This is a genomic window from Streptomyces profundus (genome assembly GCF_020740535.1).
Classification (GTDB): Bacteria; Actinomycetota; Actinomycetes; order Streptomycetales; family Streptomycetaceae; genus Streptomyces; species Streptomyces profundus.
The window spans coordinates 3,425,864-3,537,848 of the sequence record NZ_CP082362.1 but is presented as its reverse complement, the minus strand read 5'-3'; the positions used below and the strand labels follow the sequence as shown (position 1 = coordinate 3,537,848).

General features: G+C 71.4%; 103 protein-coding genes and 3 pseudogenes (2 of these 106 cut by a window edge). 50 read left to right on the top strand and 56 right to left on the bottom strand.

The window, feature by feature from the left end; translation table 11 throughout:
• Nucleotides 1-335, top strand: partial view of a Stk1 family PASTA domain-containing Ser/Thr kinase gene (locus tag K4G22_RS15595; RefSeq protein WP_228080840.1) — the 3' end only. Its footprint begins 1,357 nt before the window's first position; only the last 335 of its 1,692 coding nucleotides appear in the window; the start codon falls outside the window, past its left edge; it ends in the stop codon at nt 333-335.
• A 113-nt stretch (nt 336-448) separates the two neighbouring features.
• Here K4G22_RS15595 and K4G22_RS15590 read toward each other — a convergent pair whose 3' ends face one another.
• The 3 genes from K4G22_RS15590 to K4G22_RS15580 form a co-directional block, all read right to left on the bottom strand.
• A complete protein-coding gene (locus K4G22_RS15590; RefSeq protein ID WP_228080839.1) occupies nt 449-1,273 on the bottom strand; it encodes a maleylpyruvate isomerase family mycothiol-dependent enzyme in 825 nt (274 codons plus the stop codon).
• Nucleotides 1,274-1,535: 262 nt separating this feature from the next.
• Entirely contained in the window at nt 1,536-2,840 is a 1,305-nt protein-coding gene (locus K4G22_RS15585; RefSeq protein ID WP_228080838.1) for a M18 family aminopeptidase, read from the bottom strand.
• A 103-nt stretch (nt 2,841-2,943) separates the two neighbouring features.
• Nucleotides 2,944-4,770, bottom strand: coding sequence for an acyl-CoA dehydrogenase (locus tag K4G22_RS15580; protein WP_228080837.1), 1,827 nt, complete (start codon nt 4,768-4,770; stop codon nt 2,944-2,946).
• Between the two features lie 113 nt (nt 4,771-4,883).
• On the opposite strand from K4G22_RS15580, the gene K4G22_RS15575 reads away from it, so the two are divergent.
• Nucleotides 4,884-5,390: an SseB family protein gene (locus K4G22_RS15575; RefSeq protein ID WP_228080836.1), complete on the top strand. Its 507-nt coding sequence runs from the start codon at nt 4,884-4,886 to the stop codon at nt 5,388-5,390.
• A 104-nt stretch (nt 5,391-5,494) separates the two neighbouring features.
• Nucleotides 5,495-6,472, top strand: a complete 978-nt coding sequence (locus K4G22_RS15570) for a pirin family protein (protein WP_228080835.1) — start codon at nt 5,495-5,497, stop codon at nt 6,470-6,472.
• A gap of 240 nt (nt 6,473-6,712) precedes the next feature.
• Here K4G22_RS15570 and K4G22_RS15565 read toward each other — a convergent pair whose 3' ends face one another.
• From K4G22_RS15565 to K4G22_RS15535, 7 genes are all read right to left on the bottom strand, one after another.
• Entirely contained in the window at nt 6,713-7,321 is a 609-nt protein-coding gene (locus K4G22_RS15565; protein ID WP_228080834.1) for a 3'-5' exonuclease, read from the bottom strand.
• Nucleotides 7,318-8,514 carry a radical SAM protein gene (locus tag K4G22_RS15560; RefSeq protein ID WP_228080833.1) on the bottom strand — a complete coding sequence of 399 codons (1,197 nt, stop codon included), beginning with the start codon at nt 8,512-8,514 and terminating at the stop codon, nt 7,318-7,320. Before K4G22_RS15560 ends, K4G22_RS15565 begins: the two co-directional genes overlap by 4 nt.
• On the bottom strand, nt 8,511-9,092 hold the full coding sequence (locus tag K4G22_RS15555) for a nucleoside-diphosphate kinase (protein WP_228080832.1): 582 nt from the start codon (nt 9,090-9,092) through the stop codon (nt 8,511-8,513). Before K4G22_RS15555 ends, K4G22_RS15560 begins: the two co-directional genes overlap by 4 nt.
• Complete coding sequence (locus tag K4G22_RS15550; protein WP_228080831.1) at nt 9,089-10,114, bottom strand: thymidylate synthase; 1,026 nt, start codon at nt 10,112-10,114, stop codon at nt 9,089-9,091. The genes K4G22_RS15555 and K4G22_RS15550 overlap by 4 nt, the downstream gene beginning before the upstream one ends.
• A gap of 87 nt (nt 10,115-10,201) precedes the next feature.
• Nucleotides 10,202-10,852: a hypothetical protein gene (locus K4G22_RS15545; protein WP_228080830.1), complete on the bottom strand. Its 651-nt coding sequence runs from the start codon at nt 10,850-10,852 to the stop codon at nt 10,202-10,204.
• A gap of 155 nt (nt 10,853-11,007) precedes the next feature.
• On the bottom strand, nt 11,008-11,466 hold the full coding sequence (locus K4G22_RS15540; protein ID WP_228080829.1) for a hypothetical protein: 459 nt from the start codon (nt 11,464-11,466) through the stop codon (nt 11,008-11,010).
• Nucleotides 11,467-11,633: 167 nt separating this feature from the next.
• Nucleotides 11,634-12,047, bottom strand: a complete 414-nt coding sequence (locus K4G22_RS15535) for an ATP-binding protein (protein ID WP_228080828.1) — start codon at nt 12,045-12,047, stop codon at nt 11,634-11,636.
• 205 nt (nt 12,048-12,252) lie between these two features.
• Between K4G22_RS15535 and K4G22_RS15530 the strand changes: the two genes are divergently transcribed.
• Both K4G22_RS15530 and K4G22_RS15525 read left to right on the top strand, forming a co-directional pair.
• Nucleotides 12,253-13,653 carry an NsdA family TPR-like regulatory protein gene (locus tag K4G22_RS15530; protein WP_483414799.1) on the top strand — a complete coding sequence of 467 codons (1,401 nt, stop codon included), beginning with the start codon at nt 12,253-12,255 and terminating at the stop codon, nt 13,651-13,653.
• A gap of 34 nt (nt 13,654-13,687) precedes the next feature.
• Complete coding sequence (locus K4G22_RS15525; RefSeq protein WP_228080826.1) at nt 13,688-14,170, top strand: SAM-dependent methyltransferase; 483 nt, start codon at nt 13,688-13,690, stop codon at nt 14,168-14,170.
• 202 nt (nt 14,171-14,372) lie between these two features.
• Here K4G22_RS15525 and K4G22_RS15520 read toward each other — a convergent pair whose 3' ends face one another.
• Together K4G22_RS15520 and K4G22_RS15515 are read right to left on the bottom strand one after the other, a co-directional pair.
• Entirely contained in the window at nt 14,373-14,609 is a 237-nt protein-coding gene (locus tag K4G22_RS15520; RefSeq protein ID WP_228080825.1) for a hypothetical protein, read from the bottom strand.
• A gap of 213 nt (nt 14,610-14,822) precedes the next feature.
• Nucleotides 14,823-15,182, bottom strand: a complete 360-nt coding sequence (locus K4G22_RS15515) for a hypothetical protein (RefSeq protein WP_228084297.1) — start codon at nt 15,180-15,182, stop codon at nt 14,823-14,825.
• Between the two features lie 252 nt (nt 15,183-15,434).
• Here K4G22_RS15515 and K4G22_RS15505 point away from each other — a divergent pair, with 252 nt between their 5' ends.
• From K4G22_RS15505 to K4G22_RS15485, 5 genes and pseudogenes are all read left to right on the top strand, one after another.
• Nucleotides 15,435-15,572, top strand: a complete 138-nt coding sequence (locus tag K4G22_RS15505) for a lasso RiPP family leader peptide-containing protein (RefSeq protein ID WP_228080824.1) — start codon at nt 15,435-15,437, stop codon at nt 15,570-15,572.
• A gap of 4 nt (nt 15,573-15,576) precedes the next feature.
• On the top strand, nt 15,577-17,436 hold the full coding sequence (locus K4G22_RS15500) for an asparagine synthase-related protein (protein WP_228080823.1): 1,860 nt from the start codon (nt 15,577-15,579) through the stop codon (nt 17,434-17,436).
• Entirely contained in the window at nt 17,408-17,683 is a 276-nt protein-coding gene (locus K4G22_RS15495; protein ID WP_228080822.1) for a lasso peptide biosynthesis PqqD family chaperone, read from the top strand. Before K4G22_RS15500 ends, K4G22_RS15495 begins: the two co-directional genes overlap by 29 nt.
• Complete coding sequence (locus K4G22_RS15490) at nt 17,680-18,111, top strand: lasso peptide biosynthesis B2 protein (protein ID WP_228080821.1); 432 nt, start codon at nt 17,680-17,682, stop codon at nt 18,109-18,111. The genes K4G22_RS15495 and K4G22_RS15490 overlap by 4 nt, the downstream gene beginning before the upstream one ends.
• Nucleotides 18,112-18,159: 48 nt before the next feature.
• Nucleotides 18,160-18,297, top strand: a pseudogene (locus tag K4G22_RS15485) (pirin-like C-terminal cupin domain-containing protein); the annotation flags it as partial.
• Nucleotides 18,298-18,384: 87 nt separating this feature from the next.
• On the opposite strand, the gene K4G22_RS15480 reads toward K4G22_RS15485, so the two are convergent.
• Nucleotides 18,385-20,565 carry a SpoIIE family protein phosphatase gene (locus K4G22_RS15480; protein WP_228080820.1) on the bottom strand — a complete coding sequence of 727 codons (2,181 nt, stop codon included), beginning with the start codon at nt 20,563-20,565 and terminating at the stop codon, nt 18,385-18,387.
• 230 nt (nt 20,566-20,795) lie between these two features.
• Between K4G22_RS15480 and aspS the strand changes: the two genes are divergently transcribed.
• A complete protein-coding gene (gene aspS, locus K4G22_RS15475; RefSeq protein WP_228080819.1) occupies nt 20,796-22,568 on the top strand; it encodes an aspartate--tRNA ligase in 1,773 nt (590 codons plus the stop codon).
• Nucleotides 22,569-22,640: 72 nt separating this feature from the next.
• Here the strand turns inward: aspS and K4G22_RS15470 are convergent, their stop codons facing one another.
• The gene (locus K4G22_RS15470; protein ID WP_228080818.1) at nt 22,641-23,069 is read right to left on the bottom strand and encodes a tellurite resistance TerB family protein; all 429 of its coding nucleotides are present in this window, start codon (nt 23,067-23,069) and stop codon (nt 22,641-22,643) included.
• 395 nt (nt 23,070-23,464) lie between these two features.
• On the opposite strand from K4G22_RS15470, the gene K4G22_RS15465 reads away from it, so the two are divergent.
• Nucleotides 23,465-24,247 (top strand): class I SAM-dependent methyltransferase, encoded by a 783-nt coding sequence (locus K4G22_RS15465; RefSeq protein ID WP_228080817.1) that lies wholly within the window; start codon nt 23,465-23,467, stop codon nt 24,245-24,247.
• Between the two features lie 15 nt (nt 24,248-24,262).
• Here the strand turns inward: K4G22_RS15465 and K4G22_RS15460 are convergent, their stop codons facing one another.
• Nucleotides 24,263-25,195, bottom strand: coding sequence for a 1-aminocyclopropane-1-carboxylate deaminase/D-cysteine desulfhydrase (locus K4G22_RS15460; RefSeq protein ID WP_228080816.1), 933 nt, complete (start codon nt 25,193-25,195; stop codon nt 24,263-24,265).
• A 272-nt stretch (nt 25,196-25,467) separates the two neighbouring features.
• On the opposite strand from K4G22_RS15460, the gene K4G22_RS15455 reads away from it, so the two are divergent.
• From K4G22_RS15455 to K4G22_RS15435, 5 genes are all read left to right on the top strand, one after another.
• Complete coding sequence (locus K4G22_RS15455) at nt 25,468-25,605, top strand: hypothetical protein (RefSeq protein WP_158920392.1); 138 nt, start codon at nt 25,468-25,470, stop codon at nt 25,603-25,605.
• Between the two features lie 141 nt (nt 25,606-25,746).
• Nucleotides 25,747-28,311, top strand: coding sequence for an ATP-dependent Clp protease ATP-binding subunit (locus K4G22_RS15450; RefSeq protein ID WP_228080815.1), 2,565 nt, complete (start codon nt 25,747-25,749; stop codon nt 28,309-28,311).
• A 211-nt stretch (nt 28,312-28,522) separates the two neighbouring features.
• Nucleotides 28,523-29,077: an NADPH-dependent FMN reductase gene (locus tag K4G22_RS15445; RefSeq protein WP_228080814.1), complete on the top strand. Its 555-nt coding sequence runs from the start codon at nt 28,523-28,525 to the stop codon at nt 29,075-29,077.
• A gap of 145 nt (nt 29,078-29,222) precedes the next feature.
• Nucleotides 29,223-30,287 (top strand): ATP-binding cassette domain-containing protein, encoded by a 1,065-nt coding sequence (locus tag K4G22_RS15440; protein WP_228080813.1) that lies wholly within the window; start codon nt 29,223-29,225, stop codon nt 30,285-30,287.
• A complete protein-coding gene (locus tag K4G22_RS15435; RefSeq protein WP_228080812.1) occupies nt 30,284-31,162 on the top strand; it encodes an ABC transporter permease in 879 nt (292 codons plus the stop codon). The genes K4G22_RS15440 and K4G22_RS15435 overlap by 4 nt, the downstream gene beginning before the upstream one ends.
• Before the next feature lie 60 nt (nt 31,163-31,222).
• Here K4G22_RS15435 and K4G22_RS15430 read toward each other — a convergent pair whose 3' ends face one another.
• Nucleotides 31,223-34,435, bottom strand: a complete 3,213-nt coding sequence (locus K4G22_RS15430) for an ATP-binding protein (RefSeq protein ID WP_228080811.1) — start codon at nt 34,433-34,435, stop codon at nt 31,223-31,225.
• A 42-nt stretch (nt 34,436-34,477) separates the two neighbouring features.
• Here K4G22_RS15430 and K4G22_RS15425 point away from each other — a divergent pair, with 42 nt between their 5' ends.
• Complete coding sequence (locus K4G22_RS15425; protein ID WP_228080810.1) at nt 34,478-36,151, top strand: DUF885 domain-containing protein; 1,674 nt, start codon at nt 34,478-34,480, stop codon at nt 36,149-36,151.
• A gap of 42 nt (nt 36,152-36,193) precedes the next feature.
• On the opposite strand, the gene K4G22_RS15420 is transcribed toward K4G22_RS15425, so the two are convergent.
• On the bottom strand, nt 36,194-37,015 hold the full coding sequence (locus tag K4G22_RS15420) for an alpha/beta fold hydrolase (protein WP_228080809.1): 822 nt from the start codon (nt 37,013-37,015) through the stop codon (nt 36,194-36,196).
• Complete coding sequence (locus K4G22_RS15415; protein ID WP_228080808.1) at nt 37,012-37,242, bottom strand: DUF2277 domain-containing protein; 231 nt, start codon at nt 37,240-37,242, stop codon at nt 37,012-37,014. Before K4G22_RS15415 ends, K4G22_RS15420 begins: the two co-directional genes overlap by 4 nt.
• A gap of 215 nt (nt 37,243-37,457) precedes the next feature.
• Here K4G22_RS15415 and K4G22_RS15410 point away from each other — a divergent pair, with 215 nt between their 5' ends.
• From K4G22_RS15410 to K4G22_RS15400, 3 genes are all read left to right on the top strand, one after another.
• Nucleotides 37,458-38,429 (top strand): pectate lyase family protein, encoded by a 972-nt coding sequence (locus tag K4G22_RS15410; RefSeq protein WP_228080807.1) that lies wholly within the window; start codon nt 37,458-37,460, stop codon nt 38,427-38,429.
• Between the two features lie 179 nt (nt 38,430-38,608).
• On the top strand, nt 38,609-41,905 hold the full coding sequence (locus K4G22_RS15405; protein ID WP_228080806.1) for a substrate-binding domain-containing protein: 3,297 nt from the start codon (nt 38,609-38,611) through the stop codon (nt 41,903-41,905).
• 67 nt (nt 41,906-41,972) lie between these two features.
• Nucleotides 41,973-42,410 (top strand): DNA-binding protein, encoded by a 438-nt coding sequence (locus K4G22_RS15400; protein ID WP_228080805.1) that lies wholly within the window; start codon nt 41,973-41,975, stop codon nt 42,408-42,410.
• Between the two features lie 302 nt (nt 42,411-42,712).
• Here the strand turns inward: K4G22_RS15400 and K4G22_RS15395 are convergent, their stop codons facing one another.
• A complete protein-coding gene (locus K4G22_RS15395) occupies nt 42,713-43,780 on the bottom strand; it encodes a ketopantoate reductase family protein (protein WP_228080804.1) in 1,068 nt (355 codons plus the stop codon).
• Nucleotides 43,781-43,906: 126 nt separating this feature from the next.
• Here K4G22_RS15395 and K4G22_RS15390 point away from each other — a divergent pair, with 126 nt between their 5' ends.
• Nucleotides 43,907-46,039, top strand: coding sequence for a hypothetical protein (locus tag K4G22_RS15390; RefSeq protein WP_228080803.1), 2,133 nt, complete (start codon nt 43,907-43,909; stop codon nt 46,037-46,039).
• Entirely contained in the window at nt 46,036-47,583 is a 1,548-nt protein-coding gene (locus K4G22_RS15385; RefSeq protein ID WP_228080802.1) for a type 1 periplasmic-binding domain-containing protein, read from the top strand. Before K4G22_RS15390 ends, K4G22_RS15385 begins: the two co-directional genes overlap by 4 nt.
• Nucleotides 47,584-47,651: 68 nt before the next feature.
• On the opposite strand, the gene K4G22_RS15380 is transcribed toward K4G22_RS15385, so the two are convergent.
• A complete protein-coding gene (locus K4G22_RS15380; protein WP_228080801.1) occupies nt 47,652-48,707 on the bottom strand; it encodes a L,D-transpeptidase family protein in 1,056 nt (351 codons plus the stop codon).
• Nucleotides 48,708-48,899: 192 nt separating this feature from the next.
• Nucleotides 48,900-50,435: an ATP-dependent DNA ligase gene (locus K4G22_RS15375; RefSeq protein ID WP_228084098.1), complete on the bottom strand. Its 1,536-nt coding sequence runs from the start codon at nt 50,433-50,435 to the stop codon at nt 48,900-48,902.
• A gap of 91 nt (nt 50,436-50,526) precedes the next feature.
• Between K4G22_RS15375 and K4G22_RS15370 the strand changes: the two genes are divergently transcribed.
• Nucleotides 50,527-51,192 (top strand): ABC transporter ATP-binding protein, encoded by a 666-nt coding sequence (locus K4G22_RS15370; protein ID WP_228080800.1) that lies wholly within the window; start codon nt 50,527-50,529, stop codon nt 51,190-51,192.
• Nucleotides 51,182-52,789: a DUF6297 family protein gene (locus K4G22_RS15365; protein WP_228080799.1), complete on the top strand. Its 1,608-nt coding sequence runs from the start codon at nt 51,182-51,184 to the stop codon at nt 52,787-52,789. Before K4G22_RS15370 ends, K4G22_RS15365 begins: the two co-directional genes overlap by 11 nt.
• Before the next feature lie 79 nt (nt 52,790-52,868).
• On the opposite strand, the gene K4G22_RS15360 is transcribed toward K4G22_RS15365, so the two are convergent.
• The gene (locus tag K4G22_RS15360; RefSeq protein ID WP_228080798.1) at nt 52,869-53,618 is read right to left on the bottom strand and encodes a sulfite exporter TauE/SafE family protein; all 750 of its coding nucleotides are present in this window, start codon (nt 53,616-53,618) and stop codon (nt 52,869-52,871) included.
• Nucleotides 53,619-53,942: 324 nt separating this feature from the next.
• Between K4G22_RS15360 and K4G22_RS15355 the strand changes: the two genes are divergently transcribed.
• A complete protein-coding gene (locus tag K4G22_RS15355; RefSeq protein WP_228080797.1) occupies nt 53,943-55,052 on the top strand; it encodes an acyltransferase in 1,110 nt (369 codons plus the stop codon).
• Between the two features lie 557 nt (nt 55,053-55,609).
• Here the strand turns inward: K4G22_RS15355 and K4G22_RS15350 are convergent.
• The 3 genes from K4G22_RS15350 to K4G22_RS15340 all read right to left on the bottom strand — a co-directional run bounded on the left by K4G22_RS15350 (nt 55,610) and on the right by K4G22_RS15340 (nt 58,916).
• Entirely contained in the window at nt 55,610-56,968 is a 1,359-nt protein-coding gene (locus K4G22_RS15350; protein ID WP_228080796.1) for an alpha-2,8-polysialyltransferase family protein, read from the bottom strand.
• Entirely contained in the window at nt 56,965-57,939 is a 975-nt protein-coding gene (locus tag K4G22_RS15345) for a glycosyltransferase family 2 protein (RefSeq protein WP_228080795.1), read from the bottom strand. Before K4G22_RS15345 ends, K4G22_RS15350 begins: the two co-directional genes overlap by 4 nt.
• Nucleotides 57,940-58,109: 170 nt before the next feature.
• Nucleotides 58,110-58,916, bottom strand: a complete 807-nt coding sequence (locus K4G22_RS15340; RefSeq protein WP_228080794.1) for an Fpg/Nei family DNA glycosylase — start codon at nt 58,914-58,916, stop codon at nt 58,110-58,112.
• 124 nt (nt 58,917-59,040) lie between these two features.
• Here K4G22_RS15340 and K4G22_RS15335 point away from each other — a divergent pair, with 124 nt between their 5' ends.
• Nucleotides 59,041-59,202: a hypothetical protein gene (locus K4G22_RS15335; RefSeq protein WP_228080793.1), complete on the top strand. Its 162-nt coding sequence runs from the start codon at nt 59,041-59,043 to the stop codon at nt 59,200-59,202.
• A complete protein-coding gene (locus K4G22_RS15330; RefSeq protein ID WP_228080792.1) occupies nt 59,192-60,640 on the top strand; it encodes a glycosyltransferase in 1,449 nt (482 codons plus the stop codon). The genes K4G22_RS15335 and K4G22_RS15330 overlap by 11 nt, the downstream gene beginning before the upstream one ends.
• Before the next feature lie 37 nt (nt 60,641-60,677).
• On the opposite strand, the gene K4G22_RS15325 is transcribed toward K4G22_RS15330, so the two are convergent.
• The 5 genes from K4G22_RS15325 to K4G22_RS15305 all read right to left on the bottom strand — a co-directional run bounded on the left by K4G22_RS15325 (nt 60,678) and on the right by K4G22_RS15305 (nt 64,944).
• Nucleotides 60,678-61,283, bottom strand: a complete 606-nt coding sequence (locus tag K4G22_RS15325; protein ID WP_322785099.1) for a DUF1707 and DUF4190 domain-containing protein — start codon at nt 61,281-61,283, stop codon at nt 60,678-60,680.
• A 215-nt stretch (nt 61,284-61,498) separates the two neighbouring features.
• Nucleotides 61,499-63,811, bottom strand: a complete 2,313-nt coding sequence (locus tag K4G22_RS15320) for an ATP-binding cassette domain-containing protein (protein ID WP_425336691.1) — start codon at nt 63,809-63,811, stop codon at nt 61,499-61,501.
• Complete coding sequence (locus K4G22_RS15315; RefSeq protein ID WP_228080789.1) at nt 63,808-64,149, bottom strand: hypothetical protein; 342 nt, start codon at nt 64,147-64,149, stop codon at nt 63,808-63,810. Before K4G22_RS15315 ends, K4G22_RS15320 begins: the two co-directional genes overlap by 4 nt.
• A 109-nt stretch (nt 64,150-64,258) precedes the next feature.
• A complete protein-coding gene (locus tag K4G22_RS15310; protein WP_228080788.1) occupies nt 64,259-64,567 on the bottom strand; it encodes a heavy-metal-associated domain-containing protein in 309 nt (102 codons plus the stop codon).
• On the bottom strand, nt 64,564-64,944 hold the full coding sequence (locus K4G22_RS15305) for a nuclear transport factor 2 family protein (RefSeq protein WP_228080787.1): 381 nt from the start codon (nt 64,942-64,944) through the stop codon (nt 64,564-64,566). Before K4G22_RS15305 ends, K4G22_RS15310 begins: the two co-directional genes overlap by 4 nt.
• Before the next feature lie 174 nt (nt 64,945-65,118).
• Between K4G22_RS15305 and K4G22_RS15300 the strand changes: the two genes are divergently transcribed.
• Nucleotides 65,119-65,661: a TetR/AcrR family transcriptional regulator gene (locus K4G22_RS15300; protein WP_228080786.1), complete on the top strand. Its 543-nt coding sequence runs from the start codon at nt 65,119-65,121 to the stop codon at nt 65,659-65,661.
• 6 nt (nt 65,662-65,667) lie between these two features.
• Here K4G22_RS15300 and K4G22_RS15295 read toward each other — a convergent pair whose 3' ends face one another.
• The 4 genes from K4G22_RS15295 to thiC form a co-directional block, all read right to left on the bottom strand.
• Nucleotides 65,668-66,423, bottom strand: coding sequence for a hypothetical protein (locus K4G22_RS15295; protein ID WP_228080785.1), 756 nt, complete (start codon nt 66,421-66,423; stop codon nt 65,668-65,670).
• The gene (locus tag K4G22_RS15290) at nt 66,420-67,244 is read right to left on the bottom strand and encodes a MerR family transcriptional regulator (RefSeq protein WP_228080784.1); all 825 of its coding nucleotides are present in this window, start codon (nt 67,242-67,244) and stop codon (nt 66,420-66,422) included. Before K4G22_RS15290 ends, K4G22_RS15295 begins: the two co-directional genes overlap by 4 nt.
• Nucleotides 67,245-67,312: 68 nt before the next feature.
• On the bottom strand, nt 67,313-69,235 hold the full coding sequence (locus tag K4G22_RS15285; protein ID WP_228084097.1) for an NAD-binding protein: 1,923 nt from the start codon (nt 69,233-69,235) through the stop codon (nt 67,313-67,315).
• Nucleotides 69,236-69,449: 214 nt separating this feature from the next.
• Nucleotides 69,450-71,105, bottom strand: a complete 1,656-nt coding sequence (thiC, locus tag K4G22_RS15280) for a phosphomethylpyrimidine synthase ThiC (protein WP_228080783.1) — start codon at nt 71,103-71,105, stop codon at nt 69,450-69,452.
• A gap of 198 nt (nt 71,106-71,303) precedes the next feature.
• Here thiC and K4G22_RS15275 point away from each other — a divergent pair, with 198 nt between their 5' ends.
• Nucleotides 71,304-72,674, top strand: a complete 1,371-nt coding sequence (locus K4G22_RS15275; RefSeq protein ID WP_228084096.1) for a YibE/F family protein — start codon at nt 71,304-71,306, stop codon at nt 72,672-72,674.
• Here the strand turns inward: K4G22_RS15275 and K4G22_RS15270 are convergent.
• Both K4G22_RS15270 and K4G22_RS15265 read right to left on the bottom strand, forming a co-directional pair.
• Nucleotides 72,643-72,852 (bottom strand): DUF5326 family protein, encoded by a 210-nt coding sequence (locus tag K4G22_RS15270; protein WP_228080782.1) that lies wholly within the window; start codon nt 72,850-72,852, stop codon nt 72,643-72,645. The two genes, K4G22_RS15275 and K4G22_RS15270, sit on opposite strands and share 32 nt — an antisense overlap.
• 185 nt (nt 72,853-73,037) lie before the next feature.
• The gene (locus tag K4G22_RS15265; RefSeq protein ID WP_228080781.1) at nt 73,038-73,355 is read right to left on the bottom strand and encodes a cupin domain-containing protein; all 318 of its coding nucleotides are present in this window, start codon (nt 73,353-73,355) and stop codon (nt 73,038-73,040) included.
• Between the two features lie 48 nt (nt 73,356-73,403).
• On the opposite strand from K4G22_RS15265, the gene K4G22_RS15260 reads away from it, so the two are divergent.
• From K4G22_RS15260 to K4G22_RS15245, 4 genes are all read left to right on the top strand, one after another.
• Complete coding sequence (locus K4G22_RS15260; protein WP_228080780.1) at nt 73,404-73,775, top strand: phage holin family protein; 372 nt, start codon at nt 73,404-73,406, stop codon at nt 73,773-73,775.
• 28 nt (nt 73,776-73,803) lie between these two features.
• Nucleotides 73,804-74,313, top strand: coding sequence for a low molecular weight protein-tyrosine-phosphatase (locus K4G22_RS15255; protein WP_228080779.1), 510 nt, complete (start codon nt 73,804-73,806; stop codon nt 74,311-74,313).
• 329 nt (nt 74,314-74,642) lie between these two features.
• Nucleotides 74,643-75,788 carry a cystathionine gamma-lyase gene (locus tag K4G22_RS15250; RefSeq protein ID WP_228080778.1) on the top strand — a complete coding sequence of 382 codons (1,146 nt, stop codon included), beginning with the start codon at nt 74,643-74,645 and terminating at the stop codon, nt 75,786-75,788.
• A gap of 70 nt (nt 75,789-75,858) precedes the next feature.
• Nucleotides 75,859-76,362, top strand: a complete 504-nt coding sequence (locus tag K4G22_RS15245) for an NUDIX domain-containing protein (RefSeq protein WP_228080777.1) — start codon at nt 75,859-75,861, stop codon at nt 76,360-76,362.
• Nucleotides 76,363-76,383: 21 nt separating this feature from the next.
• On the opposite strand, the gene K4G22_RS15240 is transcribed toward K4G22_RS15245, so the two are convergent.
• Together K4G22_RS15240 and K4G22_RS15235 are read right to left on the bottom strand one after the other, a co-directional pair.
• Nucleotides 76,384-77,232, bottom strand: coding sequence for a pyridoxamine 5'-phosphate oxidase family protein (locus K4G22_RS15240; protein ID WP_228080776.1), 849 nt, complete (start codon nt 77,230-77,232; stop codon nt 76,384-76,386).
• A 14-nt stretch (nt 77,233-77,246) separates the two neighbouring features.
• The gene (locus K4G22_RS15235) at nt 77,247-78,446 is read right to left on the bottom strand and encodes a globin domain-containing protein (protein ID WP_228080775.1); all 1,200 of its coding nucleotides are present in this window, start codon (nt 78,444-78,446) and stop codon (nt 77,247-77,249) included.
• Between the two features lie 227 nt (nt 78,447-78,673).
• Here K4G22_RS15235 and K4G22_RS15230 point away from each other — a divergent pair, with 227 nt between their 5' ends.
• Complete coding sequence (locus K4G22_RS15230) at nt 78,674-79,123, top strand: GNAT family N-acetyltransferase (RefSeq protein WP_228080774.1); 450 nt, start codon at nt 78,674-78,676, stop codon at nt 79,121-79,123.
• Nucleotides 79,124-79,263: 140 nt separating this feature from the next.
• Here K4G22_RS15230 and K4G22_RS15225 read toward each other — a convergent pair whose 3' ends face one another.
• Nucleotides 79,264-80,712: a serine hydrolase domain-containing protein gene (locus K4G22_RS15225; protein WP_228080773.1), complete on the bottom strand. Its 1,449-nt coding sequence runs from the start codon at nt 80,710-80,712 to the stop codon at nt 79,264-79,266.
• Between the two features lie 150 nt (nt 80,713-80,862).
• On the opposite strand from K4G22_RS15225, the gene K4G22_RS15220 reads away from it, so the two are divergent.
• Nucleotides 80,863-81,723, top strand: coding sequence for a GNAT family N-acetyltransferase (locus tag K4G22_RS15220; protein ID WP_228080772.1), 861 nt, complete (start codon nt 80,863-80,865; stop codon nt 81,721-81,723).
• Nucleotides 81,724-81,733: 10 nt separating this feature from the next.
• On the opposite strand, the gene K4G22_RS15215 is transcribed toward K4G22_RS15220, so the two are convergent.
• Entirely contained in the window at nt 81,734-82,960 is a 1,227-nt protein-coding gene (locus K4G22_RS15215; RefSeq protein ID WP_228080771.1) for an MFS transporter, read from the bottom strand.
• A 150-nt stretch (nt 82,961-83,110) separates the two neighbouring features.
• On the opposite strand from K4G22_RS15215, the gene K4G22_RS15210 reads away from it, so the two are divergent.
• A complete protein-coding gene (locus tag K4G22_RS15210) occupies nt 83,111-83,566 on the top strand; it encodes a MarR family winged helix-turn-helix transcriptional regulator (protein ID WP_228080770.1) in 456 nt (151 codons plus the stop codon).
• Between the two features lie 199 nt (nt 83,567-83,765).
• Entirely contained in the window at nt 83,766-84,161 is a 396-nt protein-coding gene (locus K4G22_RS15205) for a VOC family protein (RefSeq protein ID WP_228080769.1), read from the top strand.
• Nucleotides 84,162-84,183: 22 nt separating this feature from the next.
• Here K4G22_RS15205 and K4G22_RS15200 read toward each other — a convergent pair whose 3' ends face one another.
• Entirely contained in the window at nt 84,184-84,870 is a 687-nt protein-coding gene (locus K4G22_RS15200) for a helix-turn-helix domain-containing protein (RefSeq protein WP_228084095.1), read from the bottom strand.
• Nucleotides 84,871-84,896: 26 nt separating this feature from the next.
• Between K4G22_RS15200 and K4G22_RS15195 the strand changes: the two genes are divergently transcribed.
• On the top strand, nt 84,897-85,310 hold the full coding sequence (locus tag K4G22_RS15195) for a VOC family protein (protein WP_228080768.1): 414 nt from the start codon (nt 84,897-84,899) through the stop codon (nt 85,308-85,310).
• On the opposite strand, the gene K4G22_RS15190 is transcribed toward K4G22_RS15195, so the two are convergent.
• The 4 genes from K4G22_RS15190 to K4G22_RS15175 form a co-directional block, all read right to left on the bottom strand.
• Nucleotides 85,250-86,236 carry a phosphotransferase family protein gene (locus tag K4G22_RS15190; RefSeq protein WP_228080767.1) on the bottom strand — a complete coding sequence of 329 codons (987 nt, stop codon included), beginning with the start codon at nt 86,234-86,236 and terminating at the stop codon, nt 85,250-85,252. The two genes, K4G22_RS15195 and K4G22_RS15190, sit on opposite strands and share 61 nt — an antisense overlap.
• A gap of 114 nt (nt 86,237-86,350) precedes the next feature.
• Complete coding sequence (locus tag K4G22_RS15185; protein WP_228080766.1) at nt 86,351-86,815, bottom strand: MarR family winged helix-turn-helix transcriptional regulator; 465 nt, start codon at nt 86,813-86,815, stop codon at nt 86,351-86,353.
• A gap of 70 nt (nt 86,816-86,885) precedes the next feature.
• The gene (gene argJ, locus K4G22_RS15180) at nt 86,886-88,064 is read right to left on the bottom strand and encodes a bifunctional glutamate N-acetyltransferase/amino-acid acetyltransferase ArgJ (RefSeq protein ID WP_228080765.1); all 1,179 of its coding nucleotides are present in this window, start codon (nt 88,062-88,064) and stop codon (nt 86,886-86,888) included.
• A 73-nt stretch (nt 88,065-88,137) separates the two neighbouring features.
• Nucleotides 88,138-89,064 carry a methyltransferase domain-containing protein gene (locus tag K4G22_RS15175; RefSeq protein ID WP_228080764.1) on the bottom strand — a complete coding sequence of 309 codons (927 nt, stop codon included), beginning with the start codon at nt 89,062-89,064 and terminating at the stop codon, nt 88,138-88,140.
• A 29-nt stretch (nt 89,065-89,093) separates the two neighbouring features.
• On the opposite strand from K4G22_RS15175, the gene pdxR reads away from it, so the two are divergent.
• The gene (pdxR, locus tag K4G22_RS15170; protein ID WP_228080763.1) at nt 89,094-90,596 is read left to right on the top strand and encodes a MocR-like pyridoxine biosynthesis transcription factor PdxR; all 1,503 of its coding nucleotides are present in this window, start codon (nt 89,094-89,096) and stop codon (nt 90,594-90,596) included.
• Nucleotides 90,597-90,627: 31 nt separating this feature from the next.
• On the opposite strand, the pseudogene K4G22_RS15165 reads toward pdxR, so the two are convergent.
• Both K4G22_RS15165 and map read right to left on the bottom strand, forming a co-directional pair.
• A pseudogene (locus K4G22_RS15165) lies at nt 90,628-91,095 on the bottom strand (M15 family metallopeptidase).
• 43 nt (nt 91,096-91,138) lie between these two features.
• Nucleotides 91,139-91,906, bottom strand: coding sequence for a type I methionyl aminopeptidase (gene map / locus K4G22_RS15160; protein ID WP_228080762.1), 768 nt, complete (start codon nt 91,904-91,906; stop codon nt 91,139-91,141).
• Between the two features lie 84 nt (nt 91,907-91,990).
• On the opposite strand from map, the gene K4G22_RS15155 reads away from it, so the two are divergent.
• Together K4G22_RS15155 and K4G22_RS15150 are read left to right on the top strand one after the other, a co-directional pair.
• Nucleotides 91,991-92,269, top strand: a complete 279-nt coding sequence (locus K4G22_RS15155) for a helix-turn-helix domain-containing protein (RefSeq protein ID WP_228080761.1) — start codon at nt 91,991-91,993, stop codon at nt 92,267-92,269.
• A 304-nt stretch (nt 92,270-92,573) separates the two neighbouring features.
• The gene (locus tag K4G22_RS15150) at nt 92,574-93,521 is read left to right on the top strand and encodes an oxidoreductase (RefSeq protein WP_228080760.1); all 948 of its coding nucleotides are present in this window, start codon (nt 92,574-92,576) and stop codon (nt 93,519-93,521) included.
• Between the two features lie 42 nt (nt 93,522-93,563).
• Here K4G22_RS15150 and K4G22_RS15145 read toward each other — a convergent pair whose 3' ends face one another.
• Complete coding sequence (locus tag K4G22_RS15145; protein WP_228080759.1) at nt 93,564-93,962, bottom strand: VOC family protein; 399 nt, start codon at nt 93,960-93,962, stop codon at nt 93,564-93,566.
• Between the two features lie 353 nt (nt 93,963-94,315).
• Between K4G22_RS15145 and K4G22_RS15135 the strand changes: the two genes are divergently transcribed.
• A complete protein-coding gene (locus K4G22_RS15135) occupies nt 94,316-95,038 on the top strand; it encodes a dienelactone hydrolase family protein (RefSeq protein WP_228080758.1) in 723 nt (240 codons plus the stop codon).
• Nucleotides 95,039-95,099: 61 nt separating this feature from the next.
• On the opposite strand, the pseudogene dnaB reads toward K4G22_RS15135, so the two are convergent.
• Nucleotides 95,100-96,428 (bottom strand): annotated as a pseudogene (gene dnaB, locus K4G22_RS15130) (replicative DNA helicase); the annotation flags it as partial.
• Nucleotides 96,429-97,027: 599 nt separating this feature from the next.
• Here dnaB and K4G22_RS15125 point away from each other — a divergent pair.
• Complete coding sequence (locus tag K4G22_RS15125; RefSeq protein ID WP_228080756.1) at nt 97,028-98,455, top strand: MATE family efflux transporter; 1,428 nt, start codon at nt 97,028-97,030, stop codon at nt 98,453-98,455.
• An 80-nt stretch (nt 98,456-98,535) separates the two neighbouring features.
• Here K4G22_RS15125 and rplI read toward each other — a convergent pair whose 3' ends face one another.
• The 4 genes from rplI to rpsF form a co-directional block, all read right to left on the bottom strand.
• Entirely contained in the window at nt 98,536-98,985 is a 450-nt protein-coding gene (rplI, locus tag K4G22_RS15120; protein ID WP_228080755.1) for a 50S ribosomal protein L9, read from the bottom strand.
• 24 nt (nt 98,986-99,009) lie between these two features.
• Entirely contained in the window at nt 99,010-99,246 is a 237-nt protein-coding gene (gene rpsR / locus K4G22_RS15115) for a 30S ribosomal protein S18 (protein ID WP_003978893.1), read from the bottom strand.
• A gap of 57 nt (nt 99,247-99,303) precedes the next feature.
• On the bottom strand, nt 99,304-99,879 hold the full coding sequence (locus K4G22_RS15110) for a single-stranded DNA-binding protein (protein WP_228080754.1): 576 nt from the start codon (nt 99,877-99,879) through the stop codon (nt 99,304-99,306).
• Nucleotides 99,880-100,049: 170 nt separating this feature from the next.
• Complete coding sequence (rpsF, locus tag K4G22_RS15105) at nt 100,050-100,340, bottom strand: 30S ribosomal protein S6 (protein ID WP_228080753.1); 291 nt, start codon at nt 100,338-100,340, stop codon at nt 100,050-100,052.
• A gap of 194 nt (nt 100,341-100,534) precedes the next feature.
• Here rpsF and K4G22_RS15100 point away from each other — a divergent pair, with 194 nt between their 5' ends.
• The 3 genes from K4G22_RS15100 to K4G22_RS15090 all read left to right on the top strand — a co-directional run bounded on the left by K4G22_RS15100 (nt 100,535) and on the right by K4G22_RS15090 (nt 103,317).
• Complete coding sequence (locus K4G22_RS15100) at nt 100,535-100,861, top strand: hypothetical protein (RefSeq protein ID WP_228080752.1); 327 nt, start codon at nt 100,535-100,537, stop codon at nt 100,859-100,861.
• Between the two features lie 132 nt (nt 100,862-100,993).
• Entirely contained in the window at nt 100,994-102,112 is a 1,119-nt protein-coding gene (locus K4G22_RS15095) for a lipid II:glycine glycyltransferase FemX (RefSeq protein ID WP_228080751.1), read from the top strand.
• 173 nt (nt 102,113-102,285) lie between these two features.
• Nucleotides 102,286-103,317 carry an alanine racemase gene (locus tag K4G22_RS15090; RefSeq protein WP_228080750.1) on the top strand — a complete coding sequence of 344 codons (1,032 nt, stop codon included), beginning with the start codon at nt 102,286-102,288 and terminating at the stop codon, nt 103,315-103,317.
• Nucleotides 103,318-103,528: 211 nt separating this feature from the next.
• Here K4G22_RS15090 and K4G22_RS15085 read toward each other — a convergent pair whose 3' ends face one another.
• Together K4G22_RS15085 and K4G22_RS15080 are read right to left on the bottom strand one after the other, a co-directional pair.
• A complete protein-coding gene (locus tag K4G22_RS15085; RefSeq protein ID WP_228080749.1) occupies nt 103,529-104,611 on the bottom strand; it encodes an inositol-3-phosphate synthase in 1,083 nt (360 codons plus the stop codon).
• A 54-nt stretch (nt 104,612-104,665) separates the two neighbouring features.
• The gene (locus K4G22_RS15080) at nt 104,666-105,304 is read right to left on the bottom strand and encodes a PadR family transcriptional regulator (RefSeq protein WP_228080748.1); all 639 of its coding nucleotides are present in this window, start codon (nt 105,302-105,304) and stop codon (nt 104,666-104,668) included.
• Between the two features lie 443 nt (nt 105,305-105,747).
• Here K4G22_RS15080 and K4G22_RS15075 point away from each other — a divergent pair, with 443 nt between their 5' ends.
• The 3 genes from K4G22_RS15075 to K4G22_RS15065 all read left to right on the top strand — a co-directional run bounded on the left by K4G22_RS15075 (nt 105,748) and on the right by K4G22_RS15065 (nt 111,372).
• Nucleotides 105,748-108,435 (top strand): transglycosylase domain-containing protein, encoded by a 2,688-nt coding sequence (locus tag K4G22_RS15075; RefSeq protein ID WP_228080747.1) that lies wholly within the window; start codon nt 105,748-105,750, stop codon nt 108,433-108,435.
• An 83-nt stretch (nt 108,436-108,518) separates the two neighbouring features.
• Nucleotides 108,519-110,057: a glycosyltransferase family 87 protein gene (locus K4G22_RS15070; RefSeq protein WP_228080746.1), complete on the top strand. Its 1,539-nt coding sequence runs from the start codon at nt 108,519-108,521 to the stop codon at nt 110,055-110,057.
• Entirely contained in the window at nt 110,047-111,372 is a 1,326-nt protein-coding gene (locus tag K4G22_RS15065) for an MFS transporter (protein ID WP_228080745.1), read from the top strand. Before K4G22_RS15070 ends, K4G22_RS15065 begins: the two co-directional genes overlap by 11 nt.
• A 31-nt stretch (nt 111,373-111,403) precedes the next feature.
• Here the strand turns inward: K4G22_RS15065 and K4G22_RS15060 are convergent, their stop codons facing one another.
• Nucleotides 111,404-111,985 carry the final stretch of a CCA tRNA nucleotidyltransferase gene (locus K4G22_RS15060; protein WP_483414798.1) on the bottom strand. 915 nt of this gene lie beyond the right edge of the window, so 582 of the gene's 1,497 nt are visible here — the last part of the coding sequence; its start codon lies beyond the right edge, outside the window — the gene reads right to left on this strand; its stop codon occupies nt 111,404-111,406.

Here is a 111,985-nt window from a genome sequence, read left to right as displayed (position 1 = left end):
CCGAGCGTCCGGAGCGGCGTTATGTCGAGGGCGACCCGGAGCAGGCCATCGACACCAACAAGTGCACCCGCGCCAACGACTACTGGGACCAGGACGACCACGAGGGCGCGGTGGTGATGCCGGACTTCTACGGCTTCCACATCAACTCGGTCAAGGACTGCCTCCGCGCGGCCGGTTGGGCCTACGAGGAGGATCTCACCTACAAGGACGAGACCCTGAAGGGCGATGGGATGGTCGTCTCCCAGACGCCCGAGGCGCACGAGCCCTACGACCCCGAAGACGACGACCTCTACATCGAGTTGGTCGTCTCCACCGGCCTTGAGCCGGTCAACTGACCCCGCGCGTCAACCCGCTGACGCCACGCGGGAAGCGGGGCGTTTCACGTGAAACGCCCCGCACGCCCAGCTCCGGCCGTTCAGCTCCGGCCGCTCAACGGCGGGGCTCCCGCTCACCATGGGGTCGCGAGAGAGGCCAGAATGCGGTCGGCCAGGGGCCGTTCCCCCTCGACCCTGACCTTCTCGGCGGCCCGTCTGCCGCGCAACCGTCCGGTGACCACGCGGGTGAAGATCTCCCATTCCAGCGTGAAGGTGACCAGCGGCCCCAGCGACGGGCTGCCGTCCACCGCCCCCTTGCCGTTCTCGTCGACCCGGACCGTGCGGAGGAACTCCACGGGCCCGGTCACGTCGAAGACCACCGCCGACTTGACGGGCGCCCCCGCGTCCTCGGCGACCACCTTGGGCAGCCGCTGCAAGAGCACGTCGCGGGCGATCAGCGCGGCCGGCGTGTCCAGGGTGGTGGGCTGGCCCAACGCCCGCCTCAAGTCCTGTTCGTGGACCCAGACATCGCAGACCCGCAGCTCCAGGTAGTCCGCCAGCGGGATCTTCCCGTACAGCGGATGGGAGACCAGATCCGAGGCGCCGCGCCGCTCGTTCCGCAGCTGCCGGGAGCGGCGGATGATGGTGTACTCCAGCTCGCTGGTCATCTCGGGACCGGTGTGGTGCCGCCGCACATCGACCTGCACCTCGTTGTACCTGCTGGTCTCGTCGGTGACGTGGTAGAGGTCCCGGGGCAGGGTGTGGATCGGCCGGGGGTCGCCCAACGCCTCGCACTCGCCGCCGATCACATGCGACACCAGGTCGCGCACGGACCAACCGACGCGTTCGGTGGGGCGGTTCCACTCCCCGTCAACGAGCGAAGCCGCCAGCTCGGATATCGACTCGATGGACTGGGTCCAGGCATCGACAGACGGTTGCAGGCTCGAATGCACGGTCACGGGACCCCTCGTGGCGGTTTCGTCGCTGGCTGGGTGTTCACACGTTACGCCGCGCGGGCGCAACCGGTGAATGCTTTCTGGAGACGAATCCTAGGGTGCCCAAGCCGCCCATAGCCACTGAAGGGGTGCGATGGAGACCGGGCGGCGACGCCGTGCAGTGCGCCACCCCCCGGCCCCGTAACCACACTGTTGCGGACGAGTTTCACCAAACGGCGACGGGACCTCGTCAGCCCTGCCACAGGGCCCCGTCGACGCCGGCCGCTCAGCCCCGCTCCGCGCCCTCGCCGAGGAACGCCGCCATGGCGTTGGCCAGCAGGAACGGATCGTTCGCCGCGCAGAGTTCGCGCGCCGAGTGCATCGAGAGGATGGCGACGCCGATGTCCACCGTGGCGATCCCGTGGCGGGCCGCGGTGATCGGGCCGATCGTGGTGCCGCAGGGCATCGCGTTGTTGGAGACAAAGGACTGCCAGGGCACCCCGGCGCGCTCACAGGCGGCGACGAAGACGGCCCGGCCGGCGCCGTCCGTGGCATAGCGCTGGTTGACGTTGACCTTGAGGATCGGACCGCCGCCGGCGATCGGGTGGTGCCCGGGGTCGTGCCGCTCGGGGTAGTTGGGGTGCACCGCGTGGCCGGTGTCCGAGGAGAGGCAGAACGAGGCGGCCAGGGCCCGCGCCTGCTCGTCGAGGCCGCCGCCCCTGGCCAGCACCGAGCGGGCCAACACGGAGCCCAGCAGCGGGCTTTCCGCGCCGGTGTCGGACTGACTCCCCGTCTCCTCGTGGTCGAACGCGGCCACCACGGGGATATGGCGCGGAGGCTCTCCGGCGGCGGAGCCGACGGAGCCGAGCGCGGCGACCGCGGCGTGCACCGAGAGCAGGTTGTCCAGCCTGGGGCCCGCCAACAGCTCGCGATCCCGGCCGAGATAGGCGGGCGGCTCCACGCTGTGCGCCATCAGGTCGAAGCCCAGCACCTCGCCGGGCGCGACCCCGACCTCGGCGGACAGAAACTCGATCAACTCGCCTTCCCTGGGCCCGCCCAGGCCCCAGATCGGCATCATGTGCCGCTGCCGGTCCAGCTTGAGGCCCTCGTTCACCTGGCGGTCCAGATGGACGGCGAGCTGGGGCACGCGCAACAGCGGGCGGTCGACGCGCACCAGGACCTGCCGGCCGTCGCGCAGCGCCAGCCGCCCGGAGACGCCGAGATCCCGGTCGAGCCAGGTGTTGAGCAGGGTGCCGCCGTAGATCTCCACGGCCAGCTGCTTCCAGCCCAGCGCGCCCGCGTCCGGATGGGGCTTGATCCGCAGGTTGGGGGAGTCGGTATGCGCTCCCACCACGCGGAACGGCGTGCTCGGCGCCGCGCCCTCGGGCACATACCAGGCGATCAGCGCGCCACCGCGCACCAGATAGCGGCCCCCGGCCGTGCCGTCGAACGGCGCCGCCTCCTCGACCTGCCGGAAGCCGGCCTTCTCCAGGCGCTGGGCGGCGCTCGCCACCGCGTGGTACGGGGAGGGGGAGCCCGCCAGGAAGGCCATCAGCTCATCCGTGTGAGCCCGGTCGAAAGGTGCGTTCATGCCCCTCAGCATACGAACGCCTCAGGCCCCGGCGCCCGGCCCCGCCCCCGACAGCCTTCGCCCCGCTCCTCCCCGGAGGAGGAACGGGGCGGGGCGGGCCGCGTCAGAAGGCGGACTCGTCCAGATCCATCAGGGAGAGGTCGGTGCCCTCGGCGACGCCTCGGGCGACCGCGACCGCCGGCAGGACCGTGGCCGCGAAGTGCCGGGCCGCCACGATCTTGCCCTGGTAGAACGGGATGTCCTTGGCCGACGCCGTGGGCAGCTTGGCCGCCGCGACGGCGGCACCGCGCAGCAGCAGGTACCCGACGATCACATCGCCGGAGGAGAGCAGCAGCGACGTGGTGTTGAGGCCGACCTTGTAGAGCGAGCGGACATCCTTCTCGGTGGCCGCCAGATCCGTGAGGAGCACGCCGACCAGGGCCTCCAGCTCGGACGCCGCGCGCCCCAGCTGCTCCCTGGCCGTGGCCAGCTCCTCGCCGCCCGGGGCCTCCGCGAGGAACTTCTTGATCTCCTCGGCGATCCCGCTGAGCGCCACGCCCTGGTTGCGGACGATCTTGCGGAAGAAGAAGTCCTGGCCCTGGATCGCCGTGGTGCCCTCGTAGAGGGTGTCGATCTTGGCGTCCCTGATGTACTGCTCGATCGGGTACTCCTGGAGGTACCCGGAGCCGCCGAGGGTCTGTAGGGACTCGGCCAGCTGCTGGTAGGAGCGCTCCGAGCCATAGCCCTTGACGATCGGCAGCAGCAGGTCGTTCAGCGCGTTCTCCGCGGCGGTGTCCTCGCCGGCGGCCTCCTTGACCGCGATGTCGTCCTGCACGCTGGCGGTGTAGAGGACCAGCGAACGCATCCCCTCGGCGTACGCCTTCTGCGTCATCAGCGAGCGGCGCACATCCGGGTGGTGGGTGATGGTGACGCGGGGGGCCGTCTTGTCGGTGAACTGCGTGAGATCGGCGCCCTGCACCCGCTCCTTGGCGTATTCGAGCGCGTTGAGATAGCCGGTGGAGAGGGTGGCGATGGCCTTGGTGCCCACCATCATCCGGGCCAGCTCGATGACCTTGAACATCTGACGGATGCCGTCGTGCTTCTCGCCGAGCAGCCAGCCCTTGGCCGGGTGGTTGGCGCCGAAGGTGACCTCGCAGGTGTTGGAGACCTTGAGGCCCATCTTGTGCTCGACATTGGTGGCGTAGACGCCGTTGCGCTCGCCCAGCTCGCCGCTGTCCCAGTCGAAGTCGTACTTGGGCACGACGAAGAGGGAGAGGCCCTTGGTGCCGGCGCCATGGCCCTCGGGGCGGGCCAGCACCAGGTGGATGATGTTCTCGGTGAGATCGTGCTCGCCCGAGGTGATGAAGCGCTTGACGCCCTCGATATGCCAGGTGCCGTCCTCCTGGCGGATCGCCTTGGTGCGCCCGGCGCCCACGTCGGAGCCGGCGTCAGGCTCGGTGAGGACCATGGTGGACGACCACTCGCGGTCCACCATCAGCCGGGCGATCTTGCGCTGCTCCTCGGTGCCCTCGTCGTACACGACACGGCCGAAGCTGGGGCCGGAGGCGTACATCCAGATGGCCGGGTTGGAACCGAGGACGTTCTCGCCGGCGGCCCAGACCAGGGAGCGCGGCGCGTTCATGCCGCCCAGCTCCTCGCCGATGCCCATCCGCCACCACTCGGCGTCCATATAGGCGCGGTAGGAGCGGCGGAACGTCTCGGGGACGGGCGCCGTGTTGGTCGTGGGGTCGAACACCGGCGGATTGCGGTCCGCCTCGGCGAAGGACTCGGCAAGCTCGTTCTCGGCGAGGCGAGTGATCTCGGCGAGCACGCTCCTCGCGGTGTCGGTGTCCGTCTCCGAGAACGGGCCGCTGCCATAGACGGCGTCCCTTCCCAGGACCTCGAACAGGTTGAACTCGATGTCGCGGAGATTGGACTTGTAGTGCCCCATGACGACGACTCCGTAGCTGGCGATGGGTACCGGTAAGTAACGCCATGATGCTACCCACTGGTAATAAGAAGCAAGCGGAAACCGGTCAAGTGTGAGTCAGTAGTCTTTCCGGCATGTATGGCTACGACCAGCAGCCCGGCTATCCGGGACAGCAGCCCTATGGCGCGCCTCAGCAGCCGGTCGCTGGCTACGGCGGCCAGAGTTACTACCCCGAGCAGCAGCAACAACAGCCGCCGCCGGCCGCCCAGGCCGGACCGCCCGCGCCCCCGACCCTGGCCGACGCGCTGCGCGCCTACACCTCGGGCGCGATGTCGAGCGAGGAGTTCCACGACACCTTCCTCGCCGCCAAGATCTACTGCCCACGCGGCGAGAACCCGGGGTTCCTCGCGCTCCACAACACCCAGCAGCCGGTGATCCCGCTCTTCACCTCCCTCAAGGAGCTGCGCCGCTACGCGGGCAAGGAGTCGCGGCACTTCACGGTGACCGGCGGCGAGGTGCTCGACCTGCTGCCGAGCGGCTACGGCTTCGCCCTGGACATGGAGGGCGAGCACCGACTGGTGCTGGACGCCAAGTCCGTCGAGGAGATGGTCGAGTACACGATGCGGAGGCTGTACGGCTGAGCCGCCGCCCGGAGCGGGGCGCCGCACCCTCGACTAAAGTTGACTGTTCAACTAACCTCGGACATACGTTCCCTCGGGAATGATTCGTTCGAGGAGGTTGTCCCATGCCCGCCATCACCGTCGAGAACCCGCTGACCCTGCCGCGCGTGGCCGCGCCGGCGGACGCCGTGGCGCGCCCGGTGCTGACCGTGACCACCGCGCCCACCGGCTACGAGGGCGAGGGCTTCCCCGTCCGCCGCGCCTTCGCCGGCATCAACTACCGCCACCTCGACCCGTTCATCATGATGGACCAGATGGGCGAGGTCGAATACGCGCCTGGCGAGCCAAAAGGCACCCCGTGGCATCCGCACCGCGGGTTCGAGACCGTCACCTACATCATCGACGGCATATTCGACCACCAGGACAGCCACGGCGGCGGCGGGACGATCACCAACGGCGACACCCAGTGGATGACCGCCGGCTCCGGGCTGCTCCACATCGAGGCCCCGCCCGAGTCCCTCGTCATGTCCGGCGGCCTCTTCCACGGCATCCAGCTCTGGGTCAACCTGCCGGCCAAGGACAAGATGATGGCCCCCAAGTACCAGGACCTCCGCAGCACCAGCGTCGGCCTGCTCACCAGCCCCGACGGCGGCGCGCTGCTCCGCGTCATCGCCGGCGAGCTCGACGGCCACGCAGGACCCGGCGCCACCCACACCCCCATCACCCTGATCCACGCCACCCTCGCCCCCGGCGCCGAGCTCACCCTCCCCTGGCGCGAGGACTTCAACGCCCTCGCCTACGTCCTCGCCGGCCGAGGCACCGCAGGACCCGACCGCCGCCCCATCCACCTCGGCCAGACCGCCGTCTACGGCAACGGCACCTCCCTCACCATCCGCGCCGACGACAAGCAGGACAACAACACCCCCGACCTCGACATCGTCCTCCTCGGCGGCCAACCCATCCGCGAGCCCATGGCCCACTACGGCCCCTTCGTCATGAACAACCGCGCCGAACTCCAGCAGGCCTTCGACGACTTCCAAAAGGGCCGCCTCGGCACCATCCCCACCATCCACGGCATGAACGCGGAGGGGCCCCGCAGCTAGTCGGGACCTCTCAGGCGGACCCTGATCGGCTCCGAACGGCCCGGCACCGTCATCGACTGGTCGGACCGCGGCATCACCGAGCAGACCGCCCAGCCCTACGAAGTGACCCTCACGACCTGGACGCCGTCCGCCTCCCCTACCTCCTGGGCACCGCGATCGACACCCAGGAGCCAGTCCCCGCCCCGCAGTGCTGCCGTGGGTGTGCGGTCGGAAGGTCGTTTCGCCGGACGCGATCCGCGTTCACCACAGTCCGGGGGCGTCTTCGGTTGGCTGTCGGTCCCCCGGGAGGCCGGGGGGCACGGCGGTGGCGCGCAGTGCGTCCCAGTCGTCGTAGTGGGTGGCCATGGTGAGGAGCAGGTGGGCGGTGGCGTAGGCGTCGTAGGTGGCGCGGTGTCTTTGAGCGGGCGCGTGGGTGAGGTCGATGCCGGTGTGGGTGATGAGGGCGTCGAGGGTGTGGCGGGGTCCGTCGGGGTAGGTGGCGCGGGCGAGGCGGAGGGTGTCGATGACGCCGGCCGGCCGCCAGTCGGGGAGGTGGCGGGAGAGTACCCGGTAGTCGACGTGGGCGTTGTGGGCGCAGATCCATGCCTCGCTGAGCAGCCCGTGCACCTGCGGCGCGACCGTTTCCCACCTGGGGTGGTCGGCGAGCTGCTGGGTGGTGAGTCCGTGGACGCGGGCGGCGAACGGGGTGACGGGGTTGGGCGGTTGGATGAGCCAGTGTCCTGCGGTGGTGCTGTCGGGTTGGCCATCGCGGATGGGGAGGGCGGCGACTTCGACGAGGTCGGGTGGGTTGGCGCCGTTGCCCTCGACGTCCACGACGAACAGCGGTGGCCAGGTGGTGAAGTCGTTCATGGTGTCCCGTCCCGGGCGGGGGTCGGCCAGCCGATGTCGGCGCGGCCGTGGCGTCGGTGGTGGTGTGGCTTGGCGCGGTCGTGGCACTGGTAGCCGTAGGCGTGTTGCAGGTGGTAGCGCGGTGGTTCGTCCAAGCCTTCCACGATGATGGCCCACTCGGTGACCTCGACGTCGCCGGTGGCGCCGAGGGCGCGGGCCTGTTCGGTGACCTCGGCCGGGTCGGGGGTGTGCCAGGCGTCGGCGCAGAGGTTGAGTTGGGCGCGGGGGCAGATGTCGCAGAGTTCGCGGATGCCGTAGTGGCCGTTGTAGTCGGCTCGGCCGTGGGCGTACGCAACGGCGCAGGAGGTCTTGCGGAAGAGCGCCCCGTAGCGGGTGTTGGGGTCGCCGGCGCGGTGGAAGGCGGCCAGGATGCGGTCTTCGGTGTCCTCGGGGAGGATCTTGCGGCGGGCGGTGTCCTCGTAGGGGCTGGGTAGGCCGTTGGCCTGGTAGTAGGCGGCGATCTCGTCTCGGTAGAACAGGCCGGTGAAGACGGTGGCGTGGGCGTGTTCGGCGAGTTCGCGGGCGCGGGCGAGGTGGGTGGGGGTGTCGTTGAGGCCGGGGACGATGGGGCGCCAGTACAGGACGGTGCGGTAGCGGCGCGCGTGGGCGTGGAGGGTGCGCAGGCTGGCGGCGGCGATGCGGGAGTCGGCCGGCTCGATCCTGGGGGCGTCGATACCCGAGTGGGTGACCAGGACGGTCAACGTGATGTTGCGGAGGGAGTTGAGCACCGCGCAGTCCTCGGGTTCGACGCGCCAGCGGGTGATGACCAGGACGTGGTTGGTCAGGCCTTGTTGGTCGAGGAGGCGCAGGACGTTGAAGGTGTGCGGTTTGACGGGCGGGAGCATCGGGTCGGTCGCGCGGTTGAAGATCTGGACCGGGGTGCGGTGGGGCTGGAAGTAGCGGTGGCCGACGAGTTGGGCCACAGCCTCCTCGTCGCTCATCAGCGCCCGAGGAGTCTTCATGGCGTAGTTGCCGAAGAGGTGGCGGACGCAGTAGCCGCAGTCCAGCGGGCAGCCGACGATGTGGTTGAGGGAGAGGCCGGACTTGCGGTACTCGATCACCTCGGCCAACTCGGGTTTCAGCGCGGCGATTTCGCGCTGGCTGAGTAAGGGCAGGGTCCGGCGGTGGCCGGCGGTGGGGTGGTTCGTGTTCATGGCTGGGGCCTCCTGGCGTCGCGGGCGTGCGGCAGGTCGGGGCGGGTGGGGTGGAGGAGTTGGTGTTGGTGGGCGCCGTACCAGGTGCCGAAGTCGCGGCGCGCGGCGGCGGGGTCGTCGCTGGTGTGCACGAGGTTGTGCACCAGTCGGCCCTCGGCACGGGCGGTGGCCAGGCTGTCGGTCCCGAGATCACCGCGGATGGTGCCGGCGGCGGCCTGGGACGGGTCGAAGTGCCCCAGCAGCCCACGCAGCGTCACGGCGATTCCGGCCGGTCCGTGGGCGAGCGCGACCGTGACCCGGTGGCCCACGTACATGGTGCGCAGCGCGCCGGGCACGTCCACGTCGAACCAGTCCGCGTCCACCAGCAGATCCCAGTAGTGGACGAAGACCTGCCAGTCGGCGACCGTGAGCGTCGTCCTGGCGGCGATGTCGGCCACCGTGGCGAGCCGGTCCAACACGGCGTCTTCCAGGCCGAGGCGCACACAGTCGGGCTTGAGGAGCACCACGCTCCACCGCTCCCAGTCGATCCCGCCGAGTACCCCGCCCCGGAACTCCGGCGCCCGCGCGGCGGGGATCACCGCCCGCCTCCGGCAGGGGCGATACGGCGCGGCCAGCGGCGGGCCATCAGCCACCGGAACCCCGGGTCCAGCGCGGCGAGAACCGGCTCGGTGACCGGCTCGCCGGGGTGGTGGGTGATCTGGCGGTGGGCCTCGAAGAGCAGGAGAACCTGCTGCCAGTAGCGCGGCAGGCCCAACGCGGCGATGTCGTCCGGCTCGTACGCGGCCTGGTTGATGCGCAGCAGGTGCTCGTGCTCCAACACGGAGGCGATGGTCTGGAAGGTTGTCTCGCGCGGTAACTCCAGGAAGGGGAACGCCCGAACGGGGGACGTGTCGCGGGTGCGCGCCTCGCCGAGCACCCGTTGCACCTGGGGTAAGTCGCGCTCGCCGAGGTGGAGGGAGCCGACGTGATGGGTGTAGCTGCCCAGTTCCAGGCCGAGCAGGTTGGCGGCGAACTCCTGGATGAGGGTGAAGGAGAAGATGTCGGCGATCAGGCCCCGGTTGGCGTCGTTGGCCCGCATGTAGCAGACCATGTGCAACCGGCCCTCACGGGCCAGGAGGTGCAGGGCGACGACGCACGACACGTCCGGGTTGTTCGCCACCGCCAACTCCTCCGGGCGGAAGACCGACAGCACCGCGCGCTTGCTGTCGGCCTCCGTCCGCAGCAGGTCCAGAACCCGGTCGAACTGGGACTGCCCGGAGCCGGGCACCGGGTTGAACAGGCGCGCCCCGTAAGCCGAACCGATGGTGACTCCGTCGCGGGAGAAGTCCCGCATCCGGGGTGAATAGTGCGCCATCATCGCCAGATCGTCTCGGCCGGCCAGGTACCAGAGCGCCTCGGCGAAGTGAAAGACCGGGTTGACGCGCCGCGCCGCCAGATAGGGCACGCGCTGACGTGGGTCGCTGAGGCGGAACGACAGGCCAAGACACTCGTGGCTGCTGTTCCCCCGGGGCGCGTTGCGGTACTCGAACGCGCCGTCGATGTGAGCGAGGACATCAAGATAGGCGTCCTCGAAGGTGGCATACGCGGGCGGTTGGTGCATGAGACCTCCGAGAGTTGAGTGATCGGGGTCGTTCATGACGCGGGCCAGCCGAGCGACAAGGCTCGGCAAGCCGAAAGGCTGGCACGGCTAACCGATCAGCGCCGCGAGCTCCGCGTCGAGGTCCACAACGGTGCAGCGCTTGAGTTCCACGATCAGCTGGGAGGCCAGGAACCATTCCGTGCCCCGGTGTCCGTAGGGCAGGTGGTCGTCCTCATGAACCTTCAGCCGGGCGTTCGGCGTGGGGCCGAAGAGGGTGCCGAAGACGCCCCAGATCTTCGGGCGACGGGAGCGTACTCCGACCGGGTTGGTCAGGTGCGGGCAGAGGCGGACGGCGAGGGCGGCGCAGGGGAGGCAGACCGGGGGCTTGGTGGTCCTCGCCCCCTCGTAGCAGTCCTCGTCGTCGTTCATCAGGAACAGCCAGCCGTCCCGGGTGTGGCTGGCGATCTTGCCGCAGACCTGGCACAACCGCTCGGCCTGCACCTGGCGTTGGCGTGCCGGGTGCATGGCGGGGAAGTTCGGGCGGCCCTCGCCGGGCGCTTCGCGAACTCGGGCCCACAGCACGCCGAAGGTGTCGCGGTCGGCGGGCGTCTCGTCCCGGTAGCGGATGCCGGCCAGATCCGAGCGGATCGCCACCCCTCGCCCGTCGGGTTCTTCGCCGCTCCAGGCCGCGGCGTAGGGCACCGGGAGACGGCGCGGGCCCCAGGTCATCAGGGCTTCGGAGACGAGGAGTTCGGGCACTGCGATCAACTTTCCGGGCGGGGGCTGAAGGGGTGGGGTTGCGCGGTGTCGCGGTCGGCCTGAGCGATGCGCCGGACCAACGCGACGGTGAAGACACCCCCCGGAAGGAGGGGGTGCCAACAACGCGAGCGGTGCGGCGCACAGCGCCAGCAGCATCAGGCGGACTGGTCCTCGGCGTCCGGCTCCGGCCAGTCGGCGGCCGGTCGGTCACCGTTGACGAGGACGGGGACGCGCTCACCGTGGGCCAGGGCGAGCAGGGCGTTCTGCACCACGGGCGGGGATTCCAGCAACTCCCGCATGGGGCGCCAACCAGCACCGTCCGTGAGAGATACCGCGTCGCAGGGCGGGGTGTCCGACTGGCCGCCGTCGAGGATGTAGTCGAGCGCGATCGGGAGCCCGGACGGGCCGTGTTCCAGACTGACGGCCAGCGCGTACGCGGCCTCCTGGTAGTAACCGGTCCGGGAAACGCTCAGGTGCCACGCGGTCCGAACGGGACAGTCGCCGGGCGGGACGATGCTCGTCGGCAACTGCCAGCCGCCCTCGACATGGGGATCTCGGACCATCAGCACGTGGTTGTCGCGCGTGGTCGCCAGCAGCGATACCCGCACTGCCAAGGCGCGTTCGCTCGCCGGCGAGGGCTCGGTGGCCATGTGCTGCCTGGGATAAGAAACGGTCTGCGGCATTGGATACTCCGATCTTTTGGCTGGTCGGGTGGTAGGAGGAAGACGCGGATCCGCGTGTGGTGTTGACGGCCCAGCGGAGGTTGCCGGACGGCGCGCTCTCATCGACCGGTGTGGACGGTCAGTTCGCCCCAGACGCGCTTGCCCCACCGCAACGGGTCGGCGCCCCAGCGGGTGGTGATGGCCTCGATCAGGGCCAGGCCACGGCCGCGCACGGAGTCGTCGTTCGCGGAGACCCGGATCGGCAGGTCAGGTGACTTGTCGACCACGGAGATGCGGACGGACGTCGGGTCGAGACGGGTCACCGTGACCCGGAGGGAGCGGGAGCCGGTGTGTCGCACCGCGTTGCTGACCAACTCGGTGACGAGCAGGGCGCCGTCGTCGGCGAGAGACTCCACCAGCCAGGCGGCCAGGGCTTCTCGGACGATCCGCCGGGCGGCAGCGGTGCTGGCGGCGACGGCCGGCAGGGTGTGGGTGACACGTGGTTGTCTGGAGGGACTGAGCGTAGCGATCATGGTCGATACCTGGGTCCGGTGGAGGGTGGGCGGCACCGCGTTGGTTCAGCTGACGCTGAGTCGCTGTGCTGTCACGCTTGCCAACCAGTGAACGAGCCCCGGTCCGCCACGGACAGGGGTCATGTCGTGGCGATGCGTTTAGCGTGTTTAGCCGTGCGGGCAGTGCCTCGCTACCTTGGAATGGGTCCGGTGCGAAGGGGGCGTGATGGAGAAGCCAGCTCGGAAAGGCCGTGCGCCCAACACGCGACTTCGGGACTTGTTGAAGGCCGAGGGCGTCACCTACGAGGCTCTGGCCAGCAAGGTTCGTGCCGTGGCCGCCGAGGCCGGGCAGGCGCTGCACACCAACCGTTCCAACGTCGCTCACTGGGTTGCCGGCGCCGAGCCGAAGGAACCGACCTCGCTCTACCTGGTCGAGGCGCTCTCCCGATACCTGCGACGCCCGGTCGGTCCCGAGGAAGTCGGCCTACTTCAGCCGCGACTCCGACCCGCCCTGGAATGGCATGCGGATACGCTGAACGCCCTAATCGAACTAGGGAGGCAGGACTTGGACATCGTGCGCCGGCGTGCCCTCTCGGCCGCCGCCTACTCCGTCGCCGCGCTCGCCGTCCCGGGTGCCTCGTGGTGGCCCCAGCAGACCGCCCACGCCGCCAGCCGCGAGCCGACCGCGCCCCGCAGGGTCGGCGGCCGTGACCTGGAGGCGGTACGCGACATGATCGCCGTCTTCTCCCGGGCCGACCAACGTCATGGCGGGGGCCACGCTCGTTCCACCGTGGTCCAGTACCTCACCTCGGACGTCGGCGCCTACCTCCGGGGCCGGTTCGCCGATGAGACGGTGCGACGCGGGATGTACTCGGCCGCCGGCGAGTTGGCCTACCTGTCCGGCTGGATGGCCTTCGACAATGCCGAACACGCCACCGCCCAGCACTACTACACGCTGGCCGTCAGCCTCGCCGCCGAGGCAGACGACGCCCCGCTGGCCGGCCACGTCCTGCGCGCGATGGCGCACCAGGCCGTGGACCTCGGCCATCCGCGACAGGCGTTGAACCTCGCCTCGGCCTCCGTCGACGGCGCGCGCTACCGGGACGCGAGCCCGCGCGAACGCTCCCTCCTGGGCGTCGTGCACGCCCGCGCCCTCGCGGCCAGCGGACAGAAACGCGCCGCCGCGACCGCCCTGCTGCGCGCCGAGGACGACCTGCGGGCCACGACCCCGGACGGGGCGGAGCCAGGGCGGGTGTTCTTCTTCGGCGAGGCCAGCCTGGCGCACCAGACGGCGTATACCCTGCGGCACTCCGGCGATCTGCCGGGCGCCCTAAGCCAGTTCCGCCGCAGCGTCCGCACCCGCAAAGCCGAGTCCTTCACCCGGACCCACGCGGTGACCCTGGGCGACCTCGGCTCGGTCCAGGCACGCCAGGGCGCCATCGACGACGCCTGCGCCACCTGGAACCGCGCCCTGGACACCATGGACGGCATCCAGTCCGCCCGCACCCGCCGCGTCGCCGCCGACATGCGCACCGCGCTGTCACCCCTGCGAGGACGCGGCATCACGGCAGTGAACGAACTTGACCGCAGAGCCGCCGCCTACCTGACCACATCCGCCTCAATCTGACGCCTCAATCTGACCGTATGCGGAGGAGAGCCTGATGGCAGAGGAGTTCACGGTCGTGCCGGTGGCACACGTCGTCGGAGGACGCGTGGAGCCGACGGACGACTACTGGGGCGGAACGCGCGCCATCGTGCGGATCGACGGAGATCGGTTCGACGAGGGCGCGGCCGTTGGCCTGGCCGACTTCTCCCATATCGAGGTCGTCTTCCGCTTCCACCTCACCGACCCGACCGACCTCCACCCCGAGCCCCGCCGACCACGGAACAACCCGGCATGGCCGGCCGGCGGAATCTTCGCCCACCGCAACATGCGCCGCCTGAACTGGCTGGGCGTCTCACGGTGCCGACTGCTCAAGGTCGACGGCCTGGACCTCCACGTGGAGGACCTGGACGCGGTGGACGGCACCCCGATCCTCGACATCAAACCGTGGTTCGAAGAAATGGGCCCCCGGGGCGAGGTACGCCAACCGGCCTGGCCGAGCGAGATGCTGGCGGACTATTACGCGCCAGGTCAAAGGTGAGCGGCAGCATTCGTTCGTAGGGGGATCGGAAGCGTTGCGCCTGGCTGGCGATGTGCCCCAGCCGATAACTCTGAACCCGGACGGTTGCTCGCGGTGCCGAACTCTCGAACATCGGTCGCTGCCTGGGCACCGAGGTCGTTTGGGCACAGCTGAGTAGGAACTCGTCTGCTGAAGGTGGCGTTAGCCGGATATGGGCACCCCATCACCAGCTCCGGTGGCCTCCGCAGCGGCTACATGGCTGGACCGGCTGACTGCACACCTGGAAATCGAGCACCTCACTGACCAACGGCATCAGCGTCGCCTCGTCATCAAGAACAGGGGCCTGCGCTTGCGGCGTTTCCACGTCGCCGAGCCGGATCGGAAACAGCTCGGCGGAGGACGGGTTGTCGACAATCGGTTCCGCCAGCCGGGCCCGCTGTGGCGCGGGACCGAGGCGCATCTGGTTTACGTGGCTGCCGCGAACTCGCGATTGAGTGAGATCACCATTCGCTGGCGAACGCTCGGCGTCGTACGACGGAAGCGGGTGTTCCGGGTACCGCCCCCTCGGCCTGCTTGACGCGTTTCGTCGGTGAAAGCCGGAGACTACTGACGCCGCGCAGTGAGACGTTGGGCAGTTGCTGTGTGCCGCGTCGGGGCTGGTTTGCGCCTCCCATCAGTGGCTGCGTCGGGTGCGGGGTGTTGGCCTGGGCGCGCCCGGCACGAGTGCGCCCTGGGTGTGGCGATGTTGGAAGGTGTGGTCGTGGAGGTGGTGGTGGAGGAGGGCGGCGAGGGCGGGCCAGTTGGGGTCGGTGGTGATGTAAGGGGCGGCGGTGGGGTGGGTGGTGTGGAGGACGGTGGCCCAGTGGGCGGTGATGCGTGGATCGGTGGTGGGAGTTGGGGTGGTGAGGGTGCGGGTGGCGTGGTGGTAGGCGGTGCGGAGGTGGGTGAGGGTTTGGTGGGCGGCTGCTTGTTGTTGGTGGTGTCGGCGGGCTTGGTGCCAGCGGCAGAACGCCTTCCTCGACCTCGCGGACACGATCATCACCATCCGTGGCCTGATCAACCAAGCCTGGACCACCCACCGCTGGGACGAGCGCCCCGAGCGACGCCCGTGAGCGCCCGCCCAGCCGCGCGACCTCCAAGCCTGTCTTGGTGAAAGTGCGTTCCCGCCGACTGTGAAAGCGCGAGGAAAGCAGCGCCCCTCATCCTGAGTCGTCAGCAGGCGCGGTGCGGGACGGCTGCCGCTCACCGCCCAGCGCATGCCCGTCGCGTGGAAGGAAGGTATGCCATGGAACGACAGCTGGAGATCGAGGAGACCGAGGTCTACGAGGCCCCGGTGCTGGCCGAGGCCGGCGACTACACCGAGATGACTCAGGGCGGGACCGGCCACTGGTGGGACTTCTCCGGGTTCCGCCCCCTCGTCTGACCCGATGGGTCATTCCGTGGGCGGACGCTGGTTCGTGGTCCTTCCTGACCACGAGGCGGCGTCCGCCGTCTTCGAGCGCGTCCGGAACGCCGGCTGCCAGGTGGTTCGGCACGCCTCCGGACGTCCCTGGCTGGCCGGTTGCTGGGAAGCGTCCGCGGCACGCCTCGCCGAGGCGGGTGACGTGCGGCTCGTCGTCCTGGGGGTCAGCACGCTGGACACCGAGCGACTGCGCGGGCGCGCACGGGCCGTACGCGCCATCTCCGATGTGGAGACGGCCGTCCGGGGGAGCGCGGGCGACCACTTCCTGCTCGCCTCGGTGGCGGGCCGGGTGTACGCCCGGGGTACGGCGTCCGGCAGCCGCCGGCTCTACCGCGCCGAGGTGGACGGCGTCACCGTCGTCGCGGACCGCGCCCGTACCCTCGCCCGGTTCACCGGGGCCACGGTGGACCTCCGCCAGGTGGCCTCGCGGCTCGTCTCGGTGGCAACGCCTCCGTTCCCCCTCGATCAGGCGTCGTTCTTCGATGGCGTCCGGGCCGTACCCCCGGGGCAGGCCGTCCTGCTGGAGCGCGCGGGCGAAGCCGCCGAACGCCGCTGGTGGCAGCCCCCGGAGTCCGAACTCCCCCTCGCCGAGGGCGCGGAGGGCCTTCGCGAGGCCCTGCTCGCGGCGGTGCGCGCACGGGTGGCGCCCGGCCGGCGGTGGGCCGCCGACCTCTCCGGCGGTATGGACTCGACCTCGCTGTGCTTCCTGGCCGCGGAGGCGGGCGCGGAGCTGGTGACCCTGACACTGGACCCGGGTGCGCCGGGTGACGAGGACGTCGCCTACGCGCGCCGCGCCGCCGCCGGGCTCCCGTCCGACACCCCACACCTGGTCTTCGATGCCACCGCGCTGCCCTCGTACTACACCGGCCTCGACGAAGGCGAGCCGGAGGACGAGCCGACGCTGGGCATCCGCGACCGGGCCCAGCAGGAGCATCTGGCCGGTGTGGCGCACGCGTACGGGGTGAAGCGGCGGCTGTGCGGACAGGGCGGGGACCAGCTGGTGATCCCGCCGCCCTCGTACCTGCACGATCTGGTGCGGCGCGAACCACGGCGCGCGACACGCCAGCTGGCCGCCTACGCCGCCAAGGAGCGTTGGCCCCGCACGGCCACACTCCGGGCACTGGCCGACCGGCGCCCGTTCGGGGCCTGGCTCACCGCCGAGGCCGGACGCGTCACGGGAGACCACGGACCGGCCGGCGATGTCAGGCTCGGCTGGGGCCTGGCGATGTCCCTCCCGCACTGGGCCACGGACCGGGCACGGGAGTCGACCGCCGGGCTGCTGCGCGAGGCGGCCACCCGCACCCAGCCGCTGGCGGACACCCGCGGGAGGCACCTGTGGCTGTACATGGCCCAGCAGTCCGGACGGGTCGCCCTGCTCTACGACCGCCTGGGCATCGCGCTGGACATGCCCTTCTGCGACGACGCCGTCGTCGAAGCCTGCCTGCGGGTGCGACCGCACGAGGCCACGACCCCCTGGGCGTACAAGCCGCTGCTGGCCACCGCCATGCGCGGGATCGTCCCGCAGCCGCTGCTGGACCGCACCACGAAGGGAAACGCCACCCCGGAGTGGCATCGGGGCATGCGGGTCCACCAGCGCACCCTCGCCGGCTGGCTGGAGGACTCGCGTCTGGTCGCCGCCGGGCTGGCCGAGCCGCGCGCCCTGGCCCGCGCCTGGCTCAGCCCCGGCACGCTGCCCGCCCACGAGGGTCCCCCCGCCGAGGCATCGGTAACCCTCGAATCCTGGCTGCGCGCCCTCGAACGGCACCCCGCCCCGCGCTACCTGGAGGAGCACACCCATGAGCCCGAGCCCGCGACTGAGGCCTGATGTCGTCAGCTGCGACACCGAGGACGGCCTGGTCCTGTTGGACAGCCGCCGCGGCCGTTACTGGCAGCTCAACGCCACCGGCGCCGCCATCGTCCGCGGCCTGCTCGGCGGCGCCACGGTGGAACGGATCGCCGCGGAACTCTCCCGGAAACAGCCCGTCACCGCGGACCGGGCGACCGAGGACATCCGCACGCTCGTGGACCAGCTCACCCGCGCCCGGCTGATCGAGGCGGGGAACGCGTCGTGAGCCAGATCCTGGACATCTCCGGCGAACGCCCGTCCCTGCTCCGCCGCGTCCCCGTCCACCTGGTGGTGCTCGCGGCACGGCTGCTGGCACGCCAGCCCCCCAAGCGGATCGTCGCCGTCCTGCGCGTTCTACGGAACCGCGCGACCCCCGCGACCCACGAGGAGACACTGCGTGCCCGGAGCCATGTGACGACGACATCCACCCGCTGCGCCGGCACGTACTGCCTCCAGCGCTCCCTGGCCACGGTGCTGCTGTGCCGGATGCGCGGCGTGTGGCCGACGTGGTGCAGCGGAGTCCGCACCCCGCCCTTCGCCGCCCACGCCTGGGTCGAAGCCGAACGCCGCCGCGTCGGCGAGCCCGACGAGGTGCACTCCTACCGCGTCCTGCTGAGCGTCCCCCCACTCGGCGAGCCGGAGCGGACGCCCTGATGATCAGGGGCGGGCGAGGGCCGAGACGAGCAGATCGGCGAGGAGCGCCCCATGGCCCACTACGGCCCCTTCGTCATGAACAACCGCGCCGAACTCCAACAGGCCTTCGACGACTTCCAGAAGGGCCGCCTCCCCACCATCCCCACCATCCACGGCATGAACGCCGAAGGACCGGCGCAGGGCTGACGGCGACCGGCGTCGCCCGGCGCACCGTTCGGCGCGGGATGCCCTCGGCGACGACGCGGGCGGCCGAGCGGCGGGGGTGAGGGCCCGTCAGTCCCGGCCGGCGGTCGAGTGTTCGCCCAGTTCGAACCAGGTGGTCTTGCCCTCGCCGCGCGGCTGGGCGCCCCAGTCGTCCGCGAGGGACTCCATCAGCAGCAGGCCACGGCCGGACGAGGCCAGCTCGCCCGGCTCCCTGCGGTGCGGCAGCTTGTCGCTCGCGTCGGTCACCTCGACCCGCAGCCGGCGGTCCCCGACCACCCCGCTGACCTCGGCGACCATCAGCGCGTCCCCGTCGGTGTGGGTCAGCACGTTGGTGAGGATCTCGGAGACCATCAGCGCCGCGCCGTGCACCACGTCCCGGTCCTTCCAGTCGTGCAGCAGACCGGTCAGCTGGCTGCGGGCCTGGGCGATCCTGGCCGGCTCCGACTGGCCGACGTTCAGCACGAAACGGCGCACCGCCGTGCCGCCGCGCGGCACCTCGCGGCCGGTCTCCTCGCGGCGCAGCAGCAGCAGCGCGATGTCGTCCTCGTTGCCCGGGTTGTCGCTCGCCCGCTCGTCCTCGCCCTGGTCCGCGTCCTCGTCCTCGGCGATGTGCACGGACTCGATCAGACTGTCCGCCAGCTGTTCGAGACCTGATCCGGGGAGCCCGGCGACCACCCGGCGGATCCGCTCCCAGCCGGCGTCCAGATCCCGTCGGCCGGTCTCCAACAGCCCGTCCGTGCACAGCAGCAGCGTCTGTCCGGGCTGGAGGTTCACCCGGGTGACCGGGTAGTCCATGCTCAGGTCGACGCCGAGCGGCGGCCCGCCGTCCGTCGGGCGCGGCTGCATCACGCCGTCGTCGAAGAGCAACGCGGGCTCGGGATGGCCCGCGCGGGCCATGTCGAAGGTGCCGGAGCGCGGGTCGGCCTCGACATAGAGGCAGGTCGCGAACCTGCTGTCGCTCGGTGCCGAGGGCTGCTCGGGAATGTCCTGGCCCTCCGGGCCCCGGCCCTCGGGCGGCTGCGGGGTGAGCGCGGCGAGGAAGCGGGAGGCGCGGCTGAGCACCGCGTCCGGGTGGTGCCCCTCGGAGGCGTAGGCGCGCAGCGCGATCCGCAGCTGTGCCATCAGCGCGGCGGCCCGCACATCGTGGCCCTGGACGTCCCCGATGACCAGCGCGACCCGGCCGGACGGCAGCGGGATCACGTCGTACCAGTCGCCGCCCACCTGGAGCCCGGCCCCGGTGGGGACATAGCGGGCGGCGATCGCGAGCCCGGGCACCCTGGGCATGGGGCTGGGGCCCATGGCGTGCTGGAGGTCGGCCGACAGCTCGCGTTCGGTGTCGTTCAGGGTGGCGCGGGAGAGCGCCTGGGCGGCCATCCGCGCGATGCTGCTGAACGTCGCGCGGGCCTCCCAGCTGAACTCCAGCTGGTAGTCGAAGGCGGCCAGCCAGACGCCGATGGTGCGGCCGGCGACCACGAGCGGCAGATAGGCCCAGGAGCTGCGTTGCAGCGGGGCGATCACCGGCCAGACATGCGGGTAGCGCTCGGCGTACTCCTCGGGCGAGGAGACATAGACGGCGCGGCCGGTGCGGATCACCTCGGCCGCCGGATAGTCGGTTTCCACCGGCATGGGGAAGCCGAAGGCGGAGAAGTCGAGATCCCGCCCCTGGTACTCCAGCATCCGCAGGTGGTCGCCCTCCCGGTCGTAGACCGCGACGCCGTCCGGGGTGAAGCCCGGCATGGTCAGGGTGGCGACCACCCGCAGCACCTCGTGCACGCTGTTGGCCTCGGACAGCGCCTGACCGGTACGCAGCACGAAGGTCTCCCTGGCGCGCGTGGTGTCCCAGTCGCCGCCCACCTCCTGCTGGTCCGCCGGGGTGGCCTCGACCAGGATGCCGACCAGGGAGAGCGAGCCCTCCCCCGGCGTCGGCGTGGCTCCTCCCGGGTCGATGATCCGCACCCGGCTGCGGAGCCGGCCGAGCACCTCGTTGTCGCTGCCGACCAACCGGAACTCGACCTCGCGGGCGGTGCCCGCCTCCTCCTCGTCGCTGGCCGCGAGGGCGACCACCCGTTCGATCACGACGAAGTCCTCGACATGGATCCGGGACCGCACGGTGGCCTCGGTCAGCACCACGGGCTCCCTTGCCAGGCCGAACAGCTCGGCGGCGACGGCGTCCATGGTGACCACGCCCCTGGCGTCGTCCCAGGTCCACACCCCGACCCCGGCGGCGGCCAGCACGTCCTCGGTGCGCATACCTGCGAACCTATGCTGTTTCATCAGCGTTCATCGGGATTCCGTCATCTTTCTCCCAGGATTCCGCCAGGATTCCGTCGGGGCTCCGCCGGGATTGCGCCGGGACTCCGCCAGGATTGCGCCGGGACTCCGTCGGGATTCGTCGGGCGCGATACGCCGAGGCGGGGTGAGAGTGGGCAACGGTAGTCTGAGCCCGTCCCCCGGAATCTCGTTGACGACTTGGACTCACGATGCATCGGTACCGGTCCCACACCTGCGACGCACTGCGTTCGGCTGACATCGGCTCCGATGTCCGGCTCGCCGGTTGGCTGCACAATCGCCGGAACCTGGGCGGCATCCTCTTCATCGACCTGCGGGACCACTACGGGATCACGCAGCTGGTGGTCCACCCGGACGCCCCGGGCGCCGAGGCGGTCCTGGAGCGGCTCAGCTCGCTGAGCAAGGAGTCGGTGCTCAGGATCGACGGCCGGGTGGTGGAGCGCGGCGCCGAGAACGTCAACGCGGAGCTGGCCACCGGCGAGGTCGAGGTGGAGGTCGCGGCGGTCGAGGTGCTGGGCGCGGCCGACCAGATCCCGTTCACCATCAACGCCGACGACGGGGTGAACGAGGAGCGCCGGCTCGAATACCGCTTCCTCGACCTGCGCCGCGAGCGGATGCACCGCAACATCATGCTGCGTTCGCGGGTGATCTCGGCCATCCGCGGCAAGATGACGGGCCTCGGCTTCACCGAGCTGTCAACGCCGATCCTCTCCGCTACCTCTCCCGAGGGAGCGCGCGATTTCCTGGTCCCCTCCCGGTTGCACCCCGGCACGTTCTACGCGCTGCCGCAGGCGCCGCAGATGTTCAAGCAGCTGCTGATGGTCGCCGGCTTCGACCGCTACTTCCAGATCGCCCCCTGCTTCCGCGACGAGGACGCCCGCGCCGACCGCTCGCCCGGCGAGTTCTACCAGCTCGACGTCGAGATGAGCTTCGTCGAGCAGGAGGACGTGTTCACCGTCATCGAGAAGCTGATGACGGAGCTGTTCGAGGAGTTCGGCGGCGGCCGGCACGTCACGTCGCCCTTCCCGCGCATCCCGTTCCGTGAGGCGATGCTCAAGTACGGCTCCGACAAGCCGGATCTGCGGGCGAAGCTGGAGCTGGTCGATGTCTCCGACGTCTTCGCCGGCTCCGGGTTCAAGGCGTTCGCCGACAAGCATGTGCGGGCCCTGGCCGTCCCCGACACCGCCTCCCAGCCCCGGAAGTTCTTCGACCAGCTCGGCGAGTTCGCCGTCGCCCAGGGCGCCAAGGGCCTGGCCTGGGTCCGGGTCGGCGAGGACGGCGCGCTCACCGGCCCGATCGCCAAGTTCCTCACCGAGGAGGACGTGGCGGCGCTCACCGAGCGGCTCTCGGCCGGCCCCGGCACGGCGGTGTTCTTCGGCGCGGGCGCGTTCGACGAGGTCTCCAAGATCATGGGCGCGGTCCGGGTGGAGGCGGCCAAGCGCGCCGGCCACTTCGAGCAGAACGTGTTCCGCTTCTGCTGGATCGTGGACTTCCCGATGTACGAGCGGAACGAGGACACCGGCGCGATCGAGTTCTCGCACAACCCGTTCTCCATGCCGCAGGGCGGCCTCGAAGCCCTGGAGGAGAAGGACCCGCTGGACGTCCTGGCGTGGCAGTACGACATCGTCTGCAACGGCATCGAGCTGTCCTCGGGCGCGATCAGGAACCACGAGCCGGAGATCATGTACCGCGCGTTCGAGATCGCCGGCTACAGCAAGGAGGAGGTCGAGCGGGAGTTCGGCGGCATGCTGCGCGCCTTCCACTACGGCGCGCCGCCGCACGGCGGGATCGCCCCCGGCGTGGACCGGATCGTGATGCTGCTGGCCGACGAGCCCAACATCCGCGAGACCATCGCGTTCCCGCTCAACGGCAACGCCCAGGATCTGCTGATGGGCGCGCCGAACGAGGTCTCCGAGGCCCGGCTGCGGGAGCTGCACCTCAGCCTCCGCAAGCCGTCGAAGTAGGCGTAGCGACGGGTGTGCGTCGGGCGCCGCTCCCCGGTCGGGGGGCGGCGCCCGACCCATGTCAGCGGGCCCTCAGGGGCCGAACTCCGTGGGCGAGACGTTCAGCAGCTCGCAGACCTCCAGGATCACCTGGCGCTCGGCGTGCGCGTAGTGTCCGTCGGCCCCCGCGATCACCACCCCCGTGCGGATCACCGCCCTGGCCAGCTCCGGCTGGTCGCGGACCTTGGCGATCTCCCTGAGCACCCCGCCCCGCGCGCAGCGGAAGTCGCGCGAGAGACGGTCGATATGTCGGTTGAAGAGCCTCAGCAGTTGATCGGGTGGAAAGTGTTTCAGCCGCTCGTGCCCGGCGATCAACGACTCCACGCGCTTGCGCTCCGCGGCGTGCACACTGCCGTCCGCGCTGGCCACCAGGGCGCACATCGCCATGCTGGCGTCCCGGTACGGGGCACCGCGGAACGCCGCCTTCTTGGACACCAACCACTCGTGCAGTTCCTTGCTCACCGTCTCCCCCTCGCCTCGCCGAGCCGACCGCTCGGCCCGGCCCCCTCGCACCCACTCCGGTGTTGACTCCGCCCGCCACCCGATTATTTCGTCAGCCGGACCCCCGGCCTCGTTCCGGTTCCGCAACTGGCCGATTCGCATGGCTGATTCACGCCCCCGCGAGCGGGCATCTCCGGCCGGCGTCGCTGCCAGGCCACCGGCTCCCCAATGTACCCGGCGGGGGTATCCACCCTCCTCGTCAACCCCGGGGCGACCGTCACCGCCGGGTGGCGAACTCGGCGGTTCGCTGCGCGCCTTCCGGGCGCGAGCGCCACCGTGAACCAAGCTGCCAGGCATCCGCAACCGCCGGAAAGCCGACGACACGTAAACGGAACGTCAAGGAGAGCGAGCACCACATGCAGGGCCAACGGCACAAGAAACTGAACGTGAACCGGTCCAGCGTCGTGCACAAGGTGCGTTACGCCACCCGCAATCCCCGGCGGGTGGTGCCCTATCTGCGACGCACCGCCCGTGACCTGTGGCTCCGCGCCAAGCACCGGGACCATGTCTCCTACTACCGCGCCGTGATGGCCTCCGACGCGGGCCGCGACCCCGAGGCGGCGGTGGGCAGCCGCAGCCACGAACGGTGGCTGGCGCTCGGGCTGATGCAGTTCGACTACCTCAAGCGGCACGGGCTCCGCCCGGACCACCGCATGCTCGACATCGGCTGTGGCAACCTGCGTGCCGGCTGGCGCTTCATCGACTACCTGGATCCGGGGCACTACTACGGGATCGACATCTCGCCCGACATCCTCGTCAACGCCAAGAAGACGCTGGTCAGCTACGAGTTGCAGCCCAAGCTGCCCTATCTCGCCATCAGCGGCGACCTGACCTTCGACTTCCTGCCCAGCGGGCACTTCGACGTGGTGCACGCGCACAGCGTCTTCTCGCACTCGCCGATCGAGGTGATCGACGAGTGCCTGAGCCACGTCGGTCGCCTGCTGGCCCCGGACGGCTTCTTCGACTTCACCTACGACCGCACCGAGGGCCGCGAACACCAGGTGCTGCGCGAGGACTTCTACTACCGCACCGAGACGCTGGTGGCGCTCGCCGAACGCCACGGGCTCAAGGCCCAGTTCATGGACGACTGGGAGGAACTCCCCCACGGCCAGTCCAAGATCCGCGTCACCGCCCCTTAGCCGGAGCCCGCGCGGTCAGTCGGTGTCCGTCGGAGGCCCGGTGACCACGGCGGTGAGGCGGGTGCCAGGGGGGAAGTGGCCCTGGGCGGTGCGCTGGTACAGACAGCGCAGCGTCTTCGCCACATAGCGCCGTTCGAGACGGATGCCGTGCGTCCGCTCGAAGTCGTCGGTGAAGGCGGCCAGTTCGGGAGGTATGCGGCCGTAGCCGCCGCCGTGGTGGCCGTGGTCGATCGTCCAGCGCGGGAACTCGCGCCCCCAGCCCGCGCGGTGCAGCGCGGCGACCTCGGCCTCCAGATAGCCGTCCGCGCCGCGCAGCACCGCGACCCCCAGCGCGTGCGCGCCCGGCGGCAGGGCCGCCGCGATGCCGGCCAGCGTGCCGCCGCTGCCCACGGGGCAGCAGACGAGATCGCGCGGGCCGAGGCCGCCGGGGCGTTCGGCGGCGAGCTCGGCGACGATCTCGGCCGCGCCGCGCGCGGCCAGCGCGTTGGAGCCGCCCTCCGGCAGCACATGGGCCGTGCCGAACCGTTCCGTCAGCCGGCGTCGCGTGGCCGGCTCGTCCAGCGCGCGCAGCGTCTCCCGGTACGCGGCGCGGCTGAGGAACGCAAGCCGCATGCCGTCCCGTTCGGCTCTGGCCAGCGCCGGGTTGCGGGGCGCCGTGGCCAGTTCGTCGCCGCGCACCAGGCCGACGGAGTCGAAGCCGGTGGCCGCGGCCGCGGCGGCGACGGCGGTGAGGTGGTGGGAGTAGGCGCCGCCGAAGGTGAGCAGCCGGCGGTGTCCCGCGATCCGGGCGGCCCGCAGGTTGGGGAGCAGTTTGCGCCATTTGTTGCCCGGGATCAGCGGATGGATCAGGTCGTCCCGCTTGATCCACAGGCTGATGCCGGCCCGTCGCAGCAGGGGATCGTCGATCTCCTGCGACGGGGAGGGGAGTGTGGCCGACGTCGACAACATCTACACAAGTGTACGAAGGGCGGATGGGGGTCCGATGCCCGTTGCCGGGTAGGAGGCGAACCGGGATCACCCGCCACGGGCGAAATCCCGTCGAGTACCCCGTCGAGAACCCCCTGACCCCCCTTCGAGTCCCCGAGTCTTCGATCAACCCCCCACCGATCAACGCCCCCCGATCGACCCCACCGATGCGGAAGGCCACCATGAACAGACGTTGGCGAACACGATGCTGCCCGGGTCCGCACCCACGGTGCCGGGGCTGTGGCGGTGAGCGCATGGACGTGCGCGAGACGCTCTACCTCTCCGACACCGGCGAGGCCGAGGGCGTGGTCGCGCCGCACCGCTGTTGGCACTGCAAGGGCAGGGGCTACACCTGCCAGTCCTCGGTCACCTGCTCGCCCCCGCACGGCTGACGCGCGTCCGGCACGGCACCGCTCCGCCCGCACCCCGCGATCGGCGTCGATCAGTGTGGATCGGCGCCCCCGGGGAACTCGGCCCTGGCACACGTCCAGCACAAGCGATCTCGGCCGGGCGCCGGCCGACGGGTGGCAGCGATGACGAGTCCATTGGGTCCTGACGACTTCGGCCGCGATCCGCTGGGGGAGTACCTGGCGCGGCTCTTCGGCGGCGGAGCGCCCCTGGGCGGGGCGCGTCCCGACCGTGGCACACACGACTTCCTGCGGCTGATGAGCGAACCGGCCTGGCAGTTGGTCTCGGGCGCGGCCTCCTACGCGGCGCAGCACGGCAGCGACGATCTGGACACCGAGCATCTGCTGCGGGCGGCGTTGGTCACCGAGCCGACCCGGGGCATGGTCGCCAGGTCGGGGGCCGATCCGGACGCGTTGGCCGAGGAGATCGACCAGCACGCGGGGGACGCGCGGAACGCGCCGGCGCGCGGCTCGCTGTCGGTGAGCCCGGCGGCGAAGCGCGCGCTGCTGGACGCGCACCGGGTGGCGCTGGCCTCGGGCGCGAGCTATATCGGCCCCGAGCATCTGCTGTTGGCGCTGGCCGCGAACAAGGACTCGACGGCGGGGCGGACGCTGGACGCCGCCAGGTTCGACCCCTCGTCCTCGGGCACGCCGGCCGGTCAGGGCGGCGGCCAGGGGCCGAGCGAGCGGGCGGGGGCGCCGAGCCCGTCCGGGCGCGGCCGGACGTCGAACCTCGACCGGTACGGGCGGGATCTGAGCGAGCTGGCGAAGGCCGGGGAGATCGATCCGGTGATCGGCAGGGAGCGGGAGATCGAGCAGACGGTGGAGGTGCTGGCCAGGCGGGGCAAGAACAACCCGGTGCTGATCGGCGAGGCGGGCGTCGGCAAGACGGCCGTGGTCGAGGGGTTGGCGCAACGGATGGTCGAGGGCGATGTGCCGGACAGCCTGCTGGGGCGGCGGGTGGTGCAGCTCAACTTCTCGGCGCTGGTGGCCGGTACGCGCTATCGGGGCGATTTCGAGGAGCGGCTGACCGGGCTGATCGACGAGATCCGCGCCCAGTCCGACCAGGTGATCGTCTTCATCGACGAGCTGCACACGGTGGTGGGCGCCGGGGGCGGCGGTGAGGGTGGCGCGATGGACGCCGGCAACATCCTCAAACCGGCGCTGGCCAGGGGCGAGTTGCATGTGATCGGCGCCACCACGCTGGAGGAGCACCGGCGGTACATCGAGAAGGACGCGGCGCTGGCGCGGCGCTTCCAGCCGATTCTGGTGCCGGAGCCGACGACGGAGGACGCGGTGGCGATCCTGCGCGGGCTGCGGGACCGCTACGAGGCGCACCACCAGGCGCGTTACACGGACGAGGCGCTGATCGCGGCCGTCCAGCTCTCGGACCGCTATCTCACGGACCGGTTCCTGCCGGACAAGGCGATCGACCTGATCGACCAGGCGGGCGCCCGGGTGCGGATGCGGACGTCCACCACCAGCACCGATGTCCGGGCGCTGCAACGGGAGATGGAGCAGGTCGGCCGGGACAAGGACCAGGCGGTGGCGGCGGAGGACTACGAGCGGGCGAGCGAACTGCGGGACCGGCTGGCGGAGTTGGAGCTGCGCGTCGAGGAGGACGGGGAGCACCGTCCGGAGCGGGAGCGGATCGCCGAGGTGACGGTGGACGACATCGCCGATGTGGTGTCGCGGCAGACGGGGATCCCGGTGAGCAGCCTCACCCAGGAGGAGCGGGAGCGGCTGCTGGGCCTGGAGAGCCAGCTGCGGGAGCGGGTGATCGGGCAGGACGAGGCGGTCACGGCCGTCGCCGACGCGGTGCTGCGCTCGCGGGCGGGGCTGACCGGCGGGGACCGCCCGATCGGCAGCTTCCTGTTCCTGGGCCCGACGGGGGTCGGCAAGACGGAGCTGGCCAGGGCCCTGGCCGAGGCGCTGTTCGGCAGCGACGAGCGGATGGTCCGGCTGGACATGAGCGAGTACCAGGAGCGGCACACGGTGTCCCGCCTGGTGGGGGCGCCGCCCGGCTATGTGGGCCACGAGGAGGCGGGTCAGCTGACGGAGATGGTGCGCCGCAACCCGTACTCGCTGTTGCTGCTGGACGAGGTGGAGAAGGCGCATCCCGATGTGTTCAACATCCTGTTGCAGGTGTTGGACGACGGCCGGCTGACCGACGCGCAGGGACGGCGGGTCAACTTCAGCAACACGGTGATCGTGATGACCAGCAACCTGGGCTCCGAGGTGATCAGCGCCAGGGGTCCGAGGGCCGGCTTCGGCAGCGGCGCGGGCGGCGCGGAGGAGGAGCGCAGGGAACGGGTGCTGCGCCCGCTGCGGGAGCACTTCCGCCCCGAGTTCCTCAACCGGATCGACGAGATCGTGATCTTCCGGCAGCTCACCGGCGAGCAGTTGCGGGCGGTGACCGATCTGATGCTGAACGACACCAGGCACCAGCTGCACGCGCAGGACGTGGCGGTGAGCTTCACGCCGGCGGCCGTCGACTGGCTGGCCGAGCGCGGCTACCAGCCGGAGTACGGGGCGAGGCCGCTGCGCCGGACGATCCAGCGCGAGGTGACCAACGAGCTGTCGCGCCGCCTGCTGCGCGGGGAGCTGACCCCGCACTCCGCGTTGACGGTCGATGTGGTGGACGACCGGCTGGAGTTCCGGCAGCGCGCGGGCGAGCCGGCGTCGCCCTAGAGAACGCGTCGCACCGGAGAAGCCAGAAGAAGGGGGAAGAAGGGGGAAGACCGGGAGGAGGAGCCGTCGGGCCGTTCCGCGCGCAGCGGGACGGCCCGGCGTTGGTTGGCGCCCCGCTAGATCCGATCTGGCGGGGCGTCTCGCGCCTGGAGGGTGAGGACAGCGTGCGGAGGGACCGCACGGGGCGCGTTTCCCGGGGGAGGTGACCGAGGTGGCTGTGGCCGTCGCTCCGCTGCGGTTGGCACTGCTGATCGGCAGCACCCGTGAGGGACGGGTCGGCTCCGCGGTGGGCGACTGGTTCGCCGGGGTGGTGCGGGAGCGGGACGATGTCGAGGTCGAGGTGCTGGACCTGCTGGACTTCTCGTTCCCCGAGCGGTTCCCCGAGGAGCCGACGGCGGAGATGTGCCGGTTCGCTGGCGCGATCGAGCGGGCCGAGGGCTTTGTGGTGGTGACCCCCGAGTACAACGCGGGGTATCCGGCCGCCCTCAAGCAGGCCATCGACTACGCCTACGACGAGTGGCACGCGAAACCGGTCGGTTTCGTCTCCTACGGGCTCCGCGCCAGGGGGCAGTTGGCGGTGGCGGCGCTGCGCTGTGTCTTCGTGGAGCTGCGTACCGTCACGATGCGGGACGAGGTGGGCATCGACGTCTCCGGTCTCTGCGGCACCCCGGCCCAGGTCAGCGCGGCTTCGGCGATGTTGGACGAGCTGGTGTGGTGGGGTCTGGCCCTGCGCGAGGCCAAACGGCTCCGGCCCTACACCGCCTGAGCGGTCGCCGAGCGGCTGCGTGAAGCCGTCGCCCCAGGGGTTACCCTGGCGACCTCAAAAACCGAACGAAATTTCGACCGCAGGGCGATGAGTTCTCCTCGCCCGAACGGTCTACCTCAGCGTTCTCCCAGGTGAAAGGATTGTGATGAGTGAGCGCAACGACGGGTTGGCGATCGAGTCGTCCGGTCTCGTCAAGACCTTCGGCGCCCTGCGCGCCGTGGACGGCGTCGATCTGGCCGTACCGGCCGGCAGCGTCTACGGGGTGCTCGGGCCGAACGGCGCCGGCAAGACCACCACCGTGCGGATGCTGGCCACGCTGCTCCGCCCGGACGGCGGCGAGGCCAGGGTGTTCGGGCACGACGTGCTGCGGGAGGCGGACGCGGTGCGCTCGCGGGTCAGTCTGACCGGGCAGTACGCCTCGGTCGACGAGGACCTCACCGGCGCGGAGAACCTGATCCTGCTGGGGCGGCTGCTCGGCCACCGCAAGCCGGCGGCCCGGATCCGCGCCGCCCAGCTGCTTGAGGCGTTCGGCCTGACCGAGGCGGCCGACAAGCAGGTGAAGAACTACTCCGGCGGCATGCGGCGGCGGGTGGACATCGCCGCCAGCATCCTCAACACCCCCGATCTGCTCTTCCTCGACGAGCCGACCACGGGCCTCGACCCGCGCAGCCGCAACCAGGTGTGGGACATCGTGCGCGCCGTGGTCGCCCAGGGCACCACGGTGCTGCTCACCACCCAGTATCTGGACGAGGCCGACCAGTTGGCCGACCGGATCGCGGTGATCGACACGGGCCGGGTGATCGCCGAGGGCACCCCGGGCGAGCTCAAGTCCTCGGTCGGCGCGGGCTCGGTGCGGGTCCGGCTGCGCGACCGGGACCAGCGCGAGGTGGCCCGCGAGGTGCTGTCCAGGCGGCTGGGCACGGAGGTCGCGCTGGACTCCGACCCGGTCTCGTTGACCGCCAGGCTGCTGCCGGACGAGGGCGCGCTCGGCCCGGCGGAGCGCGCGGCGGCGGCCCTGGGCGAGCTGGCCGCCGACGGGATCACCGTGGACGACTTCTCGCTCGGCCAGCCCAGCCTCGACGAGGTCTTCCTGTCCCTGACCGGCAAGCCCACCGGGCCCGGCCGATCCACCCCGTCCGGCGCGCCCGCCGGTGGGGCCCCGACCACCGACCAGCAGCGGTCCGACCAGGAGAAGGAGAGCGTGGCATGAGCACCGCGACGGACACCACCAGCGAAAGCGGCTCGGCCGCACCGGCGGAGGCCGCGGACAACTTCGAGGCTGATCACGCCTCACTGGCCTCGGTGTTGGCCAAGACGCAGGCGCCGCCGCGGCCCAGCCCGCTCTCCGCCTCGATCACCTTCGGTTGGCGGGCCATGCTCAAGATCAAGCATGTCCCCGAACAGCTGATCGACGTGACGATCTTCCCGATCATGATGACGCTGATGTTCACCTACCTGTTCGGTGGTGCGCTGGCGGGCTCGACCAGCGAGTACCTCCAGTTCCTGCTGCCCGGGATCATGGTGATGAGCGTGGTGATGACCACCATGTACACCGGCGTCGCGGTCAACACCGATATCGCCAAGGGGGTCTTCGACCGCTTCCGCACCCTGCCGGTGTGGCGTCCCTCGGCGATGGTCGGCTATCTGCTGGGCGATGTGCTGCGGTACAGCCTGGCCTCGGTGGTCATCCTCGCGCTGGGTCTCGTCCTGGGCTACCGGCCTGACGGCGGCCCGGTCGGCGTGGTGCTCGGCATCCTGCTGCTGGTCGGCTTCTCCTTCGCCTTCTCCTGGGTGTGGACCATGTTCGGCCTGCTGCTCCGCTCGGAGAAGTCGGTGATGGGGGTCAGCATGATGGTGCTGTTCCCGGCCAGCTTCCTCAGCAACATCATGGTCTCGCCCGACACCATGCCGGGCTGGCTCCAGGGCTTTGTCGACGTCAACCCGATCACCCACGTGGTGGCCGCCGTGCGCGGTCTGATGGACGGGAACGTCGAGATGGGCGAGCTGGCCTGGGTGGCGGTCGCCACCGCGCTGCTGATCGGGGTCTTCGGGACGCTGACCATGCGGCTCTACAACCGCAAGTAGCCACCGGCCACGGGGGAACGGGGGGCACGGGGGCCGTGCGGGCCGTCGGCCGCCACCGGATCACAGCCGCCAGGCGACGCCGTCCTTCGGGTGGTAGCCGCAGGTGGCTCCGGTGGCGACGGCGGCCCGCAGGTGCGCGGCCAGCTCCGGGTGCTTGTCGTCCAGCCGCCGCAGGGTGTCCCTGATCCGCGCGGTGACGGTCTTCCTGGCCCGCTCGGCCTCGTCGCCCAGCCGCCTGGTGCGCCCGCCGAGGCCGGCCGCCACCCGCAACTCGTCGAGCAGCGCCGCCCGTTCGTCGCCCAGGGCGGTGGCCGCCGCCTCGTCGCCGCGTTCGGCGGCCCGGTCGATCTCGGCGTCGAGCTGGGTGAGCCGGCGCCGGTAGGCGGCCTTGGCCGTGTCGTCCAACACCGGATCGCCGCCCAGCGAACGCGCGGCGGCCAGCGTCTCGCCGCCCGCCGGGTTGAGCAGCCGGACGGCGGAGATGTCCGAGCCCGGCCTGGCCAGCAGCTCCCGCAGGTCGCGCAGCCCCTTGGCATCCGGCAGCCGCACCGTCCGGCCGGCGAAGCGCAGCGTCCAGACCGTCCCCTCGAACCGGAACTCCGCCTCGGCCGCGGCGCGGCGCTCCACCCCGGCGCGGCCCTCCCTGGCCGCCATCACCCGCTCCGCGACCTGTTCGAGCCCCAGCGCCTCGGCCTCGTCGGCCACCACCCGCAGCAGCTCCGTCGCCTCGGCCCGGTCGTCCGGCTCGTTCCTGGCCAGCAGCGCCTCGGCCTGCCGCACCCTGGCCTCGGCCGCCCACGGCCTGGCCCGCAGCCAGTCGGCGGAGAGCGCCGCCCTGGCGAAGCCGTCGACGGCGCGCCCCCAGTCGCCCAGCGCGGCGTCCAGCTCGGCGATCCAGAGCGCCACCGGACCGCTGACGTCGAAGCCGTAGAGGGAGACCGACCACTGGTCGGCGAACGGGGCCACCTCGCGGCGCGCCTGGAGGCAGCGCTCCCGGTCGCCCAACAGCGCGGTGCCCTGGGCGAGGAAGCGCAGCCAGAGCCACCGCATATGGCGCGGATAGCGCTCGCCGCCGTCAGCGGCTGCCAGCACCCGGCAGACCGTCTCGGCGTCCCCGCGCTGCGCGGCCGTCACGCCCTCCAGCAGTTCGAGATGGGGATAGCCCGTCGAGGGCAGCTCGCCGAGCAGCTCGTCCAACTCCCTGAACCTGCCCCTGAGCATCAGCCGCGACCAGCGCAGATGCTGGATGAACCGCTCGTACCAGCGGTTCCTCGGCATCTCGGCGACCAGCGCGCCGGCCGCCGCCTCCAGCTCCTGGGACTCGGCGAACTCGCCCTGCAACGTCCGCACGATGGCCAGGTCGATCCGGCCCGACAGCTGGTACTGCGGCTGGGCCTCCCGCCGCACGATCCCCTGGAAGGCGCCCAGCTCCCGCAGGTACTCGGGATCGCCCAGCTCCAGCAGCGCCACCCAGCGCAGGGAGCGCGCGAAGTGCTCCAGCTCCACGTCCCCCGAGCGGCGCCCCACGGTGATCATCTCCTGGGTGAGCGTGGCGCGTTCGGCCGCCGAGCCGGGGCCCCAGATCGCCTCGTGCCGGGCGCTCAGGCCGAACGCCAACGCGTCGTCGTCCTGTCCCCGCCGGGCCAACACGGCGACCCGCACCGCCAGGGCGCGGGCCAGCCGGTCCTGGGTCGCCGGGTCGGCCGGATCGTCGGGCGCGGGCGGGTCGCCGGGCAGCAGCCTGCGGTGGGTCTCCGTCAGCAGCGAGGGCAGCAGCCCAGCCACCGGATCGCGCCTGGCCGCCCGCGACTGGTGCAGCGTCAGCGCCAGCCGCGCCAGCAGCATGGCGTCATCGACCGCCCTGGCCTCGTCGATCACCTTCTGGAAGTACGACCAGGCCTCGTCCCACCGGTCCGCCTGGAGCAGTCCCTCCGCCAGCTCAAGGCCGAGCACCACCCGCCGGCGCGGGTCGACGGCGCCCGTCAGCTCGTAGGCGCGCCGCCGGTGGCCGTTGGCCTCGTCGAACGCCAGCCGGGCGGTGGCCTCCCTCGCCGCCGCGCTCAGCAGGGTCAGGGCGTGCGCGGGAGCCACCTCGTCGCCGGCCAGATGGGCGTGCCGGGCGAGATCGGCGGGGACCACCCGCTCGGCGAGCGCCGGCTGCTGGTCCAGCGCGCGGACCACGGCCGCGTGCCGCCGACGCGACTCGTCGGCGTCCAGCGCCTCGTAGAGCGTCTCCCGCACCAGATCGTGTGCGAACGCGAACCGGCCGGCCCCGCGCTGCACCACGAGACGAGCGGTGACGGCCGCCTCCAACAGCCGGTCGGCGCGCGCCGCCGGGGTGGCGAGGCTGGCCGCCAGCACCTGCCGGTGGAACTCCCGGCCCAACACGGCGGCCTGCGCCAACATCGTCACCACGGCGGGCGGCAGCAGCCCCACGCGCCGGCGCACGGCGTCGCGCACGCCGGGCGGAATGCTGGTCACCGCGCCCCCGCTGTGCCAGAGCCTGGCGGTCTGCTCCACGAAGAACGGGTTGCCGCCGGTGCGTCGGTGCACCTCGGCGACGAGGGTCGGCTCGGCCTCCCTGCCGACCGTGCGACTGATCAGCGTGGCCACCTCGTCCGGCCCGAGACCGGTCAGCACCAGCGTGGTCGCCTTGCTGAGCAGCGGCGTCATGGTGTCCCACAGCGGATGCCCCAGCTGCTCGTCCGCGCTCGGGTCCACCTCCGCGTCCCGATAGGTCGCCACCAGCAACACCCGTTCGAACCAGGTGTGTTGGGCCGCGAACCGGAGGAGCCGCAGCGAGGCGCTGTCCGCCCAGTGCAGATCGTCGAGCACCACCAGCACGGGCCGCCGCTGGGAGACGGTGACCAGCGCCGTCGTCACCGCGTCCGACAGCGCGAAGCCGTCCGGATCGTCGTCCTCGGCGTCCAGCTCGGCCGGCAGCCTGGCCTCGGTCAACAGCGCGTCCAGCTCGGGCCCGGCCGCCTCCTCGATCGCCGTCCACTCCTCGGCGCTCGCGGCCCTGCGCAGCGCCCGCACCACCTGCGTCCAGGGCCAGTAGCCCGGCGCGTTGTCCGCGTCCCAACAGGCGCCGCCCAGCACCAGGAAACCCTCCTGGCCCGCCTCCCTGGCCGCGCCGGTGACCAGTGTCGTCTTGCCGATCCCCGCCTCGCCGGCGACCAGCACCAGACCGCCGTGGCTGCTCCCGGCCCTGGCGATCTCGGCCCGCAACACAGCCGCGGCGTGCTCCCGACCGATCAACTGATCGAACACATGTGCCTTCCGTTGCGTCCTGTGTTGTATGAGGATGACACAATGTCGCATTCCACCCCGCGGATCATCGCGGACGCCTATGTAGAGACGCTCGCCGACCTCGACCCCAGCGTCGGCTCCAGTCTGGGCATCCGCCCCGGCCAGGACGCCTTGCCCGACTTCTCCCCCGAGGGGCTCGACGCGGTGGCCGACGCCCAGCGCGCCACCCTCGGGGAGTTGGACGCGGCAGAGGCCGCCGCGGGTGGCTCCGAACAGCTCCCCGAGGGCGAGCGCAGAGCGGCCCGGCTGCTGCGCGAGCGGCTCACCGCGGCACTGGACCTGCACGACGCGGGCGACGACCTGCGCCAGGTGCGCAACCTCTTCTCCCCCGTCTCCCAGCTGCGCTCGACACTGCTCCAGATGCCGACCGAGACGGCCGACGACTGGGCCGTGATCGCGCGCCGCCTGCGCAACACCCCGGCCGCGCTGACCCGTTACACCGAGGGGCTGACCGCCGGCATCGACCGGGGGCTCACCGTCGCCCCCCGCCAGGCGCTGGTCCTCGCCGGGCAGCTCGGCGAGTGGCTCGACAGCGACTGGTACGGGACGTTCGCCGCCGGGGGGCCCGAGGCGCTGCGCCCCGAACTCGACCGCGCCGCAACCGAGGTCGACGCGGCCCTCGACGGCGTCCGCCGCTTCCTCACCGACACCTATGTCCCGGCCGCCGAGGGCACCCCGGACGCCGTGGGGCGCGAACGCTACCTGCGGGGCGCGCGCAGCTGGACGGGCGCCCAACTGGACCTGGACGACGCGTACGCCTACGGCTGGTCCGAGTTCCACCGGCTGCGCGAGGAGATGCGCCACGTCGCCGAGCGGATCCTGCCCGGCGAGTCCACCCTGGCCGTGATGCGGCACCTGGACAGGAACGGCGAGGTCGTCGAGGGCGTGGACCGGATCCGCGACTGGCTACAGGCGCTGATGGACCGCGCGATCGGCGAGCTCGACGGCACCCATGTGGATCTGGCCGAGCCGGTGCGCCGCGTCGAGTCCATGATCGCGCCCCCGGGCAGCGCGGCGGCGCCCTACTACACCCGCCCCTCCCTCGACTTCGCCAGGCCGGGCCGCACCTGGCTGCCCACCAGGGGCGAAACCAGCTTCCCCACCTGGCAGTTGGTCTCCATCTGGTACCACGAGGGAGTCCCGGGACACCATCTCCAGCTCGCCCAGTGGGTGTATGTGGCGGACCGGCTCTCCAAGTTCCAGGCCAGCCTGGGCTCGGTGAGCGCCACCACCGAGGGCTGGGCGCTCTACGCGGAACGCCTGATGGACGAGCTGGGCTTCCTCGCCGACCCGGCCCACCGTCTTGGCTACCTCTCCGCCCAGATGATGCGCTCGGTGCGGGTGATCGTGGACATCGGGATGCACCTGGGGCTGCGGATACCGGCCGGCGAGAGCTTCCACCCGGGCGAGCGATGGACGCCGGAGCTGGCGACCGAGTTCTTCGCCCGGTACACCGGATGCGCCGCGTCGTTCACCGACTCCGAGATCGTCCGCTACCTCGGCCTCCCCGGCCAGGCCATCAGCTACAAGCTGGGCGAACGGGCCTGGCTCGCCGGCCGCGAAGCGGCCAGGCGCCGCGCCGGCGCCGCGTTCGACGCCAAGTCCTGGCATATGGCCGCGCTCTCGCTCGGCTCCCTCGGCCTCGACGACCTGACGGACGAACTCGCCGCCCTGTAGCCCTCCGGGCGGGAGCGCCGCCGACGGCGGGGCTCCCCGGCCTCAGGAGAGGTGCTGGGACAGGGCGGCCAACCAGGCCGCCGGCTGGTCTATGTGGGCCATGTGCCCCGCCTCGTCGAGGATCGCCACCCGGGCGCCCGGAATCAGCCGGGCGGCCTCCTCGGCGAGCGCGGCGGGGAAGACCATGTCCTGCCGGCCGTGCAGCAGCCGCACCGGGGGACCGCTCGCGGCCAGCCGGCGGGCCGCGTCGTCCGGACGGGCCGGCGGCAGCAGGCCGGCCCGGAACGGGCCGAGCCACTCGGCCGTGAACCGCACCCGCGCCAGCACCTCCCGATAGCGCGGCAGCGCCTCCGCCCGCCAGACGTTGGCCGGCGCCCCGGCCAGCGCGGCGGCCCGCGTCAACGCCGGCCCGTCCCAGCGCCCCTCCGCCCACACCCGCGCCTCGGCCGCCCGCAGGGCGGCCCGCTCCGGCCAGTCGTCCCAGGCGTCCGCCGGCACCGGCAGCACGCTGGAGGAGGCCACCACAAGACAGCGGAAACGCTCGGGCGCGGCCAGCGCGAGCCGCTGCGCGAGCAACCCGCCATAGGAGAACCCGAGCAGGTCGACCTGCTCGACCGGGAGGCTGTCGAGCAGCGCCAGCAGATCCAGGACGACGGCGTCAGGCGTGTACTGCTCCGGGGGCAGCCCTCCGGGCGAACGGCCACATCCCCGCAGGTCGGGAAGGAGCACCTGGCGCTCGCCCGCCCACTCCCGCAGCGGATCGAGCAGATAGCCGTGGTCCCAGTCGGGGCCGCCGTGGATCACCAGCAGGGTGCGCTCGGCCGGGCCGGCTATCCGCCCCACGAAGGGCCTAACGACGTTCACTCCCGCGAAGCCCCACCACCCGAGCCGCGCACCTCCAGATGCGCCAGCAGATGCTGGGTGGCGGCGGTGACGTCCGCGACGGCCTGATCGAAAACCGCCTGGTTGTGCGCCGCCGGCGCCCTGAACCCGCTGACCTTGCGAACGTACTGAAGGGCCGCCGCCCGGATGTCCTCATCCCGCACATCAGGGGTGACCGGGGCCCGAAGGGTCTTGATACTCCTGCACATCTCCCCAGTGTCACCCACGCCACTGACAGCCGCCCGACAAACCACCCCCCACCAGCGCGAACGACCGCCGGCCCGGCCGGCAGGGCCAGGGGCGTCGTGATAGTCCACACGCGCACCGTCATCGTCCACAACTCCCCCCATAGCATCGAGGCGTTGCCAGGCCGCGCGGCAAGGTCCCTCCAGTTACACCCCCCACAAACCGGACGGAGAATCTCATGCGCAGGACGAGCGCACGATTCAAGCTGGCCAGCGCGGTCGCGGTCACGGCCGCCGTGGCGACCATCGGCGGGTTGACCGCCGCGACGGGTACCGCCAACGAGCCGGCCGACGTCTCCCCCCTCGTCGTCGGGTCGCCGACCGGGTTCGGCGCCGGTGCCACCGGCGGAGCCGGCGGCGACGTGGTCTCCGTGTCCACCGCGGACCAGCTGATCGACGCCGCCAACAGCGACGGACCGTTGCAGATCGAGGTCAACGGCACGATCTCGGTCAGCTCGATGGTCCGGGTCTCGTCGGACAAGTCGATCGTCGGCGCCGGGTCGGGCGCCACGATCCAGGGCAGCGGTCTGAACATCCGCCAGGCCGACAACGTGATCGTGCAGAACCTCAGGTTCGCCAACTCGAACGACGACGGGATCAACGTCGAGTACAGCACCAACGTGTGGATCGACCACAACGACTTCACCAACCCCAACGACGGCGCGCTGGACATCAAGCGGGCGTCGACCGGCATCACGGTGTCGTGGAACCACACCTACGACTCCGACAAGAACATGCTGTTGGGGCACTCGGACGACAACGGGTCCGAGGACATCGGGAAGTTGAACGTCACGTACCACCACAACTGGTTCGACGGCGTCAACCAGCGCAACCCGCGGGTGCGGTTCGGCGACCCGGTCCACGTCTACAACAACTACTACAACAACATCGGCTCCTATGGCGTCGCCTCGACCGAGGACGCCGGCGTGCTGGTGGAGGCCAACTACTTCGAGAACACCGACGACCCGTTCCACCTGGGCGAGGCGGCCTCGGGTCCCGGATCCATCGTGGCCAGGGACAACCACTTCGTGAACTCGGGCAGCGGGGAGGCCGGCGGTTCGGTGTCCGGCATCCCCTACGGCTACTCGCCCGACTCGGCCGCTGACGTCAAGTCCATCGTGACCGGCGGGGCCGGGGTGGGCCAGCTGTAACCGCGGGCGCCCGAGCGCGAGTCGACGGGCCGGTGTCACGGTGAAGGGTGCCGTGACGCCGGCCTTGTCGGCGTGCCGACGCGGCGCTATCGTCCTCGCCACCTCGGCGGCGCCGCCGAGGTGGCGCGGCACGCCGCTGGCGTTGCCGCCGAGCGTTGCCGAGAAGCGAGGCTGCCGCCATGGTGGAACGCGGGCCAGGGGTGTCACCGGCACCCCGCGACCGCCCCGACCGACCGCTGTTGGGGCTGGTCACAGCGAACATCCATCTGGGCGTGGGGGCGCCCCTGTGGTCCGGGGTGCGGGCGGCGGCCGAGCGGACGGGAGCCAATCTGGTCTGCTTCCCCGGCGACGCGATCCGGGAGAGCGGCGCGCCCCGCAACGCGCTCTACGAGCTGCTGGACGAGGGTGAGTTGGACGGCGTGATCTGCTGGACTTCGACCCTGGGCCTGCCGGCGCGCGGGGGGCGCGCGGCGCGGCTGGTGCGCCGGCTCGACGGGCTTCCCGTGGTCAGCCTGAACCGCGCCCTTGAGCATCACGAGACGCTGCTGCTGGACAGCCACGCGGGCATGCGGAAGGCCGTCAGCCATCTGGTCACCGACCACGGCCGGCGTCGACTGGCGTGCATCCGGGGCCCGTTGACCAATCCGGTGGCGCTGGACCGCTCCCGCGCCTATCTGGACGCGCTGCGCCGCCACCGCATCCCGGAGGACCGTTCGCTGATCGCCGCCTCGTTGGACTACGCGGACGGCGCCGGCGCCTCGGCGATGCGGGTGCTGATCGAGGTGCGCGGGCTGCGCCCGGGACGGGACTTCGACGCGGTGGTCGCGTGCAGCGACGCGCTGGCCGCCGACGCGCTGCGCTTCCTCACCGAGCGGGGCGTGCGGGTGCCGGACGAGGTGGCGTTGATCAGCTTCAACGACTCGGTGGAGGCCAGGGTCAGCGATCCGCCGCTGACCAGCGTGGCGCTGCCGTTCGCCGAGTTGGGCGAGCTGGCCGTCGACACGCTGCTGGCGCGGCTGCGGGGCACGGTGCCGCCGGCGCGCCGGGTGGTACCGGGGACCCTTGCCGTGCGGCGGTCCTGCGGCTGCCACTCGCCGCTGGTCGGCGAGGCCGGCACGGCTCCGGCGCCGATCCCGCCGGGGCCCGGCCTGCTGGACGCCGAGTTGCTGGCCCGGCTGCCCACCGACCCCGGCGACAGCGGGGTCGACTTCCTGCGCCTGCTGGAGCGCCGGCTGGGCGCGGGACTGACGTCCTATGACGACGCCGCGGAGTGGGACCGGGCGCTGCTGCGGCTGCGCGACGGCGACGGCGGTGGCGGCTGCGCCGACCCGGCACGGCTGGAGCGGGTGATCGGCCAGGCCAGGCTGCTGGTCGCCGACAAGTCCCGGCGGCTGCTGGAGTACGAGCGCTGGGCGGAGGAGCAACAGGCCAGACGGCTGCGGGCGTTGGCCACCACGCTGACCACGGTCACGCACGCCGCCGGGCTGCACCGGGCGCTGCGGCGGCATCTGCCGGGTCTCGGCGTGCCGGAGTACCGGCTGGCGCTGCGGGACGCGACCGAGCCGCCACCGCTGGCCCGACTGCTGCCCCGCCAGGGCCGGTTCACCGCGGTGCTGGAGCCGCTGCACATCGGCGACGAACAGCTCGGCTATGTGGCGTTCGACGGCGTCACGCCCGAGGGCACGGCGTCCGAGGGCGCCGGACAGCGCGGGTCGGCCCCGCACGGATCGCTCTACCGGGCGCTGGGCGACCAGATCAGCGCCGCGCTCAAGGGCGTTCGGCTCTTCACCGAGGTACGGGGCGCCAGGGACACGGCGGAACGGGCCAACCGGTTCAAGTCCAGGCTGCTGGACAACGCGACGGACGAGCTGCGCAGCCCGGTCGAGGCGATCCTGCGGCACACCAGGGACGGCGAGGTGGCGCGCGAGCACGCGGGCCGACTGCTGCGGCTGATCGACGATCTGCTCGACCTGTCGCGCTCCGAGATCGACGCCCTCGACCTTTCGCGGCAACTCCTGGACCCGCTGCCGCTGTTGACTGAATCGTTTCGGGCGGCCGGCGGCGATCCCACCGCGCTGCGCCTGCCGGCCCGGCTGCCGGCCGTCCACGCCGACGAGGGCCGGCTGCGGCAGATCGTCCTCAACCTGCTGATCGCCGCCGCGGGCCCCGGGCTGCGGCTGACCGTCGAGGTGGGCCCGGCACAACTGACCGTCGGGGTGACCAGGCCGGATCTGGTGATGCCGGAGGACGAGGAGGAACGGCTGTTCCAGCCGTTCGCCGCCGGGGCGCGCGGCGCGCGTCTGGGCCTGGCCATCGCCCGCAGGCTGGCCGTGCTGCACGGCGGCTCGGTGACGGTGCACCGACAACCGCCGCCCACCGGCTTCGAGTTGACCCTGCCGCTGCCGACGCCGGCCGAGGCGCCCGGCCACACCGCGCCCCCGCCGGGGCGCGAACTCCTGGTCGCCGCCCCGAACGAGGCCGAACTCGCCCCGGAGATCGCCGCGTTGGCACGCCGGCACCGGCTGCGTCCCCGGCTGCCGGGACCGGACGAGGACCTCGTCTCGCTGGTCGGCGCGCCTGGCCCGGCCGCCGTGGTCTGGGACGCCGCCGGCCCAGGCGGCGCGCGGCACTGGGCGCTGGTCCGCCGGCTGCACGACCATCCGGCGCTGCGGCACACCCCGTTCCTGCTCTACGGCCAGGTCACCGGGGACGATCTGCACCAGGCGCTGCTCGCGCTGCGGCCCAGCGAGTTGGCCGACCCGGTGCTGGTGGTGGACGGTTCGGCCGCGCGCAGGGAGCGGGTGCGGGCCCTGCTCACCGAGGCGATGCCGGGCCGGCCGGTCCGGGCGGCGGCCGATGGCACCGCCGCGCTGGCGCTGCTCGCGGACGAGCCGCCCGGGCTGCTGATCGTGGACCGCGCGCTGCCCGACATGGCGGGCTTCGAGGTGGTCGAACGGCTGCCGGGCGTCCCCGCGCTGCTTCTCAGCGACCGGGGTTTCACGGTCGCCGACGCGCGGCGCGCCGAACCGCTGCCCGCTTTGCTGCTGTTGGGCCGGGACATCCTGGACGAGCGGGAGGTCGCCGCGCTGTTGGGCGGCATGTCGCGGCGTACCGATCCGGCGGCGCAGCGCGCGGCGGCGCCGGTCCGCTACGCCCTGGCCTATCTGGAGCAGCACTACCGGCACCGCTTCTCGCGCTGGCAGGTGGCCCAGGCGGCGGGGGTCAGCGAGGACCACCTGGGGCGGCTCTTCCACCGCGAACTGGGCCTGACGCTCTGGGAGTACCTCACCCGGCTGCGCGTCCAGCGGGCCAAGGAGCGGCTGCGGCGGAGCGACGACAGCGTGGCGACCATCGCGCGCGCGGTGGGCTTCCACGATCGCGCCTACTTCAGCCGGGTGTTCAGGAAGCAGACCGGCATGGCCCCGCACGCCTACCGGGACGCGCGGGCGGAGCGGGCCGGCTCCCAGAACCCCTAGGCTGTTGAACGAGATGTTTACATCAATACGTTGACAAGCGTGCGTGCGCCGGCTCAGGATGGGGCGCATGAGCGAAGTGCCAGAGCCTGCCGATCCGTTCACGCCCCCTGATCCGGAAGCCGCCCGGGCGCACCGCGCGCACGCCGCGCTCTTCCGGATCGCCGAGCGCCATGCCGCCTCCCCCGAGCAACGCGCGCGGGGCGCGCACCCGTTCGTTCTCGCGCCCCACGAGGCGGTGCGGCTGGTGGCGTTCCTGCTGAGCGGCGCCGCCGAGCGCGCCGAGGGCGAGGCGGAGATCGACCACGCGGACATCACGGCGGCGCTCAGCCTGGTGCCCAGGGCCCGCGCGGAGTTCGACGAGCTGGAGCGCGGCCTGCTGGAGATGGCCAGGGGGCGCGGCCTCACCTGGCAGGAGATCGCCTTCGGCCTCGGCCTCGGCACCCCGCAGGCCGCCCGCCAACGCCACGCCCGGCTGACCGAACGCCCGCCGGCCGACGAGCTGTAGGCGACATCCCGGGCCGGGGGCCGGCGGGAGTTCGATCGCCACCGGCCCCGGGCGGGGACAGCTCGCCCGACGACGCACACGGTGGGCCTCGGCCCCCGGACTCGCCGATCGGGCGACCGGCCCGGATCGTGGTGGAGTTCAGGGCGCGGACGGATACCGGCGCCGGGCCGCCGAAGGACGCGGGGACGCCGCGTGGCCGAGCGGGATCACCACTCGCCCAGTCGGAGCTGGCACGGCGCGGCGGGGGCCCACGCGGCCGAGGCCCGCGCGGGCCGCGCGTACGCCCCTCCGTCCGAGGTCGGTCACCGGGCCGAGGCGGCCGACGCCTCCTTGACCAGGGTGTCCACCGGGAGGGAGCCCGGCTCGCGGCCCTCGGCGGCGAAGGTGTTGGCCAGCCGTTGCAGGGTCTCGTTCCACGGGGTGGCGACGCCGTGCAGACGGCCGAGGAGCGCGATCTCGCCGTTGAGGTAGTCGGCCTCGATGGAGCCGGCGCCCCGGCGCAGGCTCTGCCAGGAGGAGCCGGCCCTGAAGTCGGTGTCGGGCACCGGGAGCATCTCCATCCGGCCGGCGCGCAGCTCCCGTTCCTCCCGCTCGCTGACATAGGGGATGTCAGCGGCGGCCAACACCGCCTCGCCCTCGGCGCGGACCAGGGCATAGAGGTCGAGCAGCCGTTCGTCCGCGCTCAGTGGGCCGCAGACCGCCTCCAGGCTGTTGGCCAGATTGCCCAGCAGCTTGGCGTACTTCCAGCGCGACACGTCGGGCGTCAGCCGGGCGAGAAAGCGGGAACGCTCCAGGTCGGCGACGATCGAGCGGAGCGTCTGGTCCGCGAACTCCCGCTGCGGCGAGGGCTGTTGCGGGGACTGTTGCGAAGGCTGGTGCGGGGCCTGTTCGGGGTAGGGGCCCAGGTGCAGGACGCCGGTGAGCGGGGAGCAGGGGGCGACCACCCGGCCCGGGGTGAGGTACTGGGCGGGGAGCCAGAGGCACACCGCGTGGACATGACGGAAGCGGCGCAGCGCCAGCCGTTCGCCCGCCACCCCGTTCTGCGCGCAGAGCAACGGCAGCCGTTCGCCGGCGGTGCCGCCGCCGGCCACCGGGCGGCGGGCCCAGGCGTTGAGTGCGGCCACGCTGTCCTGGACCTTGACGGCGAGGATCAGCACATCCTCCGGGCCCAGCGTGACCTCCTCCGGCCCCTCGGCCACCGGCAGTCGCAGCCTGAGGCTCTCCTCGGGGGTGTCAAGGCGCAGGCCATCGGCGCGCATCGCCGCCGCGTGCGCCCCTCGGGCCACCAACACAACCTGGTGGCCGCTCTGTGCCAGCCGTCCGCCGATCGCTCCGCCGACCGCGCCGGCGCCGATGATGATGTACCGCATGCGGCACATTCTCCCTCGTTCCGCGATCGTTGGTTTTACCACGGGCTGATCCGGCCGCCGCTAATCTCGGTGCGAAGGGGACCACGCGTCAAGGCGGGCTTCTCAAGCCGCAGGGGGAGGGGCACCATGGGTGGACAGCTCCACGAGCACGAGGAGTTAATCAAGCGGGTCGTACCGCGCCAGGTCGGTCTCGATCCGCATCAGAACCGGGGGGTGCGGTTCGAGTTCCCGCTGGGCGGGCCGGTGCTGCGGGTGGTCGGCGGGCGCAACACCGGCAAGACGGCGCTGCTGGGCGCCCTGTTCAGCAACTACAACCAGCGACTCCCGCTGGCCAGGGCCGATCTGGGCGCCCCCGACTTCGGCGAGTCCGTCCTGAGCGACCTCACGGGCGAGGCGGCGGAGAACGCCTCCGCCACCACCCATCTGCTCTATCTGCTCTCCTATCGGCTGGCCTCTGAGACCACCAGATTCCGCCGCCCCCTGGCCTTTCCCCGGTTGCGCGTCGGTCTGTTGGTGATCACCGCCTGGCGGACCAGTGCGGACGTGTCGGAGGGCTGGCGCGGCGTGCCGGCGGATCTGCGGGAGTCCGAGCAGGAGTTGCGGGATCTGCTGCAACAGCGGGAGCCCAACCGGAAGAAGCTGAACGAGGCGGCCCAGCAGTGGTTCGTCCAGGTGGTCGACTCGCTAGGGTTTCCGATGGCGGGGGCGGCGGTGGAGCCCCTCCTGCGCGGTGTGCTGAGCTCCGTCGGCGGCCGGCCCGACAGGAGGGCGCTGGCCTGGTGGCGGGACCAGCTGGAGTACCAGGGCAGCGCGGTGCAGCGGCTGTTCGGCATGGTGGGCGAGTTCCGTGAGCGGGGCGAGGGCCGGCGAGCGGTGGAGCTCCTGCTGCTACGGGCGTTCCTCGCCGATCTGGCCGCCCACCACGGCGTGGTACGCAGGTGGAACGCCACTCCGAGGCCACTGGTGCTGCTGGACAATGTGCACACCACGGTGGGCCATCATGTGCTGACGCTGCTCCTGGATGCCTATCAGTCCCTCGCGCGGGCGGGCCACGCGGCCGAGGCGCACTTCCCCGTCGCCTTTGTGACCACGGCGCTGGGCAGCACGGAGGGGCTGACCAGCTGCGCCGAGGCGGCCGGCGGGGCCTCCTGGCAGCGCCCGGCCGACGGGCGCGCCGAGGACTGGCTGCTGTCCCTGGCCGTCCCCGAGGTGGGGCCGAAGGAGATCGGCACGATGCAGCGGATGCGTCGCGCCCCGGGCTCGGCCGCCTTCCCGCGCCATCTGAGCCGGGTGATCGATCGGTTCGCCGGTACGCGCCCCGGCAGCGCGGCCCTGCTGCTGGACGCGGTGGCGACCCGCGCCGGGCGCGGGGAGGAGACGCCGATCGAGGAGCTGCTGGCGCTGCCGGCCGAGGGGGAGACCCCGGTCGGCGAACGGCTGGCCCGGCTGCTGCTGCCCGACCCCGATGTGCTGCGCGATCTGACCCTGCTGGCCCCGGCCCTGGACACCGACTCCGCCGCGCGGGCGCTGCGCGCCCTCGGCCGACCGCAGCCGGGGAACGTGGAACACGATCTGGACCGGCGGCTCAAGGCGGTGGACGCCGAGCAGGCGGGGGCGCACTGGCGGGTGCGGCCCTGGCCCTGGCCGGTCGAGGAGCCGGGGCCGGCGCGCCCCGTTCCGCTGGTCGGCGACCGGGCGCTCCGTGCGTTACTGCTGTGGCGGCTGTCCGTCGAGCGCGGCGGGGAGACGGTGGTCCCGGTCCTCGGCGAGCTGCGCGCCGCGCACAACCCCGACGAGCTGCCCGCCGGGTCGGCGGAGCACGGTCTTGGCTATCTGCACCACTCGCTGACGCTGGGGGAGTTGGCGCCAGCGGTGCGCGGGCTGCACCACCGGCTTGGCCGGCTGGCCGAGCCGGACTGGCTGGCCGCCGTGCAGGTGGTGTGCGCGGCGCCGCCCCCGCCGAGGGGGGTGAGGGTCTGGTCCGACGACGCGGACTGCCCGTCCTGTGCGGACGCCGGCGGCGAGGTGGTGCACCGGGCGGTCGGCAACCTGGTGCGGGGCGTGTGGGCCGCCTCCGACCCGCTGCTCCCCGAGCCGGCGCCAGCCGATCTGGACCGGGTGCGGGCCGCGTTGCTCACCCTGACCCAGCACCGCGACGAGGACACCCTGCGCACGGCCTTCCGACAGTGGCCCGCCGCGCTTGAGAGCGGCGTCCAGGCGCCCGACCTGCCGATACAGAGGGGAGAAGCACCCGCATGAGATGGAACAGCCCGGCCGTGAAGTCGCTCCTGGCCGTCCTGGCGTTGGCGCTGCTCGGCACGGTCGGCGTGATGGCCTATCGGGCCTTCTTCGCCGAGGACACCAGGTGTGCCGACGGGGTGTCCAAGAAGGGCCCGAGGGACGAGTGCGTGGGCGTGACGGACGGCTCCTTCAACTTCATGGCCGACTCCGATGAGTTCACGGAGTTGTCGCGGCTCATCAGGGAGGAGAACAGGGCGGTGGTGGACGGCGAGGAGGACTATGTGACGCTCGGCTTCATCCTGCCGTTCACCGCCGGGGACGAGATCCAGCGCGGCCATATGGTCAACGAGGTCGCGGGAGCCTATCTGGCGCAGCACCGGGCCAACCACGACGCGAACAGCGCGGTGCCGAAGATCCGGCTGGCATTGGCCAACACCGGTCAGGACAGTGAGCAGTGGGAGCCGGTCGCCGCACAACTGGTGGAGATGGCCGCCTCCGACGAGGACAATCTGCGCGCGGTCGTCGGCTTCAACGTGAGCACGGACGAGACTGCGGCGGCGTTGGACTATCTCACCGGGGAGGGCATCCCGGTGGTGACAGGGCCGCTGACCGCGGAGAACCTGGGCCATGAAAGCGACGACGGCGGAGAGCCGCATCGTGCCCCCAACCCGGCCCGGGTGGTGCCCGATAACGACGCCCAGGGCAGGGCGTTGCGGAACGGCCTCCCCGGCATCAGCGACCTTGACATCGACCTCTCGAAGACCCACCTGGTCAGGGACGTGCGCGCGGGGGACAGGCATCTCTCTTCGCTGACGAGGGTGATGGGTAACTTGCACGGAGACCAGAACCGCCGCGTCGACACCTTCAGCTCACCGGACGACGTCAATGACACGGGGAGTCTGACCACCGACTTCGAGCGCATCATCACCAGCCTCTGTCATGCGAGCGACGCGGAGGTGATCTACTTCGCCGGCCGCAATGTCCAGCTGCGGCTGTTCGTCAACGCGCTGGGCCAGCACAACTGCGAGCGGGAGTTCACGGTGATCACCATCTCCGGCGCCTCCACCCTGACCACCGACCCGGAGCTGGACGTCTCGGCCCTGGAGAGGGTGACCGTCCTCTACACCACCAACGCACACCCGGATACCTGGCTGGGGAACGACGGGATCGGCGGCTCGTATGAGGAGTTCGAGGACCTTGAGGAGCTGGTGGCCGAGCAGGAGTTGGCGGGCACGGTGGATCTGGTCGACTCCCGCGCGATCACCATGTACGACGCGGTAGCGGTGGCGGTGGAGGGCATCCGGGTCAAGGGGGGCGAAGGAATCCCCGAGCTGGAGGACGTCACCAACACGTGGCGGCAGATGAGGGGCAATCTCAAGCTGGTCGGAGTCAGCGGCTGGATCTGCCTGAACGCTGACGGCCACCCGGGCAACAAGGCCGTCTCCATCGTGCAACTCGTCCCAGCCCTCGAGGGCGACGAGGTCGAGGTGAGGTTCCTGGGCCTCGGCTGGCCTGACGGGGCGCCGCCGAGGGCGGATACCTGCCCGGATCCCAACAGCTGACCGGCGGCTGACCGGCGGCTGACCGACGGCTCCGCCCGGACCGGGGTCCCCGGTCCGGGCGGGGGGGCTCACCAGTAGACGACGACCTTGTCGCCCTCCTGCGCCTCGTCGAAGAGGGTGGCGATGCCGGCCTCGTCGCGCACGTTCACACAGCCGTGGGACGCGCCGTTGTAGCCGTTGGCCGCGAAGTCCTCGGAGTAGTGCACGGCCTGGCCGCCGTCGAAGAACATCGCGTAGGGCATCGGCGAGTCGTAGAGCGTGGAGTGGTGGTGCCGGGACTTCCAGTAGAGCTCGAACTCGCCCTCGCGGGTGGGCGTCTCCTCGGCGCCGAAGCGGACGTCCAACGTCATCCGGACATCGCCGTCCACCACCCAGGACAGGGTGTTCGAGGTCTTGGAGACGCACAGCGCCCGGCCCGTCAGGCAGCGCTCGTCCAGATCGCTCTCCGGCTCCGCCTCCGGCACCTCAAGCGGCGGATACATCTCCTCCTCGGTGGGCTGGGTCGTCTGCCCGGTGAGCGCGTCCCAGGTGTCGTCGAAGACGGTGCCGCTCGCCTCGATGCCGGCGGCGGACTGGAAGGCGCGCACCGCCGTGGCCGTCACATCGCCGTAGTAGCCGGTGGGGTTCTCCGTGAAGTGGCCCAGCTGCGCGAGCCTGGCCTGCAACTCCCGCACCTGGTCCGTGTTGTCGCCGTAGCCCATCACCTGCTGGCGCGGGAACAGCTCGTCCTGCGTGGGATCGCTCGTCTCGCCGGTGAGCGCGTCCCACGTCGACTCGAAGACGGTGCCGGAGACCTCAAGATCCCGCTCCCGCTGGTACTCGGAGACGGCGCCGACCGTGACATCGCCGTAGTAGCCGGTCGGTTGGGCCGTGAAGTGGCCCAGCTGCGTGAGCCTGGCCTGCAACTCCCGCACCTGCTCGGACTCGTCGCCGAACTCCAGCAGGGCCTCCTCGGCCTCCTCCGGCTCCTCGTCCCCCGTGTCCCCGCCGGCGTCGTCCGCGGTCTCATCGGGGGTGGCCTCCTCCGTGGCCGCCGAATCCTCGGGCGCCTCCTGCCCCTGCGCGGCGCAGCCGGTGACCAGCAGCGAACCCGCGGCCACGGCGGCGACAACGGAGAGCAGCACACCTCGCGGAGTTCTACGCGAGGACATGCGAACGGGCGCGGAGCGCATCAGAATTCCCCCTGGGATAACGGGACCTCACCGGACCTCATAGGTAAAGATGCGCGAAACCGGTGGTTTGTTGCGGCTGCGGCCATAACAATGCGGCCACGTACGTCGCGATTCTGTCACCGCGCGCGAGACCGGCGGGATGAACTACCGCAAAAGCGCCCGTACGGCCGCCACCGAATCAGCCTCGTCCGGGGTCTTGTCCTCCCGGTAGCGCACCACCCGGGCGAAGCGCAGCGTCACTCCGGCGGGATAGCGGCTGGAGCGCTGCACGCCGTCGACGCGCACCTCGACCACCAACTCGGGCCGCACCCGCACCCCCCAGCGCTCCCTGTCCACCGCGAGCTCCTGGAGCCGTTCGGTGCCCCACGTCAACAGCGCGTCCGTCAGCCCCTTGAACGTCTTGCCCAGCATCACCAGCGAGCCGTCCTCGTCCCTGGCCCCCAGATGCAGGTTGGACAGCCACCCGGCCCGCCGGCCGTGCCCCCACTCGGCGGCCAACACCACCAGATCCAGGGTGTACACCGGCTTCACCTTCACCCAGGACGCGCCCCTGCGCCCGGCGCTGTACGGCGCGTCCGCCGCCTTCACCAGCACCCCCTCGTGCCCCCGGGCCAACGTCCGCTCGTTGAACTCCCTGGCCGCCGCCCGCTGCTCGGCGCTGCTCGGATCGGTCACCAGCAGCCGACGCACCCGGCGCGGATCGGGGGCGATCCGCACCAGTTCGGCGTGCCGGGCCTCGGTGGGCAGGTCCAACAGCTCCCGGCCGTCCACCGCCAGCAGGTCGAAGAAGACCGGGGAGAGCGGCAGCGCGGCCAGCGCCCCCGCCACGTCGAGCCTGGAGCCCACCCGCCCGGCCGTCTCCTGGAACGGGCGCGGCCGGCCCGCCTCGTCCAGGGCGATCACCTCGCCGTCCAACACGGCGCTCTCGACCGCCAGTTCCAACGCGGCGGCGCGCACCTCCGGCAGTCGCTCGGTGACCTCGTCCAACGTCCTGGTGTAGATCCGCACCGTGTCGCCGTCCCGGTGCACCTGCACCCGGATCCCGTCCAGCTTCTCCTCAAGGGCGCAGGGGCCCAGCCGGTCGAGCGCCTCGTCCAGGCTGCCGGCGCCGCTGGCCAGCATCGGCGCCACCGGGCGGCCGACGCGCAGGGTGAACTCCGCCAGCGCCGCCGGTCCACGCGCCAACACGGCCTCGGCGACCGCGCCCAGCGAACCGCCCAGCATCACCGACCGCCGCACCGCCGCCGGCGTCGCGCCCACGGCGACGGCCAGGCCCTCGGCCGCCAGCGCGTCCAACGCGCCCTGCCGCAGCTCGCCGCTGATCAGGCCGGCGAGAAACGACTGCTCGGGCTCCGTGGCCCTGGCCAACAGCCCGTGCAGCAGCCGCCGCCGCCTCGCCTCGGCGCCCGCACCCGCCGTGCGGCCGATCTCGGCCAGGGTGGCGTCGGTCTCGGCGACCGTCAGCCGCGCCGACCCCGCCGGCGGCGGCGGCTCCGCCAACGCCCGCCAGCCCACGCCGAGCCGCCGCTGCGGCAGCCGTCCCGCCAGCCAGGTGATCACCACCGGCGCCCGTTCGGGCTCGGTCTCGGCGAACAGCCGGGCCAGGGCGGCCACCTTCGCCGACCGCCCGGCGGTGGCGGCCACCTCTCGCCAGGTCTCCGCGACATCGGCCAGCAGCATGCCTCCCATGCTGCCCCTGCCGGCCACGACCGGCGCGGCGAAGAGCACCCCCACCAGGCCCACGCCGCCCACCGTGTGATCTGCTGATCGGATGGACGTCCTCCGACTGGCCGATGTGGCCCACGGCTACGGACGACGCACCGTGCTCGCCTCGGTGTCCCTGACGCTGACCGCCGGGGACCGTGTCGCCCTGCTGGGGCAGAACGGCTCGGGCAAGTCCACCCTGCTGCGGATCGCGGCCGGCCGGGAGACCCCCGACGCCGGCACCGCCGACTTCCTGGGCGAACCGGCCAGCGAGGACCGCCCCGAGTTCCGCGCCGGCGTCGCCTGCGCGCTGGCGCCCGGCGCGTGCTATCCGGATCTGACCGTGCGGGAGCATCTGCTGCTGGTCGCGCTGGCGCACGCGGTGCCCGACGCCGAGGCGCTGGTCGACGAGGCCCTCGCCGGCCACCGACTGTCCGGCCACGCCGACGAGTTGCCGAACGTCCTCTCCGCCGGGCTGACCCAGCTGCTGTCGCTGGCCGCCACCAGGGTCCGCCCCCGCGCCCTGCTGATCCTGGACGAGCCCGAGGCCCACCTCGACGAGTTGGCCCGCGCCGAACTCGCCGAACGGCTCAACCAGGAGGCCGCCGAAGGCACCGCGATCCTGCTGGCCACCCATGACGCCACGCTCGCCGACCGGATCACCGACCGGCAGTACACCCTGTTGGACGGCGCCCTGCTGCCGCACACTCCCACCGCGGCCCGTGACGACTGAGCACGCGGACCACGGCGGCGCGCTCGCGGCGCTCGACGCGCTGCGCGCCCCGGCCCGCCGGGCCAGGCGCCGGCAGGCCGCCTACACCCTCTACTGCGTCCTGCTGCTGACCGCGATCTACGCCGTCCCCTATGTGTGGGCGCTGGCGAACGCGGCCGTGGAGGAACGGTGGCGCGGGCCCGCCGCCGAGCGCCTGCTGGTCTCGCTGCCCACCACCGGCCCCGCGCTGGTGGCCCTGGTCCTGCTGGGCGCGGCCCAACTGGCCGTCTGGCGCGGCCCGGTGCGGCTGTCGGCGCCCGCCGTGCACTGGCTGCTGCCCCATCCGGTCTCCCGCGCGGCGCTGCTGCTGCCCCGGCTGCGGGTCGGCCTGCTGGTGACCGCGGTCGCCGCCACCGTGCTCGGCGGGGTGGTCGGACTCCTGGTCTACGCGGTCGGCGCCGGCCGCCCGCTGCCGCTGGTGCTCGCCGGCGCCGGGGGCGGCCTCGCGGTCGGCACGCTGGTCACCACCACGTCCGTGCTGGTGCAACGCGACCACCCGTGGCACCAACGCGAGCGGCTGCGGCCCCTGTTGGCGCTGGTCGCCCTGGCGGCCGGGGCGTATGCCACGCTGGCGGCGGCCACCGGGCACGTCGGGCCGGGGCGGATCGCGCTCTGGTCGGGCCCCTGGGGCTGGCCGGTGCTGCCGCTGGCCGCCGCCGGCGGGCGGGTCACCACGGCCGAGGGGATCGCCGGCGCCGCGCTCGCCGTGCTGGCCTCGGGCGCCGCGCTGCTGGTGGCGCACCGGGCGGCGCGCGCCGTGCCGGCCCGGGTGCTGCGGCAACAGGCCGCCGTGGCCGACGGGTTCCTCGCCGCGCTCTGGAGCCTCGACGCGCGTCAGGCCCACGCCGCGCTGCGCCCGACCCTTCGCTCCCGCCGCGCGTCTGGACCGCTGGCGACGTTCCTTCCCCGGCTGCCGGCGCCGCGCGCCCGCCTGCTGCTGCTGCCCTGGCGGGACGCCACCGGGCTGCTGCGCGCCCCCCGACGGCTCGGCCTCGGCCTGGGTCTCTGGGCGCTGACCATCGTGTGCACCGCCTCGGGGCAGCCGCTGGCGCTGGTGGCCGCGCTGGTCACCGGCTATCTGGCGGCGGCCCAACTGGTGGAGCCGGCCCGTCTGGAGAGCGACGACCGGCGGCGGGCCGCGCAGCTGCCCTGGCCGCACGGCACCCTGGCGCTGTGGCACGCCGTGCTGCCGGCGGTCCTGCTCTGGGTCACGCTGCCGCCGGCCCTGGCCCTCTGCGCCGCGAGCGGCCTCGGGGATCCGGCGCTCGCGCTGCTGCCGCTCTGCGTGCCGGCGCTGCTCGGCGCCTCGCTGGTCAGCGCCTATCGCGGCATCATGCCCGGCTCGATGATGCTCGGTGTGGAGACCCCGGCCGGCAACTCGGGCCCGGTGCAGGCCCTGCTCTGGCAGGGCAGGGGCCCGCTGCTGACGCTGTCGGCGCTGCTGCCGGCCCAACTCGCCGACGGCCCGTTCGCGTTGCCGGCCATCTGGGCCGTGGCGGTCGGCGTCGCCGCCCTCGGCTGGGCCCGTCACGCCGCGCGGCGCCGAGCGACCGGCTAGGTGTACTGCCCTGTGAGGTTGGGGACGCGGGTGGCGGGTGCCTGGCGTCGCGGGCCCGGCTCGACTTCGCGGACCCGGCCTAGCGAAGCAGGTTGAGCGCGGAGACCACGGTGAAGCCGAGGATCAGGCGTTGGAAGAGCTGCTGCCGGTCCCCCTGTTGCAGCACCCTGATCAACCGTCGGCCCAGGAAGGCGCCGAGGAAGACCCCGGGCAGCAGGATCGCGTTCAGTGTCAGGGACTCGGGCCCGATCAGCCCGAGCCCCGCGCTGAACGGGACCTTGAAGACGTTCACGATCAGGAAGAACCAGGCCGCGGTGCCCAGAAAGGTCAGCATGGGGAAGCCGGCGGCCAGCAGATAGACGGCCATCACCGCGCCGCCCGCGTTGGCCACCATCGTGGTGAACCCGGCCAGCAGGCCGTAGAACAGGGCTGGCGCGGCGCCCTTGCCGTTGCGCTCGCCCTTTCGTCTCCGCTGCCACAGGTGCGCCGCGACCACCAGCAGCAGCACTCCGCCGATGGTGCGCCGCATCACCGTGTCGTCGACCCGGGAGACAAACCAGGCGCCCACCAGGATCCCGGCCGCCACCGAGGGGAAGAGGCGCAACAGCGCGCTCCAGTCCGCGTGCCGACGGTAGGCCGCCACCGCCAGCAGATCCCCGACGATCAGCAGCGGCAGCAGCGCGCCGCTCGACTCCTTCGCCGGCAGCGCCATGGCGAAGAGCGCCACGGTGATCGAGGCGACCCCGCCGATCGCCGTCTTGGCCACCCCGACCAGCACGGCCGCGACGGCCAGCACCGCCAGTTCCGCACCGCCGAGACCCATCACCATGCGGCCATCGTCGCACCGGCGCCCCCGAGGGCTCGGAGGCGCCCGGGCCCCCGGGCAGCGGCCCAACCGTGGTAGGGCGCGTCCGAAGCACGGGTTCCCCCGCCTTGGCCAGACGTTCACCCAGCGGATACTCGGCCGCGGCGAGGAGTTGGCGCTCCCGGGCTATCTTCACTCCGCCTGAGCCCACCGTCGACATCGCGCGCGCCCCGATCCGCCACCCGTGCCGGCGCCGGATCCTGTCGGGGCCCGGTGCCCCGCGACCGGTGGCCATCGCTGGCACGGCGCGGCAGCCGTGGGCACCTCTGACGACTGACGATCGGAACCATGCCCACCAACACCGCACCCACGGCCGCCGTTTCCGAGAACGGCCAGGGCACGGCCTCGGCCGCCGCCACCGCCGAGCCACCACCCCCCGCGCGAGAGCACCGCCACGACATTGATCTGCTGCGGCTGGTCGCCTCCTGCGCGGTGATCACGACACATGTCAGCGCGTCATTGATCCACGCCGTGAACCAACGCGAGTCCGAGGGCGCGGCGGTCTACTGGACCGGCTTCGTCGGCGACTCCACCATGGCGTTCGCGGTGCCGGTGTTCTTCGCGATAGCCGGCTGGGCGGTGATCTCCGGCGCACCGCCCAGGACGAGCGGGCGCCTCTGGCAGCGCCTGCGGCGCAACCTCGTGCCGATGTTCGTCTGGACCGGCATCTACCTTCTCTGGGCCTGGCTGCGCGACCGCAACGAGAAGCCGATGACCGACCTGGCCGTCGACTCCCTCTTCGACTCGGTGGAGCCGGCCTACCACCTGTGGTTCATGTACGCCTACCTGCCCATCGTGGTGATGCTGGGCTTTGTGGTGCTGCTCCGGGCGGGAGCCCGCCCCTGGGGCCTCGGCCTGCTGCTGATGGGCCTCGCCGGTCTCGGCCCGGCGTTGACCACGATCCACGAGATCACGGGGTGGACCATGCCACGGGTGGGCTGGGGCTTCGGCACCTACTCGGTGATCTACGCGGTCGGCGGCGCGTTCCTGCTGGCCAGCGCGAGCGCGGTGGCCACGCGGTACCGCTGGCCGCTGGCCCTCACCGGCCTCGCCGCCGTGGCCGGCATCGTCTGGTACAACGTCGACATCCACTATGTGATCCCCAACGCGCACCCGTTTGTGGCGGTGTTGAGCGTCTGTGTGGTGCTGCTCCTGATCCGCGTGCGGGTTCCCGAGCACCGCCGCCCCCTGGTCAACAAGCTGGCCAACGCGGCACTCGGCGCCTATCTGGTGCATGTCCTGTTCATCGAGGAGATCGTGGTGCGCCTGTTGGAGCCCGACTGGTCCGGGCTGGAGACGGCCGTGTTCTTCCCGGGTCTTCTGCTGGCGACCCTCGCCTTCTCCTACGCCGTCAGCCTCCTCTGGGGGCGACTCGGACTCCGCCGCACCCTCGGCTGACCGCACGTCTTCCCCACAGCGGTGCTTGTTTCACGTGAAACAAGCCTCCCCCGCGGCGCGCACGTCTCCGCACCGACCGCCCCCGGCCCACACCGGGGGCCGGCCGGCCCGGGGCACGTTGACGCCGGGGCGAACGGAACGGGCGGTCGGCGCCCGCGTCCGCCATGCCCATCAGTCCACGCCCCCCGCACCGACTGCGGCATCGCAGCGGCCACCCGCCAGCGGGTGGGGGCCGGCGCCTCGGATGGAGGCGACCAGCCCGCTGGCGCGGCAACGGCCACCCGGTATCGGCCCACCCATCCCGGCACACCGGACCGCGCGACCGGCACCCCGCCGTCGAACGCGCCTCGGCGGCAAGCCCTGCCGGCGGCTGCTTCGCTCCCCTTCATCGGCCACGGCCCTGTCTGTCGGCGGGGCGCGTCCGCCCACTTCGCTGGGGCGCCCGGCCCCGGCGCGAGCCGGCAGCGGTCGCGGGCAAGGCGGCCTCCCGTCGTGTCGTGCCTGAGCGGCCGTGGCCGCTCAGGCACAGCGCCGCGCAAGCCCCAGCGGCAAGGCGGTCAGCGGCGGGTGGCCTTTCGGACGCGGCGTGCCACCCGGATGGCGGCGCCGCCGCCGGGGAGTTGACGGGCCAGCTGGGAGCCGAAGCCGCCCGGCAGGGCCAGCGCGGTGAGGCGGGCCCGCTTGAAGTAGCGGTGGGTGGCGGGGCCGAGCTCGGCGTCCAGCCACCGTTCGGCCTCCGCGCGCAGCCCGGGGTTGGCCTTGGCCTGCATGCAGTAGCCGACGGTACGCAGCAGCGGCTCGATCTCCTGGGCCAACGTCGGGCGGTCGGTGACCACTTCACCCTTCGCCGTCGCCTCCAGATCGGGCAGCAGCGCGTCCACCAGGGTCAGCGGCACCCGGTTGCTGTTCTGGTATGGCTTGATCCGTTCCAGCAGCGGCCCGGTGCCGACCCGGGCGACGGGGATCCCGTAGGCGACGGAGGCCGTCAGCAGGGCGGTGGAGAAGCAGCCCACCACAAGTCCGGGGCGGTACCGCGCGAAGACGGTCTCCGCGAGCATCGGGGTGTCCAGAACGGTGAGCCGGACGCCCGCCTCCGCCGCGGCCTTCTCCAGCAGACGGGAGTACCGCACGGGGGCGGTGGGGTGCGGTTTGAAGACGACCGCCCGGAAGCCGGCCCGTGCCGCGCCCCGCAGCATCCGCTCGTGGAGCTGTTCCTCCTCCGCCTCGGTGAGGATGTTCAGCGCGGCCAGATACTGGCCGAGCAGCACCGCCGGACGTTCGACGCCCATCTCCTGGGCGGGCGGCGGGCTGGCCTGGGTGATCTCGTCGAGGATCGCGCGGAAGCTGTCGCTCGGCACGGTCTCGGCCGGCACGCCGTACTCGGAGAGCAGCAGCGGGCGCAGTCCCGGCACCAGGTCGAGGTGGAGGAGTCGACGGATCCGGCAGGCGGTGCCCACCGGCAGCCGCTCCCGGGTCGGGCCGTAGCTCATCAGGCCGTCCGCGTACACATGGAGGTCGGCGTCCGAGAAGATCGTCGCCAGGGCGGCGGCCGGGGCGGCGTGCACCGACTCGACGACCAGCTCGATCGGCCCCTCGCCCAGATCCCAGTAGCGGCGCAGCAGCCGCTGCCACAGCGGGGCGTCCCGGTCCACGGGACGCCAGTCCCCCGGGTGGAACGGCCGGATCGCCTCGTTCCAGTCCAGTACCGCGTCGAACCGGGAGACGACCTGCGCCCAGCCGGTCATGTCCGGGAGCCCCGCGGCCGTCTCGGGGACGGTCGCGTTGTTGGAGAGCAGCAGCATCCGCCGGGCGGAGCCGCGTGGACCGAACCGCCCGGCGTCCAGGGCGGCGGCCAGGGTGGCCGCGCCATAGAGGGTGGAGACCTCGAAGATCTGGGTACGCCGCTTCCCCGTCATGCGGTGACCGCCTTCCGGCTCCGGCCGGCCAACCGACGGAGTACTCGGCCGCGTTCCTCACCCATCGCCACAAGCGTGCGGTCCAGCAAATCGGGCGGGAAGCGGTGGAGGGCGGCGGCTGCCTCCCGGCGCAGCCGCCGGGCCGCGGCCGGCTCGTAGCCGTCCGCGTTGGCGGCGTGGAAGGCGATCATCGCGCAGTAGGTGCGGACGATCTTGGGCAGGAAGCGATCACTCTCGTGGTCGGCCTGCACCTCGGCCAGTATCTGATCGTGCGCGGGCAGAAAGTCCAACTGCCGCTCGTCCTTGATCTGCGTCAACGACGTGGTCACCCCTCTTCGGTAGAACACGCCGAGCAGCCCCACCGTGGCCATCGAGCGGGCGCGGAGATGCAACTGCCAGGTGAACAGCCGGTCCTCGGCGGTCCGCAGGCCGGGGGTGAAGCGCAGCTCCCGCTCGTCGAGCAGCGCGCGGCGGTAGATACCGGCCCAGACGAAGGGGTAGTCCACCATGGTCTTCCGGTCGGCCGGGCCGATCGCGTCCCTGGGGTCGAAGGCCGCGTCCCGGCGCGGCGAGGGGGCGCGCACGACCGTCCGCTTGCGTTCCGTCGACTGCACATGGTCGGTGCGCACCACGTCGCAGTCGAGTTCCTCGATCGCGGTGACCAGCTCCGCGAGATAGCCGGGGGCGTACCAGTCGTCGCCGTCCAGGAAGGTGACATAGGCGCCGCCGGCGGCCTCGATCCCGGTGTTGCGGGCCTGGGAGATGCCCTGGTTGGTCGCGTGCCTGATCACTCTGGACCGGGGCAACTCTCCTTCGGCACGGCCCAGGATCTCCCCCGTCGCATCGACGGAACGGTCATCCACCAGGATGAACTCCGTCTCCGGACCGGCGTTCCGGGCCAGTCCGCGCAGGGTGGTGGGCAGGAACTCCTGCACATTGTGGCAGGTGACGATCACAGAGAGTTTTGGCACCAGGTTTCCAGAAGCCGTAGGCAGAATCTATGCGACGGTAAACACCTGATCAGCGGGTCAGGATACGGCCGGATGACCGGGTGGTGAACCATGTGTGTACGCTCGGTGAGTCGTGGAGTTCCGCCTGGTCAGAGCGTTGGTCGTGCACCTGTGGAGGCGAAGCCGCACGCTCAGCGCGGGGGCGGCGGGCCGAGTTGGCAGCGCGGGCACCAGTAGGTGGGGCGCTCCCTGCCCGGTTCGCCATGGGTGTCGGCGGTGACCCGTACCGGGGTCCCGCAGCGCAGGCAGGGCCGACCGGCGCGGCCGTAGACATACAGGCGGGAGCGCCGCTCGGCGGGCGGCGTGGTGGTGCGGTCGAAGCGTTCCCTGTTGGCCGTGAGGAGCCGCTGAGCGGTGGTCAACATCGCCTCGGCGTCGGGGAGTTCGCCGACGGGTAGCCAGGGGGTGACCCGGGCGAGAAAGCAGAGCTCGGCCAGGTAGACATTGCCGACGCCGGCCAGGTTGCGCTGGTCGAGCAGGGCGTCGCCGAGTGGACGTTCCGGTTGGGAGCGCAGCCGGCGGAGCGCCTCCTCCCGGTCCCAGTCGGGGCCCAGCGGATCGGGGCCGAGGTGTCCGACGACGCGCCGCTCCTGATCGGTGCGCAGCAGGTCGAGCACGGGCAGGCGGTAGCCGACCGCGATCCGCTGGTCGTTGCCGAGGATGGCCCGGATCTGGTGCCCCGGGCCGCCACGCCAGCGCTCACCGATGTCGAAGACGCGCCAGGCGCCGTCCATCCGCAGGTGGGAGTGGAGGGTGAGGCCACCCTCGACCCGGGTCAGCAGGTGTTTGCCACGCGCGACGACCTCCCGCACGGCACGCCCACGCAGATCGACCGTGGCCAGCCGGGGGACCCGCAGATCGCACCGGACCAACGTCCGGCCACGCAGCGCGTCGTCCAGGCGCCGCGCGGTCAGCCACACCGTGTCTCCCTCTGGCATCTCCCCATGATGCGCCGCGAGGGCCACACCTGGAGACGGACCAACGCATCAATCAGCCCGTTTCTACCTTTTTCTGTTATTTGTTATATGCCATTGCCATACGGGCTATTCATGAGGAGTGCTGATGGCGTATCACTCGCTCGCGCCCACGGGCGCCGGGCTGGCCCTGGGGGGCATCGCCCTCGGCCAGGTCTGGTTCGTCGTGGGGGCGCTGGCCCTGGTGCTCGCCGGGGCCCTGTTGGTGCGGACCACCTTCCGACGTGGCAAGAGCGCCCATGAGGTATGAGCCGCCCCGCGCCGACCACGCCGCCCCGGGGCGGCACGCCGCGTTGGCGGCGATCGCCCTGGTCGCGCTCGCCGTGTGGGGTACCTGGCATCTCGTCGGCGTCATCACCTGGTCGGACGGGGCGCCCCCGCTGGCACTCATCTGGCTGGCGTCCTTCTCCCTGGCATGGTGGCTGCCGCTGTGCTGGTGGGAACGCCCGATCGGCGTCTCCCGCGCCCAGCGCCACGGGGTGGACCGGCTGCGGGTCACCGTGCAGATCCCCGTCTACAACGAGGACCCCCACGCGCTCCGCCTCTGCCTGGACTCGGCGCTCGACCAGAGCCGCCGGGTCGAACGCATCGCGGTGGTGAACGACGGCTCGGTCGATGTCACCACCGGAGAACCGATCACCTACCGGGCCGAACGCGCGCACCTGGAACGACGCGCCGGGCCGCTGGGCATCGAGGTGCGCTGGGAACACACGGTCAACCAGGGAAAGCGCTGGGCCCAGATGCGGGTCCTGGCCGAGGACGACGCCGACATCTTCGTCACCCTGGACAGCGACTCGGTCCTGGACCGACACGCGGTACGGGAGGGGCTCAAGCCGTTCGCGGACCCGCGGGTGCGGTCGGTGGCCGGGCTGGTCACCGTACTCAACACCCGCCGCAACGCGCTGACCATGCTCACCTCCATGCTGTACCTCCCCTTCACCCGAGGGCTGCGCAGCGCGCAGTCGGTCCTGGGCTCGGTACTGATCAACTCGGGGACGCTCGCCTTCTACCGGGCCGATGTGGTGCGCGCCCACGCGGGCGTCTACGAGCGCGAGCGGTTCCGTGGCGTGCCGATACAGCTGAACGACGACTCGATGCTGACCATGTACGCACGACTCGACGGCCGGACCGTCCACCAGCCCTCGGCGATCGTCTTCACGCTGGTCCCCGAGCGCCCCGCGCACTATGTCAACCAGCAGCTGCGGTGGATGCGCGGCACCACCGTCCGCCACCTCTGGTGGTTGCGTCATATGCCGCTGCGCTCGCTCGGCTTCTGGATGCCCGTGGTCGAGTACACCCATCTGCTGTTGGGGCTGCTCCTGCCCGTGATGGTCGTCGCCGACCCCTGGGCGCGGGCCAATCTGACCGGGATCATGTTGCACGCGCTGGTCATCGGATGTGCGATCAACTACCTCGTCGCGCTGCGGCGGTTCAGCGTCCGGCGCCTCGACGAGCCGCGTTCCGTGTCGCTGACGCTGTTCGCCCTCTCGCCGCTCGCCGGGCTGTGGCGGCTGCTGGTGCTGCGGCCGTTGTACCTCTACGCCCTGGCCACCTGCTGGCACATCAACGCCTGGGGCACGCGACAGCGGGTGGAGGTGACGGCTGAGCCCATGGCCGACACGAGGCCGCCGTCGGACCAGGCGACGACGCGCGGGGACGCCGTCCCCGGCAGGGCATCGGCCGGCTAGCCTGCCCGATCCGCCGGACAGGCCCTCGCCCGCCGCCTCAGGCCGCGAGGAGGACCAGCAGGGTGATGCCGACGGTCATCAGGGCCAACGTCAGATAGCCCATGACCAGACCGCCCATCGCCATGCCGTCCCCGGTCTCGCCGGTGCGGCGGATGGTGGCGCGGGCGCGGTGGCCGAGGATCACCGCGGGGATGGAGGTCAGGCCGTAGGTGAAGAAGCCGCACATGCCGCAGACCATGGCGGCCACGGCGTTGCCGTTGGTCTGGGGCGGCGGCGGGAACGGCAGTGGACGCGGCGCGTGGTAGATCGGACGCGGCGGGCCGCCGTAGGCCGGGCCGTAGCCGGGCCCCGGGAACGGGGGCCGCTGCATGACGAACGACGGTGCGACGGTCGGCGGGTAGGGCGTCGCCGCCGGGGGCGACGGAGGCATCGGCATCGGCCCCTGGGGGAGATCGGCGAGCAGCGGCTGGATCTCCGCGTAGGTGGTGGCCTGATGCAGGCGGTTCACCCGGGCGTCGAACTCGTCCTTGCCCAGGCGGCCTTCGGCGAACCCCGCCTTCAGGACGTCGGCGGCACGCTCGCGGTCGCTGTCCGATGCGCGCATCATGGACGGCGCCGGCTGCCCACCTTGCCAGTACTCCATCGACATACCGCAGCCTCCCCGATCGCCCCACCCACTCGACGGCCGCGCCGCGACAGCGCCCGCCCAAGCCGGAAGTCGCCATTCCCCTACCCAGCAGACGTCCAAGTCAGCCCGAAAGTTCCCATGTGGCCCAGGCCGCTGGCAACCCGATAAGCGCCCGATCGGTCGGCTCCCCTCCCGCCTCGGGCGTGCGGGGCGGAGCCGACCGGCGCCGCTCAGCCGCGTTGGGCGTAGCCGCGCAGGTGGGTGGCGGTGCGGGTGTCCCCCTGGGCCACCATCTCGGCCGGGGTGCCGGTGAAGATCACCCGACCGCCGTCGTATCCGCCGCCGGGGCCCAGATCGATCAGCCAGTCGGCGTGTGCCATCACGGCCAGATGGTGCTCGATCACCACCACCGTGTTGCCGGCGTCCACCAACCGGTCGAGCAGCGCGAGTAGTTGATCAACATCGGCCAGATGCAGACCGGTGGTGGGCTCGTCCAGAACGTAGATGGCCGCGCGTTCCGCCATGTGGATGGCGAGCTTGAGGCGCTGCCGCTCGCCCCCGGAGAGGGTGGTCAGCGGTTGGCCGAGCCGGAGATAGCCGAGGCCCACGTCGTTCAGCCGCGCCAGGATGACCTCGGCCTGGCCGGACGGGAAGAACGCGTGGGCCTCGGCTATCGACATGTCCAACACGTCGCTGATGCTCTTGCCACGCAGCAGATAGCCGAGGACCTCGGCGGTGAACCGCTTGCCTCCGCACTCCTCACAGACGGAGGCGACACCCGCCATCATGGCGAGATCCGTGTAGACCAGGCCGAGGCCGTTGCAGTTGGGGCAGGCGCCGGCCGAGTTGGCGCTGAACAGCGCCGGCCGGACGCCGTTGGCCTTCGCGAAGGCGGTGCGGATCGGGCCCAACAGGCCCGTGTAGGTGGCCGGGTTGGAACGGCGGGATCCACGGATGGGCGTCTGGTCCGCGACCACCACGCCCTCCCGGCCGGGCAGCGAACCGTGGATCAGCGAACTCTTGCCCGAGCCCGCGACCCCGGTGACCACCGTGAGCACGCCCGTCGGGATGTCCACATGCACGTCCTGGAGGTTGTGCAACTTGGCGCCGGCGATCGGGAGCCGGCCGGTGGGTGTGCGCACCGATGCCTTCGGACCGACCTGGTGCTCCAGATGCCGGCCGGTGAGCGTGCCCGAGGTGCGCAATCCGTCGAGCGGGCCCTCGTAACAGATCTGACCGCCGTCCGAGCCCGCGCCCGGCCCCAGATCGACCACATGGTCGGCGATCGCGATCACCTCGGGCTTGTGCTCCACCACCAGCACCGTGTTGCCCTTGTCGCGCAGCCGCAGCAGCAGGCCGTTCATCCGCTGGATGTCGTGCGGGTGCAGCCCGGCGGTGGGCTCGTCGAAGACATAGGTGATGTCGGTGAGGCTGGACCCCAGATGGCGCACCATCTTGACCCGCTGCGACTCACCCCCGGAGAGCGTCGAGGAGGGGCGGTCCAGGCTGAGATAGCCGAGCCCGATCTCCACCAGCGACTCCAGCAGCTCCCGCAGCGACGTCAGCAGCGGCGCCACCTCGGGCGCCCTGAGCCCACCGACGAACTCGGCCAGGTTGTTGATCTGCATCGACGAACACCGCGCGATGTTGACGCCGTCGATGGTGCAGCCGAGCGCCGCCTCGTTCAGCCTGCTGCCCCCGCAGGCAGGGCACTCGGCGAAGACCACGGCCCGGTCGACGAAGGCGCGCAGCCCTGGGCGCATCGACTCGCGGTCCTTGCTGAGGTAGATCCGCTGGACCCTGGTGACCAGGCCCTCGTAGGTGATGTTGCTGGTGCCGACCTTGATCTTGGCGGTCGGCTTGTGGAGGAAGTCCTCCCACTCGGTCTCGGTGAAGTCCTTCAACGGGGTGTCGGGGTCGTAGAGCCCCGAGCCCGCCATCACCTGCCAGTACCAGGAGTCCACCTCGAACCCCGGCACCGTGATCGCCCCGTCCCGCATCGACAGCTCGCGGTCGACCAGCTGGTCGACGTCGATCCTGCTGACCTCGCCGATGCCCTCGCACTCGGGGCACATGCCCTCGGCGCTGTTGAAGCTGAACCTGGTCGAGGTGCCGATGTGCGGGGTGCCCAGCCGGCTGAAGATGATCCGCAGCATCGTGTAGGCGTCGGTGACCGTGCCCACGGTGGAACGGGAGTTGACGCCCATCCGCTCCTGGTCCACGACGATGGCGGCGCTGAGGTTGTGCAACCCGTCGACGTCCGGGCGCCCCTGACTGGGCAGGAACGACTGGATGAACGCGGTGTATGTCTCGTTGATCAGGCGCTGGGAGTCGGCCGCGATGGTTCCAAAGACCAGGGAGGACTTCCCCGATCCCGAGACCCCGGTGAAGACCGTCAGCCGGCGCTTGGGGATGTCCAGCGAGACGTCACGCAGGTTGTTCTCCCTGGCGCCCCGCACCTGGATCTGGTGGTGCTGATCGGCGGTGAACGGGCCGTGCGGTTCGGACGGATGCTGAGGTGACTGCTCGGGAGACATCATCATTCCTGAGGTTCTGGTGTCGGCCTGAGGTTCTTGAACGGGAGGACCCGCGATCGGTATGGCCAGCCCGCACCGGCGCTCCAGGGCGAGGAGCGGGCATGAGGACTCCCGATGATGACACCCGGCACTGACAACTCGATCCTGCCGTTGATCGGCACATCGCACGGCCTGGTGATCAGGAAGGACACCACGGCACAGCCGACGCCCAGGCCGGTCAGCGGTCGGGGCACTCCGTGACGCAGCACGCGGAGGGAGCTGGCGGCCATCGCCGGGGTCGCCATCGCCGTCTGCGTCACCATGCCGTTCATCGGCATCAACTCGGCGTGGAAGGACAGCCGCATCTCCAGCGGGACCTGGCGGAACGGGCCAGCGACACCGCGCCGTCTCCGAAGGAACCCGCGAGCAGCCCGGCGCAGAGCAGCGCCACGCCCCAGCCCCAGCGATGGCGCATCACCGCTCCTCCGGCCGCACCGGCGCATCCGCAGCGCCGCCGACGGGGGCGCCGCCCCCTTCCTCGCGTTCGCCAGAGGCGTCGGCCCGCACCAGCCGATAGCCGGAGTCGGCGAGCACGGCGGCCAACTCGGCCTCGTTCAAGAGGTGTTCGCTGCTGACCCGAACCGTCTCGCTCCGCACGTCGACCGCCACATCCCGCACCCCGGCGAGGCGGCGCACCTGGCCGCCCACCATGCCGGCGCAGCGCCGACAGGCCATCCCCAGCACCCGGTACTCGGCCACCACCGCCGAGACCTCCGCGCTCACGCGGCCACATCCCTGGTGAGTCCATGGGTGCGGCGGAAGCGGCCGTCCTCCGACAGCTCCCCGATCATCTGCACCTCCATGACGATGGGCTCCCCCTCGGCCGGCGTGACCCGGATGGTGATCCTGGCGGCTATCCGGGAGCCGTCCGCCAGGGCCTCATGGACCTCAACGCGCTCCTCCCGGGCGGTGGACAGGAGCTTGCCCACCGGGGAGAGATGGGCGAGCAGTCTCGCCCGGTCCATCGGAATGCCGTCCGTGGTCTGCACGCAGTCGGGCGTGTAGTACTGATCGACCACAACCTCCGGATCCGCCTCCTCCGAGGCGATCTCGCGATTGAAGGAGGCGTAGAACTCCTCCAGAAAATGCTTCGGAGCCATGCCGCGCAACGGATCCATCAGCCACCACCCCTATCTCGCACCGGTCCCACACTGGCCAAGATCTTTGACACATGTGTAAGATATCCGAGACCTTCAATTTTGACAAGGGTGTAAGAAATGCCTTCTCCAGAGCCTCCCCCGCGACGCCGCAGAGCCGACGCGGAGCGCAGCCGCGTGGCGATCCTGGATGCCGCCGTCTCGCTGCTGGCCGAGAGCCCGGACGCCAGCGTGGCGGCGGTCGGCCGCGCCGCCGGCGTCACGCGGCAGACGGTCTACGCCCACTTCCCCTCCCGCCAGGCCCTGTTGAGCGCGGTGCTCGACCGCGTCACCGAGGAGTCGCTGGCCGCGATGGACGCCGCCGAGGAGGGCGCGGACTCCGCCATCGACGCGCTGCGAAGGATGATCGACGCGAGCTGGCGAACGGGGGAGCGCTATCCGCTGCTCGCCGATATCAGCACCGCCGCAGTCGATCCGGAGGTGGACAGCGAGCGCCATCTCCCGGTCATCGAGCGGCTCATCCAGCTCATCGAACGCGGCCAGGCCGCAGGGGAGTTCGCGCCCGAGCCGCCCGCCTCCTGGTTGGCCTCGGCCACCGTCGCGCTGGGCCACGCGGCGGCCGAGGAGGCCGTCGCCGGCCGGTTCAGTCGGGCCGAGGCGCTGGCCGCGCTCCATATCAGCCTCCATCGGCTCCTGACAGCGCCGAGCGCCCCCCTATGAGCCCCGTCAGCCGCTCTGCTCGCTCCGGTGCAGCCGCCGCTCCCCCGGCATCGAGCCGCCGGGCCCGCGCCGCCCCGGCGCGCGCTCCGCCCGAGCCGGGCCGCCGAGGCCGAGGCCGAGGTCAGGAGGGAGATCGAGGTCAGGGGGGAGATCGAAGGGGAGCGTCGCCCAGGCGCGGAGCGCCCTCCGGGGGTGCTCCGCGTAGCAGCGGATGAGCCTGGCGGTAGCGGGGCCGCCCAGCGGCCGGGTGAAGGAGACGGGAGTGGTCAGCCGCACGGTGAGGTTGGTCCGCCCGCCGACGGGCAGTTCGGCGACCTCCCCGGCGGGGTCGAGCACCAGCAGCCCACCGGAGGGGCAGCGGGTCTCCAGCTGGACGTCCGCGATGCTCTCCACCGGAACCCGGATATCCACCAGGGCACCGTGCCGGAGCCGCAACGAGCCGTCCGCGCCCACCAGATGGGGGCGCATCACGCAGGACGCCCGAGCGGCGGCGGCCAGCAGGACGCCCCATACGCCGAGCACCAACAGGACCAGGCGGACCGTCGGCCAGGGCACCAGCAGGGCCACCGCCACGGTCTCGATCACGGAGACGGCCAGCACGATCCAGCACAGCGCCGACCGCCCCGCGGCGTAGCCCACCGCCGTGTCGTCGGGGCGCAGCCCGTGCGGCGGGCGGCGGCCCAGCCAACGCGCCAGGTCGGCGGCGAGCGAGAGGTGGAGGCCGGCCAGCCGGCTCCCTGGTGTCCGGGGCCCGCCGCTCATCGCTGCCGCTCCGCGAGCAGCGCCATGGCCCGCCGGATGACCTCGACCTGCGCCGGGCCATAGGAGGCGAAGAACGCCTCGGCGAGCGGGCCCACCGGCGAACCGGCCCGCGCGCCCCCACCGTCCCACGGGTCGGGGCCGGCGCCCTCGGTGGCGAGGCGGGCGATCTCCTCTGGCAGGCCTTCGGCGATGGTCCTGGCCAGCGGCTCGACCCGGGGATCGTCAGCCGGCGCTTCCGCCAGCGCGTCAATCCGGGCGTAGATCTCGTAGGCCAGCCGCATCGCCTCCGGATCCGAGCCGAAGGAGCGGGCCAAGCCGGCGAGCCACTCCTGGTCGGGGGCCGGCGCCACCCCGTCCAGCAGCGCCAGAAGCTCCCGTTCCCGCCCGGCCGCCGCCGGCTCGGGGCCCGGTCTTTCGCCGGAGGCGGCCTTCATCCGCCGGAAGAGCGCCGCGAGTTCGGGGGAGACGGGCCCCTCGGCCGGGAGGCCGGCATGCTGGTCCGCCTCGGCCAACAGCTCGGCCACCCGGGCGCGGCGCAGCCGGAGCGCGATCTCCTGCCGGGCCAGCTCCCCGTCCAGTTCGGCGAGCACCTCCCGCAGCTCGCCGCCTGAGGCGTCGGCCAGCACGTCGCGCACCTCGTCCAGGCTCAGGCCCAGCGCGGTCAGCCGGCGCACGCGGACCACCCGTGAGAGGTCCAGCAGCCCGTAGACGCGATAGCCGTTGGCGGCCCGCTCCGGTTCCGGGAGCAGCCCGATGTGGTGGTAGTGCCGAACGGTCCTGGGGGTGACGCCGGCCAGCTCGGCCAGCTCTCCGATACGCATACGGCCAGTAGAGACGTTGCCGTCGCGTCAGGGTCAAGGCCAGGGCTGGCGCGGCCCCGGCAACGAGGTCAGCGCGCCCCTGGGCCGCCCCGCCCCAGCAGCTCGGCCAGGCCACGCCGGGTCGCGGCGACCACCACCCGGTCCTCGGGCCGTAGCACATACCCCGGGTGGACATCCCACAACAGGCCCGCCGGCGCGGACCGTCCGCCGCCGGCGCGGAACGCCGTGAGATCCGGCTGGCGATCGGCCGGCTCGGCGGTGTCGAGGGCGAGCACCCGCCAGGCCCCCGGCCGGGACGCCTCGGCCACCGTGCGGCCGTCGAACTGCGGGAAGCCCGCCACGTCGAGCGCGGCGAAGAGCAACACCTTGCGTTCGACCGGTATCGCGCCCAGGATCTGCCGCCCCATCATGGCGCTGGCGAACGCGGGCGCCGCCAGCGTGGACACGCTCCGGCTCCGGGTGAGCGCCTCCGGGTGGGCCGCTCGCAACGTGCGGTAGACCACGGTGGCGAAGTCGTCGTCGTAGAGCCGCAGCGCCACCCGCAGATCCGGCTTGATGCCCCTGGCGTAGAGCGCCGCCTCCAGATTGGTGGCGTCCGCGCTGGTCAACGCCAGCAGGGCACGCGCCCGGTGGATCTTCGCCGACTCCAGCACGTCTTCCTGCGTGACATCGCCGAGCACCACGGGCACCTGGAGCCGGCGGGCCAGCGGGATGCCCCTGGCCTCCGGATCCTCCTCCACGCACACCACGGGGATGTCCAACTCCCGCAGCCGCTCCAGCACTCGGCTGCCGATCTTGCCGAGGCCGAGCAGCACCACATGCCCCGAGAGCCCACGCGGCGGGCGCGGCAGGTTGGTCGAGCCGCGGAAGGCTCCGAACGCCTGGAGCGCGCCGGCGATCAGGATCGGCAGCAGCGCCAGCCCGACCAGCCCGGACACCAGCTGGATGGTCTGCCGGGGAACGGGCTCGTCCACGGCGGGGTCGCCGATGGCGAACAGATCGAGCAGCGTCAGATAGGCGGCGTGCAGGACATGGTTGTCCGTGGTCCGCCACAGCGCGACGGCCAGCCCGAGCACCGCGATGGCGACGCCGAGCAGGGAGAGCCGCAGCCGCCGGGAGAAGATCTCCGCCAGCGGGGCGCTGCGCCTGGCCAGGCGGCGCGGCGGCAGACTGGGCCCGGTGTGGGCCACCGTCTCCAGGACCACGGTGCCCCGGCCCGTGGCCGCGCCCACCTCGTGGTCGTCGGGCAACAGCTGGGGGCCCTGCGGCCCGCTGCTGTCCGAACCCTCGGCGCCGGCCGGGTCCGTGGTGGTCGAGGAGAGCAGCGCGAGGGTGCACAGGCCGGGGTCGGCGATCTCCCCGCTGGCCGGCGGGGTGCGCTCCACCGCGCGCAGCAGCAGGCCGTCCGCCTGCACCACCTTGCGGGTGCCGGCCACGGCGGTGGCGGCCAGCGCGGGCGCGGCCGTGTCGGCGTCCGAGAGCACCGTCGTGGACGCGTCCAGCGTGGCGGGGTCGAGCCCGGGCAGGGCCACCGCGGCGGCCTGGTCGAGCAGTTGGGCCAGATGCTCGCCGAGACGGCGGTTGTAGTGCCGGATCACCAGCCGGAGCTGGGGGTTGAGCCGGCGGGCGGCCAACGCGCCGCGCAGATTGGTCTCATCGTCGTCGTAGACCAGGGCGAGCGCGGTGGCGTGGGCGACGCCGGCGCGCAACAGCATCTCCTCCGTGGGTTCGTCGGCGCTCATCTCCCCTATGGGCAGCCGGATGCCGCCGGTGGTGTCGTCGGCGGCGGGTGGGACACCGCTCGAAGGGCGGATCATCGCGGCGGAGACCCGCCCGAGCAACGCCGAGACCCGCGCCCGCCCCATCACGACACCCGACCTACCACCGGCACCGTCCGTCGCTGGCACCACCAGGGTGACGCGCTCCCGGTAAACGTCGTGTAACTCGGCGGCGAGCCGCACGGCTAACGCGTCGTCGCCACAGACCACCATGTGGCCGGTGGGCACGGGGCGCTGCCCCTGGCTTGGTAGTGGGAACACAACAAGAAGACGCGCGAACAACGCCCTTTGGTTGCACGGTTACCCGACGTGACATCGGGCGGGACCGGAGGGCCGGCCCCGTCGATCCACCCCAGGCCGAGGCGGGCCGCCGGGGGCCTGGGGGGAGCCGCCCCGGCGCGGGGCGGCTCCCGAGATCCTCAACCCCTCACGCGTCGGTGGCCAGCGGCAGGTAGACCCGGCCGCCCGATTCGGCGAACTCGCGGGACTTGGTGAGCATGGCCTGCTGGATCTGCTCCTCGGTCAGCTCCTCGTCGCCGCCGGGACCATACTTGTCCACCACCGCCCTGCTGATCTTCATCGAGCAGAACTTGGGACCGCACATGGAGCAGAAGTGAGCGGTCTTGGCCGGTTCGGCGGGGAGGGTCTCGTCGTGGAAGGCGCGGGCGGTGTCCGGGTCGAGGGAGAGGTTGAACTGGTCCTCCCAGCGGAACTCGAACCGCGCGTCGGAGAGCGCGTCGTCCCAACGCTGCGCCCCCGGGTGCCCCTTGGCCAGGTCCGCGGCGTGGGCGGCGATCTTGTAGGTGATCACTCCGGTCTTGACGTCGTCCCGGTTGGGCAGCCCGAGATGTTCCTTGGGCGTCACGTAACACAGCATCGCGGTACCCCACCAGGCGATCATCGCGGCCCCGATGCCGGAGGTGATGTGGTCGTAGGCGGGAGCGATATCGGTGGTCAGCGGGCCGAGGGTGTAGAACGGGGCCTCGTCGCAGATCTCCTGTTGGAGGTCCACGTTCTCCTTGATCTTGTGCATGGGGACATGGCCCGGGCCCTCGATCATGGTCTGGACGTCGTGTTCGCGCGCCACGCGGTTGAGTTCGCCGAGTGTGCGCAGCTCGGCGAACTGGGCGTCGTCGTTGGCGTCCGCGATGGATCCTGGGCGCAGGCCGTCGCCCAGCGAGAACGTGATGTCGTAGGCGCGCAGGATCTCGCAGAGTTCGGCGAAGTGCGTGTAGAGGAAGCTCTCCCGGTGGTGAGCCAGGCACCAGGCGGCCATGATGGAGCCGCCTCGGGAGACGATGCCGGTCTTCCGGCGCGCGGTCAGCGGGACATAGCGCAGAAGTACGCCGGCGTGCACCGTCATATAGTCGACGCCCTGCTCGGCCTGCTCGATCACCGTCTCGCGGTAGACATCCCAGCCGAGTTCCTCGGCCTTGCCGCCCACCTTCTCCAGAGCCTGGTAGAGGGGGACGGTGCCGATCGGCACCGGGGAGTTGCGGAGCACCCACTCCCTGGTGGTGTGGATGTCCTTGCCGGTGGAGAGGTCCATCACGGTGTCCGCGCCCCAGCGGGTGGCCCAGGTCATCTTCTCCACCTCCTCGTCGATCGAGGAGGTGATCGCGGAGTTGCCGATGTTGGCATTCACCTTGACCAGGAAGTTCTTGCCGATGATCATCGGCTCCGACTCCGGATGACGGATGTTGACCGGCAACACGGCTCGGCCGGCCGCGATCTCGTCCCGGACGAACTCCGGGGCCTGGTCCTCCCGCAGGGCGACGAACTCCATCTCCGGAGTGATCTCGCCCCTCCTGGCATAGGCCAGCTGGGTAACGGCCCCCGTGCCGTCCGTGTGGCGCTCCTCGATCCACGGGCGCCGCAGCGGCGGCAGCCCCACCTGGACGTCGGTGGTCAGGGACGGGTCGGTGGCGGGGCCCGAGGTGTCGTACAGGGTCACCGCGTTGCCGTCGGTGAGGTGGACGCGTCGTACCGGCACCCGGATGTCGGGCCGTGATCCGGCGATATACGCCTTGTGCGCGCCGAGGACGGGCGCGTTCGACGCACCGGTGTGCTGTTGATCGGTCATCAGACCTTGCTCCCTACGCCGGCATTACCCGGTAACAGGTTCGGCGGTCGGCGCAGCCGCAGCGCCCTCTCAGCCTCGTGCTCGAAGCTCCCGCGATGACATGTCGTGCTCCTCCACGCTAGGGGCACACCGGCCGTGCTGAACAGAGGGCCCGGTTTCTTAGGTGATGATCGGAAGGTGACCGCACCCGATGACCCCATGAGCAACCCGCAGGCGCACCCCCATGGCCACACCCATCAGCACGGCCCCGCCGCCCCCGTCTCCGCGCATCTGCGGCGGGTGATAGCCGCCGTGCTGATCCCGTTCGGGGTGCTGATGGCCATCGGTCTGATCTGGCTCTGGCCCGGGGGCGCGCCCGAGCAGGACGAGCGGACCGGCGTCGGTTTCGATCAGCAGCACGAGGAGGCGCGGGTGACGGAGCTGGTCGAGCGGCCCTGCGAGGACCTCGGGGTCCAGGTGCCGGAGAGTGTCACGGGGGCCTGCGAACAGGCGACCGTCGAGGTGACCAGCGGTCCTGACCGCGGGCGCACGTTCACCGAGGTGGTGCCGCCGGACGCCACCAAGCGCTTCCACGAGGGGCAGGGCGTGGTGGTCGCCTACGCTCCCGAGGCGCCCGAGGAGTTGCAGTACAGCGTCGTGGACGTGGAACGCAAGGTGCCGATGTTGCTGCTGGCGGCGATCTTCGCGCTGGTGGTGGTGGCGGTGGGGCGGCTGCGTGGGCTGCTGGCGCTGGTCGGACTGGTGGCCAGCTTCCTGGTGCTGACGCTGTTCATCCTGCCGGCGGTGCTGCACGGCTCGAACCCGCTGTTGGTGGCGGTGATCGGCGGCAGCGTGATCATGCTGGTGACGCTCTATCTGTGCCACGGGGTCAACGCGCGTACCTCCGTTGCCGTGTTGGGCACCCTGGTATCGCTCTTGTTGATCGGTGTGTTGGGTTCACTGTTTATCGGGTGGGCACATCTGACCGGAAACACCGATGACCAGACCGGTCTGGTGCACAGCCTCTATCCCGGGATCGAGATCCAGGGGCTGCTGCTGGCGAGCATCCTGATCGGCTCGCTCGGCGTGCTCGACGATGTGACGGTGACCCAGACCTCCGCCGTCTGGGAGCTCAAACTGGCCAGTCCGACGGCGGGTTGGCGTCAGCTCTACAGCGCGGCGATGCGGATCGGGCGGGACCATATCGCCTCCGTGGTCAACACGTTGGTGCTGGCCTACGCGGGTGCCGCGCTGCCGCTGCTGCTGCTCTTCAGCATCGCGCGCAGCGGCGTGGAGACGGTGGCGTTCAGCGAGTTGGTGGCCGAGGAGATCGTGCGCACGCTGGTCGGTTCGATCGGTCTGGTGGCCTCGGTGCCGGTGACCACGCTGCTGGCGGCTCTGGTGGTGAGCGCCGACCGTGGCGATCCCGGGCCGACGGCTGCCGGCCAACCGCCCGGACGGGGAGCTCCCCTGCCCTCCGGCGGGGGCGCGCCGGCGGAGCGGACCGGCACCACCTGGACGGACGGACGCTGGACGCGGGCGCCCGGGAGGGGGCGGCCTACCAGCCACCGCCGGAGGAGGAAGAAGTGAACTTGCGCACCACGAAGATCAGCACCGCGACCACGGCGATAAACAGCAGCACGCGGAAGAGCAGCCCGACCACCCAGGTCAGCAGGGAGATCAGCAGGCCGCCGAAGACCACCAACGCGACGGTGGGAATGGCGATCCACCGCACCCACCACGGCAGTGTCATAAAGGCTTCCTTCATGGACCCGGCTCCTGTTCAGCGCGATTGCTTCGGTCGGATGATCGGGTAACCGACCCGACAGCGTTTTTCACTCGATGACTCGATGCTAAGCGCGCACACCGCCTTCGCGGGAGCCTCACCAGCCCCGGTCCTCCCCTGACCGTCCCCTGAGGAGAACCCTGAGACCGGCCGCGTCCGTCGGGCCCTCACCCCTCGGGGGGCGAGAAGACGATCATCACCCGCAGGTCCTCGGTGATGTGGTGGAACCGGGCCGGCACTCCGGCCGGCACGTAGATCACGCTGCCGCGCGCCACCATCGTCGTCTCGTCACCCACAGTCATCGACGCGCGACCGCTGACGACGAAGTTGAGGACGTCCTGCCGCTGTGGACGCTGCGTGTCCTGCGCGCCGACCGCCAAAGCGTACAAACCGGCCGACATCGTGGGCTCGCGGAGAAACCGCAGGTAGGCCCCATTGTGGGCAGCACGCTCCATGTCCAGCCGATCCAGCCGGAACTCCTTCATCGGCTCATTCCCCTTGCGCCGCCCCTGCCATCTGAAACGATCTCCCGTATGACAACCATCCTCATGAAGTTCGTTGCCAATGCGGTAGCCCTGGCCGCCGCCGTGTGGCTGGTGAGTGACATCACCCTCGGTGAGGAGGGCGACAGCACCGGCAGCAAGGCCGTGACGCTGCTCATTGTGGCGCTGATCTTCGGTCTGGTGAACCTGATCGTCAAGCCCATCGTGAAGCTGTTCTCCCTCCCCCTGCTCATCCTGACCCTCGGCCTGTTCACCCTGGTGATCAACGCCCTGATGCTGATGCTGACCGGCTGGCTGGCCGATGACCGGTTCGACGTCGGGGGCTTCGGATCGGCGGTGCTGGGCGGACTGATCATCTCCATCGTGTCCTGGGCGGTCAACCTGGTCCTCGATCGCGACTGAAACAATCAGAAACGGGGTCAACGACCGCATGTACCGCATCTGTTTTGTCTGCACGGGCAACATCTGCCGCTCCCCCATGGCGGAGGCGGCGCTGCGTGCCCGGCTGGTGGACGAGGGCCTGGACACCGGAATCGTGGTGGAGAGCGCGGGCACCGGCGACTGGCACGTCGGGATGCCCGCCGATCCCAGGGCGGTGTCCGCCCTGAACGCGGCCGGCTATCCGGCGGGGCCGAAGGACCACACCGCCCGCCGGTTCGCGGCCGACTGGTTCGACCGCTACGACCTGGTGATCGCGCTGGACCTCGGTCACCAACGGGAGTTGCGCGGGCTCGCGCCCGACCAGGACGCCGCGGACAAGATCCGGCTGCTGCGCTCCTTCGCCGCTCCGGAGGACGGCGGGGCGGGCGCGGCTGACGTCGAGGTTCCCGACCCGTACTACGGGACGGACGAGGGCTTCGCCGACTGCCTGGACATCATCGAGTCCGCCCTGCCAGGGCTGCTCAGCACGGTGCGGGACCACACCCAACACCTCACGTGAGGCCCCCCGGGCCGGCTTGACGGCGGCCCGGGCCCTCGCGCCGCCGGCGGCACCGCCCGCCGGCCCGACCAGCCGGGAGGCCACCAGGCCCGGCCCGGTGACGGGCGCACCGTTTTCGCCAACGGGCGATACGGTGCGCCGGCGAGCCGCCACACCACCGATCACGCGGCCCCCGACCGCCCACCGGCCACGGGCGGCGCGTCGACATGCGGCGGGTCATACACTTGTGCGGTGATTTCGACGCGGGCGTGACAGGTACACCGATCGACAGACCGCCGGGTACAGGACGCGGACGCGTGGGAGCGGCGACGGCGGCGGGAGTGAAGCGAATGACCGGTGATGGAACGCGCGCGGTGCGAGCCGGGCTGCCGGCCGCGGAGCCGTACCAGCCTCCCGTCCCGCCCCCCGTGCTGGCCGCGCACTTCCACCTGCCGGGCGATCCCGCGGCGGCCCCGTTCGGCTACGGCCGGGAGAACAACCCCACCTGGGTCGCCCTGGAGAGCGCGATCGCCCAGCTGGAGTCGCCCGACGAGCCCGCCGAGGCGGCCGTCTTCCCTTCTGGCATGGCCGCGATCTCGGCCGTGATGTTCAGCCTGGTGCGCCCGGGCGAGACGGTGGTGCTGCCATCGGACGGCTACCAGATCTGGCCGAAGCTGCGTCAGCGCCTCACCGCGCTCGGCATCCGCGCCCGGATCGCGCCCACCGGCGGCGACGCCCAACTCGCCGCCCTCGACGAGGCGCACGGCGAGGACTCCCCGGTGCGGCTGCTCTGGTTGGAGACGCCGTCCAACCCGGGGCTCGACATCTGCGATATCCGCCGGCTCGCGGGGGAGGCGCACGCGCGGGGCGCGTTGGTCGCCGTGGACAACTCCCTGGCCACGCCCCTCGGTCAGCGCCCCCTCGAACTGGGCGCCGATCTCTCGGTCGCCAGCGGCACCAAGGCGCTCAACGGCCATGGCGACGTGCTGCTCGGCTATGTGGCGGCCCGCGACGCCGAGTTGCTGACCGAGATCCGCCAGTGGCGCACCACCACGGGCGCGATCGCCGGGCCGCTGGAGTCCTGGCTGGCGCACCGGGGCCTGGCCACGCTCCAGCTGCGGGTCGTCCGCCAGGCGGAGAACGCGCTGGCCGTCGCCCGCGCGCTGGCCGAAAGGGCCGAGGTCACCGGCCTGCGGCACCCAGGGCTGCCGGAGGATCCGGGACACCGCCTCGCGGCCAGCCAGATGCGGTTCTTCGGCTGTGTGGTCTCGTTCACGCTGCCGGACCGCGAGCACGCGGAGCGGTTCCTGGCCGAGTTGACGCTGGTGGACGACGCCACCAGCTTCGGCGGGGTCAGGTCGACGGCCGAGCGGCGCGGCCGGTGGGGAGGGGACGCGGTGCCCGAGGGCTTCGTCCGGCTGTCGGTCGGCATCGAGGACCCGGCGGACCTGGTGGCCGACGTGGGCCGCGCGCTGGACGCCGCCGCGCGGCGCTGAACGCGGGCCGCGCGGCACCCGGGTCCGGCAGGAAGGTTTCGCGGGGCGGCCCATGGGCCACATCAACCCCATGGACCAGGAACAACCCGTGGTCAAGCGCACCGCACGGGCCATCCTGCTGGACGGCCGCGAGCTCATCGTCATCAAGCGCACCAGGCCCGGCAGCCCGACGTACTGGATCACGCCGGGCGGTGGGGTCGAGCCCACGGACGCCAGCGTGGTGGCCGCCCTCCACCGCGAGGTATTCGAGGAGTTGGGGGCCAGGGTCACGGATGTGGTGCCGGCCTTTGTCGACACCGTTCCGCATCTGCCGGAGCCGGGGGAGAACGTTCCTCCGGGGCTCAAGGTCCAGCACTTCTTCGTCTGCCGGCTGATCTCGATGGATCCGGCGCTGCGCCACGGCCCCGAGGTGACGCGGCCACGCGGGACGTACGAGATCGTCCGACTTCCCTTCACCCCCGAGGGGTTGGCCTCGGTCGACGTGGTGCCGCCCAGCCTCAACGCCTATCTCACCAGGAACATCCCCGGCATCCACGCCCTGCTCGCCCCCGACTTCGCGGTCGGGGGCGGCTGATCGGCCCCTCGCCGGCCGGCGTCAGCCGAACCAGCCGCCGCCACCGGACGTCGGGGCCGAACCGCTCTCGATCCGGCGTGCGCGCTCCAGCGCGCGCTCGGCCTCCGCGCGCCACTGCGCCGCGTCCGGCGGTCCGGGCGTCCCCGCCCGGGAGCCGGGCGCGGCCACCTCGGAGCGCGCCAACGGGACACCGTGCTGGTGGAGTTCCGTGGTGCGGCGGCGCTGCGCCTCCCTGGCCGCGCCGAAGAAGTCGCCGCCCTTGCGCCGTCCGTCGTCGGTTCCCCAGTCGCGGGCGGTGTCCTTGGGCGCCTTGACCAGGTGGGGGATGTGTTTGGCGCAGTGGATGTACGCCTCCTCCACCTCGACGCGCACCCAGATCTCGGTGCGCCGGCCCGGTATCGACTCGACCGGCAGCGAGGGGTGGGCGGCGCGGAGTTCGGCCTCGGGCACCACCCGCGCGCGGCCGTTGACGTGCAGGCCGATCCTGGCGCTCCCGAAGTCCATCAACAGCAGCCCCGCGTGCGGGTTCTCGGCGAGGTTGCCCAGGGAGGCGTGCACCCCGTTGCCCCGGTACTCGGGGTAGACGAGGGTGCGCGGGTCGAGGACCCGGAGGAAGCCGGGCGGTCCGGCTCTGAAGGTGTTGTCGCACTCGCCGTGGCGGTCGGCGGTGGCCAGGAAGAACATCTCCGCGCGGGCGACGAACTCCCGCATCCGCTCGTTGAGATGGTCGAGGACCTGCTCCCGGTAGAAGCGGTCGGCTCGTTCCTCGGTGCCCCACCGCGTCTGAAGGGCGTGCTCGCCGTCGCTGCCCGGAAGCGCCGAGCGGCGGGCCAGCTCCGCCGGAAGACCGTTACCCGTTGTGCCTGCCATGCCTACGTACTTTCTTACTTTCCGGCGCCTGCCGAGCTGATCAATGTGCCGATGAAGTCATGCCTGATCCGGTTGGCCGGAATGCCGCAGGAGACCAGGGCGTCGACGCCCTTGCGGATCATCTGCGGCGGGCCGGACAGAAAGCCGTCGAACTCCTGCCAGGGGCCGAACTCCCGCACCGCCTCGGGGAGTTGCCCGGCGAAGCCGACCGTCGCGTACTCGGCGACCACCGGACGGACGGAGAGCCAGCGGTGCCGTCGTTCGAGGTCGAGGAAGGAGTCGAGATCGTAGAGCTCGATGTCACGGTTCGCTCCGAAGAAGACCTCTACCGGTCGCTGATCGCCCCGTTCCACGACATCCTCGACCAGCGCCTTGATCGGCGCGATGCCGGTGCTGCCCCCCACACAGAGCAGACCGCGCCCGGAGGTGTGGTCCAGCGTCATCGAGCCGGCGGGCGGCCCGAGCCGGATCACGTCGCCCCGCCGGGCGCGGTGCACCAGCGAACGCGAGACCCAGCCCGCCGGCACCGCCTTGACGTGGAAGGACAACAGCCCGTCCGAACGTGGCCTGGACGCGAAGGAGTAGGACCGCCAGACCCTCGGCCACCAGGACGTCTCGATGCTGGCGTACTGACCGGCGCGGAACGAGTAGGGCTGGTCGGGACGGACGGTCACCACCGCGACATCGTGGGTGCGGCGCTCGTGCGACACGATCTCCGCGTCCCACCACGGCGGCGCGTGCATCTCGTCCTCGGCCGCCGCGTCGATCATGGTCTGCGACATCAGGGTGTAGGTGCGCACCCAGGTCGCCTCGGCCTCCGGCCCCCAGGTGCGCGGGGCGTAACGTTCCAGCGCGTACATGAGGCACTCGCCGACCAGCGGGTACTGATCGGCCCGGGTGCCGTACTTCCGATGGCCACGGCCGAGATCCCGCAGATACTCGGTGAGGGTGAGGGTGTCGTCGACATGTTCCGCCGCGGTGAGCAACGCCCCGAATATCCGGTCACGTTGCGCGTCCATGGCGGCGGGGAACATTTCGCGAAGTTGCGGGTTATAGGTGAACAGCAGGGCGTAGAAGTACGAGGTCGCCTCGTCGGCGACGGGCTCGATCTCCGCCAGCGTGCGCCGGATCATCACCGCGTCGGGCGACGGGGGTCTCTCGCCCCCGAACTCGCGCTGAGCGGTGGCACCATCGTCGGCCGATATCGCGGTCATGCCTGCCTCGCCTAGATGAACTCCCGGTCGCACAGCGTGTCAGCTCGCTCACCGGCAGCGGGGTTGTTAACCGGAACCCGGCCGGCGAGCCCCCCACGTCTCATAAACTGAACGGCTGCGCGCCGCCCCGATGCGGAACTGACCTTACCGTTATACGGCCGAGACACAAGTCCCGAGCGGGAACGCGAGGTTCACCCGTTTCCTACCGTTTCTTTATGCTGGCGCCCATGGATATCGTTCTGCGTCACGCCACTTCGGATGACGTTCCGGAAATCGTCGCCATGCTGGCCGACGACCCACTCGGCGCCACTCGGGAGAACCCGGCCGATCTGGGCCCCTATCAGGCCGCCTTCGCCCGCATCGCCGGCGACCCACAGCAGCATCTGCTGGTCGCCGACGACGGGGGGCCGGTGGTCGGGGTGCTCCAGCTGAGCATCCTCTTCGGGCTCTCCCGCCAGGGCGCGTCCCGGGCGATGATCGAGGCGGTGCGGGTACGGGCGGACCGCAGGGGCAGCGGCCTCGGCGGCTGGCTGATCCGGCAGGCCGTCGAGGAGGCGCGGCGGCAGGGCTGCGCGCTGGTCCAGCTGACCTCGGACCGGAGCAGGGAGGACGCGCACCGGTTCTACGAACGGCTGGGCTTCGAGGCGACCCATGTGGGCTTCAAGCTCTCCCTCTGAGGGCGCTCAGGGCGCCGAGGGGCTTGCGGACGCCGGGGCACCCCCGCGGACGCGCCGGCGCGCTGGCGCCGGCGCGCTGGCGCCGGCGCGCTCCCCTCCCCGTCAGCGCCAGCCCTCCCGGACGGCGCCAGCCCTGCCCGTCAGCGCCAGCCCTCCGGGTCGGCGCCGCCCGGCACGCCGGCGTCCGGCGCGTAGGGCTCCCTGGTGAAGACGAACGACCCCAGGTCGAGATGGCTCACCCGGCCGTCCTCGGTGCGCACCACCCGCAGCGTCTCCCCGGCGAAGTAGCCGGTGAGACCCACCCACTCCTCGTCCCCCACCGGCCGGAACTCCGAGCCGCGCGGCCCCAGGCCGCCGGCCGGCGTGAGCGACACCGCGCCGGCCGCGCCCAGGCGCAGCACATAGCCGCTGGTGCCCCAGAACCAGGCGCCCGTCAGCGGCAGCGCCTCCCGGTCGACATCGCCCGGACGCCAGGGCGCGGGGAAGCTCGGCTCCCGCCGCCGCAGCGTGCCCAGCAGCCCACGGGCCACGCCCGCCGTTCCGGGGCCCGAGGTCGCGTTGGCCAGCACCACGGCGGCCGAGCGCTCCTCAGGATCCAGCCAGAGCCCGGCGACAAAGCCCGGCATCGACCCGGCGTGGCCGACGTACAGCCGCTCGTTCTCACGCACCAGCTGAAGGCCAAGGCCGTAGAGCACCGACCAGTCGGCCGGCTCGGGCGGCACCGCGGGCACCCGCATCTCGGCCAGGCTGTCGGCGCCCAGCACCGCCTCGTCGCCCGCCAGCAGGAACGCGGCGAAGCGCCCCAGATCCTCGCTGGTCGACCAGAGTTGACCGGCCGGCGCCATCCGCCCCGTGTCCACCAGGGGCTCCGGCTGCCGCAGATCGGCGTGCGGATGCACCGCCCAGCCGCGCACCGCCGGCTCCTCCGCCGCGTACGAGGTGCGGGTCATGCCCAGCGGCTGGAGCACCTCGCGGCGCAGCACGCTGAACCAGTCGTCGCCGCGCAACCATTCCACCAGCGCGCCGAGCAGCGCGTAGCCGGGGTTGGAGTAGTGGAACCTGCGCCCGCGCGGATGCTTGAGCGGTTCGGGGCCGAACACATCGGCCAGCTCGGGGCGCAGCCCGCCGTCCGTCCGCTCCCACCAGGGGCCCACCGCCTCGGACGCCAAGCCCGTGGTGTGCGAGAGCAGTTGGGCCACGGTCGCCTCGCCGCCGTGCGGGGTCGGCAGCCACCGGTCCACCGGCTGGTCGAGATCGATCAGCCCCTCGTCGCGGAGCCGCAGCACCAGGACCGCGGTCAGCGCCTTGGTGATCGAGCCGATCCGGTAGCGCACCCGTTCGCTCGGCACTCCCGCCGGCAGCTCCCCCGCGCCCCCGTGCCACACCGGCGCGCCGTCCCGCACCAGCGTCGCGACCAACGAGGGCGCGCGCCCCTCGGCCTGACCGCGCGCCACGCGATACGCCAGTTCGCGCCGGGTCTCCGGAAACGGCTCTGCGTCGGGGCTCGGGGTGGCGGGGCTTGGGGTGGCCGGGCTTGTGGCGGCCGGGGCTGGCTCGGGCGTCTTCGGCCCGGCGGGGGTCTCCGTCATGGTCACCAGAAGTACCCCATGCCCCGTAGCGCGCCGCGCCGGGGGCGCCCCGCGCGGGCGCCGTCAGCGCTCGGCGCGCGCCGCCCGACGCGGGGTGGCCTTCGGGAAAACGGGTCGCCAACGCTCGGCGCCCTCAGCCACTCTGACCCCGTGACCTCCGCTGACGAGCTGCCGATCCGCCGGCTCACGCTGGCCGATCTGAGCGCCTGCCTCGACCTGTCCGACGACCGTTCCTGGGGGCGTGAGGAACACAAGTGGCGGCTGTTGCTCTCCGCCGGGCAGGGCTACGGCATCGACGCGCCGCCCGACGATCCGGTCGGTGGCCTGCTGGCGGCCGTCGTCCGCACTTCCTACGGGGGCCAGTGGCATGCCATCGGGATGATGCTGGTGGCCAGCCGCAGGGAGCGCCAGGGGATCGGGCTGCGCCTGATGCGCCACATGATCGCCGAGGCCGAGGGCGCCCCGCTGCTGCTCACCGCCACGGGGAACGGGCGCCCGCTGTACGAGCGGCTCGGCTTCAAGGCGCTGGGCGGCATCACCACCCTGACCGGCGCGTTCGGCGGCGCGCCTGACGCGGGGACCGGCCTACGGCCGGCGACGGCCGCCGACATGCCGGAGATCCTCGCCTACGACCGGCCCGTCTTCGGCGCCGACCGGACGGAGCTGCTCACCAGGCTCGCCTCGTTCGCCGACCGCATCCTGGTCGCGCGGGCACCGGACGGGCGGCTGACGGGCTTCGGCGCCACCTGGCCCAATGTGACCACCACATCCGTCGGCCCGGTGCTCGCCGACGACCCGTCCATCGGCAGGGCGCTGATCGGCCGGCTGGCCACCGACACCGCGACCCCCGCCCGGCTCGACGTGGGCGACGAGCACCCCGAACTGCTCGCCTGGGCGCGGACCCACGGCCTCGCGCCCGTCGGTCGCACCACCCTGATGGTGCTGGGCGCCCCCGAAGCGCCGGGCGATCCGACCCGGCGCTTCGCCCCCTACTCCATGGCCCACGGCTGACCGGCGTCCGTCAGCACGCGGCGGGCAGCGCCTCGTCCGACGGCAGGGGGCCCGGCGCCCGGCGGGGTGGCGCGGCGGTGTCCGCCCGGTCCCAGCGGGTGGCCAGCGCGGCCAGGAAGAGGGCGCTGACCGCCATCGCGGCGCCCACCATGCTGGGCCAGGTGGGCCCGGCGCCGGCCGCCAGGACCAGCCCGCCCAACCAGGCGGCCAACGCGTTGCCCAGGTTGAACGCCCCGATGTTGACGGCCGAGGCCAGCGTGGGCGCGTCGGCGGCCCGGTCGAGTATCCGCTTCTGCAGCGGCGGCACGGTCGCGAACCCGAAGAGGCCGATCAGCACCAGGGTGACGGGCGCGGCGAGTTGGTGGTGCGCGGTCAGCGTGAACAGCGCCAGCGCGACGGTCAGCCCGGTGAGTGAGACGAGCAGCAGGGGCATCAGCGCCCGGTCGGCGAACCGGCCGCCGACCAGGTTGCCGACGACCAGGCCAAGGCCGAACAGCATCAGCAGCCAGGTGACCGCGCCCTCCGAGTAGCCGGCCGCCTCGGTCATCATCGGCGCGACATAGGTGATCGCGGCGAAGACCCCGCCGAAGCCGAGCACGGTCATGGCCATGGCGAGCAGCACCTGCCGGTCGCGCAGAGCGGCCAGCTCGCGGCGGACGCCACCGCCGCCACCGCCGGGCGCGCCGTCCCCCGCGCCTCTGGGCACCAGGGTCAGCACCCCCACCAGCGCCACCACGCCGAGCAGCGCGATCGCCGCGAAGCTCAGCCGCCAACCGGCGCGCTGCCCCAGCAGCGTGGCCGCCGGCACACCCACCACATTGGCCAGGGTCAGCCCGGTGAACATCAACGCGATGGCGGTCGCCCGGCGGTGCGGGGCGACCAGGCCGGCCGCCACCACGGATCCGATGCCGAAGAAGGCGCCGTGCGCCAGCGAGGCGACCACCCGCCCGACCAGCACCATGGCGAAGCCGGGCGCCAGCGCCGTGATGATGTTGCCCACCACGAAGAGCAGCATCATCCACGCCAGCATCCGCTTCCTGGGCACCCGCGCCCCGGCGATCGCGGTGACCGGCGCTCCCACCAGCACGCCCAGGGCGTAGCCGGTCGCGGTGAGGCCGGCGGTGGAGACCGACACGTCGTACTCGGCGGCGATCTCCGGCAACAGCCCGGTCACCGCGAATTCCGTGGTGCCGATACCGAAAGCCCCGATGGCCAGCGCCAACAGCGCGAGAGGCATCAGAAGTCTCCTTTGTGTGCGTACCCTCTATCCGCGCCAGCAATAATTGCAGACGCGCTATACATCCATCCGCCATAGTTGCACACGCTGACTATCGCGGGTTGGGTTACGCTGGTCACTCCCACGGTTCCGTCAGCGGAGGAGGCCGCCATGCCAGCAGCGGGCGACACATCCCCGGAACGCCCGAGGCTTGCCCAGGGCTGGTGCGCGCTCTCCGCGCTGCACGACCGCATCGAGGCCCATGCCGAACGGGCCCTCCAGGTGGCGCACGGGCTGAGTGTCCGGGAGTTCTCCGTGCTGGACGTGCTGAGCGGGCAGCATGAGGGCGAGGGCGGCCACTTCCGCATGACCGCGCTGTCCGAGGCGGTCGTGCTCAGCCAGAGCGCGACGACCAGGCTGGTCAACCGCCTGGAGGATCGCGGCCTGCTCACCCGCTACCTGTGCCCGACCGACCGCCGCGGCATCTACACCGATGTCACGGCCGCCGGTCGCCAGCTGCTCGAAGAGGCCCGCCCCACCCATGACGCGGCGCTCGCCGAGGCGCTGACGACGGCCGCCGAACGGCCCGAGCTGGCCCCCCTGGTGGCCGCGGTCCGAGCCCTGTAACGACGGGCCGCGCGGCCTCGTCCACAGGCCCCATCGAGTTATCCACAGATTTCGCCGGCTGTGGACAACATGCCGCATCCTGTGGATAACTTCTGACGATCGACGACTGCTGCCGCCGGACGACGGAGAGCGGGCAGAGAGTTCGGCCATGGCCGATTCGTTCAAGACCACGGCCAGGGCGCATTTCTAGGGTGACGTCATGACACCGCGCTTGAACATGATCGGCCTGGTAGCAGACGACCTGCGGGCCTCCCTGGCGTTCTACCGCCGCCTCGGTCTCGACCTCCCCGAGGAGGCGGCCGACCAGCCCCATGTGGAGGTCACCCTCCCCGGCGGCCTGCGCATCGCCTGGGACACCGTGGAGGTCGCACGCACCACCTACCCCGACTGGCAGCCGCCCGCCCCCGACAGCCAGCGAATGGCCCTGGCCTTCCTCTGCGACAGCCCGGCCGAGGTGGACACGCTCTACGCCGAACTGATCGCCGCCGGCCACCCGGGGGAGAAGGAGCCCTGGGACGCGTTCTGGGGCCAGCGCTACGCCGTGGTGTGCGATCCCGACGGCAACACGGTGGACCTCTTCGCCTGGCAGAGCTGAGCTCTCCACGGCGGGGGTCCTCCTACAGCAGGCGAGTGATCGGAACGCCGGCCAGATCCCTGATCTCGCGGGCGAGATGCGCCTGGTCCGCGTAGCCGGCGCGAGCGGCCACCAGGGCCAGCGCCTCCCCGGCCCTGGCCCGGGCGAGGGCCCGCTGCATCCGCAGCACCCGGGCCAGCGTCTTGGGCCCGTAGCCGAAGGCCGACAGACTGCGTCGGCGCAGCTGCCGTTCGCTGAAGCCCAGCTCCCCGGCCGTCTCGACCACCGTGCGCCCCCGGCCCAGGGCGGCGACGGCGGCCGAACGCCAGGGCTCGGCGGGGCCGGCCTCCCGCAGCCGCCGCGCGGCGATCGTCTGTAGGGCCTCACCGGGGGCGGCGGCCAGGGCCACCCGTTCCGTCAGCTCGCGCACCAGCCGGCCGGGCCAGAGGTCGTCCAGCGGAACGCGCCCATCGACCAGGAGATGGGCGGGCTCACCGAGCACCTCGGGCCCCTGCCCCGGGGCGAAGCGGAGCCCGACATGGACCGAACCGGCCGGCTTCGCCGGAGAGTGCGCCCTGGTGTCGGGACCGGCCACCAGCAACCGCCCCTCGCTGAGGATCAGATCCATCGACCCGTCGGGCAGCACCAGGCCCGATTCGGCCTTCGGGCCCACGACGCTGCGCCACACCACCGCGCCCGGCACCCGCCCGGCGGGCCACTCCGTGTACATGTCCGCCAGCATGGCAGGCTCTCCTCATGCGCCATCTGGGACTGGTCACCCTGGTCGTACCGGAGTATGACGAGGCCATCGCCTACTACACCGACACGCTCGGCTTCGTTCTGCGCGAGGACACCCTGCTGGCCCCGGACGGAAAACGGTGGGTGGTGATGGCGCCGAGCCCGACGGCCGAGACGGGACTGCTCCTGGCCCGGGCGGTGGGTGAGCGTCAGCGCTCGCGGGTGGGGGACCAGACCGGCGGCCGGGTCGGCTTCTTCCTCCACACCGAGGACTTCGACGCCGAGCTGAGCCGGCTGACCGAGTCCGGCGTCACCATCGAGGAGCCGCCCCGGGCGGAACGGTACGGCCGCGTGGTGGTGTTCGCCGACCGCTATGGCAACCGCTGGGATCTCATCCAGCCCGCCCATGGCGACGGCAGCTCCTCGGCATAGCAACGCAGCAGCTCCAGCAGCCGGTTGGCGGGCTGTGCGCTCCAGTGCTTGGCCACCGGATCGGGCTGCCCCATGGCCCTCGGCACCGCCCAGCTCAGGTGGTGCCACAGCGCTCGGGCCACCCAGGAGCGTCCGGCCTCGGCCACCGCTTCGGGGCCGCCCAGATAGCCGGTGAGCACCGCCGGCAGCAGACGCGGTGGGACCTTGGCGAACTCCATCGCGGGATCGGCCCAGGCGGCATCGCCCCAGTCCAGCAGCGCGGTCAGCGAGCCCTCGTCGTCGAGCAACAGGTTGTTGGCGGCGATATCGCCATGGATCAGGACCATCTCGGGGCTCGCCGGCGCCTCCTCCGCCAGGCGGGCCAACCAGGCTCCGAGCCAGTCCGCCAACGAACTGCTGAGGTAGCCGAGACCGGCCAGTCGGTCGATCCCGGGACGGGGATCGACCGGTCGATCGACCGGCAACCCGTCCCGCACGGCCGGCGGCACCCGCGCTCCGTGGAGCAGGGCCAGCTCGCGTCCCAACTCCTGACAGGCGACCTCGCCCGGATCGCCCGGGTCGCCGCCGTTCGCCCCCACGACACTCCCGGAGGCTCGCCGCAGCAGGAGGTAGGGGAGACGCGCCGGCCCCTCGATCTCGCCGCAGGCGACCATCTCGGGTGTGCGCACGCCCTGTCGCACCGCGAACGGCACCACCAGGGCTTCCTTCCGCAGATCGGCGACGAGGCCGGCGCCGGGGCGGGCGACCTTGAGCACCAGATGGTCGCCCAGCAGATAGATCCAGCCGGCCGCCCCCTGGAACGCGGCCAACCGCACATCGTCGGGGGCGACCCCATGACGGCGGGCGACCGTCAACAGCGCCCCACGGTCGAGCGGTTCCGCCGCGTCCGACCGTTCGCCGGGTTCGGGCTGTTCGGGTCTCTTCATCGCCAGAGACGGTATAGCTCCACCCCGGTCGCCGGGCGAGCGGTTTTCCGAGCGGGCAGCCGGGGCGGCATCCTCAATGATTCACGTGAAACATCGGGCGATGTTTCACGTGAATCATTGAGGGCTCTGGGGGGAGTGGTGATCGAAGAGTCGACCCAGCAGCCGAACCAGTTCGGCGCGTTCGGCTGGGGAGAGCGGCGCCATCAGCTGCTCCTGCGTTTCCGCGAGCGCCTCGTCGCCGCGCCCCAGTTGGGCACGGCCGTCGGACGTCAGGGTGATCACATTGCGCCGTCGATCCGTCGGGTCCTGGCGGCGCACCACCAGACCGTCGGCGGCCAACTCGTTGACGGCGGCCACCACATCGCTCCGATCGATACCGCAGTGCCGCCCCAGCGCGGCCTGGCTGAGCGGGCCGAACTCATCCAGCGCGGCGAGCAGGGCGTAGTGGTAACGCCGCGCGCCGATCGCCGCGAAGGACTCGGCCACCAACCGGGACGCCTGGGTCGCTGTGTGGGTGAGCAGCCAGCTGGGCATCGCCCGCAGCCGGGCCGGCACAGGATCGTCGGCGGCCGTCATCATGAGAGGACCCTAACAACCACGCGCGGCCCGGAATCTCGACAGCGAGGACCAGTGGCGGCCGGGCAGAAGGCTAGGTCGTGTAGTCGGCGTTGATGCGGACATAGCCGTCGGAGAGGTCGCAGCCGAAGACCGTGGCGTTGGCGTCGCCCAGGCCCAGGGTGACGCCGATCTCCACCTCGTCCTGCCGCATGATCTCCACCAGCTTGGCCAGTTGCCCCTCGTCCGTCTCGCTGGGGTAGACCTCCATGGCGCCGAAGCGCACGGTGACCCGCTCCGGCGTGATGGCCAGATCCTCGGCGTGCTCGGTGTTCTTGCCGACGGCCATCACCACACGGCCCCAGTTGGGGTCGGCGCCGTGCACCGCCGTCTTGACCAGGGGCGAGTTCAGCACGCTCTTGGCGATGCGCTTGGCCTGGGCGGGGCTCGCCGCCTCGGTCACCTGGACCCGCAGCAGCTTGGTGGCGCCCTCGCCGTCCCTGGCCAGCTGCTCGGTCAGTTCCAGACAGACCGCGTGGACGGCGGCGGCGAACTCCTCCGCGTCCACCTCTCCGGCGGCTCCGTTGGCCAACAGGGCGACGGTGTCCGAGGTGGAGGTGTCGGTGTCCACGCTCAGGCAGTTGAAGGTGCGGTCCACGGCATCGCGCAGCGCGGCGTCCAGCGCGGCCGGGGCCACGGCGGCATCGGTGAAGAGGTAGGCCAACATCGTCGCCATGTTGGGCTCCACCATGCCCACGCCCTTGGCCACGCCCACGATGCGGGCGCCACCGACCGTGCGCGTGCTCACCTTGGCGTGGGTGTCGGTGGTCATCATGGCGCCGGCCACCTCCAACGGGCCAGCGCCGAACGCCTGCTCGACGCCCAGATGGGCGCGCAGCAGCTCCATGGGCAGTTGGCGACCGATCACCCCGGTGGAGCTGATCAGCACCTCGTCCTCGGCGATGTTCAGCATCCCGGCCACCAGGGCGACGACCTCGGCCGAGTTCCGCTCGCCCTGGGGCCCGGTGGCGACATTGGAGTTCCCCGCCACGGTGACCACCGCGCGGAACCGCTGCTCTGCGGCATGGCCGCGGCTCAGCAGCACCGAAGGGCCGGCGAAGCGGCTCTGGGTGAAGACCGCGGCGCTGACCGTGGGGCGGTCCGAGGCCACGATGGAGACGTCATCGCCGGCCTCTCGCACCCCGCCGTGCCCGGCGTGGGCGGTGAAGCCCTCGGGCCACTCCACCACGCTTGCTGCATCAATATTCGCCATACAACATAGATTTCCATGCACCGGGGCGGTTCGTCCAGTCCCTACCGGCTGCCGGACCCGCCGGCGACGCCCGTCACCCGGCGTCTCCCTCCCCGGCGGGGCGGTGCGCCATGGCGGGGCGGTGCGCCACGGCCTTGAAGAACGTGTAGTGGAAGACCCCGTCGTCCACCGCGGTACGCCGCAGGTCCGCCATGCCACGGTCGAAGTCCTCCGCCGTGGCGAGCCCGGAGGCCACCGCCTGGTCGCGCACCGAGGCGATCACCGGGATGAACGTGTCCCTGGTGAACCCCCGCACCATCTCTGGCCTGGTGCGGTCGGCGTACACCGTGCGGGGCCGGACCGTCACCCGCGTGTATCCGGCCTCGGCGAGCAGCGGCTGGAGGCGACGCCCGAGGTGCGCGTCCCCGCCGGCGGCTGCCTGAAGCCGGGTGTGGCAGTCGATCGCCGCGCGGGCGAGCGCGCTGTCCGGGTGGAAGAGGGCCGATCCGTGGTCCCCCTCGATCACGGTGATGCTGCCGCCCGGCTTGACCAGGGGCCGCAGCCGCCGCAGGGCCGCCACCGGATCGCCCAGATGCTCCAGGACGAAGCAGACGAAGAGATGGTCGAACTCGCCCTCGGCGAAGGGGAGATCGAAGAGATCGCCATGGCACCACTCCACCCGCGCCGCCGGCGCGTGAGCGGCGACACGCGCCCGGGCGAGCCCGAGCGACTCCCGCGAACGGTCGACGGAGACGATCCGCGCCCCGGGGCTCGAAGCGAGCAGATGGACCGTCTGCGCGCCGACGCCGCAGCCGACCTCCAGCACACGGCTGCCCGCCGGATAGGCGGTCCCCTCGTGCAACAGCGGAGCGAGCACATCGGCCTGGTCACCCAGCCGGACGGCCTCGCGCTCGGAGTATCCGTGGATGTAGTCGACGGCCGCCGCCGAGGAGTCCTGAGGAACGCGGGTGGCCGAGGGAGCCGGCGCGGCCGGCTGCGGAGAGGAGGAGATGCCGTTCATGGCCTCAGCCTGCCGGGCACTATGGCCTCATGGAAAGGTCCAAAGAGCACGAAGTCACCTGGTCCAAAGAGGCCCGTGGCTCCGACTTCCTCCAACTGGACATCGAGGAGGCGCCCCCAGGGGGCCGCTCCCGCTGGCTGGCCGGGCACCTGCGACGGGCCATGGCCGACGGCCGGCTCCCCGTGGGCAGCCGGCTGCCGGCCACCCGAGCGCTCGCCGGCGAACTGCGGGTCTCCCGGGGTGTGGTGACCGAGGCCTATCGCCGACTGATCGAAGAAGGCCATGCGGCCGGTCATCGCCGAAACGGAACGGTCGTTGTCGCGGTGCCCGTCCCCGCACCCGCCGCAGGGACCGGGATCGCCGGGGGCGCCGGCGATCCAGCCCCAGCCGCGCGCCCGTTCGACGGGGTCCCTGACCACGCCTCCTTTGACGCGCTGCGCGCCGCGCCCGCCAGGATCGACCTGTCGCCCGGGCTGCCCGATCTGGCCGCGTTCCCCCGAACCGCCTGGCTCCGCACCGAACGCGCCCTGCTCTCCCGGCTGTCAGCGGCCGATCTCGGCTATGGCGATCCGCGCGGCACGCCGGCCCTGCGCGGCGCCGTCGCCACCTGGCTGGCCCGCAACCGAGGCATCACGGTCACCCCGGACGAGGTGCTGATCGTCGCCGGCACCGCCCAGACACTGTCCCTCCTCGGCCAGTCGCTGTACCGATCCGGGGTCCAGGGCGTCGCGGTGGAGGAGCCGAGTTCGCTCGGCGCCCGACAGCACCTGCGGCACTGCGGCCTCGCCACGCCGCCCGTCGCGGTGGACGAGGAGGGGCTGCGGGTGGCGGAGTTGGCCGAGAGCGGAGCCGGCGCGGTGCTGCTGACCCCGGCCCACCAGTTCCCCACCGGCGTCGTCCTCTCCGGCGAACGCCGCAGGGAGCTGACCCGCTGGGCGCGGCAGCGCGACGGGCTGGTCATCGAGGACGACTACGACGCCGAGCACCGCTACGATCGGCCGCCGGTCGCCGCGCTGCGGTCGATGCTCAGCGAACATGTCTGCTACGCGGGCAGCGTCTCCAAGATCCTCTCGCCGGGGATGCGCATCGGCTGGGTGGTGGCGCCGCCCCGCTACCGCGAGGCGCTCGTCGACGCGAAGCGGTTCGCCGATCTCGGCAACGCCGTGCTCCCCCAGCTGGTGCTCGCGCGGCTGATGGCCTCCGGCGAGTTGGAGCGGCATCTGCGGCTGGTGCGCCAGCGCCACCGGCGCCGTCGGGACGCGATGATCGCCGCGCTGGCCGCGCATCTCCCCGAGGCGGTGGTGCACGGCGCGGCGGCCGGGCTGCATCTGACGGTCACCCTGCCGCCGGGGCTGGACGACACGGAGCTGGCCGAGCTGGCGTTGGCGCGCGGCGTTCGCACCCAGCCGCTGTCCTGGCACCGCCAACGCCCCGGCGCACCCGGTCTTGTGCTCGGCTATGCCGCCAGCACCCCGCACGCCGTCGAGGAGGGCGTCGCCAGCATCGGCTCGGCCCTGCGCGCACTGCGCTGACACGCCGTCGAGCCCCGGGGTCGACCGGCCCCTAGTGGGCCGCCGGCGCGCCGGTCATCAGGGCCCAGTAACGGTCCCCGTAGGACCAGTGCCACCACTCCGTCGGGTAGTCGACCAGTCCGGCGCCGGCCAGTGCGGCGCCGAGCACCTCGCGAAGCGAGCGGGCCGCCGCCGGTATGTTCGGCGCCGCCGTGTAGCAGCCGCCCTCGCTCTCCTCCGGGGTCGCGTTGACCCGGGTACCGAGGTCGAGCTCGCGGCCGTGCCGGTCGGCCAGCGTCACGTCGAGGGCGGCGCCGGCCGAGTGTGGCGCGACCTCGGGAGGCGAGACGAAACGGCTGGCGGCCGAGCGAGCCCCCCTCCCTGAGGTGGACGAAGGCGCCTCCCGAGTCCCGACGCTTGCGCTCGTCGACGAGCAGCGGACCGACCGCAGTGGCTCGCCGCATTCGCGCACCGGCACGGCGGCGACGCTCGGATCGGACATCAGCACGACCATGCGCACTCCTGGACTGATGGGCCCTGGGGGGCCACGGGCCATCGGCGCGTCATGGCAGGGTCAGAACGCGGGGGCCGTCCTTGGTGATGGCGACGGTGTGCTCGATATGCGCCGCCCGGCTGCCGTCCGTGGTGAAGAGGGTCCAGCCGTCCGTTCCGGTCCGGTACCGGTCCCGACCGCCGGCCATCAGCATGGGTTCGATGGCGAGCACCAGGCCGTGCCGCAGGGGGAAACCCCGCCCCGGGCGCCCCCGGTTGGGGACGGGCGGGTCCTCGTGCATGCTGCGGCCGATGCCGTGGCCGCCGAAGTCGGGCGGCATGCCGCAGTCGACCGACCGGGCGACGGTGTCGATCGCGTGCGAGATGTCGCCCATGCGCCCGCCGACGTTCGCCGCGGCGATGCCGGCGTCCAACGCCCGCTGGGTGGCCTCGATCAGCTTCACGTCGGCCGGCCTCGGAGTGCCGACGGTGAGGCTGATCGCGGCGTCGCCGGTCCATCCGTCCAGCTCGGCGCCGCAGTCGACGCTCAACAGGTCGCCGTCGCGCAGCCGGTACTCCGTGGGGATGCCGTGCACCACGGCGTCGTTGACCGAGGCGCAGATCACCGCGGGGAACGGGGTGGGCGCGAAGGAGGGGCGGTAGCCGAGGAAGGGCGACTTGGCGCCGTGGTCGGCGAGGACATCGCGCGCCACCCCGTCGAGCTCCCACAACGAAACCCCGACATCCGCCGCCTCCCGGACGGCGGCGAGCGCCCGGCCCACGACACGCCCGGCCTCCCGCATCGCCTCCAGCGCCGCGTCCGTCTTGATCTCCACCATGCTCTGCCGCTCCTTCGCTCTCCCGGCCGCGCGTTCGCGCGCACCACCAGGACCAATTTTTATACCGGTATTAGTATCACAGGCATGGTGCGAACACCCTTGAGTCCCTCGGAGCGGCGACGCGGAGAGCGGTTCGGCGCGCTGCTGCGCCGAGCCCGGGGCAACCGGAGCATGGTCGAGGTCGCGGCGGCGGCGGGGATCTCGGCGGAGACACTGCGCAAGATCGAGACGGGACGGGCGCCGACCCCGTCCTTCTTCACGGTGGCCGCGCTCGCCACGGCGCTGGGCGTGTCCCTGGACGAACTGGCCCTCGACTGCGCGCCCGACCCCCAGGAGGACGGCGTCGAAGCCCTCTCCGCCTGAAGCCCGCTCAGCCTGAACCGGAGAGGGCGGCGACCCCTCCCGCTCACCGCCGGGCAGCGGCGGTTCCGTCGCACGCATGGCGCTCGTAGCTGACGACCTGCCGTGGAGCACGCCGAGGCACACGTTCAGCTCGGCGACCCTGGCGCGCACCTCATCCTCGTGCCGCCTGCCGCCGGAGCAGGGGCGAGCCGCCCGGGCTCGTTCCCAGGACCCGAGCGGACCCGGGCGGACCAGCGCGGCGAGCTCCGCGACCGCGCGAAGCCACCTTGACCTAGTTCGCGCTCCAACCCCTACGGTCCATCGCATGATCGACCACCAGCAGACCCACACCGCGTTCGGCCCGCACAGCACGGCCGACGACGTGCTCGCCGGGATCGACCTCACCGGCAGCACCGCCCTGGTCACCGGCGGATACTCGGGGCTCGGCCTGGAGGCGACCCGCGCCCTGGCCCGTGCGGGTGCCCAGGTCATCGTTCCGGCGCGGCGGGCGGCGACAGCCGAGAGGACGCTGCGCGGCCTCCACCGAGTCGAGGTGCACCCCCTCGACCTGGCCGACCTGGAGAGCGTCCGAACCTTCTCGACCCAGTTCCTCTCCACCGGCCGCGGCCTGGACATCGTCATCAACGGCGCGGGGGTGATGGCCTGTCGGGAGACCCGCTTCGGCCCCGGTTGGGAGGCGCACTTCGCGATCAACCACCTGGGACACTTCGCCCTGGTCAACCGCCTCCGCCCCGCCCTGTCCGCCGGCTCAAGGGTGGTGGCCGTGGCGTCCTCGGGCCATTTCCTCTCGGACATCCGATGGGACGACCTCCACTTCCGCACCGGCTACGACCGCTGGCTCGCCTACGCCCAGTCCAAGACGGCCAACGCGCTCTTCGCCCGCCACCTCGACCGCCTCGCCGGCGCGAACGGCCCACGGGCCTTCGCCGTGCATCCCGGCAGCATCCTCACCCCACTCCAGCGCCATGTGCCGCGCGAGGAGTGGGCACAGCTCGGCTGGGTGACCGCCGACGGGCGCCCGGCCGACGGCTTCAAGACGCCAGGACAGGGCGCGGCGACCGCCGTATGGGCCGCGACCTCCCCCGCCCTCGACGCCCACGGCGGCGCCTACTGCCAGGACTGCGCCATCGCTGAGCCGGCGAAGAGCGACGACATGCTCGTCGGCGGGGTGAAGCCATGGGCCACCGACGCGCGCTCCGCCGCCCGCCTCTGGGCGCTGTCGGCCGAGCTCACCGGCGTCGGCGGCTGCTGAGCGGCGGGGCGAGAAGGCCCCGACGGGCGCGGCGAACCCCGGTCAGGGGCAACGGGTGGCGAGGACGCAGAACTCGTTCCCCTCCGGGTCGGCGAGGGTCACCCAGCTCTGGTCGCCCTGGCCGACGTCCGCGTGCCGAGCACCGAGGTCGATCAGGCGGCGGACCTCCTCGTCCTGCTCCCGGTCGGTCGGGTTGACGTCGATATGCAGCCGGTTCTTGACGATCTTGCCCTCGGGCACCCGCGCGAAGGTCAGCGTCGGTGGCACCGGGCCGGGACGGTTCCGGCCCTCGGGCACCTCGGGGGAGCTGATGGCGACGAAGTCGTCGTTCTCGTCCCGCACCTCTTCCCGCACCTCGTAGCCGAGAACCGAGCACCAGAACCGGGCGAGCGTGTGGGGATCGGCGCAGTCGATCGCGAGTTCGGTGAACTTGCTGGCCATGTCGGGACCTTCCAGTCGGGTGGCGGGACGAGGGTGTCATGGTTCGGCATCAGCCCCGCTGGCCCGTGGTCCAGCAGGCGGGTGAGCATCCGCGTGAACGCGTCACGTTCGGCCGGACTCAGCGGCGCGCGCAGTTCGTCGTGGAGATCGTCCAGGACCCTGCCGAGAAGGCGTCAGGTGGGCGCGGCCCCGGGTGGTGATCGTGATGACGTCGCGGCGCCGGTCGTCGGGGCCGGCACTCTCGTTGCCATGGTGCGACCGACGATGTACGGTCGCTCGCGCCGAAAACGTTAGTGCAACAAACGTTAATCCGGCGAACTCCACGGAAGGAAAGAAACGCCATCCTCACCAAGATGTTGCAGATTCCCACCCCGGACGGTCACGCCGACGCCTTCGCCGCCTTCCCCGACGACGGCGAGCGGCACCCCGGGGTGCTGATGTACGCGGATGCCTTCGGCATCCGACCCGCGCTGCGGGAGCTGGCCGGCGAACTGGCCGGGCACGGGTACTACGTGCTCGTCCCCAACTTCTTCTACCGGCACGGACCGACACCCGTGGTCGAACTGCCGGCGCACATCGGGGGGCAGGCGAGGGCCTCGCTGATCGCCCAGCTGATGCCCCTGATCGAGGCGCACACCGTGGACCGCGTGGTGCGCGACGCCGACGCCTACCTCGGATCTCTCGCCGCCCAGCCCGAGGTCGGCGCCGGACCGGTCGCGGTGACCGGCTACTGCGTCGGCGGCCTGCTGGCGATGCGCACCGCCGTGGCGTACCCGGACCGGGTGGCCGCCATCGCCGGATTCCACGCCCCGGTGGGCGCCGACGGGCCCGAGAGCCTGCACCGCCTCACCGCCGAGGCCCACTTCGGCCACGCCGAAACGGACCTGACGCCCCAGGCCCTCGGCGAGCTCAACTCCGCCCTGGACGCAGCCGGGGTGCGCTACACATCCGAGATCTACCCCGGCACCGTCCATGGCTTCACCATGTCCGACACCGACGCCTTCGACGCCGCCGCGCTGCGGCACCACTGGGACCGCCTGCTGCCCCTCCTCGGCCGCACCCTGGCCAACGGCTGAGGCACCGACCCCGAACTCGCGGCCCCACACCCTGGCTCCGGGGACGCGACAGGAGGGCGGCTCAGAAGCCGCCCTCCATGTTGACGAAGCGGGAGTAGTGGCCCTGGAAGGCGACCGTGATGGTGGCGGTGGGGCCGTTACGGTGCTTGGCGACGATCAGGTCGGCCTCGCCGGCGCGGGGCGACTCCTTCTCGTAGGCGTCCTCCCGATGCAACAGGATGACCATGTCGGCGTCCTGCTCGATCGAACCCGACTCCCGGAGGTCGGAGACCATCGGCTTCTTGTCCGTGCGCTGTTCGGGGCCACGGTTCAGCTGAGAGAGCGCGACCACCGGGACCTCCAGCTCCTTGGCCAGCAGCTTGAGGTTCCTGGACATCTCCGAGACCTCCTGCTGCCGGCTCTCGGGGCGCCGACTGCCACCGGTCTGCATCAGCTGGAGGTAGTCGATCACCACCAACTGGAGGTCGTTGCGCTGCTTCAGCCGCCGGCACTTGGCCCGGATCTCCATCATCGACAGGTTGGGCGAGTCGTCGATGTACAACGGCGCCTCGTTGACCTCCGCCATCTGCCGGGCCAGGCGGTTCCAGTCCTCGTCGGTCATGCTGCCGGACCGCATGTGGTGCAGGGCCACCCGGCCCTCGGCGGAGAGCAGGCGCATGGCGATCTCGTTGCGCCCCATCTCCAGCGAGAAGATGACGCTGGGCAGCTTGTGCTTGATCGAACAGCTCCGGGCGAAGTCCAGCGCCAACGTGGACTTGCCCATCGCGGGACGCGCGGCGATCACGATCATCTGGCCGGGGTGCAGCCCGTTGGTCAACGAGTCCAGATCGGTGAAGCCGGTGGGCACCCCCGTCATCTCACCGCTGCGGTTGCTGATCGCCTCGATCTCGTCGAGGGCGCCCTCCATGATGTCGCCCAGCGGCAGGTAGTCCTCGGCGGTGCGCTGCTCGGTGACCTGATAGATCTCGGACTGCGCCGAGTTGACGATGTCGTCGACGTCCCCGTCGGCCGCGTACCCCATCTGGGTGATCCGGGTGCCGGCCTGCACCAGTCGGCGGAGCACCGCGCGGTCGTGCACGATCTCGGCGTAGTACTCGGCGTTGGCCGCCGTTGGCACCGTCTGCACCAGCGAGTGCACATAGCCCGCGCCCCCGACCTTGGCCAACTCGCCGCGTTTGGTCAGCGCGTCGGAGATGGTGATCGGGTCGGCTGGCTCGCCCTTGGCGTAGAGATCGAGGATGGCCTCGTAGATGGTCTCGTGCGCTGGCTTGTAGAAGTCCCGGCCGCGCAGCACCTCCACCACGTCGGCGATGGCGTCCTTGGAGAGCAACATGCCGCCGAGCACGGACTGTTCGGCCGCCAGATCCTGTGGCGGCAGCCGCTCGAAGGCCGCCCGCTCGTCCGGCGGCTCCTCCTCGGCACTGTGCCGCGGCCGGGAGACGGACAGATGCTCGTCCGGGACGGCCTCGTCCCACGAAGCACCCGCGTGCTCAAGCTCCGTCATGGTCTCCACCTCCTCCCGGCCAAAGCCACCGTCGCGCTCTCATGTCTACGGCACGGCACTGACAGTTGGCGCCCGGCCGGGCTTCGGCGGAGCCCAGGGCGGCGTGCGAGAAGCGCCCCGAGGAGCACCCGGGGAACGACGCCGAGAACCATGCCGAGCGGACCTACGGTAAGGCCCGGATCGAGGAGGACCAACCCGAGTTATCCACAGGCTATGTGGATTTCAGATCAGACCCTGTGGATAACTCGCCTCATCCTGTGGACGACCTGGGGACAGCGGACCGACCGGAAACCGACTCCCCCTCAGAAAGACGTCTCCGACCTGCGACTTCCCTCGACGGTCACGGTCTGTGCGGAAGGCACCGCACCCTGCCGGGGCTTTGCGAAAACTCGCACCGACCATCACACCGCACGCCCGGACGGCTGAGCGAAGGTAAGGATCCTAAGACTCTTGCATCCATTACCTGTGGATGTTTGGATCAGGCCATGTCATCCACCAGCAGGGCCGACGTCCCAGCCGACGTCCCACGTGTGCCCGACGAGGGCGACCAGCCCGGGAAGCCACCCGGGAAGAGGGACGCCCGACGGCTGCGGAAGCGGTCCCTGCGCCGGCACGACCGGGAGATCTTCGCCCTCGCGATCCCCGCCTTCGGCGCCCTGGTCGCCGAGCCGCTGTTCCTGATGGCGGACAGCGCCATGATCGGCCATCTGGGCACGGCCCAGCTCGCCGGTCTCGGCGTCGCCGCCGCGCTGCTCACCACCGTGGTGAACGTCTTCGTCTTCCTGGCCTACGCCACCACGGCCGCGGTCTCCCGCAGCGTGGGGGCCGGCGATCTGCCGACCGCCATCCGCCGGGGCATGGACGGAGTCTGGCTGGCCCTGCTGCTCGGCGCCCTCCTCGTCGCCGTGCTGATCCCGGGCACGCCGGCCGTGGTGGACGCGTTCGGCGCCTCGGACACGGCGGCCCCGCACGCCGTGAGCTATCTGCGGATCAGCGCGCTGGGCGTGCCCGCCATGCTGGTGGTGCTGGCGGCGACCGGCGTGCTGCGCGGGCTACAGGACACCCGCACCCCGCTGTATGTCGCCGTCGGCGGGTTCAGCGCCAACATCGCGCTCAACGCGCTCTTCATCTACGGTCTCGACGGCGGCGTGGCGGGCGCGGCCTGGGGCAGCGTGGTGGCGCAGTGGGGCATGGCCGCCGTCTATCTGCGGGTGGTCGTGCGCGGCGCCAGGGCGCACGGCGCGACGCTGCGGCCCAGCGCGGCCGGTATCCGGGCCAACGCGAAGGCGGGCGTCCCGCTCCTGGTGCGCACCCTCTCGCTGCGCGCCGTGCTGCTGATCGCCACCGCCGTGGCGGCCAGGATGGGGGACGCCGACATCGCCGCGCACCAGATCAGCCTGACCATCTGGACGCTGCTGGCCTTCGCGCTCGACGCCGTCGCGATCGCCGGGCAGGCCATCATCGGACGCTATCTGGGGGCCGAGGACACCGCGGGAGCGCGAGACGCCTGCCGCCGCATGGTGTGGTGGGGGATGGTCGGCGGGGCGTCCCTCGCCCTGCTGCTGGTGGCCGCGAGCCCCCTGCTGCTTCGGCTTTTCACCAGCGACCCCGAGGTGCGCGAGCAGCTGCTTCCGGTGCTGCTGGTGGTTGCGGTCACCCAGCCGGTGGCCGGCGTCGTCTTCGTGCTCGACGGGGTGCTGATGGGTGCGGGCGACGGCGGCTACCTCGCCGGGGCGATGCTGCTGACCCTGCTGGTCTTCGCCCCGGTCGCCCTGCTGGTGCCCACCTGGGGCGGCGGCCTCACCGCGCTCTGGTGGACCATCGCCGGTCTGATGATGGGCACCCGGCTGATCACCCTGGGCCTTCGGACCAGGACCGGGCGCTGGATGGTCGCCGGCGCGGTCCGCGCCTGATCCCGCGCCGGGAACGAACGGGGGCGCGCCCCGCCGCATCGCGACGGAACGCGCCCCTGTCGGCCAGAGCGGCGGGCGCCCTACTTCGCGGCGTCCACCGTGATGCCCACGTTGGCCACGACCTCGGGGTGCAGCCGGACGGAGACCCGGTGCGAACCGAGGCTCTTGATCGGGTTGCCCAGCTCGATGCGGCGCTTGTCCACATCGGGGCCACCGGCGCTCTTCACCGCGGAGGCGATGTCGGCCGGCGTGACCGAGCCGAAGAGGCGACCGCCGGAGCCGGCGCGCACCTTGAGCCGGACGGTGACGCCCTCGATCTGGGCCTTGACGTCGTTGGCCTGCTCGATCGAGGCGATCTCGCGGATCTTGCGACCACGCCTGATCTGGGCGACGTCCTTCTCTCCGCCCTTGGTCCAGCGGATCGCCACCCCACGGGGCAGCAGGTAGTTACGGGCGTACCCGTCCTTCACGTCCACCACGTCGCCGGCCATGCCCAGGCCGGAGACCTCATTGGTAAGGATGATCTTCATAGCGCGTCATACCATCCTTTCCGTTTATCGAGCGGTCGAGGTGTAGGGCAGCAGCGCCATCTCACGGCTGTTCTTCACGGCCGTGGCGACATCACGCTGGTGCTGGGTGCAGTTGCCGGTGACCCGGCGGGCACGGATCTTGCCACGGTCGGAAATGAACTTCCGCAGCAGGTTCGTGTCCTTGTAGTCGACGTAGGAGATCTTCTCCTTGCAGAAGACGCAAACCTTCTTCTTAGGCTTGCGCGCGGGCGGCTTCGCCATGGTGTTTCTCCGGTGAGTTCAAAAGAAGTTGGGTGCTTGTCGCCAAGCGCACCGCGATCAGAACGGGGGCTCGTCCGAGTAGCCGCCGCCACCGCCGCCGCCACCGCCGCCACCCCAGCCGCCGCCCTGCTGACCGCCGGCCGGCGCTCCCGTGGCCCACGGGTCGCCGCCGGACGCCGGGCCGCCGCCCTGCTGACCGCCGGCGGGGCCGCCCTGGCCGCCGCCCTGGCCGCCGCTCCATCCGCCGCCGCCACCCTGACCACCACGGCCTGCGGCCCTGGTGACCTTGGCGGTGGCGCTGCGCAAGCTGGCGCCGACCTCGTCGACCTCAAGCTCGAAGACCGTGCGCTTGACGCCCTCCCGGTCCTCGTAGGACCGCTGCTTGAGCCGGCCCTGGACGATGACGCGGGTGCCCTTGGTCAGCGACTCCGCGACGTTCTCCGCGGCCTGCCGCCACACCGAGCAGGTGAGGAAGAGGCTCTCGCCGTCCCGCCACTCGCTGGTCTGCCGGTCGAAGATCCGCGGCGTGGACGCGACACGAAACTTCGCGACCGCCGCACCGGATGGGGTGAAGCGCAGCTCGGGGTCATCGACCAGGTTGCCGACGACCGTGATGACGGTCTCGCCTGCCATTGGGGGAACCTCTCGGCGGGGGTTAACTGCTGTTGCTGCGATGATGACTTATGGCACTGACAGTGCTACTCGCGCGGACCGTCCGCTGGCCCGTGCCTCGGTGTGCCCGAGGCGGCCGGGACGCGGTGGACCTGGACAGATGACGCGAGGTCCCGGGGTGTTCCCGGGGTTCAGCGCGTGAGCGGCCTGAGGACCTTGGTCCGCATGACCGACTCGTTGAGGTTCATCTGCCGGTCGAGCTCCTTGACCACGTCGGGCTCGGCCTGGAGGTCGATCACCGAGTAGATGCCCTCGGGCTTCTTGTTGATCTCGTAGGAGAGACGGCGACGTCCCCAGGTGTCCACCTTCTCGACCTTGCCGTTGGCCTCGCGGACCACGGACAGGAACGACTCGATCAGGGGAGCGACGGTGCGCTCCTCAAGCTCGGGGTCGAGGATCACCATCACCTCGTAGTGACGCATGCGTGAACCCACCTCCTCTGGACTCAGGCGGCCACGGGCGATCCGTGGCAGGAGGGTCGTGATGCGTTTCCGCACCCGGCGTCGAGCCGGGGCCGGACAGTACACCGTACCCGCATTCGGCCTTCCGGTTGAAATCCTCCCGGGAAGCACTGCAATCTGGACAGACAGGGATATAAGCCAACGAAGGACTGCATATGACTCAGGCAGTGCATCGCGGTACCCTCACCCACCCCGTCGGCAGCCTGCTCAACACCGACGGCCGATCGCACCCCAAGGAGAACGCCTTCGCCTCGATCGCCCTGCTGCTGGGACTGGTCGCCGCGATCACCTCGATCTTCTCCGGACTGCATCTGATCAGTTGCTGGGCGGGACTGGCGGGTCTCCTCGTCGGTGCCTGGGCCCAGTTGATCTCCGCGACCACGGGCCAGCGATTCCTCTCCGTGGTCGGCCTCGGCGGCTCGGGGGTGGGGCTCTATCTGGGCATGGCACACGGCGGGCTCTTCGGCGGCGTCCTCGGCTGAAAGCCGTCCGACGAGGCGGCCGAGGGCGCGCCGCGCACGGCCGTTCAGCGCCACCGCGCCGTCTCCCGGACGGCGCGGCGCCGTTAGGCTTCCGGGCGAGACGCTGCGTTTGACGCCCAAGGAGCGCCCCGCATGAGCCTGACCCTGAGGACCATCAGCCGCGACGAACATCTCGCGTATATCCGCTCGCTCCCGTCCGCCAGCCATATGCAGGTGCCGGCGTGGGGTGATGTCAAGGCTGAGTGGCGCTCGGAGTCGCTGGGCTGGTTCGACACCTCCGAGCGCCTCGTCGGCGCGGCCCTGGTGCTCTACCGGCAACTCCCCAAGCTCAAGCGCTATCTGGCCTATCTGCCCGAGGGCCCGGTGATCAACTGGTACGCGCCCAATCTGGAGGAGTGGCTGCGCCCGATGCTGGCGCATCTCAAGCGGCAGGGTGCGTTCTCGGTCAAAATGGGCCCGCCGGTGGTGATCAGGCGCTGGAACGCGGCGGCGATCAAGGCCGGCATCCAGAACCCCGAGATCAAGCGGCTGCGGGATGTCGAGGCCACCGCGCTTGAGCCGAAGGCGTTCGAGGTGGCCGACCAGCTGCGGCGGATGGGCTGGCAGCAGGGCGAGGACGGTGGCGCCGGCTTCGGCGACGTGCAGCCGCGCTATGTCTTCCAGATCCCGCTGCGCGACCGCTCGTTGGACGACGTGCACAAGGGCTTCAACCAGCTGTGGCGCCGCAACATCAAGAAGGCCGACAAGGCCGGGGTGCAGGTCGTCAGCGGCGGCTTCGAGGATCTGCCGGCCTGGCAGCAGCTCTACGAGGTGACGGCCGAACGTGACAAGTTCCGTCCGCGTCCGTTGATGTACTTCGAGCGGATGTGGCGTGTTCTCAACGAAGAAGAGCCGGGTCGGATGCGGCTCTACTTCGCTCTCCACGAGGGTGAGCCTGTCGCTGCGGCGACCATGCTGATCGTGGGGGGACATGTGTGGTATTCGTACGGTGCTTCCGCCAACCACAAGCGGGAGGTCCGGCCCTCCAACGCGATGCAGTGGCGCATGTTGCAGGACGCGCACCAGATGGGCGCGCACGTCTACGACCTGCGCGGCATCGGCGACTCCCTGGAGGACACCGACCACCTGTTCGGCCTGATCCAGTTCAAGGTGGGCACGGGCGGCGAGGCGGCGGAGTATCTCGGCGAGTGGGACTTCCCCCTCAACAAGCTGCTCCACAAGGCGCTTGACATCTACATGTCGCGGCGCTGATCCCACTCGGCCGATGACCAGCGCGACCAACGTGACCACCGACCGGCGGGCGTCGAACAGAGCGGTACGACATCGCCGCCCTCACCTCGTCCATCCCGGCGGATACTCGCAGTAGACGGACCTCTCGACGGACTTCTCGGCAGAACGACTCAGCAGAAAGGCTCTCCCCGGCCATGGCGCTCACCCTTTACGTCGAAACCGACCGCTGGCGGGCGCACCAGCGGTCGGTGGTAGGCGACTTCCCCGGAATCATTCCCGTATGCAAGGGCAATGGCTATGGCTTCGGCCATGACCGGCTGTCCGAGGAGGTGTCGCTGCTGGAGATCGACATCCTGGCCGTGGGCACCACCTACGAGGCCGCGGCGATGAAGGACAGGTTCAGCGGGGACCTGCTGGTCCTGACGCCCTACCGGCGGTCGGAGGAGCCCGTACCGCTACCCGATCGGGTGATCCGCTCGGCCTCTTCCGTTGACGGGGTCTACGGGCTGGTGGGCTCCCGGGTGGTGGTCGAGGTGATGAGCTCGATGAAGCGGCACGGGGTGACGCCGCGCGATCTGGGCAAGCTGCACGCGGCGCTCGACGACGTGCGCCTTGAGGGCTTCGCGATCCACCTCCCGCTGGACCGCACGGACGGCACCGACGCGGTGGAGGAGGTCATCGGCTGGATGGACCGGCTGCGGGCCGCTCGGCTGCCGTTGGACACCATGTTCGTCAGCCATCTGACCTCCACCGAACTGGCCCGGCTGCGGCAGCAGTTCCCCCAGACCAGGTTCCGGGCGCGCATCGGCACCCGGCTGTGGCTGGGCGACCACAGCGCCACCGAGTACCGCGGCGCGGTGCTCGACGTGACGCCGGTGGCCAAGGGTGACCGCTTCGGCTACCGGCAGCAGAAGGCCGCGGGGGACGGCTGGTTGGCGGTGGTCGCCGGCGGCACCTCGCACGGCGTCGGCCTGGAGGCGCCCAAGGCGCTGCACGGCATGACGTCGCGGGCCAAGGGCATGGCCCGCGCCGGCCTCGCCACGGTGAACCGCAACCTCTCGCCGTTCGTCTGGGACGGCAAGCAGCGCTGGTTCGCCGAGCCGCCGCACATGCAGGTGTCGATCCTGTTCGTGCCGGCCGAGGCCAAGGAGCCCAAGGTCGGGGACGAGTTGAAGGCGATTCTGCGGCACACCACCACCCAGGTGGACCGGCTGATGGACCGCTGACCGGCCCGGTGCGTCCCGGGGGCTCGCGTCGAGCCGCCAGCACGCACCGAGCCCAGAAACGGCGGCAGCCCCGGAAACGGACCGGGGCTGCCGCTTTCGTCATGGGAATCCCATGGAGCGACCCACGAGGCGTCGCGTTGTCGCCAACGCCCGGCGTCTGCCGTGCGCGCCCCCACACCTGGGCGGCGCCGGGGTCATCCGAGCGCTGGGCTCAGCTCTCGACCTCGCCGCGGATGAACTTCTCGACCGCCTCGCGGGCGACGTCGTCGAAGTACTGCACGGGCGGCGACTTCATGAAGTACGAGGAGGCGGAGAGCACCGGGCCGCCGACACCCCGGTCCATGGCGATCTTGGCCGCGCGCAGCGCGTCGATGATCACACCGGCGGAGTTCGGGGAATCCCACACCTCAAGCTTGTACTCCAGGCTGAGCGGAACGTCACCGAACGCCCGGCCCTCAAGCCGCACATAGGCCCACTTGCGGTCGTCCAGCCAGGCCACGTAGTCGGACGGGCCGATGTGCACGTTCTTCTCGCCGAGGTCCCGGTCGGGGATCTGGGAGGTGACGGCCTGGGTCTTGGAGATCTTCTTGGACTCCAGCCGGTCCCGCTCCAACATGTTTTTGAAGTCCATGTTGCCGCCGACGTTCAGCTGCATGGTGCGGTCCAGGATCACGCCCCGGTCCTCGAACAGCTTGGCCATGACGCGGTGCGTGATGGTGGCGCCGACCTGCGACTTGATGTCGTCGCCGACGATCGGGACACCGGCCTCGGTGAACTTGTCGGCCCACTCCTTGGTGCCGGCGATGAACACCGGAAGAGCGTTGACGAAGCCGACCTTGGCGTCGATCGCGGCCTGCGCGTAGTACTTGGCCGCGTCCTCGGAGCCGACCGGCATGTAGCAGACCAGGACATCGGCCCGGGTGTCCTTGAGCACCTGGACCACGTCCACCGGCTCGTCGTCGGACTCGACGATCGTCTCGCGGTAGTACTTGCCCAGCCCGTCGCGGGTCTCGCCGCGCTGCACGGTCACGCCGGTGGGGGGCACGTCACAGATCTTGATGGTGTTGTTCTCACTGGCGCCGATGGCGTCGGTGATGTCGATGCCGACCTTCTTGGCGTCGACGTCGAAGGCGGCCACGAACTCGATGTCCGAGACGTGGTAGTCGCCGAACTGGACATGCATCAGACCCGGGACGCGGCTGTCCGGGGCGGCGTCCTTGTAGTACTCGACGCCCTGTACCAGCGAGGCGGCGCAGTTGCCCACGCCGGCGATGGCTACGCGAACCGAACCCATTCCGGTTGCTCCCTGTGTGTGTTCTCGACGTGACCCCGCTTCATCGCGGGGGCCTTAGTTGGTGCTGTCGTCGGAAGGATCCGGACGTGCGCGTTCCCGCGCACCCCCTCGTTCGCGATGATCGCGTTGATCCTGTCCTTCCCGCTCGCTCTCGATCAGCTCGTTGAGCCAGCGGACTTCGCGCTCCACGGACTCCATGCCGTGACGCTGCAACTCCAGGGTGTAAGCGTCCAGCTTCTCCCTGGTGCGGGCCATCGAGGCCCGCATCTTCGCCAGGCGCTCCTCAAGCCGGCTGCGACGCCCCTCCAGGACGCGCATCCGCACGTCCTGGGACGTCTGGCCGAAGAAGGCGAAACGAACTCCGAAGTGCTCGTCCTCCCAGGCGTCGGGGCCGGTCTGGGCGAGCAGCTCCTCGAAACGCTCCTTGCCCTCGGCGGTGAGGCGATAGACGATCTTGGCCCGGCGGTTGGACAGCGGCGTCGCACGCGGATCGGCCGGATCCCGGCCCGACTCCTCGGCGAGCCAGCCCTGCTGGACGAGCGCCTTGAGGCAGGGGTAGAGAGAGCCGTAGCTGAACGCACGGAAGACGCCGAGCGAGGTGTTGAGCCGCTTACGCAGCTCGTACCCGTGCATCGGGGCCTCTCGCAGGAGGCCGAGTACGGCGAATTCCAGGACACCTGAACGCCGGCTCACCCGGGAGGTCACCTCCGTCCGCATCTCTGGTGCCTTGCCTTGCCTTACCTTGTCCGGGCCGCCCACGGGGGGCGACTCGTCCATCCGCGCTGAGGGTGATGTCTGGTCGATGCATTGAGCCGATGTATCAGCTCGATACATCGCAACGATAGAACGCCTCCCCCGGTCGAGCAAGCGGGCGAGCGGTGAAGGGGATCACATCTTCGCTTCACCGTCGCCGTAATGCCCCAATTGCCGGCTCTACTAAGAAAGATGGTTTTTGGCGCTGCGTAGTCTGGGCCCGTGCGGATCAGCCCAACGGGGAACCTCGCGGAGCGCGGCAGCGTCTTCGTGCTAGGTGACGTGCGCCCGGTTGTGGGGACGGATCACACATCGGGGGATTGGGCCACCTGTAGCACCCGCCGCCAACAGGCAGGCATGTCTGTCCGAGGAGTAGCTGTCCCATGAGCGAGCACCGTCGCAAGCCACCGCAGTCGCGCGGTCGGCGCGCCGCGTCGCCTTCCGGTCGCCGCGCTGAACCAACGCCCGCTCCCCCCACGGCCTCCGAGACGCCCTCCGGCGGAAGCGCCGAGCTGCCGTCGCAACGACCCTATGGCAGCAGGGCCGAGGCCCGCCGCGCCGCGCAGCAGGGCGGCGGCAGGCGACGCGCGGCCAGCGCGGCGGAGGGCGCCACCGCCGGCGGCGGTCGACGGCGCCGCGCCGAGGCCCCGGGCAAGAAACGGCTGATCGACTACCCGCGCGCCAACAAACGGGGGGTGCGCCGCTGGGTCCCCTCCTGGAAACAGGTGATGGGCTCGGCGCTGACGTTTCTCGGCCTGCTGATCGGCCTGATCGGCATCGCCTACGCGTTGACCGAGGTGCCGGACGCCAACGCCATCGCCAAGCAGCAGAGCAATGTGTACTACTGGGCCGACGGCACCCGGATGGTGGTCTCCGGCGGCGAGGTGAACCGGCAGAACATCGCCTTCGAGCAGATCCCGGAGGCGATGCGCGACTCCGTGGTCGCCGCGGAGAACGCCACCTTCTGGGACGACTCGGGTATCGACCCGATGGGCATCGGCCGGGCCGTGCTCAACATGGCCAGGGGCGGCGATGTCCAGTCCGGCTCCACCATCACCCAGCAGTACGTGAAGAACATGTACCTCACGGCGGACCAGACCATCGAGCGCAAGGCGCGCGAACTGCTGCTCTCGATCAAGGTCAGCGCCGAGGTCTCCAAGAACGACATCCTGGAGGGGTACCTCAACACCTCCTACTACGGCCGGGGCGCCCACGGCATCCAGGCCGCCGCCCAGGCGTACTTCGGCGTGGACGCCGAGGATCTCGACCCCAGCCAGTGCGCCTTCCTCACCAACCTGCTCAAGGGCCCCAGCCTCTACGACCCGTACAACCTCAACGGCGAGTTGGACCCGGGCAACCTGGAGCGCGCACAGGGACGTTGGCAGTACGTGCTGGACCGCCGTCTGGAGGTGGGCAACCTCTCCCAGGCCGCGTACGACGAGATCGGCGAGTTCCCCGAGATCAACGAGCCCACCCCGGCCATGGAGAAGGAAGGCCAGATCGGCTACCTGACCAGCCTGGTCGACAACTACCTGATCGCCAACGGCATCGACGAGAAGCAGCTGTCCACGGGCGGGCTTCAGATCCACACCACGTTCGACAAGGACATGATGGATCAGATGGAGGAGTCCGTCGAAGCGGTCCGGGAACAGCACCTCGACCCGGAGGAGCGCTCGCAGGACCGCCATGTGCAGTTCGGCGCCGCCTCCATCGTGCCGGGCGACGGCGCGATCGTGGCCATCTACGGCGGCGCCGGCTATCCCGAGCACTACGCGAACAACGCCGACTCCCCCAACGCACAGGTGGGTTCGACGTTCAAGCCGTTCGTGCTGGCCGCCGCGATGCGCGACGGTGTCCGCGATCCAGAGAAGGGGCCGGAGCAGTCCCGAGGCGACCGCACCCCGCTCTCCCCCGAGAGTACGTATCTGAGCGAGAACGAAGCCCAGATCATGAACTACGACGGGGAACCGCTGATGGTCGAGGACGAGGAGACCGGCGAGGACGTCCCCTGGTTCCAGCGGAACTTCGAGGATCGTTCCCAGGGGGAGCTGACCCTGCGCGAGGCCATGGAGGTCTCGGCCAACACGCCCTTCGTCCAGCTGGGCATGGACGTCGGCCCCGACCTGGTGGCCGAAGCAGCCGCGGACGCCGGCCTGTTGAGGGACAGCCTCGGCCCGGCCGACGACTCGGTGCCGTCCTTCGCCCTGGGCGTCTCGACCCCGGGTCCGATCCGGATGGCCACCGCCTACGGCACCTTCGCCGCCAGCGGGGAGCGAGCCGAGCCCTACTCGGTCACCCTGGTCGAGAGCTCCGAGGGAGTGCTCTTCGAGCACGAGGGTGAGACGGAGCGGGCGTTTGAGGCGGCCATCGCGGACAACGTCACCGATGTGCTGGCCAGCGTCGTGGAGAGCGAGCAGGGCAGCGGTCGTGACGCCCAGGTGCTGGACCGGCCGGTAGCCGGCAAGACCGGCACCACGGACGAGAACAAGTCCGCCTGGTTCGTCGGCTACACCCCGCACCTCTCCACCGCGGTCGGCATGTGGCGCTACCCGTCCGACCCGGAGGACCTCCAGGAGGACGAGGAGGCCGGCTTCCTCTCCATGTTCGACACGGCCGGCATGCAGCGGATCAACGGTTCCTCCCTCCCGCTGGAGGTCTGGATCGGCTTTATGCAGGAGGCCACCGCCGGCCACGACAAGACCCCGTTCCCCGAGCCCCCGGACATCGGCGAGACCATCTGGGGCGGCGGCGCCACCAGCCCGCCCCCGGTGCCCACCGAGACGCCCGATCCCCCGGCGGAGACCGAGGAGCCGGAGGAGCCGGAGGAGAGCGACGAGCCGGAGCCCTCGGACCCGCCGACCGAGGAGGAGCCGGATCCCGATCCCACGGAGCCCTGTGAGGACTGGGACTGGACCTGCGGCGACCCATCCGGCCCCGATGGCGGTCCGGGCGGTCCCGGGGACCCAGGAGGGCCCGAAGGCCCGGGCGACAACGACGCCGGGGATCCGGGCACCATCGACGGCCCAGGAGGCGGGGATGTCGACGGAGACACCTCCACCATCTTTCCCTAGCCGACATCCCTGACCGACAGGGACACACACCGCAAGGGCCCACCCCCCGGCTGGGGGGTGGGCCCTTGCGGCAGGATGGGCCCATGGCGCATCCCAACCAACGAGCGGTCGTACACCCCACCGCTCAGGACGAGGTGGCCGCCGCCGGCAGCGAACTGATCGGCGGGCCCTCGGGCCGCCGGGCGGGGTCGGCCAGCGGCTGGTGGAATCCGCTCCGCGTGATCGCCCTGGTGCTGATCGGGATGTTCGCCCTGGGGATGGCCCAGAAGGCGCCCTGCTATCAGGAGGGCTGGTTCTTCGGCGCCACCACCCAGTACAGCCACGCCTGTTATTCGGACATTCCCCATCTGTACGGCTCGCGTGGCTTCGCCGACGGGATCGTCCCCTACTACGAGAGGATTCCCGACGCCCTCTCGGACGGCATGGAGTATCTGGAGTACCCGGTGCTCACCGGGCTCTTCATGCAGGTCGCTTCCTGGCTGACCCCCAGCGGCGGCGCTCAGTACGAGGCGCAGATCTACTGGATGGTCAACGCCGGCCTGCTGCTGATCTGCGCCCTGCTGATCGCCCTCTGCGTGTCCCGTATCCACCGCAACCGCCCCTGGGACGGCCTGTTGGTTGCGGTCGCCCCCGCCCTCGCGCTGAACGCCACCATCAACTGGGACCTGTTGGCCGGCGCGCTCACCTGCGCCGCCCTGCTGATGTGGTCCCGCAGCAGGCCGGTGCTGGCGGGTGTCCTGATCGGCCTGGCGACAGCGGCCAAGCTCTACCCCGTGCTGCTGCTCGGCCCGCTGCTGCTGCTCTGCTGGCGCGCGGGACGCTGGCGCGCGTTCGGCGCCGCCACAGCGGCGGCCGTCGGCTCCTGGTTGGCCGTCAACCTTCCGGTGATGCTCCCCGCCTTCGAGGGCTGGTCGAAGTTCTACACCTTCAGCCAGGAACGCTCGGTCGATGTCGGTTCCGTCTGGCTGATCATCGCCCAACGCGGCGACACCGGCCTGGAGTCGGTCAACGACTACGCGATCGTGGTGATGGTGCTCGGCTGCGTCGGCATCGCCGCGCTCGCCCTGGCCGCGCCACGAAGGCCACGACTGGCACAACTCGCCTTCCTCGTCGTGGCGTTGTTCATCCTCACCAACAAGGTCTACTCGCCGCAGTATGTGCTCTGGCTCATCCCACTGGCGGTACTGGCGCGACCTCGGTGGCGCGACTTCCTGATCTGGCAGGCCTGCGAGGTGCTCTACTTCCTCGGCATCTGGATGTATCTCCTCTATCGCCATGGCGAGGAGCATCAGGGGCTCTCCATCGGCGGCTACCAGTTCGCCATCGCCCTGCACCTGTTGGGGACGCTCTACCTCTGCGTCCTGGTGGTGCGGGACACGCTGCGCCCCGAGTACGACATCGTCCGACGAGATGGCTCCGACGATCCCGGCGGCGGCGTTCTCGACGGCGCCCCCGACGCCTTCGGCCTCCGCAGGCGCAGGGAGGCACCCGTCAGCGCGCCATCCGCCTATGTCGCCTGGGGCAGCAAGCCAGCGGCGGCTCCGGCACCTCATCCCACCACTTTCCGGCCTGAGCACCCCTGGCCGGCCGACAGCTCGGACGACGTTTCACGTGAAACCTGAAAGACAGCACGAGGCTCCCTCGGTCATCGGCAGCCTGCGCATCCTCCTGCGTGGTGATGGCTTCAAGCGTCTGCTCACCGTACGGCTGCTCTCCCAGTTCGCCGATGGCGTCTTCCAGGTGGGGCTCGCCACCTACGTGGTGTTCGCCCCCGAACAGGAGACGACCCCCGGCGATATCGCCGCGGCCATGGCGGTGTTGCTGCTCCCCTATTCCCTGCTGGGCCCCTTCGCCGGGGTGCTGCTGGACCGGTGGCGTCGACGCCAGGTGCTCTTTCACGGCAACCTTCTCCGCTGCGCCCTGGTCGTCGCGACCTGCGCCCTGATCCTGGGCGGCGCCCCGGACTGGCTCTTCTATCTCTCCGCGCTGATGGTCACCGCGGTGAACCGCTTCGTCCTCGCGGGCCTCTCGGCCTCGCTGCCACGCGTGGTGGAGCGCGAGCAACTGGTGATCGCCAACTCCCTCTCTCCCACGGCGGGAACGCTGGCCGCAACGGTCGGCGGTGGAGGGGCCCTCGTGGTGCAGCTGCTCGCGCGCTCCCAGGGAGTACAGGACTCCCTGGCCCTGCTGCTGGCGGCGGGCATCTATCTCCTCGCCGGGCTGTCCGCGCTTCGGCTGGGTCGGGACCAGTTGGGCCCGGAGAACGCTCAGGCGCCGCCGAGCCTGGGCAGCGCCATCATCGCCACCAGCCGGGGGCTGGCCGCCGGGCTGCGGCATCTCAGGGAACGACCGCCCGCCGCGTGGACCCTCGCGGGTGTCGGGCTGATGCGGTTCTGCTACGGCGCTCTTCTGGTCACCGTGTTGATGCTCTGCCGGTACGCCTGGGACGAGGGTGGCGACGAAGGCGTCGCCCTCCTGGGGATCGCGGTCGGCGTCTCAGGCGCGGGCTTCTTCGTCGCGGCCCTGGTGACCCCCTGGCTGGTGGCCCGCGTGGGGCGGCTGGGCTGGTACATCCGATGCGCGCTGGCAGCGGCGATCCTGGTGCCGGTGTTGGGACTCTCCTTCCAACCGGTGCCGATGCTGATCGCCGCCTTCGTGCTGGGGCTGGTCTCGCAGAGCGCCAAGATCGTCACGGACACGGTGGTGCAGTCGTCCGTCTCCGACGCGTTCCGCGGGCGCGTCTTCTCCCTCTACGACATGCTCTACAACATCGCCTTTGTCGGGGCAGCCGGAGTCGCGGCCTTGATACTGCCGGCCGACGGACGTTCCGCCGCACTGCTCTGCCTGGTGTCCGCCCTCTACGCACTCACCGCGGTACTGATCCACCGGCTCCGCCGCTCCACCGTTTCACGTGAAACAGTGGAGCGGACCGGTTGAGCGGGGGAGCCGAGGCGGCGGGATGCGCCCGTCACGCTGAGGACTGATCGGCCCACCAGTCCTTGAGGGCCGCGATGGCCTCCTCGCGCTCCAGGGGGCCCTTCTCCAACCGCATCTCCAAGAGGAAACGGTAGGCGCGCCCCACCTCGGGCCCCGGGCCGATCCCGAGGACCTCCATCACCTCATTGCCGTTGAGGTCGGGACGAATGGCATCGAGCTCCTCCTGCTCCTTGAGCCGCTCGATGCGCTCTTCCAAGCTGTCATAGGCCCGGGACAGCGCCTGCGCCTTCCGCCTGTTCCGGGTGGTGCAGTCCGAGCGGGTCAGCTTGTGGAGCCGGCTCAGCAGCGGCCCCGCGTCCCGCACATAGCGCCGCACCGCCGAGTCGGTCCACTCGCCCGTTCCATAGCCGTGGAAGCGGAGGTGGAGCTCCACCAGTCGAGAGACATCCTTGATCAGCTCGTTGGGGTACTTGAGCCGGGTCATGCGCTGCTTGGTCAGCTTGGCGCCGACGATCTCATGGTGATGGAAGGAGACCCGGCCGTCCGATTCGAAGCGCCGCGTCTTGGGCTTGCCGATGTCGTGCAGGAGCGCGGCCAGCCGCAGCACGAGGTC

Coding starts and splice junctions, on each gene's coding strand:
- argJ (WP_228080765.1), bottom strand. CDS start 88,064: ATGGCGAATATTGATGCAGCAAGCGTGGTGGAGTGGCCCGAGGGCTTC.
- K4G22_RS15175 (WP_228080764.1), bottom strand. CDS start 89,064: ATGAACGGCATCTCCTCCTCTCCGCAGCCGGCCGCGCCGGCTCCCTCG.
- K4G22_RS15520 (WP_228080825.1), bottom strand. CDS start 14,609: ATGCGCCTCGGTCCCGCGCCACAGCGGGCCCGGCTGGCGGAACCGATT.
- K4G22_RS15090 (WP_228080750.1), top strand. CDS start 102,286: ATGGCGCTCACCCTTTACGTCGAAACCGACCGCTGGCGGGCGCACCAG.
- K4G22_RS15125 (WP_228080756.1), top strand. CDS start 97,028: ATGTCATCCACCAGCAGGGCCGACGTCCCAGCCGACGTCCCACGTGTG.
- K4G22_RS15250 (WP_228080778.1), top strand. CDS start 74,643: ATGACCGGTGATGGAACGCGCGCGGTGCGAGCCGGGCTGCCGGCCGCG.
- K4G22_RS15215 (WP_228080771.1), bottom strand. CDS start 82,960: ATGCCTCTCGCGCTGTTGGCGCTGGCCATCGGGGCTTTCGGTATCGGC.
- K4G22_RS15460 (WP_228080816.1), bottom strand. CDS start 25,195: ATGTTGTCGACGTCGGCCACACTCCCCTCCCCGTCGCAGGAGATCGAC.
- K4G22_RS15200 (WP_228084095.1), bottom strand. CDS start 84,870: ATGTACACGGAGTGGCCCGCCGGGCGGGTGCCGGGCGCGGTGGTGTGG.
- rplI (WP_228080755.1), bottom strand. CDS start 98,985: ATGAAGATCATCCTTACCAATGAGGTCTCCGGCCTGGGCATGGCCGGC.
- K4G22_RS15435 (WP_228080812.1), top strand. CDS start 30,284: ATGAGCACCGCGACGGACACCACCAGCGAAAGCGGCTCGGCCGCACCG.
- K4G22_RS15205 (WP_228080769.1), top strand. CDS start 83,766: ATGACACCGCGCTTGAACATGATCGGCCTGGTAGCAGACGACCTGCGG.
- K4G22_RS15570 (WP_228080835.1), top strand. CDS start 5,495: ATGCCCGCCATCACCGTCGAGAACCCGCTGACCCTGCCGCGCGTGGCC.
- K4G22_RS15335 (WP_228080793.1), top strand. CDS start 59,041: ATGGCGTATCACTCGCTCGCGCCCACGGGCGCCGGGCTGGCCCTGGGG.
- K4G22_RS15285 (WP_228084097.1), bottom strand. CDS start 69,235: ATGGTGGTCTGTGGCGACGACGCGTTAGCCGTGCGGCTCGCCGCCGAG.
- K4G22_RS15355 (WP_228080797.1), top strand. CDS start 53,943: ATGCCCACCAACACCGCACCCACGGCCGCCGTTTCCGAGAACGGCCAG.
- K4G22_RS15550 (WP_228080831.1), bottom strand. CDS start 10,114: ATGCACCAACCGCCCGCGTATGCCACCTTCGAGGACGCCTATCTTGAT.
- K4G22_RS15185 (WP_228080766.1), bottom strand. CDS start 86,815: ATGATGACGGCCGCCGACGATCCTGTGCCGGCCCGGCTGCGGGCGATG.
- K4G22_RS15465 (WP_228080817.1), top strand. CDS start 23,465: ATGCAGGGCCAACGGCACAAGAAACTGAACGTGAACCGGTCCAGCGTC.
- K4G22_RS15330 (WP_228080792.1), top strand. CDS start 59,192: ATGAGGTATGAGCCGCCCCGCGCCGACCACGCCGCCCCGGGGCGGCAC.
- K4G22_RS15255 (WP_228080779.1), top strand. CDS start 73,804: ATGTACCGCATCTGTTTTGTCTGCACGGGCAACATCTGCCGCTCCCCC.
- K4G22_RS15100 (WP_228080752.1), top strand. CDS start 100,535: ATGACTCAGGCAGTGCATCGCGGTACCCTCACCCACCCCGTCGGCAGC.
- K4G22_RS15495 (WP_228080822.1), top strand. CDS start 17,408: ATGAGCCCGAGCCCGCGACTGAGGCCTGATGTCGTCAGCTGCGACACC.
- pdxR (WP_228080763.1), top strand. CDS start 89,094: ATGGAAAGGTCCAAAGAGCACGAAGTCACCTGGTCCAAAGAGGCCCGT.
- thiC (WP_228080783.1), bottom strand. CDS start 71,105: ATGACCGATCAACAGCACACCGGTGCGTCGAACGCGCCCGTCCTCGGC.
- K4G22_RS15235 (WP_228080775.1), bottom strand. CDS start 78,446: ATGACCGCGATATCGGCCGACGATGGTGCCACCGCTCAGCGCGAGTTC.
- K4G22_RS15275 (WP_228084096.1), top strand. CDS start 71,304: ATGAGCAACCCGCAGGCGCACCCCCATGGCCACACCCATCAGCACGGC.
- K4G22_RS15260 (WP_228080780.1), top strand. CDS start 73,404: ATGACAACCATCCTCATGAAGTTCGTTGCCAATGCGGTAGCCCTGGCC.
- K4G22_RS15560 (WP_228080833.1), bottom strand. CDS start 8,514: ATGAACACGAACCACCCCACCGCCGGCCACCGCCGGACCCTGCCCTTA.
- K4G22_RS15585 (WP_228080838.1), bottom strand. CDS start 2,840: ATGAACGCACCTTTCGACCGGGCTCACACGGATGAGCTGATGGCCTTC.
- rpsF (WP_228080753.1), bottom strand. CDS start 100,340: ATGCGTCACTACGAGGTGATGGTGATCCTCGACCCCGAGCTTGAGGAG.
- K4G22_RS15480 (WP_228080820.1), bottom strand. CDS start 20,565: ATGCGCACCGAGGACGTGCTGGCCGCCGCCGGGGTCGGGGTGTGGACC.
- K4G22_RS15340 (WP_228080794.1), bottom strand. CDS start 58,916: ATGCCAGAGGGAGACACGGTGTGGCTGACCGCGCGGCGCCTGGACGAC.
- K4G22_RS15565 (WP_228080834.1), bottom strand. CDS start 7,321: ATGAACGACTTCACCACCTGGCCACCGCTGTTCGTCGTGGACGTCGAG.
- rpsR (WP_003978893.1), bottom strand. CDS start 99,246: ATGGCGAAGCCGCCCGCGCGCAAGCCTAAGAAGAAGGTTTGCGTCTTC.
- K4G22_RS15305 (WP_228080787.1), bottom strand. CDS start 64,944: ATGGCTCCGAAGCATTTTCTGGAGGAGTTCTACGCCTCCTTCAATCGC.
- K4G22_RS15325 (WP_322785099.1), bottom strand. CDS start 61,283: ATGGAGTACTGGCAAGGTGGGCAGCCGGCGCCGTCCATGATGCGCGCA.
- K4G22_RS15195 (WP_228080768.1), top strand. CDS start 84,897: ATGCGCCATCTGGGACTGGTCACCCTGGTCGTACCGGAGTATGACGAG.
- K4G22_RS15575 (WP_228080836.1), top strand. CDS start 4,884: ATGTATGGCTACGACCAGCAGCCCGGCTATCCGGGACAGCAGCCCTAT.
- K4G22_RS15505 (WP_228080824.1), top strand. CDS start 15,435: ATGGAACGACAGCTGGAGATCGAGGAGACCGAGGTCTACGAGGCCCCG.
- K4G22_RS15245 (WP_228080777.1), top strand. CDS start 75,859: ATGGACCAGGAACAACCCGTGGTCAAGCGCACCGCACGGGCCATCCTG.
- K4G22_RS15095 (WP_228080751.1), top strand. CDS start 100,994: ATGAGCCTGACCCTGAGGACCATCAGCCGCGACGAACATCTCGCGTAT.
- K4G22_RS15395 (WP_228080804.1), bottom strand. CDS start 43,780: ATGCGGTACATCATCATCGGCGCCGGCGCGGTCGGCGGAGCGATCGGC.
- K4G22_RS15240 (WP_228080776.1), bottom strand. CDS start 77,232: ATGGCAGGCACAACGGGTAACGGTCTTCCGGCGGAGCTGGCCCGCCGC.
- K4G22_RS15535 (WP_228080828.1), bottom strand. CDS start 12,047: ATGATCGCTACGCTCAGTCCCTCCAGACAACCACGTGTCACCCACACC.
- K4G22_RS15350 (WP_228080796.1), bottom strand. CDS start 56,968: ATGACGGGGAAGCGGCGTACCCAGATCTTCGAGGTCTCCACCCTCTAT.
- K4G22_RS15070 (WP_228080746.1), top strand. CDS start 108,519: ATGGCGCATCCCAACCAACGAGCGGTCGTACACCCCACCGCTCAGGAC.
- K4G22_RS15295 (WP_228080785.1), bottom strand. CDS start 66,423: ATGAGCGGCGGGCCCCGGACACCAGGGAGCCGGCTGGCCGGCCTCCAC.
- K4G22_RS15385 (WP_228080802.1), top strand. CDS start 46,036: ATGAGATGGAACAGCCCGGCCGTGAAGTCGCTCCTGGCCGTCCTGGCG.
- K4G22_RS15425 (WP_228080810.1), top strand. CDS start 34,478: ATGTCGCATTCCACCCCGCGGATCATCGCGGACGCCTATGTAGAGACG.
- K4G22_RS15500 (WP_228080823.1), top strand. CDS start 15,577: ATGGGTCATTCCGTGGGCGGACGCTGGTTCGTGGTCCTTCCTGACCAC.
- K4G22_RS15145 (WP_228080759.1), bottom strand. CDS start 93,962: ATGGCCAGCAAGTTCACCGAACTCGCGATCGACTGCGCCGATCCCCAC.
- K4G22_RS15450 (WP_228080815.1), top strand. CDS start 25,747: ATGACGAGTCCATTGGGTCCTGACGACTTCGGCCGCGATCCGCTGGGG.
- K4G22_RS15135 (WP_228080758.1), top strand. CDS start 94,316: ATGTTGCAGATTCCCACCCCGGACGGTCACGCCGACGCCTTCGCCGCC.
- K4G22_RS15150 (WP_228080760.1), top strand. CDS start 92,574: ATGATCGACCACCAGCAGACCCACACCGCGTTCGGCCCGCACAGCACG.
- aspS (WP_228080819.1), top strand. CDS start 20,796: ATGCATCGGTACCGGTCCCACACCTGCGACGCACTGCGTTCGGCTGAC.
- map (WP_228080762.1), bottom strand. CDS start 91,906: ATGGTGGAGATCAAGACGGACGCGGCGCTGGAGGCGATGCGGGAGGCC.
- K4G22_RS15210 (WP_228080770.1), top strand. CDS start 83,111: ATGCCAGCAGCGGGCGACACATCCCCGGAACGCCCGAGGCTTGCCCAG.
- K4G22_RS15370 (WP_228080800.1), top strand. CDS start 50,527: ATGGACGTCCTCCGACTGGCCGATGTGGCCCACGGCTACGGACGACGC.
- K4G22_RS15415 (WP_228080808.1), bottom strand. CDS start 37,242: ATGTGCAGGAGTATCAAGACCCTTCGGGCCCCGGTCACCCCTGATGTG.
- K4G22_RS15530 (WP_483414799.1), top strand. CDS start 12,253: ATGGAGAAGCCAGCTCGGAAAGGCCGTGCGCCCAACACGCGACTTCGG.
- K4G22_RS15410 (WP_228080807.1), top strand. CDS start 37,458: ATGCGCAGGACGAGCGCACGATTCAAGCTGGCCAGCGCGGTCGCGGTC.
- K4G22_RS15320 (WP_425336691.1), bottom strand. CDS start 63,811: ATGATGATGTCTCCCGAGCAGTCACCTCAGCATCCGTCCGAACCGCAC.
- K4G22_RS15315 (WP_228080789.1), bottom strand. CDS start 64,149: ATGCGGCTGTCCTTCCACGCCGAGTTGATGCCGATGAACGGCATGGTG.
- K4G22_RS15265 (WP_228080781.1), bottom strand. CDS start 73,355: ATGAAGGAGTTCCGGCTGGATCGGCTGGACATGGAGCGTGCTGCCCAC.
- K4G22_RS15525 (WP_228080826.1), top strand. CDS start 13,688: ATGGCAGAGGAGTTCACGGTCGTGCCGGTGGCACACGTCGTCGGAGGA.
- K4G22_RS15290 (WP_228080784.1), bottom strand. CDS start 67,244: ATGCGTATCGGAGAGCTGGCCGAGCTGGCCGGCGTCACCCCCAGGACC.
- K4G22_RS15405 (WP_228080806.1), top strand. CDS start 38,609: ATGGTGGAACGCGGGCCAGGGGTGTCACCGGCACCCCGCGACCGCCCC.
- K4G22_RS15455 (WP_158920392.1), top strand. CDS start 25,468: ATGGACGTGCGCGAGACGCTCTACCTCTCCGACACCGGCGAGGCCGAG.
- K4G22_RS15155 (WP_228080761.1), top strand. CDS start 91,991: ATGGTGCGAACACCCTTGAGTCCCTCGGAGCGGCGACGCGGAGAGCGG.
- K4G22_RS15390 (WP_228080803.1), top strand. CDS start 43,907: ATGGGTGGACAGCTCCACGAGCACGAGGAGTTAATCAAGCGGGTCGTA.
- K4G22_RS15440 (WP_228080813.1), top strand. CDS start 29,223: ATGAGTGAGCGCAACGACGGGTTGGCGATCGAGTCGTCCGGTCTCGTC.
- K4G22_RS15075 (WP_228080747.1), top strand. CDS start 105,748: ATGAGCGAGCACCGTCGCAAGCCACCGCAGTCGCGCGGTCGGCGCGCC.
- K4G22_RS15270 (WP_228080782.1), bottom strand. CDS start 72,852: ATGAAGGAAGCCTTTATGACACTGCCGTGGTGGGTGCGGTGGATCGCC.
- K4G22_RS15225 (WP_228080773.1), bottom strand. CDS start 80,712: ATGACGGAGACCCCCGCCGGGCCGAAGACGCCCGAGCCAGCCCCGGCC.
- K4G22_RS15580 (WP_228080837.1), bottom strand. CDS start 4,770: ATGGGGCACTACAAGTCCAATCTCCGCGACATCGAGTTCAACCTGTTC.
- K4G22_RS15375 (WP_228084098.1), bottom strand. CDS start 50,435: ATGCTGCTGGCCGATGTCGCGGAGACCTGGCGAGAGGTGGCCGCCACC.
- K4G22_RS15230 (WP_228080774.1), top strand. CDS start 78,674: ATGGATATCGTTCTGCGTCACGCCACTTCGGATGACGTTCCGGAAATC.
- K4G22_RS15085 (WP_228080749.1), bottom strand. CDS start 104,611: ATGGGTTCGGTTCGCGTAGCCATCGCCGGCGTGGGCAACTGCGCCGCC.
- K4G22_RS15190 (WP_228080767.1), bottom strand. CDS start 86,236: ATGAAGAGACCCGAACAGCCCGAACCCGGCGAACGGTCGGACGCGGCG.
- K4G22_RS15360 (WP_228080798.1), bottom strand. CDS start 53,618: ATGGTGATGGGTCTCGGCGGTGCGGAACTGGCGGTGCTGGCCGTCGCG.
- K4G22_RS15110 (WP_228080754.1), bottom strand. CDS start 99,879: ATGGCAGGCGAGACCGTCATCACGGTCGTCGGCAACCTGGTCGATGAC.
- K4G22_RS15400 (WP_228080805.1), top strand. CDS start 41,973: ATGAGCGAAGTGCCAGAGCCTGCCGATCCGTTCACGCCCCCTGATCCG.